The following is a 115,343-nucleotide window of genomic DNA, read 5'->3' as shown; positions in this document are numbered from 1 at the left end:
CTAAAAAAAAATGTGACTGGGAATATTCGTTATTTTAAATATGGTGTTCAATTACTAGGAACCAAAATTCTAAAAAAAGGTATATTACCTTATTTAGATGTCAGCTTTCGGGACCCAACAAACCCAACTGCTTTAGTAAAACTTATTGCAGTAGATGGTGAAACATCCGAGATACTAGAAAAAAAGAAAGTAGGAAATTTACTAATTGGAGATTTTCTAAAGAAAAAAGTGAAAAGTTTAGAAGATATGAGTGTGTTTCCAAAAGAAACTTTAGAAACAGCTTCTACAAAAATGTTAGATCCCGGTAAAGACTTTACCCTCCCTTCTATAAAAATAAAAGGAAAAGAAGTGATTACAAACGGTCTAGCTTTATTTAATAATGATAAATTAACTGGGCATTTACCTTTGAAACAATCTGTTTTATTCGTATTATTAACTGGAAAAATGGGAACAAGTGCCCGTATAACCCAAAAGCTTACTAGCGATGAATCAGAGAAAACATCTGATTATTTAACAATGGAAATTAGCAATCGAAAGTTAAAACGCGACTTAAAAATAACAACAGATAAAAAAGGAAATGTTTATGCTCACATTAAGCTCCAACTAAAAGTTATAGCGCTTGAAGCTCCGAGAGATAATCTTTACAAAATGGATGAAAGAAAAAAACTAAATAAAGAATTGTCTACACAACTTACGAAAGAAGCTAAAAAGATAACGAAAAAGTTACAAAAAGCAAACTGTGATGCTTTCGGTATCGGCAGACACCTTATCGCCTATCACCCTGACTTATGGAAGAAGAAAAATTGGAATAAAGATTATGCAAAAGTAAAATTCAAACCTGAGGTAGAGGTAAACATTTTGTACAGTGGTGTCCTAAAATAAAAGGTTGTATGCCGCATGGGCATACAACCTTTTTATTTCGTATATCGATACACAATTGATTCATATGGTCTTAAGTTAAGTTTTGCAATATCCTTGCTAGCATCTTTATAATTCGACAGTAGTACTTCTTGTTTCATTCCATCTAATTGAACGTGCGCTGGTACAGAGTACGTTATTTCTTCTCCATAGAAGTTATTTATAACAAGTAGTACTTCACTTTCTGTAGTACGAGTATATGCCCAAATTTTAGGGTCATTTTTATCCAAAATAGCATATTCTCCTTCTGTAATTACATCATACGTTTTTCTAAGTTCTATTAACTTTTTATAATGATAAAATACGGACTCTTTATCTTCTAATGCCTTCTCTACGTTTATTTCTTTAAAGTTTTCAGCCACTGAAATCCAAGGTGTACTTGTTGTAAAGCCACTGTTCATCTCTTCATTCCACTGCATTGGAGTACGGGAGTTGTCACGAGATTTTTGCTTTAAAATCCCTATAATCTCTTCTTTTGATAACCCTTCTTTTAGCTTTATATCGTATATATTTAACGATTCCACATCACGATATTGCTCGATGGACTCAAATTTAGGATTCGTCATACCGATTTCTTCCCCTTGATAAATATAAGGCGTTCCTTGCAGCATGTGCATGGCTGTCGCTAACATTTTTGCAGATTCGTTTCGGTACTTTCCATCATCACCAAAGCGTGACACGATGCGAGGCTGATCATGATTACACCAAAATAACGCATTCCATCCTCCGCCCTTTTGCATTTCAATTTGCCAGTTAGACATAATCTCTTTTAATTTAATAAAATCAAACTCTGCTTTCGTCCACTTATCACCATTCGGATAATCTACTTTTAAATGATGGAAACTAAACGTCATGCTTAATTCATTACGCTCAGGATTAGAATATTTAATACAATTATCAATTGTCGTAGATGACATTTCTCCAACTGTAATGACATCTTTTCCTGCAAAAACATTTCGGTTCATCTCTTGTAAATATTCATGAACACGCGGACCATCTGTATAATACTTGCGTCCATCACTTGTCGCAGTACTACCTTCATCGTTTAAGAAACATTGGTCTTTTGAAATTAAGTTAATGACATCTAGTCGGAATCCTGTTACTCCTTTATCCAGCCAAAAACGCATCATATCATATACTTCTTCACGAAGTTTTTCATTTTCCCAATTTAAATCAGCTTGTGTTTCATCAAATAAATGTAAATAATATTGCTCCGTCTTCTCATCATATTTCCAAGCAGATCCACCAAACTTAGACTGCCAATTATTTTTTTCATCACGCCAAATATAGTAATTACGATATGGACTATTTTTATCTTCTTTCGCTTCTTTAAACCACTTATGTTCAGTCGAACTATGATTTACAACAATATCAAGCATAATCTCAATGTTACGTACTTTCGCTTCTGCTAAAAGCTCTTCAAACTCTTCCATCGTTCCGTAAGATGGATCAATGCTGTAGTAATCACTTACATCATATCCATTATCATTTTGTGGTGATTGGTATATCGGTGTTAACCATATATAATCCACTCCGAGTTCTTTTAAATAATCTAGTTTCTCTGTAACACCTTTTATATCCCCGGTTTCTCTATTGTAATAACTATTAAAGCTCTTCGGATAAATTTGATAGACTACACTTTTATGCCAATCCTTCATGTTTAACTTCCTCCTACTTCTGTTTGACTCTTTTTGCAAATAACCATGTTAAAGTAAACGGGATTACAACTGCAATAATCATTCCTACAATAAACATTGGAATCGATTTCGGAATGATAGAAATAAATGCTGGCAATCCGCCAATTCCGATAGCAGGCGCTAATACACCATTTAATGTAATGAATATCGCTGCCACAGCAGATCCTATAATCGCTGCATAGAACGGGAACTTATTTCGTAAATTCACCCCAAACATCGCTGGTTCTGTAATACCGAAGTATGCTGAAATGGCTGATGTTGATGCCATACTTTTATCATTTTGATTTTTAGAAATCCAGAACATCGCAAGTGCCGCACTACCTTGCGCAATGTTAGAAAGAGCGATCATCGGCCAAATAAATGTCCCGCCATGTTGTGCAATCAATTGTAAATCAATTGCAATAAACATATGATGCATACCTGTAATTACAAGCGGTGCATATAACGCTCCAAATAATACTGCTCCAACTACTGGTACTGTTTCATATACACCTACTAATCCTACTGTTAATAAATCTCCAATATGACGTGTAACCGGACCGATAATTCCTAGTGCTAACACACCTGTCACAACGATTGTTGTAATTGGTACAACTAATAATTGAATTGCATTTGGTACATGTTTCTTTAAGAAAATTTCCACTTTACTTAATACAAATGCTGCTACTAAAACAGGTAAAATTTGTCCTTGATATCCTACCTTCTCAATTTGGAATAGTCCTAAAATATTGAAGTACTCAATCTTTTGACCCTCTAAACCAGTCGCTGCTTTTCCATAGTCCCAAGCGTTTAATAAGGCCGGGTGTACAAGCATTAATCCCATAACAATCCCTAGTATTGGACTACCACCAAAACGCTTCGTTGCTGACCAACCGACAAGTGCTGGTAAGAATACGAATGCTGTATTGGCCATCATATTAATTAAATCCCAAAGCCCGCCTAAGTTCGGATAAACATCTAATAAATTTTTCCCATCAAAAAATAAGTCCTTTGCGCCTAATAGATTGTTAATACCCATTAGTAAACCAGCTGTTACGATCGCTGGTAATATCGGCATAAATACATCCGAAAATATTTTCACAAACTTTTGAGCTGGATTTAACTTCTGATTTCCAGAGTCTTTTACGTCCGCTACAGTCGATTCTTTCATACCTGCAAGCGTTATCAATTCAGCGTAAACACGATCTACATCCCCTGGACCAATTACAATTTGAAATATACCAGCGTTATGAAACGCTCCTTTCACTAATGAAACAGACTGTAATTTATCATTATCTATTTTACTTTCATCTTTTAAAGCGATACGGAGCCTCGTCACACAATGTGCAGCTTGTTCAATATTGTCTTTCCCACCAATATACTGCAACACTTCCTCTGCTGTTTTACGATAGTCTTTCCCCATATTCCCGTCCCTCTTTTCTTTTTTTGATACCGTTTACAATTACATATTAACTCGTATATATAAGTTAGTCAACACTCGTATATACGAGTTTGTGTTTTTTTTATAAAAAAAAGAGATGAAACAATATTTTGTTCCACCTCTTTACTTCCTGCGTGCCACATCCGAAAAGTGAAAAATATCTAAACGGTGGCGTGATTCTGTATATTCAAACTGACTTCCATCATACAAATGTGTAAAGTTTTTCACAACGACAACATAGTCTGTTCCATTTAAATCTAAATACTTTCTGTCATCCTCTGTACATGGCTGTACTTCTATTACCCTCTGCGAATAACTAATATGTAGCCCAAGCTCTTTCTCGATGTATTTATAAATCGATGCAGTTGCAATTTCTTTCGTTAATCCTGGAATAAACTCAGATACAAAATGATTTATATCTAAAATTACTTTTTCTCCATCAATATTTCGTACACGTTTAATATGGTCAATCTCTGTTTTTTCTTTTACATTTAATAATTTCGCAATTTCTTTTGTGGCTTTTTCTTTGTCCATTTCCACAACTTCCGTAATACAATGACGTCCCAAACGTTCATTTTCTTCTTGGAAACTTACAATACCGCCAAAATTAAATTCAATATTTTTTCGCTTTAAAACAAAAACACCTTTCCCATGAATTTTTTGCACATATCCACGCTCTTGCAGTAAATCTACAGCTTTTCTTACCGTGCCTCGGCTTGCCTCATACTGCTTCATTAATTCTGTTTCTGATGGGATTTTGCATCCCTCTTTTAATTGTTTATTATCAATAGATTTACTGATTTCTGTATAAATTTGTTCATACTTACTCATCATCTACAATAGCCCCTTGTCACCTTCTAATTCTATATGTATTATAACATGCTTCACTCTTCTGCCAATCTCTCACTTATTTTCCAGTACAAGAAAAATATAGGTAAATATTTAATCTTTAAAACGTATTTTTATAAAAATTTTTATATTTTTCTTTTCATTCAAAAAAACATGTAGTATACTAACTTCAAAATCAGAGGAGAAAGGGAGCAAAGAACTATGCTTACTTATACAACAACTGTAGTTACATTTGCACAAAAACATCATCATCATCATACGTAACCCTTGAAACCTAGCGGAAAAATTACGCGTAGGTACAAGGGTTATTCCCGTTGTACCTACGCTTTGGCGAAAGAGCCATGTAGGTATTTTTTTATCTACATGGCTCTTTTTTTATTGTCAAAAAGCTAGTAAAAAATGATGTTTAAGCAAAACTTACTACAAAGGAGTTAACAAAAATGGAAACGAAAAAATGGGGATTATGGGTTTTAACAGCATTTGTTATCGGGAATATGGTTGGCGGTGGCGTATTTATGCTTCCAGCAAATTTAGCACAAGTATCAGGGCCAATGGGTTCTACACTCGCATGGAGTATTACAGGCCTTGGCGTATTTATGATTGCACTTGTATTTGGAAATTTAGCGATTCGGAAACCAGAATTAAAAGCTGGACCACAAAGCTATGCTCAAGCGATGTTTCCTTCAAAAAAAGCTGGTAAAATTGCAGGATATAGTATGGCATGGGGATATTGGGCTGCTAACTGGGCTGCAACAGCATCTGTTATTATTTCCTTTGCTGGATATTTATCAACATTCTTTCCAGTTTTACAAAGTAAGCAAATTCTTTTTTCAATAAATGGATTTTCACTGGAACTCGGAAAAGGATTAACTTTCCTCGTATGTAGCCTTATGCTGTGGGGAATTCAATATATTCTTTCTCAAAATATTGATCGAGCTGGAAACATGAATCTACTTGCTACCATTGCAAAAATTATTGGATTTACAATGTTTATTGTAATTACATTATTCATTTTCAACGCCTCTAATTTCGGAGACGGTCAAACCTTTATGAATGAAGCAGGACAATCAATCTCATTAGGTGGACAAATCAATTCAGCTGCTATTGCAACACTCTGGGCATTTATCGGTATTGAATCAGCAGTTATGCTTTCTAATCGTGCAAAATCACAGCGCGATGTAAAAAAAGCTACGATTTTCGGATTAATTATCGCTCTTCTTATTTACATGTCAATTACTTTACTTACAATGGGAGCTCTTCCGCAAGATGCTTTAAAAGAGTCTCAAAAACCATTAGTAGACGCATTAAATTTAGCAATTGGAAATAAAGGTGCATATATAATGGCTTTACTCGCTCTTATATCTTTATTTGGATCTACAGTTGGCTGGATTGTTGTTAGTTCAGAGGTACCTTACCAGGCAGCAAAAAATGGACTTTTCCCTAAGTTTTTCGGGAAAACAAATAAAAAAGGTAGTCCTGCAAAATCATTATTGATTACAAATGTAATGACGCAAATTTTCTTATTTTCAACGATTTCTGGTACTGTTTCAGAAGCGTATAGTTTCGCTATCGTCGTAGCAACATTAGCCTATTTAATTCCATACCTTGTTTCTACCTTGTACCAATTAAAATTAGTTATTACAGGAGAAACGTATGATATACTGCCAGGATCTCGAGTAAAAGATGGAATCATTACTACATTGGCGTTGGTATACTCCATTTGGGTTATCAAAACGGGAACTGCTGATTTAAAAACGTTCTTCTTAGGAATTGGATTGTTCGTATTAGGTCTTATTCTTTATCCAGTACTAATGAAAGACTCACAAAAAACGGATTAAATAAAGAGAAGCTGCTGGCTTCTCTTTTTTATTAAAAATCTGTAATTAACTTTTCTTTTAGCTCTCCTACAGATAAAGGTTTCGCATAATAAAATCCCTGTACATAATCACAGCTCATTGATTGTAACAAACTCTCTTGCTCTACTGTTTCTACTCCTTCAGCAACTACTGCTAAATTTAAACTATGAGCAATTTCAATAACAGATTTTACAATCGTTCGTTCTGGTTGTGCGTGATCATAATGAAATTCACGAATAAAATTACGATCAATTTTTACAATATCCAGTGGTAGTTGTTTTAAATAATATAAGGAAGAATAGCCAGTTCCGAAATCATCCAAAGCAATTAAAACACCCATATTTCTTAATTCTTGTAATGTAGCAATAATATAATCAAAATGGCGGACTGCAATACTTTCCGTTATTTCTAATATTAAACGGTTCGGAGGAAAACCAGTTCTCTTTAAAATGCTACGTACTGATAAAATAAAACGTTTCTGCATTAATTGTTGTATAGATAAATTCACAGATAACTTTAGTCCTTCTTGATAATTCGGCAATGTTTTAAACAAGCGACATGATTTTTCTAATACCCAGTCTCCTAGTTTTATAATTAGTCCAGACTCTTCAGCTACAGGGATAAATTCGCTTGGTGAAATAGGTCCGTCTTCTGTCATACAACGTACTAGAGCTTCTATACCAGAATATCTCTTCGTTTTCAAATCAATAATAGGCTGCAATGCTACATCTAACTCTTCATCACGAATTGCCTTTTGCAAAGCAAACTCAACTTTCATTCTACGATTTATTTTCGCGCGTAGCTCATCTGTAAAGAAACACGCAGCGTTTCTCCCCTGTTCTTTTGCACTATACATAGCTAAGTCAGAGTTTTTCAATAACGTTTCCACATCTTGTCCGTCTTGTGGATAAGAACAAAGTCCTAGACTAGCTGAAATGTATACTTCATGGCCTTCCAGCATAAATGGTGCCTGAAAACATGACAACACAGATGTCGCTAACTGACTCATATCATCTTGTCTATGATTTTTTGTTAACAGCACAAATTCGTCGCCACCTAGCCTAGCCAGAACATCTTTCTCTCCTAGTACATAATGCAACCTTGAAGCAACTTCACTTAAAAGTAAATCCCCTATCATATGACCTAATGTATCATTTACTAATTTAAAACGGTCCAAATCAAAGTAAATCATACCAAATTCTTTTTTATCTGCAATCAATTCGTTAACGGTCGTTATTAATTGTAAACGGTTAGGCAAACTCGTTAAAGCATCATGATAGGCAAGTTCCCTATAACGACTTTCACTTAGCCGCAATCTATGTTCCGCTTCTTTTCTACTACTAATATCATTTCGAATTGCGATAAACTGGTATGGCTCTCCTTTTTCATTTAAAAATGGAACAATTGTTGTTTTGACCCAATAATATGTACCATCTTTTGCTCGATTCCGAATCTCACCTGTCCATACTTTCCCATTCAAAATACGCTTCCATAAGTCTTGAAAAAAGGTTTTTGGATGATGTCCTGAATTTAAAATACGGTGATCTTTTCCAATTAATTCTTCTCTTTTGTATTTAGAGATTTCACAAAATTTATCATTTACATATGTAATAAGACCTTTTCGATCTGTAATTGCAACAATTGAAGACTCATCTAATGCTAACTTTAAATCTCGCAATGAAGAGTCATATAATGCATGACCTCTCTGTTCTAGCATGCGCATCTCTCCTTGCTTCTATCTGACTAAAACACAACCTGTTTCTCTTCATAGAAATAGAGATATTTCATTTTCTAATACTAGCCCATTACATAAATTATCTTTTTGAATAGACCGATTAAAATAACATAATATTATTTGTAATAAAAAGCAATATTATACCGTTCTAATTATAAATAGTAGCTTCTCATCTCCCTAATTATTTCGCACCTTATTATACTGCAATCCCTTTAAGTGGCTCTATGCAAGCCTTGTTTCCAACTAATACCACTCACATCTGATCTCTTTGTTTTTAATAACGAAATAGAAATTAGAACATACTACATAACTATTCACGAATAATAATATAAAACTCTACATCAATGTATATGTTTTTGAATTACAATAACAAAATATTAACATATTTTCACCTTAATTTTGGAAGTATTTTATAAATAAATACCGTATTAAACTAAAAAAGAGGATAGCCTCTTTTTTAGTTTAATACGAATATGGTATTTGCTGATAACCTGGGTATGGCATTGGATACGTTACAGGATATGGCGACGGATAAGCTACTGGATATGGAGCCGGATAATACCCTCCACTTGTTGCACCTGTTAATGCACCAGCTGTTAGTCCGCCTAACACTCCTCCTGCAAAGCTTCCAGGGAAAAATCCGCCTCCCCATGAACTACCACCACCCCAGCCCCATCCGCCTCCGTGATGATGATGGTGATCATAGTGATTGTGTCCTCCATGGTGATGATGTCCACCGTTATGATTGTGCCCACCATGATTGTGTCCTCCATGATGATTTCGATAATACAATCCATTATTTTCTATATAATTCATGTTTCTCCGCTCCTTTTCGATTTTTTCATTTTCATATGCGTTAAGAGTGGGATAAAAAATGGGATAGTACACTGTATGTAGGACAAATGCGGAAAGTATAGGTGAAATGTCTATATTTTGTAAAAAAAGCAAAACACCTTATAATAAAGATGTCATATTACATCTTCTATTTAAGAAGTCTATATTGAAAAAAGATTAGGGGAATTATATAGAAATGAAGAAGCCTATCGTTCAATTACTATTAATATTTACAATTGTATCTATCGTTCTGTTCCTATTAAATACATCGTATATCTCGTTATATACATTTGTCGGTGCTCTATGGTCCATCACAATCGTAGGAATTTCATTCGTTATTTTTATAGAAAATAGATCTCCACAAAGTACATTAGCATGGTTTTTAGTATTAGCACTTCTTCCTATTATAGGTGTGCTATTATACGCTATTTTCGGGCGCAGCCGCTGGAGAAGAAAAAAACATCTCCATCGTTCAGAAGAACAAAGAAAATTATTCCGTGAAATATTAGAAGGAAGAAGACTAGAGTTATTACTCACAGTCCCACTAAATGAACGTTCCATACATTTAACAGAAGTCATACAAAAATTTGGAGGCGGTCCTGCTGCAGATAAAACAACTACAAAACTTTTAACAAACGGAGATCAAACATTTTCAGAAATTTTGCGAGCTATAGAGCAAGCAAAACATCATATACATATTCAATACTACATTTATAAATCTGATGAAATTGGTACAAAAGTTCGAGATGCTTTAATACAAAAAGCAAAAGATGGTGTTATTGTACGCTTCCTTTATGATGGCCTTGGAAGTAATACGTTAAGACGACGATTTTTGCAACCTATGAAAGAAGCTGGGATTGAAATTGTAGAATTTGACCCTATTTTTTCAGCTTGGTTACTTGAAACTGTCAATTATCGTAACCATCGAAAAATTGTTATTGTAGATGGCGAAATTGGTTTTACCGGAGGACTCAATGTCGGTGATGAATATCTTGGCCGTTCCAAGAAATTTCCTGTTTGGCGTGATAGTCATTTAAAAATAGAAGGAAAAGCATTATATAAATTACAAGCAATCTTTCTAGAAGACTGGCTCTATGCCTCTAGTGGTTTAAATACTTATTCCTGGGATCAATTCATGAATAGACAATACTTCCCAGGTAAAGAGATTTCAAATGCAGAAGGTGCTGTTCAAATCGTAGCAAGCGGACCAAGCTCCGATGATAAAAGTATTCGTAATACATTATTAGCTGTTATGGGCTCTGCAAAAAAATCCATTTGGATCGCTACACCCTACTTTATTCCAGATCAAGAAACTTTAACATTATTACGCTTAAGTGCAATTGCCGGAATAGATGTACGGATTTTATATCCAGGTAAAAGTGATAGCATCATTAGTGATCAAGCATCTCAATCCTATTTCACTCCGCTTTTAAAAGCTGGTGCTTCTATTTACAGTTATAAAGATGGTTTTATGCATGCAAAAATTGTACTCGTTGATGATACAATTGCAACTATTGGAACAGCGAACATGGATGTACGTAGCTTTGAATTGAATTACGAAATTATTAGCGTGCTTTATGAATCAAAAACAGTTCACGACATTAAACGTGATTTTGAAGAAGATTTTAAACATTCAACTGAAATTAAATGGAACTCTTTCCAAAAAAGAAGTATAAAAAAACGCATATTGGAGTCTTTCATGAGGCTCATTTCTCCTTTACTGTAGGCAATCAACTTCATCTTGATTGCTTTTTCTTTTCCCTTTATCCTCCTTCCTTTTCTTTGCATACCATATTAAAACAAGTTATCATAAGATGTATTACTTTATGAAAATAATGTTAGGTGGGAAATACATGTTAGAACAATTTCATATACATGCTGATTTAAAACAACAGCTTTCTACGATTCATGAAAAGAATAAACAAGAAGCTGGTGAAAATGCACATTTAATCGGAACGAAAATATATAAAGCGTCTGATAATAGCATTATTGAAGATGCGATTACAGCACTTCTTCTTGGCAAGAACATTCTATTAAAAGGACCGACTGGTAGTGGTAAAACAGTACTAGCGGAAACTCTTTCTTCTTTATTCCAAAAACCAATGCATAGCATTAACTGCTCTGTCGACTTAGATGTAGAGGGTATTTTAGGATACAACACACTACAAACGAAAGATGGTGCATCTGAAGTTTCATTCGTTAACGGTCCTCTTATGAAAGCAATGAAGAACGGTCACTTCCTATATATTGACGAAATCAATATGGCAAAACCTGAAACGTTACCACTTCTTCACGGCGCATTAGATTACCGTAAAATGATTACAAACCCATTTACACAAGAGGTTGTATACGGTGATGACGAATACCGTGTAATTGCTGCGATTAACGAAGGTTACGTTGGAACAAGTGAACTAAATGAAGCGTTAAAAAACCGTTTCGTTATTATTGAAGTTCCTTACATTCAAGGTGATACATTAAAAGAACTATTATTAGCAGAATCAAAATTAAATGATGTTGCAACAATTGAAAAGTTTGTTGCATTTGCAAGCGACCTTATGCCTTTAGCTCGCGATGGACGTGTAAGTGAAGAAGCAGCAAGTATTCGTGGTATTATCGACGCATGTGATTTAGGTGTATATATTCCTGTTATGCGAGCGATTGAACGAAGCATAATTGCAAAACTTAATGATGAAACAGAACAAATGACTGTCCGTGAATTAGCAGAAAGTTATTTCTTTGAGGGATAATTTATGAGACAAATTTTTAGTGACAAAAAAATTGATGCGTCGCTGTTTCTACAAATGGAAAACTTAATGTATGCCCTTCTAAAAGAAGACGATGCCTATCTTGAATATGGCTATAAAGCATACTACGACGAAATTGAAAAGAAAGTTGTCATTAGTCACTTTTGGGATGATCGAAAAGAAGAAGATACAGTAATCGGATTAAAAAGCGAAGTGTTTTTAAAAGCACTTGGTAATAAACATTACTCGGACATGACTTTAATTCGTTCTTATGCGATTGAATTGCAAGAATCGCCCCTAAAAAAGTTTTTAACACAATTATTTGTTCTATTAGAAGATTTACGCGTTGAGGAAATCGTAAAGAACTTACGTCCTGGCACGAAGCATGTTTTTAAACGTCGAAAAGAAATGTACCGCAATTATTTCGGCTCTCAAAATGAAATAAACCGTGTTCGTAATTATCACGGTGATCGTCTATTTTGCCTATGCTATCTTTCATTAACTAGCGATAAATACGAAATGTTTAATAATGAATATTTTGAGCAAATTGAAGCGATTTTACATGAAACATTCCAAGCACGTAATACAGAAGATATTATGTATATCGTTGAGAAAATTCGCTATCGCTTAGAGGCGCTTCTTGAAAGCGATATGCTTAACAACTATTTCGGACATGCTCCACTTTACTTATCTGTCCTTGCAGACGAAAAGAACTGTCGCGTCGAAGATTTAGCAAATGATGATACGCAGCTTATAGATGACGATGAAAATAAAAACAAAATGGATGAAAGTTTCTCCACATGGCATCGTGAAAATAAAAATAACGAAAACGAGAACTTTTTACGCTTTGAATTAGAAAGCGGAACAAAAACTAATATGATGGGTGATACTGCCCGTGAATCAGAAGATGGCGACCAAGCACTTGGTTCTGTACAAGGTACTTCACAAAAAAGTACACAATCCAACTTTGATGGCGCTGATACAGAAGAAGCAAGGGCTTCACACGCTTCTAGCCAGCACGACGGTGCATACGGTAAGTATAATGTAGGTGCTTCTCATACATTTAAAGAAGCTCGCAAACCAAACTCAGATGAGAAAAAAGATTACCAAGCTATCAAATCAGTCGTCAATAAAGATGTAAAAGAATTAAAGAAAATTATCGAAAAAACAATTGAAAATAAAACGAATGCGAATAGTGATAAATATTACGGAAGACTTCGTAAGAAATTCCTTCGTATTTATACCGAAAAACAACCGCGTATGTTTTATAAAAAAGGACAAGAGTCACAAGAACTCGATGTTGCATTCCAACTATTAGTTGACTGTTCTGGTTCTATGTATAACAAAATGGAAGAAACGAAGAAGAGTGTTGTACTATTCCATGAAGCTTTAAAGTCTTTAAAAATCCCGCACGCTATTAGCGGATTTTGGGAAGATGCCTCTAGCGCTAAACCTGAAGATAAGCCGAACGTTATCCATGAAGTTGTAAATTATAAAAACTCAACGTTGCCAAACGTTGGTCCAGAAATTATGCAACTTCGTGAAGAAGAAGATAACCGCGACGGATATATTATTCGTATCGTTTCTGAAAAACTTGCCAAAAGACCTGAGAAACATAAATTCTTACTAGTCTTCACAGACGGTGAGCCTTCTGCGCTAGACTATCAACAAGACGGAATTTTAGATACGCATGAAGCTGTTAAACTCGCGCGTAAAAGTGGTATGGAAGTAATCGGTATCTTCATCGAAGAAGGCGAAGCGAAAGAAGCAACTTATCAATTGATGAAAAACATTTATAACCATCACTTCTTAGTTGCAAATCATGCTGAAGATTTACGATTGAAGATTAAACCATTGCTGAAAAAACTATTACTGAAGACGATTGAATAGAAAATAGGAGCCTTGTGGCTCCTGTTTTTTCATTCAATTACTTTGTTTCTGGTTGAAACTTGTATGGAATGGCTACTTCTAATAAAGATTCAAATCCTCCGTCATAGTATGGGAAACGCTCATTCGCAATTGTTCGATCTACCCACTCTATTGCAGAAATTTCACCTTCATCTTCCGCAATAAGTTCCCCTTTTACTACATTCGCTCGGAATGTAAAAAATAGTGCATGATTCCCTGATTCTTCAAATAATTTTTCATTGATCGCAACAAGCCCCCCAGCCAAGGCGGTTAAACCTGTCTCTTCTTTCACTTCTCTTATTAGTGCTTCCTCTAATATTTCACCTTTTTCCACAGCCCCACCTGGCAATGACCAAACGTTTTGTTCTACATTATGTACCATTAATATTTTATCTGTTTCTTCGTCATGTATTAGTGCGTATACGACATCAACTCTTTGCATAAGACTTCTCTCCTCCCAAAAATAATGAAGAGCCGATTCCTAAGAATCGACTCTTCCTATTAATTCATCACTAACTCAGCTGTGAGCTTTTTTTTTAACTTAGCCAGCATGTCAGTTGTCATTTTGTCTAAATCGTATTCTGCTTTAAAGCCCCACTCTTTCATTGCTGCTGTTGCGTCAATAGAGTTCGGCCAGCTATCAGCAATTGTTTGACGAGCTGGATCTACTGCATAATCCATTGTAAACGTCGGAATGTGTTTACGAATTGACGCTGCAATTTGCTCTGGCTCGAAGCTCATTGCTGTAATGTTAAATGCATTTCTATGCACTAGCTTACTTGGATCAGCTTCCATTAATGAAATGATCGCTTGTAAAGCATCAGGCATATACATCATGTCCATATATGTTCCTTCAGCAATGTATGAGGTGTATGCACCTTTTTTAATCGCCTCATAATAAATTTCAACTGCATAATCAGTCGTTCCGCCTCCTGGAGGCGCTACGTAAGAAATTAAACCTGGGAAACGGACACCGCGCGTATCTACGCCAAATTTTTGATGATAATAATCACACAGTAATTCTCCTGCCACTTTGTTTACCCCATACATCGTAGTAGGACGCTGAATTGTATCTTGCGGTGTATTATCTTTTGGCGTTGATGGACCAAATGCACCGATAGAACTTGGCGTGAAGAACTTACAGTTTAATTCACGAGCTGCTTCTAGAGCATTTACAAGTCCACCCATATTTAAATTCCATGCAAATAACGGATTTTTTTCTGCTGTTGCTGAAAGTAAAGCTGCTAAATGAATAATTGTATCTACTTCATTACGCTTTGCGATATCATGTAGTTTTTGTCCATCTGTTACATCTAACGTTTCAAATGGACCAGACGTTACTACTTCACTATCTGTTTCACGAATATCTGTTGCAATAACATTTGATGCGCCGTATACATCACGAAGTTTCATTACTAGTTCAGAACCAATTTGCCCTAAAGAACCGGTTACTAGAATTTTTTTCATTTTCCCCACTCCTCATTTGCAAGCTATTCAAAAGATGTCGTTACTTAAATGATGCCCATTTCTTTTCCTACTTTTTCATACTTAAGAATTGCTTCATCTAACATTTCTTTCGTATGAGCTGCTGTAGGCATATTACGAACGCGCCCTGTTCCTTTTGCTACAGTTGGGAACACGATAGATTTTGCGTATACACCTTCTTCATTTAGACGTTTACTAAATTCTTGTGTTAATACTTCGTCCCCAATGATACAAGGTGTAATTGGCGTTTCACTTTCCCCAATGTTAAAGCCAAGTTCTTTTAATCCTTGTTTTAAGTAGCGACCATTTTCCCATAAGCGATCGTGTAACTCTGTGCTTTCCATTAAGATTTCAATTGATCTCATGCAAGCTGCTGCATCAGCTGGTGTTAATGCTGTAGAGAATAAGAATGGACGTGAACGAACTTTTAACCAGTCAATTAAATTTTGTTTCCCTGCTACATATCCACCAATTACCCCAATTGCTTTTGATAATGTACCAATTTGGAAATCAACTTTATCAGAAAGACCGAAGTGCTTTACAGTTCCTGCACCTTTTCCAAGTACACCTGAACCGTGTGCATCATCTACGTATGTCATTAAATCTAACTCTTCTGCAATCTCAACAATTTCTGGTAGTTTTGCAACATCTCCATCCATTGAAAAGACACCGTCTGTAATTACCATTAATTTATTGTAAAGACCTGATTCTTTCGCCGCAATTGCTTTTTGGCGTAAATCTTCCATATCCGAATGTTTATAAACAATAATTTTTGCTTTTGATAGACGACTACCATCAATAATAGAAGCATGGTTTAATTCGTCTGAAAGAATTGCATCATTTTTATCCATAACAGCTGAAATCGCTGCCATATTACAGTTAAATCCTGATTGATAAGCAATTGCTGCTTCTGTATGTTTAAACTTTGCAATTGTTTCTTCTAACTTAATATGCAAATCTAAAGTACCGTTAATTGTACGAACAGCCCCTGCTCCAACACCGTACTTATGAATAGCACCAATTGCTGCTTCTTGCAAACGGCTATCTGTTGCTAATCCAAGATAGTTGTTTGAAGATAAGTTAATATATTCTTTTCCGCCAATTGTAATGATCGGTCCATTTGAACTCTCAAGCGGATCAATTACGTTATAAAGCCCCTTTGATTTTAAATTCTCTAAATTTTCTTCTAAAAATTTCGCAAGTGTTTTACTAGACATCGTGAAGCCTCCCATCGTTCATGTAAGCGGATTATTGTCTTAATAGTTCTAATAATCCCTCTACTAGCTTAACACGTTTTCAGAATTTATTATAGAAAAATAGTTTAAAGTAACCGCTTACAATTTTAGATTATATATGATTCATTACAATAAATCTATTATTTACTTTTCATATTTGATAGAATTAAAAAAATATTTCCGGAGGTTTCAAACATGGCATTTACAGAATCTGATGTATACAATAACACAGCATTTTTCGAACAATATATGAAACGAAGATACCGAGAAAATAGCCCAAATGAATCCATTGAAAAACCAGTATTCTTTCAGCTCATTGGTCATGTACGAGGAAAACAAATTCTCGATTTAGGCTGTGGTGATGCTAAGTTTGGCGCGGAATTATTAGAAAAGGGATGCTACTCTTACACCGGCATTGAAGGCTCTGAACTTATGTATGAAAAAGCTAAAAAACAACTAGAAAATAAAAATGGATCTGTTCATTTTTTAAACCTCAAAGATTATACCTACCCCTCTTCCACTTTTGATTTAGTAACATCTAGACTCGCCTTACATTATATTGAACATCTTGATACCATTTTTCAAAATGTGTTTCAAACTTTAAAAACAAATGGCACCTTTACCTTTAGCGTTCAACATCCCGTTATTACTTCTTCGTTTGAAAGCTTACAAACAAGTGGTAAAAGAACGAGTTGGCTCGTCGATGATTACTTTAAACTAGGCAAACGGGTTGAACCATGGATTGACCAAGAAGTTATTAAATATCATCGTACAACGGAAGATTATTTCACATTATTACAGCAAGCCGGATTTACCATTACATCATTAAAAGAAGCTACACCAAATCCAACCTATTTTCAAAATGAAGAAGAGTATAAACGTCGCTTACGTATTCCTCTCTTCCTCTTATTTTCTTGTACCAAATAAAAAAACGATGAATCACTCATCGTTTTTTTATCTCATTACCTGAGCAACTTCTTTAACTACACGTCTTCCTCTTCCGTGAGGTATACAAAGTGGTGTTCCAAACAACGGATCCGTACTAATTTGACACTCCATTCGGAATACATCACGTACTAGTTTCTCATCTACCACTTCTTCAGGTTTACCTTGTGCATATATTTGTTTATCTTGAATGGCTACAATGTTATCTGCATAGCGACATGCTAAATTTAAATCGTGTAATACCATAACAATTGTTCTTTGTTCTGTTTCATTTAATTCGAATAATAAATCTAGCACTTCAATTTGGTGAGTCATATCTAAATATGTAGTAGGCTCATCCAGTAAAATAATATCTGTATCTTGTGCAAGCGTCATTGCAATCCAAGCACGTTGTCGTTGTCCACCTGAAAGAGCATGCACATCACGCTCAGCAAATTCTGTCATACCTGTTGCTGCAAGTGCCTTCTGTACCATTTCCTCATCTTTTTCTGACCACTGTTTCAGCCATGTTTGATATGGATAGCGTCCTTGTTTTACAAGTTGCAATACTGTAAGCCCTTCAGGTGCTTGCGGTCCTTGCGGTAAAATTGCCATTTGACGAGCAATTTGCTTCGTTTGCATACTTTGAATAGCTTGATTATCTAACAAAATGTCACCAGTTGTTGGCTTTAATAATCTAGCTAGTGAACGTAATAAAGTTGATTTCCCGCAACCGTTGGAACCGATAAAGATTGTAATTTCACCTTTTGGAATTTCTAAATTCAACTCATCGATAATAATTGTTTCACCATAAGACAACGTCAAACGTTTCGTCTCCAATGCTTTTTGCATATTCATCTCCCTTTATGAATTCCGACTTTTATAAAGTAAATAAATAAAATAAGGTGCACCAATTGCTGATGTAAATACCCCTGCTGGAATTTCAAGTGGTGTGAAAACTGTACGCCCAATTAAATCTGCAGCAAGTACTAGAATTGCACCAACAATAGCTGCAACTGGGAGTAATGCACCGTATAAAGAACCAACTAGCCTTCGTGAAATATGAGGTGCCATTAAACCGACAAATCCAATTCCTCCGGCGAAGGCAACTGCTCCCCCAATTAAAGCCGTACTAAGTAATAACATGAATACGCGTGACTTCGTTAAAGGAACACCAAGTCCTACCGCAATATCATCCCCTAGCTCTTGCGCATTTAAATGTCTAGCAGCTATAAATGATATTACCGTTAAAATGAGAACCCACGGTGCAAGCACCATAACGTTTTGCCATGAAGAACCATAAACAGTACCTGTAATCCATACATTCGCTTGACTCGCTTGATAAATTGGTGCTAACAACATAAACAAAGTCGTTGCCGCTTTCGTTAATGCCCAAAACCCCACACCAATTAAAACAAGACTAATCGGCGATAACCCGTCATTTCTCCATGCAAATAAATATACAAAAAGCGCCACAATCGTTGCCCCAACAAAGGCTGCTAACGGCATATAATGAATGCTTACAGTTAGCGCATTATTTTTATCACTAAATATAGCTAAAAACAATACAACTGCAACACTTGCCCCGCCCGTAATCCCGATGATATCCGGAGAAGCAAGTGGATTTCGAACGAGACCTTGTAAAATACATCCTGCTACAGCAAGCGCAATTCCTACGAGGATGGCAATTAAAATACGCGGCATACGAAACTTATTTACAACCATGTTAGACATCGCATCGCCATTTCCAGTGATCGCTTGCCATACATCATAAGGAGCAATTTTCATGTCTCCCATACCTGCGCTCGCAAAGAATAATCCTATTAAAACAACTAGTAAACTTAACAAGACGAGACAAGCTCGTTTATACATTAAAAACGAGAGCTCACCTTTTCCTATACGAAACGGAATATATTTCTTCATTTGCTAAGCCCTCTCTTACGTGCAATATAAATAAAGAATGGAGCTCCAATAAATGCTGTCATAACTCCTACTGGTACTTCTTGTGGCATAATGACATATCTTGCTGCTATATCAGCCGATATTAGTAGTATTGCACCTAACAATCCGCTATAAGGCACTCTCCATCTGTGGTCAACTCCAACAAGAAATCTCGCAAAATGCGGAGTAATAATTCCAATAAATCCAATTGGGCCAGCAACCGCAACCGAACCACCAGACAACAGTACAATAATAAGTAACACGAATGATTTCATTAAAATTGTTCGTTGTCCAAGTCCTTTCGCGACGTCTTCTCCCATCATCAATGTATTTACTTTCCCTGCCATCATAAGAGATGCAATCCATCCTATTAATAAATATGGGAATACAGATTGTAAAATTTCTAACTTTCTCCCTTGCACAGATCCAGCAAGCCAAAATAATACCTCTTCAAGTGCTTTTTCATTTAACACAAGTAATCCTTGTGTTAATGATGAAAATAACGCACTAATTGCGACCCCTGCTAACGTTAACTTAAGAGGAGTAGTTCCTTCTTTTCCTAAAGAACTAGAAGCAAATACAAGTACAGCTGCAACCGCCGCTCCTAAAAAGGCAATCCATGTGAAAGCTGATAATGATGTTACTGAAAAGATTACAATTGCTACAACTATGAAGAACGCAGCACCTGAATTTAATCCAATAAAATCTGGAGAAGCAAGTGGATTCTTAGTTAAAGTTTGCATAAGACAACCAGCAATGGCTAAACTAGCACCAACACTAGCTGCAATTAACGCCCTAGGCAGACGTACATTTTGAATAATAATATGTTCATTGGAACCGTTAAAATGGAAAAAAGCATCCAATGCTAGTTTCCAACTCGTATTTGTATATCCAAAAATAATACTTCCCCAAATACAAATAACGACTGCAATGATTCCAACAAATAATCCAATCCATTTTGCTCGATTTGTTTTTAATAACATGCAGCGTTTCCCCTTCAATGTATAATGATACGTTGTTAGTGTATTTCAACTTAATTCTCATTGTCAACGGAAATGAGAATTATTTTCACCCATATGTATTGACAATCAAAAGATAAAGGCTTAATATCATGCTTGCTATTGAAAAATATTCTCAACATGTAGGGGGTACATAATGAATTTCATGCGGAAGAAATCGTTTACAGTATTTGTATTTTTACTAGCATTTTCAATGCTTTTAAGCGCTTGTGGAAAATCAAATAACAAAGAAGAATCTACAAAAGAAGATAATAAAAAAGAAGTGGTTACTGTAGAACATGCAATGGGTAAAACAGAAGTTCCTGCTAATCCAAAACGTGTAGTTATCTTAACAAATGAAGGAACTGAAGCTTTACTTGAATTAGGTGTGAAACCAGTTGGTGCTGTAAAGTCTTGGACTGGTGACCCATGGTATCCACATATTAAGGATAAAATGAAAGATGTAAAAGTTGTTGGTGATGAAGGACAAGTTAACGTTGAAACAATTGCTTCTTTAAAACCAGACTTAATTATCGGTAATAAAATGCGCCACGAAAAAGTGTACGAACAACTAAAAGCAATTGCACCTACTGTGTTCTCAGAAACATTACGTGGTGAATGGAAAGATAACTTCAAATTTTATGCAAAAGCATTAAATAAAGAAAAAGAAGGTCAAAAAGTTGTAGCTGATTACGAATCACGTATAAAAGATTTAAAAGGCAAACTTGGCGATAAAGTAAACCAAGAAATCTCTATGGTTCGTTTCATGCCTGGTGATGTTCGTATTTATCATGGCGATACATTCTCTGGTGTTATTTTAAAAGAACTTGGATTTAAACGTCCTGGAGATCAAAATAAAGATGATTTTGCAGAGCGTAACGTATCTAAAGAGCGTATTTCTGCTATGGATGGTGACGTATTATTCTACTTCACATTCGATAAAGGAAATGAGAAAAAAGGATCTGAACTAGAAAAAGAGTATATAAACGATCCTCTATTTAAAAATTTAAATGCAGTAAAAAATGGTAAAGCATACAAAGTTGATGACGTTATTTGGAATACAGCTGGTGGCGTAATGGCCGCTAACCTACTATTAGATGACATCGAAAAACGCTTTGTTAAATAATATTTCCTTAACCAGCTCCCTTCTGTGGAGCTGGTTATTTTTCAATTCACTTAAATGTCACATTATTTCGTTTTGTATTTTTATTCCCAATATGTTATATTGAGAAAGTAAATAGAATATATTTTCTTTATATCAGAATAAATATTTTAATCTAAATTTTCTGATTAATCACTATTTTATTTTCTTTTAGAATTCAATTATTACATTTGAAAACGCTTATCATCTCGTTTTCAGGGCAAAATACAGTAACGGTCGAAGAAAAATAGAACTTTTTTAGAAATTTTCTTTCTATTTCCATATAATTCTATTGACTTCTAAATATTTTGTAAATTAAAATGATTACATAAATATCCGTTATACAGGATTAGGGGGAAACAAAAATGGATGCAGCTTTAAAATTAGACAAAGCTGGAGAGCAACAATCACCAAAAAAACATCCACCAGGGTTGTACTTGTTGTTCTTAACAGAAATGTGGGAAAGATTTAGTTATTATGGAATGCGTGGCCTTTTAGTTCTTTATTTAACAACTGCTGCGGTTAGTGGCGGGTTAGGATTTGATAAGGCATTTGCAGTGCAATTATACGGTTATTTTACAGCAGCAGTATATTTCATGCCAATTCTTGGCGGATGGCTAACTGATCATTACATTACAAGACGTCATGCCATTACTCTCGGCGGAATTATTATGGCAATCGGTAACTTTGTACTATTCTCAATGAACACAAAAACAGGACTTTTCCTTGGATTAATATTATTAGTTATTGGTAATGGATTCTTTAAACCAAATATTTCTACACTGTTAGGTGAATTGTATGATGAAAATGATTCACGTCGTGACAGTGCATTTACTATCTTCTATATGGGTATTAACGTAGGTGCTTTCTTTGCTCCACTTATTTGTGGATTTTTAGCAGAAGACTTCTTTAAAACAAGCGTTGATGGCGTTATGGTTATGGGATATAAATACGGATTCTTAGCAGCTTGTATCGGTATGATTGTTGGGCAAATTGTTTTCAACTTATTAGCTCCTCGCTACCTTGGTAAAGCTGGAACAACAGTTGTCGGTAAAAAATCAAAAAATCAACCTACAATTGAAAAGAAACCTTTAACAAAACAAGAAAAAAATCGCACTTGGGCAATTGTAATTTTAACTTGTTTCGTAGTATTCTTCTGGGCAGGCTTTGAACAAGCTGGTAGTTCTTTAACACTTTATACAGATAAATTTGTTGATCGTACAATTTTCGGATGGGAAGTGCCAACATCTTGGTTCCAATCCGTTAATCCAGCGTTCATCGTACTCCTTGCACCATTCGTATCTATGCTATGGTTAAAACTTTCTAAATCAAAGCGTGGCGATTTAAAAATACCAACAAAAATGGCATTTGGTATGATTTTACTAGGTATAGGTTACCTGGTTTTAACATTAGCGGTTCTAAAAACCGGAAGTAGTGAAGCTGATATAACTGTTAAAGCAAACTTATTATTCATCGTTATCACTTATATGTTCCATACAATTGGAGAACTATTCTTATCACCAATCGGATTATCTATGGTAAGTGCAATTGCACCTGTTAAATTAGCATCATTATTAATGGGTGTATGGTTAGCTGGTTCAGGTATGGCTAACTGGTTAGCTGGTAAACTTGCTTCCTTTACACAATCATTAGGATACCTTGAAGTATTTGCAAGTATCGGGATTATCGTTATCGTCTTAGGATTTGTACTTCTTCTATGCTCTAAAAAAGTTGCAAGTATGATGGAATAACAAAAAGACGCTTCTAAAATTAGAAGCGTCTTTTTTATTATTTCTCCTCTAAAGCTGTCACGTCCACATGAACGCTCTCACCAGGATTAGATACATCATACACTTGAGCACTCCCCTTCTGCTCATCACAGCTCTCAATCCATACTGGTACGCCCTCATATGTAACGTCAATTCTACTTGAAGAAGATAAGATTTGTTTCACACGTTTTACATCCATACTACTATCCCTCCTTTTGCTTACTACACTCCTTTCTATTTTTTCTTTTCCTTTTAGAATATATTCCGTAAGGCAGCATGTTGATTGATAGTCATTTCTTCCTCACATGCTAATATTTACTCTCTCGCTACCTTTCTGACAAATAAAAAAAGACGTATATTCTACACGTCTTTTTCCATAATATTCAAATTTTAAGAAAATAATGTTTTTACTACCGCACTTACTTTATCATTATGGATTTGATAATACACTTCTAATCCTCGTCTTTCAAAGCGTACTACTTTATTTTGCTTTAACTTCGTTAAATATTGTGAAACAGTTGATTGTGGAATTTCTAATACTTCCTGTAGCTGTGTTACATTACATGTTCCTCTTTGCATAAGTTCCATTACTAGACGTAGACGAAGTGGGTGAGCTAACGCTCTTAACATTTGTACATCTTCTTCTGAAATACGACATTCGAATTGATTTTGGCTCATAAAGTTCCCCTCATTTTCGTTTTTATTTGCGTTTTTATGTTCTTTTTATTTATTTATATATCTGTTCTTATATTTCCTGTTACGACATAACTTTATCAACCTATAAAGCCGAAAAAATTTTCCATCTTTATCAGCAAAAATTCAGGAAAAAATCCTTGCTGATTTTGAATATTATACTATATGATATAACGAAAAAGCAAAATAATGGCCTACGAATACTTTGCTTGCAAACGTTGTTTTATCAGGCTTTTTGTTATATTTTCACCTCATTGAAATGCACAGTAACGGTATTGTAAAATACCGTCTATAATTGATAACCTATCGTAATGTAGTTGAACTATAATTAACCTCTTTGTTACGCTAAAAGGAATTTTCAGTAAAAAGAGATGATGTGATATTAAAAATTTGTTTCTTATTTTTTATTCGTATTGCAAGCGGTTGGATTGTTGTGCAAAACTTCCTATTAAATCCACTCACCGTTCCCCCCACTAGATCAAACAGGACAGATAATTGCATATATCAAACTTTATACTTAATATAAAAGACTTCATCTAATATACGCCTATAAGGAACATGCCATCTGAATAAGCAAAATAATATGCACATAGTTTATACAGCACACTTAAATTCATTTGAGTGTGTTTTTTGTCTACTTTATGAACAAAGCTTTTCTTTTAACACTATTATGGAATAATTATACTTTTTTACGTTGACAATAGTGTTGAAGGAGAATATACTAAGCATGTAAGTTGATTGTGAATAGTTTCACAAATAATGTGAATTTCTTCACATATAATAGATAGGAGTTGTCATTATTATGAGTACTTGGACACAAATTTATGACCCATTAAACAATATTTGGTTATCTGCACTAATCGCAGCACTTCCAATCTTTTGTTTCATCATTTGTTTAATGGGATTCAAAATGAAAAGTTACATGGCTGGTCTTTATAGTGTGATTGTCGCTATTATCCTTGCAATATTTGTTTATAAAATGCCAGCAACAGTAGCTGTAGCATCTGCCGGATTCGGTGTTTTATCTGGATTTTATCCAATTTGTACTATCGTTATCGCCGCAATTTTCCTTTACAAATTAACTGTTAAAACAGAGCAATTCAATATTATTCGCGATAGTATTTCAAGCATTACAAATGATCAACGTTTACAAGTATTATTAATCGCTTATTCTTTCGGTGCTTTCTTAGAAGGCGCAGCTGGTCTAGGAGTTCCAGTTGCTATTACAGCTGCACTACTTGTAGGTATGGGCTTTAATCCATTAAAAGCAGCAGGTATTTGTTTAGTAGCTAATATTGCTGGTGGTGCTATGGGTGCTATGGGTATTCCAGTTACAGTACCAGCACAATTAACTCAACTTGACGCATTAACTATTGGTCGTCAAACTGTTCTTATTTTACCTTTCATTAGTGTTATCTTACCTTTCTTACTTGTTTCAATGGTCGATGGAATTAAAGGTATTAAAGAAACTTGGCAAGGTATTCTTGTAAGTGGTGTTTCTTTCGCTATTACTCAATTCGCTGTAACTTACTTCTTAGGCGCAGAACTTACTAATATTTTCGCAGCCGTTGTAAGTATGATCTCTCTTGCATTATTCTTACGTGTTTGGCAACCAAAATCTTCTACTAAAGAAGAAAAACAAGAAACTAAAGTATCACACACATTCAATCAAATTTTATATGCTTGGTCTCCATTCGTATTCTTAACTGCATTTGTAACAATCTTTAACTTAAAACCGATTAAAGCTTTATTTGCTCCAGATGGTGCGTTAGCAAACTTAGTATTTAACATTCAGTTCCCTGGTCTTCATAATGCTGTTATGAAAACTACACCAATTACAAAAGCTGATACACCTTTCGCAGCTGTTTTCAAATTTGATGTATTCTCTTCTACAACTACTGCGATTGTACTAGCAATTATCGTTTCACTTATCGTTTACCGCGTAAAAGGTAAAATGGTTAAAGAATTAATGATTGAAACAATGAAAGAATTAAAAGCTCCAGTATATACAATTTGTAGCGTTATCGCTTTAGCTTACGTAGAAAACTACTCTGGTATGTCATCTACACTTGGACTTGCATTCTCTTCTACTGGTAATGCATTCCCAGTTCTTTCTCCAATCTTAGGATGGATTGGCGTATTCATTACAGGTTCAGTAGTTTCAAGTGGTTCTTTATTCGCACCACTTCAAGCAGTAACAGCAGACCAGTTAAACATCGTTCCTTCTACACTCGTTGCCTTAAACGTAGTAGGTGGTACAATGGCAAAAATGGTTTCACCACAATCTGTAGCAGTTGCTTGTGCCGCAGTTGGACTAGTTGGTAAAGAATCTGCTCTATTTAAAACAGCAATGAAATACAGTTTAATCTTCTTAGCTGTTATTAGCTTACTTCAATTAAACGCTGTATTTAATATCTTTTAAAAATAAAACACCGATCCAAGTGGATCGGTGTTTTTCACATTACATTTTTTTATTTTTTAATAAAGAAGCTCCAGCAATTTCAGGGTGAGTCATTTCGAATGGATCTAAAATAATATCCAATTCCTCTTCTGTCAGTACACCATGTTCTAAACATAACTCCCTAACAGATTTCCCTGTTTCAATTGCTTCACGTGCAATACGAGATGCTACTTCATAACCAATATGAGGATTAACTGCTGTAATAATTCCAACACTTTTCTCAACATATTGCTTCAGCAATTCTTCATTTGCCGTAATTCCTTCAATACAATATTCACGGAATACACGGAATCCATTATTCATAATACTAATAGATTGAATTAAATTAAATACAAGCACAGGCTCCATTACGTTTAACTCTAATTGTCCTGCTTCTGATGCTAAGCAAATTGTATGATCGTTTCCGATTACTTGGAATGCGACTTGGTTAATCACTTCTGCCATAACTGGATTTACTTTTCCTGGCATAATCGATGAACCTGGCTGACGTGCTGGCAATTGAATTTCAGCTAACCCAACACGTGGACCAGACGCCATAATACGAAGATCGTTTGCAATTTTAGACATGTTCATCATACATACTTTAAGTGCTGCAGATACCTCTGTGTATGCATCTGTATTTTGCGTTGCATCAACTAAATGCTCTGCACCAACAAGTGGGAATCCACTAAACGTTCTTAAATGTTTTACCACTTGTTCAATATACGTAGGATTTGCATTTAATCCTGTACCAACAGCTGTCGCGCCCATATTCACTTCATATAAATGTTGACGAGACTGTTTAATTCTTTTTATATCACGCGCAAGCACTCGGCTATACGCTTCAAATTCTTGTCCAAGGCGAATTGGAACTGCATCTTGTAAATGTGTGCGTCCCATTTTAATAACATGATCAAACTCTTTTGCTTTTTTACGAAAAGCAGAATGAAGTTCTTCCATTGTAATAAGAAGCTTTTCTAACATCATAAGAGTTGCAATATGAATCCCTGTTGGAAACGCATCGTTCGTTGATTGGGCCATGTTCACATGAGTGTTTGGGCTAATTTTCCCATACGCCCCTTTTTCATATCCCATACGTTCTAACGCTCTATTCGCAATTACTTCATTTGTATTCATATTAATAGAAGTTCCGGCTCCACCTTGAATAGGATCCACGATAAATTGATCATGAAACTTTCCATCAACAATTTCTTGCGCTGCTTCTGCAATTTCATGTCCAATGTCTTTAGCTAAGTAACCAGTATCTATATTCGCAAGCGCCGCCGCTTTTTTCACAATTGCCATTGCTGTAATGAGTGATGGATGAATGCGATATCCTGTAATTGGGAAGTTTTCTACGGCACGTAATGTTTGTACACCATAATAAGCTGCACTTGGTACTTCTTTTTCACCTAAAAAATCTTTTTCTATACGTATATCCTTCGTTGCTATCATTTTTATCACCTATACTTTTTCATTCTAAATCCTTATCCAAAAAATCCGCCCTCTAAAAACACGAGTATCATTCAGAAGAATTTTTCAGTATCCACCTTCACTATATAGCACCTTTTTTGAAAGCGCAAACATTTATTTTTCTGTATATCCTTTTTATTAAAGTTTATAGAAAATCATTCTTCTACTTTCCTTATTTCCACTCGTTTAATTTGATGCATATCCTTTTCAAGGACTTTAAAATAAAAACCGTGTTTCTCAATAATATCTCCTTCAGCAACGATTTGTTTTTGTACCATAATCCAGCCACCAATTGTATCTACATCATCAGCAATTAAATGTATGCCAAGCAAATCATTTACTTCACTAATAAGCACTTTTCCCTCTACGATTTTATAACCTTCACTTACATGCTCTATAGGAGGATTCTCATCTTCATCGTATTCATCTCGAATTTCTCCAACAATTTCTTCTAAAATATCTTCTAGTGTAACAATCCCAGCTGTACCACCATATTCATCATACAATACAGCTAATGGAATGTGTTTTCTTTGCATTTGTAATAGTAAATCATGAATTGGAATATTTTCTAGCACTTCAATAACTGGCCTTGTATATGGCATAATCGAGCACTCCTCATCCCGATTACCATCCATATAACGAATAAATAAATCTTTTACATTAACCATCCCAATAATTTCATCTTTATCTTCACCAAATACAGGATATCTCGTGTACTTTTCTTGCGCGATTACTTTAATATGTGTTTCAAATGGTTCGTCCTCATATAAGCCTACAACTTCCGTACGAGGTACCATAATTTCTTTTGCTACTCTATTATCAAATTCAAAAATATTATTTACATATTTAAATTCCCTTTGGTTAATCTCTCCGCTCTCATAGCTCTCAGATAAGATTAACCTTAATTCTTCTTCTGAATGAGCTACTTCATGTTCAGAAGCTGGATGTAATCCGAATAAACCAGTTACAACCCTCGCTGAACCATTCAAAGCCCAAATAAACGGATACATAACTCGGTAAAAATAAATAAGTGGTTTCGATAACAATAAGCTAACTTGTTCTGCTTTTTGTATAGCAAATGTCTTTGGAGCAAGTTCCCCAATGACAACATGTAAAAATGTAATTACTGCAAAGGCAATAATAAATGAAACTGTACTGGAAATTGCAGGTGAGAATTTTAATTTTAAAAACAACGGCTCGAGTAAATGTTTAATGGTTGGTTCCCCTAACCACCCAAGCCCTAAAGCAGTAATTGTAATACCTAGCTGACAGGCCGATAAATATTCATCTAAATTTGAAGTTACCTTTTTAGCTGCCAGTGCACCTCGTCTTTTTTCGCTAACGAGTTGATCAATACGACTGCTACGTACCTTAATAATTGCAAATTCAACAGCCACAAAAAATGCTGTTAACCCAATAAGAATGACTACCATCAATAATTTTAAAATATCCACATATGCTCTTTAGCTTTCTTAGCTAAAGTTACACCTCCTTTTAAAAAGAAGTTTCACTTTAGTTTCTTCAATTATTGGACAGCAACTCTATATAAAATCCACCAATTTTCAAACCTCATACAATTCTAAAGGTAAAGCATCAGGGTCTTGGAAAAAGACGAATTTCTTCCCCGTTATTTCATCAATACGGATCGGTTCCGTCTCAACACCACATTGGTTTAAATGCTTCACAGCTTCTTCTATATTTGTAACAGCAAATGCTAAATGTCTAAGACCGGCTGCTTCTGGAAAACTTTTGCGCTCAGGCGGATTTGGAAATGAAAATAATTCGATTTGATATTCTTCTCCTACACATAAATCTAATTTATAAGAATCTCGTTCCTTTCTATATACTTCATTTATCTCTTTAAACCCTAATATCCTAGTATAAAAATCCTTTGACATCTCATAATTCGAACAAATAATTGCAACGTGATGCACTCTACATATATTCATGCTCTCTCTATTCCTTTCTTTACCAAAGATGCATATTCTCCCTTGAAATGAAAAACATATATAGCAGAATATCTCTTTTAGGGGGCTTACCATGAAATTCATTACTTTTTTCGTCGGACTAATTGTTGTTTTCTTGCTCGCTTATATTGCTAGCAATAATAAGAAGCATATTAAATTTAAACCAATTTTTATCATGCTTATTATACAGTTAATTTTAACCTATTTACTATTAAATACAGAAATCGGCCTCATACTTATTAGAATCATTTCCAGTTTGTTTACCAAGCTACTCGAGTATGCTGCTGATGGAATAAATTTCGTATTTGGTGGTCTTGCAAATAAAGGTGAAATGCCATTTTTCCTTACTGTATTATTACCAATCGTCTTTATTTCTGTTTTAATTGGTATATTACAACATTTCAAAATATTACCATTTTTTATTCGTTGGATCGGGTACTTTCTTAGTAAAATAAATGGTCTTGGTAAATTAGAATCTTACAACGCTATCGCCTCTGCCATTGTCGGCCAATCAGAAGTTTTTATTACAGTGAAAAAACAATTAGCTCAAATTCCAAAACACCGTCTTTATACACTTTGTGCCTCTGCTATGTCAACCGTATCTATGTCTATCGTAGGTGCCTATATGACAATGATTGAACCTAAATATGTAGTAACTGCACTCGTTCTCAATTTATTTAGCGGTTTTATTATCATACTCATCATTAACCCTTACGACGTTAAAGATGACGAAGATATTTTAGAAATCAAAGGTGAAAAACAAAGCTTTTTTGAAATGCTTGGAGAATACATTCTTGATGGTTTTCGTGTAGCCATTGTTGTCGGCGCTATGCTCATCGGATTCGTCGCATTAATTAGTTGTATTAATGACCTGTTCCTCATTATATTCGGTATTACGTTCCAACAATTAATCGGCTATGTATTTGCACCTATCGCATTCCTTATCGGTGTACCCAGTTCTGAAATTGTCGCAGCTGGCAGCATTATGGCAACGAAGCTTGTAACGAATGAATTTGTCGCAATGATGGACCTTAGTAAAATTTCTAATAGCCTTTCTCCCCGTACAGTTGGTATTATTTCTGTTTTCCTTGTATCTTTTGCCAATTTTTCTTCCATTGGTATTATTTCAGGTGCGGTAAAAGGACTAAACGAAGAACAAGGAAACGTTGTTGCGAGGTTTGGCCTTAAATTACTATATGGAGCTACTCTCGTTAGTATTTTATCTGCAATTATCGTAAGCATTATGTTGTAATTAGGTAAAATTTTATCATTTTCTTATCCCTATCTTTTGTATACAATAACGAATAGGTGTCTTATAAATAATCAAGACATCTATTTTTTATACATGTACAATCGCTTTTATTTAGCGTAAAATATTTTTTATGTGTTTGAATACACTTCTAAATGTATACACTTTGATAGTTTTAAAGGAGAAAAAATGATGAAATCCGACACGAACAACAATACGCGAGCCAAAAAAGGAAGCTCAAAGAAAAAACGCCTACTTTGGTTCCTTCTTATTCCATTACTAATTGTAGCACTTGGAGCAGGAGGCTACTCCTTCCATATATACAGTAAAGCAAAGTCCGTCTTAAATAACGCTTATGCTGAACTAGGTCGAGGAGATAAGTCCAGTAAACGTGAAAAAGCAGTTAAACCTATGACCGACAATATTTCCGTACTAATTATGGGTGTTGATGAAAGTGATATTAGGGAAAAAGGTTATGGAAAAGCAACTCGAACAGATGCGTTATTACTTGCAACAATTAATAAAAACGATAAATCCGTTAAACTTGTAAGCATTCCACGTGACTCACGCGTCTACATTAAATCACGTGATAAATACGATAAAATCACACATGCGCACGTATTCGGTGGTGTAGACAGCACAATTGATACGGTAGAGAACTTTTTAGATGTTCCAGTTGACTACTATGTAAAATTCAATTTTAAATCCTTTATTAAAATTGTTGATTCTCTTGGTGGTATTACTGTAGACGTTCCAGTTGAGTTCACAGAGCAAAATAGTAAAGATGAAGCAGATGCCATTCATCTAAAAAAAGGACGTCAACATTTAAATGGAGAAGAGGCACTGGCACTAGCTAGAACTCGTCACATCGATAGTGATTATATGCGTGGTCAACGTCAACAGCTTGTATTAGAGGCCATTGCTGAAAAGGCACTATCTCTTAATTCCATTAATAAAATCGGTGGTCTACTAGACGCTGTCGATAAAGATTTAAAAACCAATTTAACTTTTGATGATATGATGACAATTACAAAAAATTCAATGGATTCAAATTTAAAGATGGAAAAAATGCAAGTAGAAGGTACAGATAAATATATAGGTGGTATTTATTATTACGTTCCAAATGAAAAAAGCGTCGATACTATTTCAACTACCCTTCAAAAACATCTCGGTGTTACGAATAAAAATGAACATAAAAAATTATAATAAAAAGGCTGCTAGATCTTTCTAGACAGCCTTTTTATTATATTTTTCAACATATTTTTCATACACATTGTGACAAGAAGTGACAATTATTACAGCGGTGTAACATTTTTTATGAAAACATTACACACACAGTGAAAATAATAGTATACTAGTACGTACATAATGTTATTTTCATCATTTTTATACAAAAAATGTAATACATATATTTATACATAAATTTCTGGGGGGAAATAAATGAAGCTAAGTAAAATACTGATTGGTTCTGCAATTGCTGGGGGCATATTACTTTGTGTAGGCGGTGTTGGGGGATATCAATATGTATCCAAATTAAATAATCAATTAGATACTACTGCATTACCAAATACTACATTTGAAGGTATTTCTCTCGACGGAAAAAATAAGAAGGATATTCAAGCAATTATTAATCAAAAGGTAACTGAGTTAGATCAAAAATCCCTTACCTACATATTCCAAAACGATAAACAAACTTACACATGGAAAGATTTAGGGGTAAATTATAAAGAGAAAGATATTATTGACAAAATCTTCAAAGAACAAGAAGGAAACGTAATGAATCGTTACAAAATGCGCAAGCAAGCTGAAAACGGTGAATTAAAACGTGACTATAAATTAACACCACAATTAAATGCAACAGCTTATGAAACCTTTATAAAAGATAAATATAATGAAACATTAAAAAATCCTGTTAATGCAGAATTAAGCATTGAAGGCTCAACAGTAAATGTTAGTCAAAGCCAAAACGGAGAAAAAATTGATAAAGGAAAACTAAACAGTTTAACAAACGAAGCTATTACTACTGGTAAATCAGATGTTACATTACCAGTTACATTCATAAAACCAGAACGTTCTACAGAAGATATACAGAAAATGGGTATTAAAGAAGTCATTGCTGAATATTCTACTCCAATGGCTGGCCGTAACGGAAATCAATCATTTAACGTAAATAAGTCAGCTAATACTTTAAGTGGGGTTATTGTGGCACCTGATGAAACATTTAGTTTTAACGGCCGCGTTGGCGTAACTGATGCTGCACATGGTTACAAATCTGCAGCAGTATATTCACAAGGTAAAGTAATACAAAGTGCAGGCGGAGGAGTTTGCCAAGTCAGTAGTACTTTATACAGCGCCGCTTTAAGGGCTGATTTAGGAATTGTTTCTCGAAGCAATCATTCTATGCCAGTAAATTATTTACCACTTGGGCAAGATGCAGCAGTAGCAGATTATGGTCCAGATTTAAAATTTAAAAATAATACAGGCAATCATATTTATATTCAAGCATTTTCAAATGGAGGTAGTATTACTACACGCATTTTCGGTACAAATACTGGTAAAAATGTTGAAGTTTCTTCTCAAGTAATTAGTAGAACTAGTGATAAAATCACCGCGGTTACGTATAAAAAAGTAACACAAAACGGGGAAGTAATATCAAATGGACAAATTTCAAAAAGCGTATATAAAAGCGCTCCAAAAGAATAGATAATACCAACCGAATAGCATAAAGAAAAAGGCGTGATTAAATCACGCCTTTTTCTTTTGCAGTAATAGTAAAAAAGTTTCAAGATGGTCTTTCGTTTCTTCTAAAGACCACATACGATTTCCTTGCTTCGCAGCTAATACACACGCCTCTTCCCACGCGTTCTTTTTCTTCATATTTATTAATTCATCACGTAATTTCAAAACAATTTCTTCGTCTTCTTGTTCAATAAACTCTTCCATCACGCTTACTATTTCATCCTCATGAATACTTAACGTACAGTACGATTTAAGAAAGTATTGTAATGTCGTATACATAATGTACTCCCCCTTCTTATTTATCAGATGGATAAGAAGTAATAATCTTAAACCCTAATTCTCCTGACTTATCTCTTGCTAAAACAGTAACAGTTTTTACTAACTTGTCTTTTACACTCATATTTTTCTTTATTACCGTTTTTCCAACAGGAAATGAATGAGTTGTATTTAATACGAGACGAGCCTCTTTAGAATTTTTTAACCAATCTTGAATTTCCTTGTCATGTTGCTTCAAGCTATCTTTTACAGCTTTCGTCGCTGTTTCTTTATCATAGTATGTACTTGCGGCTGACACTTTATCTGTCTTCAAGCGATTCTTCAAATCCTCTTCTGACTTGCCTACATGTCTTTCAATCGTATGACCATTTTTAGGTGGTCCTTCCATTTCATCTAAAATATTATCACTAATTTTTTCTACCGATGTAGCTTGATTCCCTGTCTGTTTCTCTGTTTTTTGTTCTTTTCCTGCACATCCGCTTAAGATCAGCATTAATACCAATAAACTACTGAAGAAAAGACTACTTATTCGTTTCATCATATCACCTCTTCCATGATTATTATCGCAACTTCACTAAAAGTCAATTTCACAACGAAAAAATCTATCAGTTTTCATTTTTTTTATCTATTTTTCCATATTTACCCCAGCAATTTCATCAACCCTCTATTTTTCGCCTTTTATAATATATACCCCCTATATTTTTCGATTATTTCCCAGATGAAATCACCGATAACATAACTATAAAACTCTTTTATACAAAGGTTTTTATAGTATTTTTAAAAACATTTTAAAATACCCCTATTTTCATATACCCAATACCCATATAAGGTATAAAATACCCTTCTTATCAACGTTTTTCTACATTATGTAAATTTCTCCTTGCCTATACAAACGAAATGTGGTGTAATGCAAAAAAAGATAAAGGATTTTAAACAATGGCTGAAACGATTCAAAATTTCTTAACAGAATACTATTCAATCGCAATTCCACTTAGTATCTTAATTAACATCATCATTAGTCTTTTAGGTTTTATCCCTAGTATTTTTTTAACCGCCATTAATATACAGCTCTTTGGCGTAACAAATGGTACTGTTATTTCGATCGTAGGCGAAGCATTAGGGGCTATTATCTCGTTTTATATTTACCGCATGGGCCTTCAAAAGTTCACTCACGATAAAGTAAATAAATACCCAAAGGTAGAGCGTCTTCTTTATGTAGAAGGTAGAGAGGCCTTTCTACTCGTTCTATCATTTCGCTTGATACCTTTCATCCCATCAAGTATCGTGACTTTATTTGCGGCTCTAGGTAAGATGTCATTACTCTCCTTCAGTATTGCCAGCACAATAGGGAAAATACCGGCATTGTTAATCGAAGTATATTCTGCCTATCATGTCATGAACGGAACAAATGAAGCAAAGTGGATTGTAACAATCGCAGGCGCTATTGGATTGTTTTATTTATGGAAAAAATGGAGAAAAAAAATAAAGAAGGAGCATAGGCTCCTTCTTTATTTTTGAGGTATTTTATTAATAGCTATCCTTTTTAATCCTTAGTTAATACCAACAGCACTAAATGATTGCTTAACTGCTGCTACTTCCGCAGAAGTCGCACCATATAAATCAGCTGCAGCTTGTACTGCACCAGCACGAGCTTGGCTAAATGTAGTAGATTGCGTGAAATATTGTGTGTTTGCACGGTAATAAATTGCACCTAACTTATCTTTACCAATGCCCGTTACAGTTACACCCGAATGCGTACCACCATTTGCTAATAAATAAGCTTGTTTGTTAATGATACCACTGTTTGTATGAACCCCACCGTTATCACTAGTACCAGTGTAACGCTTAGAATAATGGTCTGGATCACCGTATTTCGCTGGATCACTCATAGAGCGAAGCGCATCTCCTGCTTTACCAGGCGTATAAATATCTTCACCAATCTCCCAATCCGGGTTACGGTTATCATAGAATTCTACTAAAGTACCAAAAATATCAGAAATTGCTTCATTTAGCGCTCCTGATTCATTTTGATAAATTAAGTCCGAGCTATTTTCAGTAACAGCATGCGTTAATTCGTGACCAATTACATCAATTCCACCAGATAATGAAGTGAATGTTACACCATCACCATCTCCGTATACCATTTGTGAGCCATTCCAGAATGCATTATTATACTTACTTCCGTAATGAACTGTCGATTTTAACGGAGCTCCTGCATCATTAATAGAGTTTCTGTTAAATGTAGCTTTATAATAATCATATGTTCTACCTGCATAGTAATGAGCATCTACTGCTGCTGCATCATACGCTGCATTAAAAACATTATCTGCATCTACCCATAAAGTTCCTGGCAATGTAGTACGATTTTTCGCATCATATGTGAAAATTGTTGCCCCGCGCGTATTATCTTGTAAGTAGTAAGATGAACCAGATAACGTTGTATTAAGTGATTTTGTATCTCCTAATACACCTTTACCAGTTCCTACTTTATTTGTTCCTGTTACAGGTTTTACTACTGCTTTCGCATCCTGTTTAGGAGCCTCTTGCTTAACTGGTGATTTATCTTCATTTGTTACATGATCCAATTTATTATATTTATTTAATACTTTACCGCTGTCTGCTTCAATGAAATAGTAGTAGTTTCCTGGACTTGGATCTAAGAAGTTTAGATTTACAACGTATGCATATGTTGTTTCTTCACCATTTTGATATACATATAAGTCCGCTTTTGGTTCTACCTCATATTTCGGTGTTACCCCTAAATCTTGCTGCGCGATTTCAATTGCTTTTGCGCCTTCAATCTTATTTTTATTTTTCAACTTTTCCTTTTTGTCTAAATCAGGTGCAACTGTTCCAGACAATACTTTTAAAGAACCGTCTTTACTTACGTGAGCCACTTGAGTAGAACCCCATACAGGTACTCCTTCGTAAACTTGTTGCATACGTACTACTGTTGAATCAGTTACAGCATCTTTCTTCACTTGTTTCACTTTGAAAGAATCTTGCGCACTCTTTTCCCCTAGCTTGTAATCACCTTTTGCTGCATTTAAGTAATCAAACACAACAGATTCCGCTTTCTTACCAGTCGCTCCAGTTAGATCACCAGAAATAAACTCAGGTGACTGTACTGTCTCATTGTACTTCTTCGTAGAGAGTACATTTTTAGAATCCGCAAATGCAGAGCCTGTCCCTCCAAATGTTGTAACTGCCATTCCTGTCGCTAACACTAACGCTAAACTTTTCTTTTTCATGAACCTTCCCCCTAATAAAAAATTTTTTTGAAAAAGAGTAGTTTTATATTAGCATTATGTTTCCACTATTAATATACTAAAAATTCAAATAATTATTTTCTCAAGTTTTGTAGAATTTTGAGGAACAAATATTGAAAAACCCCTTTCCGATTGGAAAGGGGTTTCTGTTAAGAATTTATTAATTCTACTACTTTTTCGCCTTGACCATAAATATCCGATGTCCAAGCATATTGCGGTTCCAATACCACTAATACAGCTACCAAAGCCAAAGCACCAATAATTATTTTTTTCATATTATTTTCCTCCCTTTTCTTCTAATAAATTAATTGCTAATTTATAGTAGTTATTACTTTCCTTAAATTCTAGTAATTCCTCGTGATATCCTGCTAGTTCTAAATACACCATTTTTAATTCCTTTTTATTTTCTTCGCCTCTAAAAAATGGGATTGCCTCAACTTCTAAAAATCTTTTATAAACATCTTTCGTTTCAAAGTATTTATTCTTAAGCATTGAAAGTATATATAGCATACTTTTATACTTTTCATCCCTCTTGGCAACATCTATTCCTTTATTAATCCAATCTTTCGCTTCTTCAAATTCTTTTAATTCAATACACTGCAAAGCGATCTCATACACTGCATCAATATAATTTAAATCCTCTTCCTTTTTGTACTTTAGGCATTGTAAATAATAATCTTTTGCTTTTGCATAATCTTTTAAGTTATAGTACAAGAAGCCTAAATTATTTAAAGCAATAGCTGTTATACTTTCTTTATCAGCAAAAGAATTTGCTTCCCTCAAAATATTATTATAAATAGATAGTGCCTCATTATATTGCTTTTTTTGTATATAACTCAACGCAATAAGTAACTGGCAATTTATCACATAACGGAATTTATATTCATTCTTAAATCCTTCCATTGCTACATTAGCAAAATGTAAAGTCATATGTTCAACTTCTAATTCATTATAAACAAGAGCCAAATTGAAATATATTCCATTCTCATGATAACCTTGTTCCTTTGCCATTACTTCTGTTCGAGTCAAATACTCCAATACCTTCTTATATCTATGTTGTAAAAAATAATATAACCCTTTGCTATACGTATATAATAATTTTTGGAATGGTGAATACTTTTTGTACATCTTCTTTAAGCTCTCTAACTCTTTTTCGACAGCAGGAAAATCCCTTTTCATAATTAAATAACGTGTATACAGCAGTTTATAATAATTTATAATAATTTATAATTTCAAAATCCAACACATGCTTCATTTCACCTTGCAACTCTTCATATATACGTTCTACTTGTTGCTTGTCTAAATGAACTAGTGCATTCAACCATTCATCCAGCTTCCCCTTCACATCTTCTTCTACATCCCTCAAATCCGTCACGGCAATTTCTAATCTTGCGCAGAGCAATTGTAGAATTTCTTCTGATGCTTCAATCTTTCCATTTTCAATCTTACTTAAGTATGAGACAGAACAAATGCCCTGACATAATTCTTCTTGTGTCATTTTTTGCTGTAGCCGTTTATAAAAGACTTGTTTGCCTATTTTTTCTAATGTTTGTTGCATTGTCCTCCTCCATTCTCATTACCCCCATTACTCTAATAATACATAAAATCTGTAGAAATATAAATTGATAAATATAAATTTTCTAAAAAATATGCATAATTTCATTTTTTTCTCTCTTGACTTCACATCAATATCTCTTCTTTGCTACGAATGGTGAAAAATTGGTATACTATAACCAAATTATGGAGGTGTTCTCGCGATGACTCATTATAAAGACGATAGTTATGCCTTACATACAGACCTATATCAAATCAACATGGCTTATACATATTGGAAAGATGGTATTCATAATCGCCGTTCTGTTTTTGATTTATATTTTCGAAAGCTTCCATTTGAGAACGGCTACGCTGTTTTTGCTGGCCTTGAGAAAATTGTAGAGTACATAGAAAATTTCAGTTTTACTGAAAGCGATATCGCTTATTTAGCAGAATTACAATTTGAAGAAGAATTCCTTCATTATTTACAAAATATGAAATTCACTGGGACGATTCGCAGTATGCAAGAAGGTGAAGTTGTATTTAATAACGAGCCTTTATTACGTGTTGATGCACCACTTGGTGAAGCACAAATTATTGAGACTGCCCTCTTAAATATTGTGAATTACCAAACATTAATTGCCACAAAAGCAGCACGTATGAAACATGCTGCAAGTAATGATGAGCTTTTAGAGTTCGGCACAAGACGTGCCCATGAGTTCGATGCTGCCCTTTGGGGGACGCGTGCTGCCTTTATTGGTGGTTTCTCCTCTACAAGCAACGTTCGTGCTGGGAAACGCTTTGGGATTCCTGTAGCTGGCACACACGCTCACTCTTTCGTTCAAGCATATCGCGATGAATACGTCGCGTTTAAAAAATACGCTGAAACTCATAAAAAGTGCGTCTTTCTCGTTGATACATATGACACATTGAAATCTGGTGTTCCAAATGCGATTCGTGTTGCAAAAGAATTTGGGGATCGTATTGATTTCTATGGCATACGTCTTGATAGTGGTGATATGGCTTATTTATCGAAAAAGGCACGAAAACTATTAGATGAAGCAGGGTTTACAAATACAAAAATTATCGCTTCTAGCGATTTAGATGAATACACAATTATGCACCTTAAATCTCAAGGAGCAAAAATTGACGTATGGGGCGTTGGGACAAAATTAATTACGTCCTTTGAGCAACCTGCATTGGGGGCTGTTTACAAACTAGTTGCGATTGAAGATACTGACGGAAAATTAAATGATACGATTAAAATTTCATCTAACCCTGAAAAAATTACCACTCCAGGACTGAAACGAATTTATCGTATTATCAATCGGGTAAACGATCATGCAGAAGGCGATTATATTGCGTTAGATTCTGAAGAACCTGGAAAAGAAGAGCGCTTAAAAATGTTCCATCCAGTTCACACATATATAAGTAAATTCGTAACAAACTTTGAAGCCCGTGAACTGCATAAAGATATTTTCGTTAACGGTGAAAGAACATATGAACTACCAAGTATATTAGATATTCAAAAATATAATGAACAGAGTCTCTCTCTATTTTGGGAAGAATATATGCGAACTTTAAATCCTGAAGAATACCCTGTCGATTTAAGCCAAGAGTGCTGGGATCATAAAATGAATTACATTCAAACAGTTCGAGAACAAGTTGAAAAAAACATACAAAAGTAAACAGAGAAGTTTCCCTTCTCTGTTTTTTCAATACTATATGGATATTTGTAAAAAATATATTAAAATAATAAGACGAGTGTATTTTATTTGTAAATTTTAATATAACGATATTTAAAAGTAAAGTAATATTTGGTATTATTTTATTGAGTCAATTTCAACAAAATCACCAATAAAAAAGAGGACGCGGGTCGCGTCCTCTTTTTTATAAATCTTTCACTCGTAATACACGCATTGCATTTAACACTGCAAGTAGTGTTACACCAACATCTGAGAAAACAGCCTCCCACATTGTTGCAATACCAAAGGCACCAAGTAATAAAACGATCCCTTTTACACCTAGAGCAAAGATGATATTTTGCCACACTATACTTCTTGTGCGTTTTGCAATTTTTACAGCTGTCGCAATTTTTGAAGGCTCATCAGTCATAATAACGATGTCTGCCGCTTCAATTGCTGCATCTGACCCTAAACCACCCATCGCAATACCAACGTCTGCACGGGCTAATACTGGTGTATCGTTAATACCGTCACCAACGAAGGCAATTTTTTCTTTTCCGTGCTTCGCTGCATCAATTTTTTCAATCTCTTCTACTTTTTGTTGCGGTAGTAATTCCGCATGAACTTCATCTAAGCCTAATTCTTTACCGACAGCTTCACCAACTGGTTTTGCATCACCAGTTAACATTACTGTCTTTTTAATACCTAGTTCTTTTAATTTTTGAATCGCTTGTTTCGAATCCTCTTTTACCTCATCAGAGATAACAATATAACCTGCATATCTTCCATCTACAGCAACATGAACTAATGTACCTACTGTTTCTGGTTGCTTAAATTCAATATTTTCTTTTCTCATTAATTTTGCATTACCTGCAAAAATTTCTTTTCCTTGTACTTTTACAACTGTACCGTGACCAGAAATTTCGTTATAATCATCGATTATTTTTTCATCAATTGATTTTCCATATGCCTTTCGAATAGATTGGGCAATTGGATGGTTAGAATATACTTCAGCAAATGCCGCATACTCTAATAACTCTTCACTTGTAGTACCTTCGCTCGGTTCCATTTTTGTAACTTTGAAAACACCTTTGGTTAATGTTCCTGTTTTGTCAAAAACAATATATTTTACATCATTTAAAGCTTCTAAATAGTTACTACCTTTTACTAACACACCACTTTTAGATGCACCACCAATACCTCCAAAGAATCCAAGAGGAATGGATACAACTAACGCACATGGACAAGAGATTACTAAGAACACTAAAGCTCTATAAATCCACTCAGAGAATGTAGCTCCTTCTAAAATAAGTGGTGGAATAAACGCCATGATCGCCGCTGTAATAACTACAACTGGAGTGTAGTAACGTGCAAACTTCGTAATAAAGTTTTCCGTTGGTGCTTTTTTACTGCTTGCATTTTGAACTAAATCTAAAATTTTCGATACAGTGGATTCACCGAATTCTTTTGTAACTTCAATTGTCAACACACCGTTTTGGTTCACAAAGCCACTTAATACATCATTTCCAACTTCAACTTCACGTGGTACAGATTCACCTGTTAATGCTGAAGTATCTACCATTGATGTTCCTTCAATTACTTTTCCGTCTAACGGCACTTTCTCACCTGGCTTAACGATAATATAATCGCCAATTTGTACATCTTCTGGTGATACTTGTTTCGTTTCATTTCCAACCTTTACATTCGCATAATCAGGACGAATATCCATTAATGAAGTAATTGATTTTCGAGAGCGGTTTACCGCAATGCTTTGGAATAGTTCTCCTACTTGATAAAATAGCATTACTGCTACAGCTTCTGAGTATTGTTGAATTGCAAAAGCTCCTACAGTTGCAATTGCCATTAAGAAGTTTTCATCAAATACTTGACCACGAGTTATGTTTCTTACCGCTCTCCAAACGATATCTCCACCTATTAATAAATAAGCAAGGACGAATAACGGAATTGTTACCATTTGTGGTAAGCCCGCTAATGCAGCAATTGCTGTCAAAATTCCGCCGACCACTAATCTCCCTACCATCTTTTTCACATTTGCTTCACCATGATCGTGACTATGTCCGTGGTCATGACCGTTCTTCTCTTCACGAACAACTTTCACATCTGGTTCTAACTTTTGAACGACATTTGTTATATTTGCTACAGTCGCTTCTAGTTCTCTTTTATTCGCAATTTCTACTCGTAGTTTCTTCGATACGAAATCAACAGTTGCTTCTGAGACAGCTGGCATTTCCTTCACTTTATTTTCAATTTTCATTGCACAGTTCGCGCAATCTAAACCTTCTAATATAAGTACTTCTTTAGCAATTTTATTTTTTTGTTCTTCTTGCACTTTAATATGCGGTTCTAATTTTGTAACAAGTTGTTTTGCTTCCGTAACAACTTCGTTTTCTTTATTTTGCGCTGTTTCTAAGATCATTGTCTTTGTTGCGAAGTTTACAGAGCAAGAATTTACTCCTTCTATATTCCCAACACCTTTTTCAATTTTCATTGCACAGTTCGCACAATCTAAACCTTCTAACATCAGTTTCTTTTTCACTAATGCTTCAGCCATCGTTCTCCCTCCTCGCGTTCTTTTTATTCTTCTTCGTTTACGTGTTCAAACGCTTGCTCGAAGATATGAATTACGTGCTGGTCAGCTAACGAATAATAAACAACCTTTCCTTCTTTACGATTCTTCACAAGTTTCGCTTGCTTTAACACACGAAGCTGATGCGAAATAGATGATTGTGTCATTCCTAATAAATAAGCTAAATCACAAACGCACATTTCAGCTTCAAATAGCGCATGTAATATTCTCGTACGTGTACGATCACCTAACACTTTAAATAGTTCTGCTACTTTACTTAAACTTTCATCAGTTGGAATTGTTTGTTTTACTTGCTCTACAACTTCTTCATGAATTATCGTTTGAGAACATGTCTCTTGTGGTGTTTCTACTTTATTTCCAGCCATTATAGCTCACCTCTTTAATTGAACATATGAACAATCATTCATATATCTTATACTCTTATTATATGAGCGCCTACTCATATGTGTCAATGAAATCTGATTTTTTTTTATGAACTTTCCGTTCACATTTTAATAAGTCGTATACATATTTTCCGCACCCTCTATATTCTCATACAAAAAAGGATGCACAATTCGCACACCCCTTTTTACTTACTTTTCATTTTCACCGCATCCACAATTAAAGAAACAAATCCTAACTGATTATCCCGATTTCTATGGTCAAAGCGCTTCGATCGATAAATAAATCCATCTTTCTCATTCCAATCATTATAGTGAAACTTACCATTCTCATCACAGTATTCTAAGAGCCTCACTTGAAAACCTGCTGATTCAAACATGGACGTGATTGTTTTATAGTTATGAACAATTTTATGGCTTGCTGCAGGATGATCTAATGGACCAGGTCCACCTACTTGTACCCCTTGCTGATATTCTTCATCTGGAAAAAATGCATCTGGTACTGCACAACGAATATATCCATTCTCCATTAAAAACTCATAACAAATTTTTGCAGCTTCAATTCCTTCTTCATATGATAAATGCTCCCATACATGTTCTGCCAAAATTACTGATAAAGAATTAGGTTGAAATTTATCAAGCCAAGTTTCTCTCCGTAATAAATTTAATTCTTCTTCATTCGTATGTAACCAACCAGAGTTATTATTATAACCCTCTGCTCCAACAACAACTTTTGTTTCTTCCATTTTGCTCCCACCCTTTTTTCATATTCCGACATAAAAATTCAACAAAGTAATATACATTCCCTTTATTTCAACAAAAGAAAAAGCCTTGCGCGCTCCCTAGACGCACAAGGCTTACTATACTTATATCCCTTTTAATTAAGCTTTTAATTAGCTTGTTCTAAATTATCCTGCGAACTTCCATCGTCTTTTAAATGACTATGTTTTTTCGAATAAACAAAGTATACAACTACTCCAATTGCTAACCAAGCACCGAAGTACATCCATGTTTTTAATGGTAGATTTACCATTAAGAATAGACAACATGCAATCGAAATAATCGGCAAGATCGGTACAAGTGGTACCATAAATCCACGTTGTAATTTTGGATGTGTTTTACGAAGAATAATAACTGACACACCAACCATCGCAAATGTTAACAACGCTCCAATATTCGCTAAATTCGACAATTCTTTTAAATCGATAAATCCAGCAATTAAAGCACTACCAATTCCTGTTAACCAAACTGTAAATGTTGGCGCTTCTGTCTTTTTATTAATTTTCGCGAAAGATTCTGGCAATAAACCGTCACGGCTCATCGCAAAGAATACACGTGTCGTTGCATAAATGTAAGCAAAAATTACTGCCATAATACCAATTACAGCTCCAATTGCGATTATACCAGCTACTTTATCTTGTCCTACAACTTCTAACACATACGCCATCGCTTCCGGTACATCTAGCTCTTTATATGAAACCATACCCGTCATAACGAGACAAACTACAACATAAATGATTGTACAAATGACTAACGAAGCGATAATACCAATCGGTAGATCACGTTGCGGATTTTTTACCTCTTCAGCAGAAGTTGCTAATGCATCAAATCCTAAGAAAGCAAAGAATACTGCTGCTCCCCCCGCGAAAACTCCACTTAAACCGTACGGTGCAAATGGTATCCAGTTTTCTGGTTTCACGTAGAATACACCAACTGCAATGAATAAAACAACGATACCAATTTTAATTAATACCATTATGTTATTCACGCGTTTACTTTCTTTCGTACCTCTTGATAATAACCAAGTTATAACTAATGTAACGATAACTGCTGGTAAATTCACCATACCACCTTGAGACGGAATCGTTAGCAGTGCTTTTGGAATTTCAAGCCCTAATCCACTCACTAAGTTATGGAAGTAACCAGTCCATCCGCCAGCTACTGCGGCAGTCGTTACAACATATACGGATAGTAATGTCCATCCCATTAAATGAGCTACAAACTCACCAATTGTTGCATATGAGTATGTGTACACACTACCTGAAACAGGAAGTGTAGAAGCAACCTCTGCGTAACATAATGCTGCAAATCCACAAACGATGGCTGCAATCATGAATGAAAAAATAACTGCTGGACCAGCATCTCTTGCTGCTACTAATCCAGTTAATACTAGAACTCCTGTACCAATTATCGCACCAATCCCTAGCATTGTTAGGTCAAATGCCCCTAGCGTTTTCGTCAAAGTTTTACTTTTACTTTCCCCTAACAATTGCGTAACGGATTTCTTTTTAAATAGGTTGGCCACGATGTATGCCCCCTTTTGCCAAGAAGAGCTAAGAGATCTTCACTCTTAGCTCTTATCATGTTGTTTTATATATTGTTCGATTTTGTTTTGTATAATGCTTCTATTAGCAAGATACTGTTTCTGCTTCTAATAATTCTTTAGCACCTTTGTACTCTACACCGTGAGCTTCTGCAACTGCTTCGAATGTTACATAGCCATCTAATGTGTTAATACCTTTTAGTAATGCAGTGTTACCTAGGCAAGCTTCTTTGTAGCCTTTGTTAGCAATTTGTACTGCATATGGTACTGTTACGTTTGTTAATGCAAGAGTTGATGTACGTGGAACCGCACCTGGCATGTTTGCAACTGCATAATGAACAACGCCGTGTTTTTCATAAGTTGGGTTATCATGAGTTGTAATACGATCAGTTGTTTCGAAAATACCACCTTGGTCAATCGCGATATCTACAACAACAGAACCTGGTTCCATTGATTTAATCATTTCTTCTGTTACAAGTTTTGGAGCTTTTGCACCTGGGATTAATACTGCACCGATTACAAGATCAGACTCTTTAACAGCTTCTGCAATATTGTAAGGATTAGACATTAAAGTTTTTACTTGGTTTCCGAAAATGTCATCTAATTGACGAAGACGTTCTGCACTTAAGTCGATGATTGTTACATCCGCACCTAGTCCAACTGCAATTTTAGCAGCATTTGTACCAGCTTGTCCACCACCGATGATTGTTACTTTACCACGTTTAACCCCCGGAACACCTGCAAGTAAGATACCTTTACCGCCTTTGTTTTTCTCAAGGAATTGTGCACCAATTTGTGCAGCCATACGACCAGCTACTTCACTCATAGGCGCAAGTAATGGTAATGAACGGTTTTCTAATTGTACTGTTTCATATGCGATAGAAACAACTTTTTTCTCGATTAAAGCTTTTGTTAATTCTGGCTCTGGAGCTAAGTGTAAGTATGTGAACAAGATTAAGCCTTCACTGAAGTGTTTGTATTCGCTTTCAATTGGTTCCTTAACTTTCATAACCATTTCCATATTCCAAGCTTCTTCAGCTGTATCAACAATTTTTGCTCCCGCTTCAACATACTGAGCATCTGTGAAACCAGACCCTAAACCTGCACCCTTTTGAATGAATACTTCGTGATTGTTACGAATTAAATGTACAACACCTGCTGGTGTCATTGCCACACGGTTTTCGTTGTTTTTAATTTCTGCTGGTACCCCAATACGCATAATGAAATGCCCCCTTATAATTAACAGAAAAAAGAGATTCTTTTTTCTTTTTGTAATAATTAATAACTTATGTCCTTATTCTAGCATAACTTAAAAGTTATGAAAACGCTAACATATCATTTTCCTAAAGTTTTTATATTTAGAATAGTGTAAATATATAAAACATTGATTCTATTAGGGGTTTCGTGTCATTCCATTATCTTTCACTCTATTTTTATTATACTGCTTCAAAATAAACAGCAATCATTTATTATTTGACAATAATGTAACAATGTAAGAAACCTAAGCGATAACGTATACATATACAGTTATTACTTTACTCAATACTTTAGAGATATATTCTTTTCACAAAAAAACAGCTGCTAGCATTTAGCTAGCAGCTGGGTAACTTATAAATAACTTAGAAAATAAATCATCTGTCGTTTCAGTAATTTTATCAAACAGATCACTTTCTTCCGCTTCTTGCTCTTTTAACATCTTAATTGTTTCACGTGCATCTTCAGGGTAATCGGTTATAATACCATCTACGTTTAACTTATAATATGCCTTTAAATTTTCCATATCATTTACTGTCCATACGTAAATTGGTTTGTTTAACTTCCTTGCTTCTTTTACTAATTTCTTATTTAACATATATTCTTCTGCTACGTAAAAGTCAGCCTTCACATTCTTTAAGTTAGCTCTACTTGCATACAGTATATACCCTACTTTTATATCTGGATTTGCACGCTTAAACTCTTTAATAAGTGGATAGTGTAACGTTTGAATTACACATTGCTTCTCAAATTCATTATCTTTAATCGTTTTTAAGACTTTGTTTACAAAATCTTTTTCGCCCCCATGAAGCTTCACTTCTATATTAAGTTTGATTTTGCCATTTGCTAGCTTAATGATTTCATCAAGTGTACTTATTTGTCCTGAAAGTCCATCTTGACTAAGGGTAAGCTGCCTTAACTCCGCCATCGTTAAATCTGACACATGCACATTGGCATTTGCGAGACGTTTCAGCTTCAAATCATGTATAACCGCTAGTTCACCGTCTTTCGTTTGTAATACATCTATTTCAGCGTAGTCTGCTTTTGCATCAATAGCACCTTGCACAGCTTCTTTCGTATTTTCTACGCCTTTTGATATATACCCGCGGTGCGCCATAATAATCGGTTCTTTATACGAATTTGAAATAAACGTTACAATGAAGGCAACGACCATTCCCGCAGTAATAATTCCTACAATGTATACGCCAATGAATTTCCAACGATGTTTTTGGAAGAAACATTTATCTGCTTTCGTTTTCGAATAATCTAATCCTTCTTCTAATAAAACATCCTCAACTGGAACCTTTTGTAAGTATAATCGCGTAATCGCCATAATATAAAATGGCGTCACGATAAAGCTGAATAAATACAATGTACTCGTTAAAAATACAGAAATCGTTGATTCAGCTAATAATGCAAATGTTCCTTTCGGGTTTGTAAATTCATAAACACCCCATAGGCACAATAAATACATTCCCAAAAACACGACATATACAATTCCAATTGAGATAAAAAATCCTACTAAAAAGAATAGTACTTTAAAAAAGCTTTCCTTTACTAAAGTTGCACTTTTACGTGCTGCCACGCGAAATGGTTTTTGCTCTAAAACAACAATAGGTAGAACGAAAATCCATCGAAGATTCAAATACGCGACTACAGCAAAGAACGTGTAATAACCAACTTGTCCCATCGTTGTCTTAAACAGTTCTCCTGTAATAAAGTTAGGAATTTGAATTTGCGGGATTAATGCCGTTTCATATCCCATATTTAAAAGAGGCAACAATACGACAGCATATAAAATAAATCCTGGTAAGCAATATGTGAAAAGAGTAGGTAAATACGTTACCGTTTTATATAAAATCGGACGTAATTTCACCTTCTGTCTTTTATGAGCGAAATACGAAATAATAATAAGCACCGCAAATTCTGTAAAGATAAGAAACAGTGCTAACAATGATAAAATTACGATTGCTAAGATGCCATAAGGCGTCTTTAAAAACGCTAATAATTCATCATTTGTCGCATTTGCATAACCACCAAAATACAATAACTTATTAAAAATAATTCCAAATAGTGGAACGAACACAATCGCTGCTAATAATTTATAAGCAAGTTGAAAAGTTAATACATTCCAAAAAGCAAATTTAACTGTTTGAAAGGAATGTCTCATTACTCCTGGTATAGATAGTTTTTTACGGTGTTGCATATATTCCTCCAAATTCTAAAACGGTATTTGAGATGGATTCCATATTTCCAGTCCTAATCCATCTTTTTAATAATAATATATTCCGCTTAACATGAACACTCTTATACATATAATGAAAAAAGTGATGGCTACTTCCCATCACTTTTTCATTTATTCTATTTTTTCTCTAGCCCTTGTCCAAATGCTTTCAAGAAGCTAAAACCGAATGTAATAGCTCTATTGATATCTGGATCTTTTAATACTTTAAAGAAGTCCATCACTTTTGTTTTTTTACCACTATTTAATTCATCTGTTGCAAATTGCAATCCTGTAACTAAACTTGACGTAATTTGCTTCGTTATTTCTGGGTCAACTGAAGATAACGCTTCTCCTGCCCCCATCATATTGTTGAGTGCATTTTTAACTGGTTCACGATTTAGTTGCTCCACAGCGATTTTTGAAACATCTTCCTTCGCAGCAAGTAAACTAATTGCCGCATCTAATATACCAGCCTTCTGCAACTGTGCTAAAAGCTGCATTGTTTCTTCTACTGCTTCACGATTATTAGATAGCTCATTTAGAAGTTCATCTGCTACTTGCTGTTTCTGTTCTTCCTCTGTTACAACTTTCTTTTTAATTACAGTAATTTCTTTCGCCACTATCTCCGCCCCCTAGTCCACAAGTGATACGTATTGTTTTCTTTGCCATTTTCGCTCGATTTCAACACCGTTTTGCGGATTACGCTTTTTATCTCTCGGGTTTGAAGATGGTAACGGACGATTCCCTTTTTCACGTAATACACGCATCTTTACCATTGTTTGTTTGTACGCTGGTGTACACGTATAAAGATCTGTCGCCGTTCCAGTTAAAATATTGATTGCCTCTTCATTTACCGTTGCATGCATCGGTAAATATAGCTCTTTCCCCGTTACACGATCTGTAACAAGTGCCTGTACTTTAATTTTCCCAAATGGTGATGCTAATTCTACAAGGCCACCATCTTTCACATTGCGCTCTAGGGCAAGTTCAGGCGAGATTTCAACGAACACTTCAGATACTTTAGATAAAATACCAGCCGATTTATTCGTCATATTCCCTTCGTGGAAATGTTCTAACATACGACCATTATTTAAAAGTAAATCATACTCATCTGGCGCTACAACTGGTGGTACCCATTCATCTAATGATAGACGAGCTAGTTTATCCGGGAAGTTAAATCCGTCCACATATAATAGCGGTGTATCGCTACCATCATGGCTACCCCAACATAAACTATTCCATCCTTCTAAACGATCGTATGTTGCCTGAGAATATAAAGGTGCAAGCGATGCAATTTCATCCATGATTTCACTTGGACTTGCATAATTCCAGTCCCCGCCAAGCGCACGAGCTACTTTTTGTAAAATCCACCAGTCTGGCTTTGAATCACCAAGCGGCTTCAATACTTCATATAATCTTTGAATACGGCGCTCTGTATTCGTAAATGTTCCCTCTTTTTCTAAGCTTGGTGCTGCCGGTAAAATAACATCAGCAAAACGAGCTGTTTTCGATAAGAACATATCTTGAACAACAAGGAAATCTAAATTCGCTAAAATATGTTGTACATGGTTGGCATTCGAATCTACTAAAGCCATTTCTTCACCCATAACATACATACCACGCAGTTTTCCTTCATCTGCTGCCAGTAACATTGCAATATTATTTAAGCCTGGTGCTTTCGGAATTGTAGTACCGTATGCTTTTTCAAATTTCGCACGAAGCACATCATCTGAAACCGCTTGGTAACCTGGAAGCCAGTTTGGTAATGTTGCCATATCACAAGCGCCTTGTACGTTATTATGTCCGCGTAATGGGTATGCTCCTGCACCAGGACGACGATAGTTACCCGTAACAAGCAATAGATTTGAAATTGCTGCTGAAGTTGTACTTCCTCCAGTATTTTGAGTTACACCCATTCCCCAAAGTACACAAGTACCATCTGCTTCATATACCATACGTGCCATTTCTTTCAGATTTTCTTTCGAAATCCCCGTAATTTCTTCTGTATAATCAAGCGTATACTTTTCTACCATTTTGCTATATTCATCAAAATTCTTCACATTTTCAGCTATGAACTTTTTATCGTGCCAATCTTGATCAATAATATATTTCGTAATACCAGCGAGCCATACGTAATCAGTTCCTTGGCGCGGATGAATGAATAAATCCGCACGCTCTGCCATTTCATGTTTACGAAGATCCGCCACAATTAATTTTTGGTCATGTAATTTATGAGCACGTTTTACACGCGTTGCAAGTACAGGATGTCCTTCTGTCGGATTTGCTCCAACGATAATGACAAGGCCTGCTTCCGCAATATCTTTCACTGTTCCAGCGTCCCCGCCCATACCGACAGTTTTAAATAAACCGTCTGTTGCTGGAGATTGACAATAACGGGAACAGTTGTCTACATTATTCGTTCCATATATTTGACGGGCTAGTTTTTGCATAAGATAATTTTCTTCATTCGTTACTTTCGAAGAAGAAATAAACCCAAATGCATCACTTCCATATTCTGATTTAATATGCTGCATATTGGATGCAACAACTTCAAGAGCCTCTTCCCATGAAGCTTCAACAAACATATCTCCTTGGCGAATTAATGGCTTTGTAATACGATCTTCACTGTTTACAAAATCCCATCCAAATTTGCCTTTTACACATGTTGAAATACCGTTAACCGGCGCATCTGAAACAGGCTGCACTTTCAAAATGTGGCGGTCTTTCGTCCATACTTCAAATGAACAACCTACACCACAAAATGTACAAACTGTTTTTGTTTTATTCACTTTCGTCTTACGCATCGCAGCCTCTACTTCTGAAACTGCTAAAATACTACTATATCCCGGCTCTACATCCTTTACAAAATCAATCATCGGATCTAACACATCCGGTTTCAATCCTGTCATGAATCCAGCTTCACCCAGCATTGTTTTTTCCATTAACGCATTACATGGACATACTGTTACACATTGCCCGCAACTTACACAAGATGAGTCATTTATACTTACACCATTGTCCCATATAACACGTGGACGGTCTAAGCTCCAATCAATCGATATAGTTTCATTCACTTGTAAGTTTTGACATACTTCTACACACTGTCCACAAGCAATACATTGATTTGGATCATATCGATAAAACGGATGTGACATATCCACTTCACACGCACTTACTTTTGGCTCATACGGATATTTCTGTTCCTCAATTCCCATCATATGTACTGTATTGTGGACTTTACAGTTACCATTATTGTTATCACAAACGGTACAATACAGTAGATGATTCTCTAATATTCGATCCATTGCCTCAGTCTGTGCCTCTTTTGCACGCTGGGACTGTCTTTCGATATGCATACCGTTCTCTAATTTCGTTGAACAAGCACGCAATAACTTTCCATTTACTTCTACAATACACGTATCACAAGTTTGAATTGGATCTACTTCTGGTACATGACAAATTTGAGGATGTTCCAAATTACTCTCGTTAAATAATTGTAGTATCGTCTTTTCACCTGATGCAGAAAATTCTTTACCATCGACGGTTACACGGACTGTCTGTTCTGCCATAGTTTCCCCTCTCCTTACAACCAACTGTACAACACAATCATGAATCCGTTTTCAAAATCGCATTACTGTACATATTTTTGAAACGCTCTACCCAAATACTTTCTTATGAAGTCGATTCTAGATGTTATAAGTTATAACTACGAAAGCTTGAAAATATCACTATTCTACAGTTCTATTATATCGTACATATACAATAATAACCAAAATAATCTATGATCTTCTTGTTAATAGGTGTTTTTATTTTTCCCATTGTTTTATGATAAATGTGGGAGAGAAATACATATAAAAGGGGAATTAAATATGGGGCCTACGCAAGAGACTTATACAATTGTACGTTATCAATCTGGTACATTTTCAAAACAACTGGATGAGATTGTTACAGAATCTCCTATTACTATTAAATTGAATGGTGAAGAATATGTAACAGTCGTATGCACACCAAATTATATTGAAGATATGGTAATTGGTTTTTTAATTTCTGAGGGGATTATTTCTTCCTATAACGATGTTGAAGAACTATGGGTTCAAAAAGATAACGGAATTGTCCATGTAAAATCATCAAAAGTGAATCCGCTCTATCAAACTTTATATAATAAACGATACGTCACTTCTTGCTGCGGAAAAGGTAGACAAGGTTTTATTTTCGTAAACGACGCAGCAAAAGCAAAAGACTTACATGATATACACGTAAAAATTACTCCTGAAGAATGTTTTTACTTAATGAATACTTTACAACAATCTTCCACTACCTTTCGCCAAACTGGTGGTGTTCACAATACCGCGCTATGTGATCGAAATAATATCCTTCTATCAAGAATGGATATCGGAAGACATAATGCATTAGACAAAATATACGGTCATTGTTTACGCAATGATATATCTGTTAAAGGAAAAATTATCGCATTTAGCGGACGTATTTCATCTGAAATTTTACTCAAAGTTTCAAAAATCGGATGTGAAATTGTTCTATCTAAATCTGCCCCAACAAAACTAGCATTGCAACTTGCCCATGATTTAGGCATTACAGTCGTAGGGTTTATTAGAAATGACTCTTGTAATATTTACACACATCCAAAACGAATTGATGGCTATCAATCCAATGTTTAAAAAATAACTCCTCAATCGAGGAGTTATTTTAGTTATAAAAATGTAACATATTAAACACTTGAATAGTTAATAAAGTTAATATATAATTTCATTACATAATTAAAACAAAACATTGTAGCATATATCTTTTCATTCTTTTACAAATTAAAAGAGACTTCTAACAAAACGCATACACATTCTTATAAAAGCAATGGATTTATTTTATTTAAAATCGACCAAGGGGGTTACAACGATGGAAATTCGCTTATTAACGACAGAGGACGCAGAAATATATTTAAAAGTTTGTATGGAAGGTTTAACGAAGAACCCGGAAGCTTTTAGCTCTTCTTATGAAGATGTTCTTAAACATGAGGATCCTGTAGCTGCTATGGCAAAACGATTAAGCAATCCGGATAAGTATACTCTAGGGGTCTTCAAAGATAACGATTTAATTGGTATCGCTACTTTAGAAACAAAGCCTTTCATTAAACAAGAACATAAAGCAAAAATTGGCTCCGTTTTTGTTTCCCCAAAAGCACGTGGTCTCGGAGCAGGACGAGCTCTAATTAAAGCAATTATTGAAAATGCCGATAAATTACATGTAGAACAACTTATGCTCGATGTTGTAGTTGGTAACGATGCAGCAAAAAAATTATATGAGTCATTAGGTTTCCAAACTTACGGCGTACAAGAGCGTTCATTAAAACATAACGGTCAATATTGGGACGAGGAACATATGGTTCTGTTCTTAAATGATTAATACTTCAATATAAGGTGAAACTTTACTCAGTGGGGGAGTTTTCCAAAAACATCTTTCTTAATAAGAAAGATGTTTTTTTCATTACAACAATGTAATCTTCATGTCACCTTTATCGATCGTACCAAACCTTTCCATTCATTATACTAAAAATATAAAGTGAAACTTTACTCAGTGAGGAACTACATCCCACGCTGATCGCATGTACTTGATATGTAGAGGAGAATGTGACATGAAACAAAACAAACGAGCTATGCTTTTAATATTTACTACAGCAATTGTAACTTCTGGATTAGCAATTTTACCTTGGTTTATTATATGAACACTCCCCCTAACAATGAAAAAAGCTGATTGCTTCTTAAGAAGCAATCAGCTTTTTTTATATTATAAAATCCCCAAAATTTTATTTACGCAACTTATAATAATAACCATAGATACGGCAACGCACATGACAACCGTATTACGATCTTGCTTTTCTTTTTTTGAAATTTCTTCTTTTGAATTCATGTGTATGATCTCCTTTTAAAAAAAGTGTGAGATAGGAAATTTTTCTTATCCGATGCGAGGTGAATACGAAAACCCTCTCTATCTCACATACACAATAGAATGGAATTGTCATTTTATAAATAAAATGACATGACGTTATGTCGCAACATAGGGTATTTTGTGTCGCTACGTTTTCTATTATAAAAAATAGTTGTGCAAAACTAGTGCATTTTTTATGTCAATTACTCTGAGCGAAAAAATCAGCCCTCCATTCAATCACATAAAAAGAGTTTTTTATTATTTTCATGTAAACTATACAAGTAGAATGAACAGTTTGGGGTGCACAAGATTATGGTAAAAATTTTATTAGTAGACGATGAAGAACGTATGTTACGATTATTAGATCTGTTCTTAAGCCCTCGCGGCTATTTTTGTATGAAAGCTACCTCTGGCCTTGAAGCACTAAAATTAATCGAACAAAAAGAATTCGATATTATTTTATTAGATGTTATGATGCCAAGTATGGATGGATGGGATACTTGCTATCAAATTCGTCAAATTTCCAACGTTCCTATCATTATGTTAACAGCTCGCAACCAAAACTACGATATGGTGAAAGGCCTCACGATGGGCGCAGATGATTATATTACAAAACCATTTGATGAGCATGTATTAGTCGCACGAATCGAGGCTATATTACGCCGTACAAAAAAAGATGGCTTTGTTAGTTTCAATGGTATTGAGTGGGATAAAACGAAACATACTGTCACAGTTTATGATGAAAAAATCTCATTAACTCCTATCGAATTTTCGTTACTCGGACTATTTTTACAAAATACAAACCGTGCTTATAGCCGAGATGATTTAATCGAAAAAATTTGGGGCTATGAAACAGATATCGAATATAGAACAATTGATTCACACATTCGTAATATCCGTGATAAACTACGCAAAAAAGGATTTCCTATTGAAGATTACCTAGAAACGGTCTATAAAGTCGGATATAAATGGAAAAGTGAATAATTACTTCGGTCAGTGGGAAATCGTATACCACTGACTCTTTATTATGAATAAGGTATGGTGAAAAAATGAGTAAACTTTCCCTTAAAATTGGGACATACTTTTTAATATTAGCTTTATGTATTGAAACAATTGCCTTCGTATCTTTTTATAAAAGTCTTTCAAAAATGCGGATTGTAGAGGAAACAGATGCTCTTTTAGAGAAAGGTAATCGCTATAGTAAAAAAATTAAAAGCCGCGAGAGACGGGATGAATATTATAAAGAAATGAAACACGCTGAACATAATAAAAATCCTAAACGTCCTGTGTACCCTGAGTTCGATATTACGAATGAGGCTGCACACTTAGTTGAATCGGAATCAATTTCTAACTCCGATATAGCTATCATTATTACTGACCATAACGGCAAAATTATTTCCACCTCAGAACCCGTAACAAAAGATATGCAAAAACAACTTACTTGTAAAACAGAAACTGTCCCAGACGGCGGATTGGTCGTTGAAAGGAACTGGAAAAAATCAAAGTTCATCACAACAGTAAGCCCACTTAACACAACAAAGTTTCAAGGAAAGCTATATATGTTATTAAAAACATCTTTCCTAGAAAATATGTTACTTAAACTCATGAACCAATTTCTTATCATTAGCGTTTTAACAATTATTTTAACAACAATTTCTGTCTTTGTTTTTTCACGCGTTATTACAGAACCACTTGTAAAAATGAAGAGAGCGACAGAAAAAATGTCAAAATTAAACAAGCCAATTCAATTAGGTATTAAACGAAATGATGAACTCGGAAGTTTAGCAAAAACAATTGAAGATTTATCGAGTGAACTTACGTATATGAAAAAAGAGCGCAATGAATTTCTCGCTAGTGTCGCTCATGAACTATTAACTCCATTGACCTATATGAAAGGTTATGCGAAGGTAGCAAAGAGAGACTCTTTAACAAAAGAGGAGCGAGAAGAATACTTACAAATTATTGAGGATGAAACGGATAGTGTAACCGATCTCGTCCAAGATTTATTTATGCTTGTACAATTAGAACAACACCAATTTGTTATAAAAAAACAAAAAGTGCTTCTTCAGCCATTTTTAGAACGAATGGTTGAAAAAACAAAAACAACATTAACGAATAAGCAAATGCAACTTCATGTATATTGCAAAGATGATTTAGAAGTTTGCATAGACGAAAGACGTATGGAACAAGTTATGTTAAATTTATTACACAACGCTTATCAACATTCGCCAGAAAACACATCCATTACGATACGTGTACTCATGGAAACAGATTCTTTTACAATAAGTGTACAAGATAAAGGTGAAGGTATTCCTGAAGAAGATATCCCGCATATTTTTGACCGTTTTTATCGTGTTGATAAATCCAGAACACGAGCTACAGGCGGAAAAGGCATCGGGCTAGCTGTTGCAAAAGAAATTGTAGAATTGCATAACGGTTCTATTCTAGTAACAAGCCAATTAGGAGCGGGAACAAACTTTATAATCGAGCTACCTTTTGAATAATATGCGTGTGAAAACACCAGTAGTAGTAAACACTACTGGTGTTATTTTGTTCATAACAACAGCTCATATAAGCTAAGCTTTTGAAATTATTCTTATTTCAATATAAAATAAAGGTACATTTGCAAAGATTTGGAGGGTGATATAATTGGATATCCATGTATTAACAAAAGACGAAGCAGAAATTTACTTAGAACTTCGCGTAGAAGGATTAAAGCAAAACCCTGAAGCATTCAGCTCTTCTTATGAAGATATTATTAATAAAGAGTGTGCGATTGAATATAAAGCACAAAAATTAGCACAAGACGAAAACTATACGCTAGGTGCATTTAAAGATGGAAAATTAATCGGGGTTGCAACACTGGAAACGAAACCATATGTAAAACAAGAACATAAAGCTAAAATCGGTTCTGTATATGTATCTCCAAAAGCACGCGGACTTGGAGCAGGAAAAGCACTTATTAAAGAATGTCTTGAGCTTGCTAAATCTTTAGAAGTAGAACAAGTTATGCTTGATGTTGTTGTTGGCAACGATGGAGCGAAAAAACTTTATGAATCATTAGGTTTTAAAACATTCGGTGTACAAGAACGTTCATTAAAATATAACGGACAATATTGGGATGAAGAGCATATGGTCTTATTCTTAGATGAAAATAAATAATAAAAAACATCCTCATGTTTGGAGGATGTTTTTTACTTTCTTGTAAACCATGCCGTGTGTAATAATTGAATCGCTTTCGCAATCTCACCCTCTGATAATATCGCAAACCCAAGTAAAACTACATTCTCAGGCGCCGTACCGTCTTTATAGTACGTAGACACAGGATATATTTTGATACTATGTTTCGCAGCTTCTTGAATTAATTCTTCTTCCCGCATTCCATTATGCACTTTTAATAAAATGTGTAATCCCGAATCTTCTCCTATCACTTCAACACGATTAGAGAAATACTTCTCTATTTCAAAAACAAGTCGATCTCTCTTCTTTCGGTAGACGACACGCATTTTATGAATATGTTTTTCCCAATAGCCTTCATTTAAAAATCTTCTAATCACTTCTTGGTCCATTCTTGAAACACTTTGTGTATAAAATAAATATTGCTGTTGATACTTTTTAATTAATTTCTTCGGCAACACCATATAGCTCATCCGTAGCGATGGCAATAATGCTTTAGATAGCGTCCCCATATAAATAACTTTCCCCTCTGTATCTAACCCTTGCAGCGCCGGTATAGGCTTTCCAGAATAGCGAAATTCACTATCGTAATCATCTTCAATAATATACCTGCTCTCTTCTTTCTTTGCCCATTGTAAAAGCTGCATCCTTCTCGTAATAGGCATAATCATTCCATATGGAAACTGATGGGAAGGTGTAACAAATACAACATTCGCATTGCTATTTTCTAAATCTGCAATACAAATTCCATCTCTATCTAAAGATAACATTTGGACTCTTGCTTCTCCCTGTTCAAAAACAACCATCTTTCTATGATACCCTGGGTTTTCAACTGCATAATTGCTTCCCTTTAACAATTGAAACAATAGTTTCACTAATATTTGTGTTCCCGCTCCTAATACAATTTGACTAGCTGAACAACGTACACCTCTAGATTCATACAAATAATTCGTAATCTCTTCTCTTAAGCTCGCTTCTCCTTGAGGGTGTCCTAGAAAGAGAAGTTCGTTATTATGCGGCTGCCATATTTCATTTACAATTTTCCGATACATATTGAATGGAAAAGCATTTGTATCAATTCCTGTTTGTGTAAAATCAAATTTATAACTCTTCTCCTGAAACGGTACTTCTTCTATTCTATCTCCACTATCCTCTACATGAGCCATTTGCTCAATTTTGCATACAAAATAGCCTTTTCTCGATATCGACTCAATATAACCTTCTGCAAGTAATTGTTCGTACGCTGCCTCTACTGTATTTTTACTTACTTGTAAATGTATCGCTAACTTTCGCTTAGCCGGTAATTTCGTAAAAGGGACAATCGATCCATCTTTAATCTCTTTTTTTATATACTCATACAATTGCACATACAATGCCTTTTTACTATTCATATTTAAATTAGGCGTTAATTCTAACATAATATCTGACCCCTTAATAAAACTAAAATCTGATACTTTTTACAGTACCAGATTTTATATATAATTCCTTTTATCATGTCACACATAAAAAATCAAATACCGGAGAGGAGAAACATGATAATGAACAATGGTAGACGTATCGGACTTATTATGATTATTACAGGGGCTACATTATGGGGATTATCTGGTCCAATGATTCAGTGGCTATTTCAGCATACTAATGTATCCTCAATTGATTTTTTAACAATTCGATTGTTGCTTGCAGGAATATTTATTTTGTCTTTCTTACTTATAAAGAAACAAAACATATTTCAAATTTGGAAACACCCTAGATATTCTATACAACTTATTATTTTTTCTATTCTCGGCATGCTCGGTGCGCAATACGCCTTTATCGAAACGGTTCATATTAGTAATGCAGTCACAGCAACGCTATTTCAATTTCTAGGTCCTGTTCTTATTACCATGTATGTTGCATTTGAACAAAGAAAATTCCCTGCTTCCATGCAACTATTCGCAATTATAGCCGCGCTAATAGGAACATACTTTATTATTACAAATGGCTCAATTGAAAATATTGTTTTATCCAAAGAAGCTATTATTTTTGGACTATTAACAGCAATCGGATTTGCATTTTATACCCTTCATCCGGCTTCTCTCATTAAAGAATGCGGGACAACTGTAGTAATTGGTTGGGGGATGTTAATCGGAGGAATTGCACTACTTATTTATAATCGTTCATTCGGGTGGAATCAATTTTCACAAACCCTTACACTAAAAACTTTTTCTATGCTTATTCTTATCATTATTAGTGGTACCCTTTCTTTCCTTCTATATATCGGTAGTCTTAAATATTTAGCAGCAACAGAAACAAGCATTTTATCTAGCATTGAACCCCTTGTAGCTGCCATCGTTTCAATCACTTGGCTAAATGAATCTTTTGGAACATATCAATTATTAGGCGGCGTATGTATCGTTCTGTCCGTTATTTTTTTGACGATGCCTCAAAAAGAAACCGAACCAACCTATACAACGGAACAAATATAAAATTAAACTTTAATTAGTGGGGACTATCTCCCACTAATTATTAACCTACACCAATCGGGCTTTTACGTGATAAAAATGTCAAAAGAGGTCGTACAAAACTTACGACCTCTTTTTATACTTTAAAGGAATTGTCCCGCCTTCTAGCAAATACAATTACACTAACAATAAAAACTAGGAGTGTGGCACCATGAAAAAAATCGGAACTATGCTACTTCTCTCCTTCCTCATCACTGGATGTACACAAACGCAACCGGATTCAAAAGAACAAAAAAAAGACGTAATAGCAACGTCATCCACTCAAGTGAACGCACCTTCCTTCTTTCACCTTAGTGTTTTAAAAGATGTAAATTGGGAAGAAGCACCCTCATTCATAGACGGAAAAATACCTTTAAAAGGCATCGAAGGTAAAGTCGCAATGGCTGATAGTCCTATTATCGCAAATGAACAAAATGAAATAATGTGGTACTTTCTAGATTCTGAAATACCAACTGGAAAATTGTCTATTATTGCGCTAAAACAAGGATCTGTAACTCCAACACCAGTACTCTTTCAAAAAGAAACTTCCAAACAAACTTGGACTACTTCAAATACAATCGATTCTACTACAAGCGAACTCCCTCTCGCTATGTCACTACCTTCATCTGGATTATGGTTATTAAATATATATGTGAATGAAAAATATTATGATCAGTTTGTAATCACCGCTGAGTAAAGTGACAAAAATAAGCCACTTTCTTACAACAATGTAATTTCTACGTCATGTACTTCGATAGTTGAATTATCTCTCTTCTCTTATACTTAAAGTAAGAAATGAAACGAGGAGAGATGAGAGATGAAAAAAATGATAGAAGTGATCGTAGCAGTAACTGAGGTTTTAGTGAATGGTAAACAAGTTGCAATGGAGTTAAATAAATAGTGAAGAAACATAAATAATTCTACACTTCTTCATTATTTTGATTTCTTATCTCAAAAAAGCAATGCCTTTTAGGCACTGCTTTTCGCTATTAATAACGTGGTATTTTCGTAATTTGTGCCACGCCTGAATCAATAGCTGCTTTCGCTACTGCTTCTGCAACACTTGGAACAACTCTTTTATCTAATGGATTCGGAATTACATAATTCGCATTACGTTCTTCATCAGTAATGATGTTAGCGATCCCATATGCTGCCGCTAATTTCATCTCTTCTGTAATATCAGTTGCGCGCACATCTAACGCACCGCGGAATATTCCGGGAAACGCCAATACATTATTTACTTGATTCGCATAATCCGAGCGTCCAGTTCCTACTACAGCTGCCCCAGCCTCTAATGCATCCTCAGGGAAGATTTCTGGAATTGGATTCGCCATTGCAAACACAATTGCTTTCTCATTCATCGTCTGTACAAGTTCTTTCGTTAATACGTTAGGAGCAGATACGCCAATAAAAATATCAGCTTGGTGAATTGCTTCTTTTAACGTTCCACGCACATGTTCACGATTTGTCTTTTTTGAAACTTCAATTTGTGCTTCGTTCATCCATGTTTCACCTTCACAAACAATACCTTCTAGGCTAACTAGCGTAATGTGCTTTGCACCAGCCTTTAATAATAATTTTCCAATTGCAATTCCTGCCGAACCCGCACCGTTAATAACGATTTTCACATTATCCATTTGTTTGCTAACAACTTTTAATGCATTAATAACAGCTGCTAAAACGACAATAGCTGTTCCATGTTGATCATCATGGAATACAGGAATATTCGTTTCTTCTTTTAATCGTTTTTCAATTTCAAAACAACGCGGTGCTGCAATATCTTCTAAATTAATCCCTGCAAATGTAGGCTCTAAATTTTTTACAAGGGTAACGATTTCATCTACATCCGTTGTGCCTAAACATAATGGGAAAGCATCTACATTCGCAAACTTCTTAAACAAAATACTTTTTCCTTCCATAACAGGCATAGCGGCTTTCGGTCCAATGTTTCCTAAACCGAGTACCGCTGTTCCATCTGAAACAACTGCCACCATATTGCCACGTGCTGTATAGTCATACACTGTTTCTTCATCTGCCGCAATCGCTTTACACGACTCCGCTACACCTGGTGTATACGTCAGGCTTAAATCATCCGCTGAATTTACCTCCACTTTACTTGTAATTTCAATTTTCCCTACTAATTCTTTATGCAATAACAATGATCTTTCATTAATTTGATTTGCTAACATACTTATAATCTCCCCTTAATTTGACAAGCTAGCTATACGAATATAGCTAGCTTGTTTGATCATGAAAACATTTTTAATAATATTGTCGCCGTTACAACCATTGCCGCCCCGCCTAAACGAGTTGAAATTTGCGCGAACGGCATTAATTCCATACGATTTGAAGCCGATAAAATAGCAACATCTCCAGTTCCGCCTAAACCGCTATGACATCCAGTTACAATCGCCGATTCAACTGGATACATCTTCATCACTTTCCCTACAAGAAAACCTGATGCTACCATTGTAAGAACAACCGATGCGCACACAACAACATATCCTACTGAAAGAACTGCTGCTACGTCTTTTAACGGAATATATAGCAATCCTAATCCAACCATTAAAGGCCAAGTTAAATTCTTCGAAATAAATTTATATAAATGGAATGCTCCTTGCTCCATTTTTGCTGGCATTAATTTAAAGTATTTCACAAGTGCTGCTGAAAAAATCATAATGATTGCCCCAGGAATACCGATGAACTTAGAAGCAAATCCTCCGAAGATGAAGAACGTACACGCAATTAATAAACCTGCTCCCATTAATGAGAAGTCAATTGGCTTCTCTGTATTTTGTTCTTTTAATAATTCTGCTTGATTGTCTGTTTTCACTAATACACCGTTACCACTAAGCTCCGGTTTCTTCTCACCTAAACGCTTCATATACCCTGCACTTACAATTGCGAACATATTTCCAATAATAGCTGCTGGAATAAGCTGTGATACAAACGTCGCTGATGATTCATTTAAAATATCACTATAAGCTAGCGACAATGGTAAAATCCCTTCCCCGATACCACCACTCACAATTGGTACGATGATAAAGAAGAATGTGTGCTTCATTTCAAATCCAAATAATGAACCGACCAATAACCCTACTGCTACAGAAGCTAATGTCCCTACTACTAAAGGAATAAACATGCGAACGAAACCTTGTACTAACACTTTACGGTTCATTCCTAAAATACTTCCGACTACTAAACAAGAAATATATAAATATAAAAAGTTCGATTTTTTCATTAACATAGTCGCAGCTTCCATTGAAGCTGGATTCATCCAGTTAAAAAATACAAGTAATGATGGAATAAATAACGAAAGTATTGCTGGACCGCCGATATTTTTTAAAATTGGAATTCTCATCCCAATATCGCCTAAGAAAATCCCCATGATCATAATAACTGCAAATCCACCAATCATATCTGCTGGCAATTTATTATATACAGATGCCCCATAAATAATAGCAGCCAATACTACATATAACGGTAAAGGTATAACACCGATTTTTACATTCATAATTTTAGAAGCGAAAGATTCTCTTTGTACTTCATTTCCTTCAGAAAATGATACCGCTTCCACATTCTTTTGAATTCCCATATGGCACCCCCTCGTTTTCTTAATAACAATATTAAAACGCTTTCAATAGTAAAAATAGTTTTTGTAAGTTTTGTAATTGATTTTGTAATTAAAAAAAGTATAAGCGACTTATATTAAGTCGCTTATACGTAAAACTCTATTTTCTTTTGATCAACACATCTTAATTTACTTACAGGTCTGCCCACATGTTGGTACATCATTTCGTTTTCTAACACCCCAATGTCAGTCAAAAACATTACATATTTTCGAATAGAAACTCTTGAAATTCCAACTAATTGTGCCATTTCATCTGTTGTAAACACTCTTCCATTCAACGACTCGATTTTCTGCCAAATTAATTGCAACGTTTGCTTCGTTAACCCTTTCGGAAGCTCTTTCGTGACAGTAGGCTCCCTTTTTTCTTTTTGTAAAATTAACGAATCTAATTCCGCTTGACTAATTTTTTGTTGTTCTTTCATGAAAGTAAGTTTTTCTCGATATATAGTTAATGCCTCTTTAAATCGTTCAAATGTAAATGGTTTAATTAAATAATCTACTACACCATATTGTAATGCTTTTTTAATACTTCCCATATCATGTACAGCTGAAATCATTATAATATCGATTTCTTTTTCTTGGTTCCGGATATACATTAAAAGCTCAAAACCAGTCTCTTCAGGCATAAAAATATCAAGTAATACTAAATCTACTCGTGATTTCTCTAATATTTCGATCGCCGACTTTACTGAGTTAACTGCTTGAACAAGTTCAAATCCTCCTACTTGCTCTAAATAATGCGTATTTAGCATTGCTACCATCGGGTCATCTTCTACAATTAAAACTTTAATCATATTTGCCTCTCATCCCTACCTTTAGGTATTTCAATTGTTATCGTTGTTCCCTTACCTACTAATGAATGCATATGAATTTCCCCATTTATTCGCTGTATACTTTCTTTTACAAGATACAAACCATAACCGCGGTTATCTCCCTTTGTGGAATAACCTTTCGTAAATAATTCCTCTATTTCTTTTTCTTGTATACCTTTTCCCGTATCTTGTACTGTAATAGTTAGTATATCCCCATGTTGTATCTTAACTTCAACTCGCTTCTTTTCACAATTCGTAACTGCCTCTAATGCATTATCAATTAAATTTCCGACAATCGTAATAAGTTCATGAGTAATACTTTCATCATCTATTTCCGGCATATAAGAATCTTCACTTATAATTAATTTTATATTTTTCTCTCTAGCATAGCTGAGCTTACCTAGTAAAAAACCAGCAAATACTGGACTTTTTATTCTTTTCATAACTCCACCAATTTCATATTGATGCTCTGATACCATGCCGCTTATATACTTCTGTAATTCTTCATACTGCTTCATATGTGTAAGCCCTAATACGACATGCATCTTATTCATAAACTCATGAGATTGTGCCCGTAATGCTTCTGCATATAGTCTAATACCAGTTAGTTCCTCTGCTAGTTTTCTAATCTCTGTTTTATCACGAAATGTTGCAATTGCACCAACTATTTCTCCTTTTACATATAAAGGAACTCGATTCGTCACAATCGTAATTCCATAAATATTTTGTTCTTCGTTTAATTGTACTTCTCCCGTTTGCAATACTTCTTTTATACGTGAATTTGGCATATACAACTCAACATCTTTACCGATAAAATCTTCTTCAAGTCCGCTTTTTTTAAATAGACGTTTCGCTTCATTATTAATTAATGTTACTCTAGCCTCTTTATCTACAGCAATAATACCTTCCTTTACAGATTGTAGCATCGTATTTCTTTCTTCAAGAATTTTTGCTATCCTGTGCGGCTCAAGACCGAATAAACTTTTCTTTATATGTCTAGCTAGCAATATTGCTCCTATAATTCCGACTAATACACCAACTCCGACACCAATATAAATGATATGTCTACTTTCCTTAACTCTCTCTTTTACATTATCTGCTGAAATACCAACAGCCACAGCTCCAAGTTGTTCACCTGTTTCAGAAAATATTGGTACAAACACTCGCATGGAAATACCTAAAGTTCCTTCTGCTAACGATACATGTTCTTTTCCTTTCAATGCAGGCCCTTCATCTCCCCCAATAAAATGATGCCCTATTTTTTGAGGATTTGGATGTGACTTTCTTATTCCATTCATGTCCATAACTACAATAAACTGAACACCTGTGTTTTGTAATATTCTATTTGTATACGTTTGGATTGCAGAGGTATCTGCTTTCCCAACCAAACCATCAATTACAATCGAATCATTCGCCACAATGTGTGCAATTGTTTTTGCCTTCTCTGCTTGGCTATCCTCCGTCGTCCGTTCTACATTATGACTAATTAATATATCTGTCACAAGTAAAGAAAAAATTACAACTGTACAAACTAACAATGTAATCGTTTTCCATAAATTCCATAGTCTTCTTCTTTTTTTCATCCCGTTAATGACTCCCCTAATTGCTGAATAGAAAAATAAGTAAGGTGATATTATTTTCACCTTACTTATCTGCTGTTATTATACTTTAAATTTACTAGTCATCGCTTGTAGTTCTTCTGCCATCTCAGCTAAGTTTTGCGAAGCTGAACTAATTTCCTCCATGGAATTAACCTGTTCTTCTGTTGAAGCTGCAACACTTTGCATACTAGCTGTATTTTCTTCTGCAGCAGCTGCAATTTCATCAATAGCATTTGTCACTTCATTTGCATCTCCAGCAATTCTCTTCGTTGTTTCTACCATTTGATTAACTTGAGAAACAATATGTGTAGTAGAACTTAAAATTTCCGTAAAACTTACTTTCGTTTTTGTTACAACATCAAGGCCCTGTTGAACTTCTCCATTCACATTATCCATCGCCTTAACAGTATGTTCAATATCCGCCTTAATTTCTGCAATTAAATTTGCAATCTCTCCAGATGACTCTCCTGATTGCTCTGCTAATTTTCTAACCTCATCTGCTACAATAGCAAATCCTCGTCCCTGTTCACCTGCTCTTGCTGCTTCAATAGCCGCATTTAAAGCTAATAAGTTTGTTTGAGTTGCGATGTTTTGAATTGCTTCAGAAATAGCTCCTACTTGCTTTGATTTCTCATCAAGCAGTTTAATAATAGCATCTGACTCGGATACCGACCTAGAAATAGACTGCATTTGTTTTGCAGTTTGTTCAACTAAATCTTCTCCCTCTTCAGCTCTTTCTCGCGCATGTAATGAGGAAATAGAAATTGACTCTGCGCTTCCAGTTACATCTTGAATTGCTGTATTTACTTGTTGCAATGTAGCCGCACCTTCTTCAACACCTTGACTTTGTGATTCAGCCCCACCTGATACTTGTTCCATTGCAATTGTAATTTGATCTGTCGCATCATTTGCTTGCTGTACGCTCGCTGTTAACTCTTCTGCCGATGCTGCAACATGTTCTGCTGAAAAGCTAATTTGGGTAATAACATCTTGTAAAGACGTAGACATTTCATTAAATGAATTCCCTAATTTCCCTATGTCATCCTTGGAATGGATTGTAATTTTCTCTGTTAAATCTCCCTTACTAATTTTATATGCCGATTCAGCTATTTTTCGTAATGGCCTTGTAATAGACTTTGTAATGAAATAAATTAATATACTACCAAATGCAATAGCGATAGCAATGACAATCAAAGTCTTATAAAACACTGGACTGGCAGCTTGGGTAATTTCTTCATCGAACATAACGCCAACTACTTTCCAGCCCGTTTTCTCATTTGTTGCAAAGATTAAATTCTTTTTATCATCTTGTTCTGTATAAGACACATTTCCTTGTTTATCTTCATAAATTGGTTTAATCCAAGGATCAGTAACTTTTGCACCTGGTTTTCTAGATGGATGACTAACAATTTGCTTATTTTGATCTAAAATAACTGCATAACCTTTTTCACCAATGTTAATCATTTTGGAAATTTTTAAGATGTTATCTAAGTTTAAATTAATTCCTATAACACCTTTACCATCTTTTACTTCTTTTGCAATTGTCACTACCATATTTTTTGTAGATGCTGATTGATATGGTGCAGTAACAATTACTTTCCCTTTATTTTCATGTGCTTCTTTATACCAAGATCTATCTGTTGGATTATACCCATCAGCCATTTGGATAAATGGTTCTCTTATAAACTTTCCCGTCTCTGTTCCAATATAAATACCTTCTACTTCTGGATGAAGTTTTATATATTGCGCTAACTTCGTTCTTACTATTTCTTCTTGTCCGTTTGGATATGTATCCTCTGTTAAGATGTCTGCAAAGTATGCTGCATCAACAAATTTCTCTTCTATATTTTGAGAAATAACAGTATTTAAAATCGAAATGTTTTCCTTTGCTTTACCTGTGATTTGTTGTTCAAAATTTGTTTTGGCAGTTTGATATGAAACACCACCGATAATAAGTCCTGGTATAGTTAAAATTAGAAAAAATGAAATGATTAATTTTTTCTTGATACTCATACATTTAACCCAGTTAAATATTTTTTGCATAATAAGCCTCCTTTATGTAATGTGGATACTTGTGTCATTTTATACAATTAACATATATAAAACAATATATAATGATAACATGTAATTTTTTCGTCAATTATGCATTTTTGCATATTCACTCCTTATACGTATTTTAATCATAAAAATAAGAGAACTTTAGCATTATATATACTAAAGTTCTCTTATTTCTTAACAGCTTATACTCTATAAAACTTCTCTTATAATCCTCAAATCTTTATCCTTCGCCTTATAGTCATATTACTAAAACTCTTCGTCCTAATTTATTTGACTCTCTTTACATAACTAATTGCCTGACTTCCCATTTGCGCCCATGCCTGTTCAAAGGTTTCTCTCGGTACTTTTACATCTAAGCTACCCTCAAGTGGATCTCGAATATATACAGATTCCTGATCATACCCGATAAGTACAATACAATGTTCATTATACGTAATAGAAACATCTCCACTATTTGTTTCCCATGTAGTAAATTCATCTGCATCTAATGGTGCAAATGTTGCATTTGTGATCATGACTACAGGTTGCCCTGCTTTTATACTCTTATAAATTTCTTCTATATTCTTCCCTGTTAAGTCTACAGCTTTATTAGGTAAATATTTTTCCGCTAACTGAAAAAGTGGCCCATGATATACACCATATCCCGATTCAGAAAATGTATAAATATTACCTACAAATCCTTCATTTGGATTCCCGCGCACACCATCGTCTATAAAATCAACTTTTTTTATTTCATTTGCTAATGTCATCTTATCCACTGAAACACCAGCGTATTGTAACATCATCGCTAAACTCGTCACTTCACAGCCTCTATCCAATTCTGGTAACTGCTGAATTAAGGGAACATTTGATAAGATGACTTTTTCATCGTTATTACTAAACTCCGTTTCTTTTCCTCTTTGTATATTTGAGAATGTTAACTTCTCTACATACTTTGGAATTCCATTTGTATATACACTCCATATTGCTGCACCTAGTAAAGCTGTACATATATACCACTTCAATTTTCTTATCGCTTTCACACCCTTATTAATTCGTTAAATAAGAATAAAATGCGTCAGCATCCGTTCGTACCATCGGTACAAAATTTAGTTCTTTTCCTTTTTCAGGCTGATCTTTTTTTATCTTTTCCGCTAACTCTTGAATATTCATATTCATTTTATCCATATTAAGCTCATCTGCCATTTGTAGCACCTTTTGTTCATTAATTTCTCTTAATATTTGATATATATCTTTACCATACAAATCAATATGATGTTTTTTTGCTTCTTCTTGTACTTTTTGTTCGTACACTTCTTGTGCTAACTCTTCAATTTCTTTTCCTTTTTGAGAAATGTCTAGCTTTTCTGCTTCTTCTCTTACTTTCTTTCCGTAGATTTCTTCCGCGATGTCTTCGATTTCTTTTCCATCTGTCGAAATACCTAATTTATCTGCTTCATCTTTAATTTTAATCGCATTAATTTGAGTAATTAAATCTACAATTGATGTATTCTCTATAGATATACCTAGCTTTAACGCTTCTTGCTTTACTTTTGTTTCATAGATTTCTTCTGACAGCGTCCCAACATCTTTTCCTTCAATCGATATGCCTAACTGCTCTGCTTCCCTTCCTACTTCTGTTTCATGAATTTCTTTTTCTAGTGTAATTTGTTCTTTTCCTTCCGTTTCAATACCTAGTTTCTCTGCTTTTTCTTCTGTATGCACTGCATGTATCTTACCATTGTTCAATTGTTCTTTACTGCGCTGCGTGTAATCTGTCTTTCCTTTTTGTGTTTCAGAAGGAGAGGCACCCCCTAATATACTTAAACTCATTACTCCAATAGTGAATACCGTCATCATTTTCTTTTTCAAAATTAATTCCTCCCTCTTATACTTTCTTTCCCATCATTCCCCTAGTTTTTTTAATACTATACATACATCTCATCGCTGCTTGAGATAACATTATGATTGATAACCCCCACTCACATACACCTAGTCTCTTCTTCATGTAACGAACTTTCTTTATGCCATACATAATATAAATAGTTTCTTAACTTTACCTTAAAAAAAGACGACCCTGTAAAAACAAGGTCGTCTTCTTACTTATATTTTTTGGTTTTTAGGGAAAATCACTTCAAAACAAGTGCCATCTCCCCATTTGCTCTCTACTGATATTTTTCCGTAATGCTTTTCTACAATCCAATTTGCGATTGAAAGACCTAATCCAGCTCCTTCTGACGTACTTCTTGCTTTATCCCCTTGATAAAAACGATCAAATAATTTCGGAATATCTTCTTCTTTCACTCCTATCCCGTCATCTTTCACCTGTATGCGAATTGAACTACTCGTTTGCGTGCAATCAATTTGAATATGCCCACCTTCGTTTGTATACTTCATCGCATTATCTAACAGTATGACCATCATTTGATGAATCCGCTCTCTATCAGCCATAAAAGATACACCACGTTCTACTTTTAGCATCATTTCTTTTTCTTGATAAGAAGCAATCTCTTTATATGGAGCTACTATTTCTTCTAACAATTTATCAAGTTCAAATGTTTTCTTATCCATCTCAATTTGATTAGAATCAGAACGTGCTAGCAATAATAAATTACTAACGAGTTTCGATAACCGCCTACATTCTTTTGAAATTGTAGAAATATCCATCGCTTTTTCTTCTATCGTAGCGGATGGTGACTGGAATAAAACATCCGTTTTTGATTGAATAACTGCAAGTGGTGTCCTGAGTTCATGTGATGCATCAGAAACGAATTGTTGCTGTTTCTCCCATGAACTTTGAATAGGTACAAGTGCTCTACCAGCTAGGAAAAAGCCAATACCTATCGCACAGAGGCTTCCTATGCTACAACCTATAACGAGAATTAAAAATAAAGTATTTAACATTCCTTCTTCCGCTGTTATATCTCGCACGATTTGAACTATTTCTCCATCTTTTTGAAGCGAAAATGCTCTAAAATATCGTCCTTGTATTTCAATATCTTGTAACTCCTCTAATTTTTCGGGAGAAAAACTTTCCAAATTCTCTTCAAAAATAGAACGGAATTTACGGTTATCGCCCTCTATTTTCACTATTTTTCCATTCCAAGTTATTCTAGTTACTCGCGGATCTCCAATTTGGATATTCTCCATGCGTTTTCTTGGTGGTATTTTAACATCTAATTTTTCTCTATACTGAGCCATCATTTTTATAGATTGATCCACTTCATTATAAATACGCTTATATGTGTATGAATAAATAATACTACCTAATATACCTATTAATAGAATAAATACTAATGAGTTCACTATAGTCAAACGAATGCGTGTTTTTTGAAACATACTTCCTTTTTTCATTGTTCTTTTAATATATATCCAATACCTCGAACGGTTTGAATATCTTTCTGATAACCGAATGGTTCTAATTTTTTACGCAAATGATGCACATATACTTCTACAATCGCTACTGTAGTATCTGAATCAAATCCCCAAACACGATCAAAAATTTGTTCACGCATTAAAATCTTCCCGCTATTTTGAATGAGATACTCTAGTAGCTCATATTGTTTCAATGTCAACTTAATACTTTGTCCATCTACTTGAACGTCTTTATCTTTTCCGAACAATTCAATCCCTTTATAACGAATTGTTTGCTGCGTTGTTAAACTACCACTTCTGCGTAGTAAAGCACGAATTCTCGCTTTTAATTCAGGGGCCTGAAATGGCTTAACAATATAGTCATCTCCACCAAAGTCCAATCCCTTCACCCGATCTTCTAAAGAATCTCTCGCTGTCAAAAACAGGACTGGTGTTTCAATCTTTTCATCTCGTATTTTTTGAATCACTTCAAATCCGTCCATCCCTGGCATCATCACATCCAGCAAAATTGCATCATATATATTTTGAAGAGCTAAAAACAATCCATCTTCTCCATTTATTGCCGTATCTACTTCAAATTCATCACGTAAAATTTGTACGATAGACTCTAATAACGAAGCATTATCTTCTACTACAAGTAAACGCATGCTCTCACCTTCCATCAAATAGTTCAATTCTATTTATTATTACATTTCTTCTCTTTATAACAAAAGAATGTAGTTACATTACGTAATTTCATTTTTAACTATTTCCTTCTAAAATTTTGAAGTTTTATTATAAAAACTTTGTCTTAAATTTAGCTTAATAAAAAATTGAAAGAAATAAGATTCCTCTTATCTCTTTCAATTTTTTATTACATATACCTTTTTACTCGGCAACTCTAAACAATTTAGCTGACCGCCATACACAGCCCCGCCATCAATCCCAATAATACGATTACTACCAAAATACACTCCGCAATCCTCACTACCATGAAGCGTTTTTGTTTCCGTATGCCCAAATACAACAACCTTTTCACCGCTATATCCATTATGAAATTCATTACGGATCCACATTAATGTATATGGTTCAGATTCAGAAACTCGTTTCATCGGTTCAACCCCAGCATGTACAAATATATACTCTTCTGTTTCAATGTAATGATCTAATTCTTGAATAAACTTTATATGTTCCTCTAATACACGAGAGTGTAAAATCGGTTTTTGGAAGTCTTTCTCATTAACCGCAATATCTTCTTCTACAAATCCATAGCTATATAATGTCTTATCTCCACCATTTCTTTTTACCCAATGGTTCCATGAACGTTCCTCATTTGTCGTTAACGCCTTAATCATCATATCTTCATGATTTCCTTTTAAAATGAGTGCTCCCTCTTTTTTCAATTCTCTTACCTTTTCAATTACAGCACGCGCATTTGGACCACGATCTACATAATCTCCCAGTAAGATTAATTGATCCTGTTTCGCATCATATTGAGCTTCTTCCAATAACTGTTCGAACTTTTCTATCTCTCCATGAATATCACTAATAACAAGAATTCTTTTCATATTATCCCCCCTCTTTCTAATTATAGTTCAAAACGACAGAAAGTTCAGAATTGAAATCCCGCATTAACGGGCAGTAAGCCCCCCACTGATTACAGTTTCACTTTATTACAAACTAAACTATTATCCTTACAACAATGTAAGTCTCTTGTCATCCAATTCGATAGTTGTAATTACTGTATTTCCTTATACTGAGAGTAAGAAATGAAACAAAAATAAGGAGAGATGAGAGATGAAAAAAGTAATGGAAGTTGTAGTAGCGGTAGTAGAGGTTTTCGTAAATGGTAAACAAGTCGCAATGGAGTTAAATAAATAATGAAAAGGACAACATTCACTCTAGACCCTTTACTCATATAAAAGAGATAAGACTTCATCATTTCTTTGATCCCTTATCTCCCTATAAAGAAAGCCGTATCCCTTTTAAGGATACGGCTTTCTCTTATTTTTGACTCGTACGAGCTGAAATGCTAATTGCTCTATCTGTTGCTTTGGCAGCTTCATCTAACGCTTCTTTACTATTCTTCCCGTCATACATCGCTTCTAATGCTTTTACAACTGCATCTCGTGATTCTGGGAATACACTAATTAAAGCACCTTGTGTTGCTGGAGATTGCTTCGTCGCTTGCAATTGATCTACTGTTACTTTCAACTGTGGATATTTTTCATATTGCTCTTTTACTAATGGCTCATTATATGCATCTGGATTAATTGAGAAATAACCTGTTGCAGTATGCCATTTTGCTTGTACGTCTGGCTTCGTTAAATATTTCATAAAGTCCCAAGCACCTTGTTGCGTTTCTTCTGAAACCATATTCGTCATCCATAATGATGCTCCACCAATAACAACACCATTTTGTTTCGAATCCTCTGGATACGGAATATATGAAACACCTACATTAAACTTAGATGCATCGATTAAATCACGAACACCTGCTGAAGAATCTAAATACATAGCAACTTGTCCAGATTGGAACGCGGCACGAATATCATCCCAACTTGCTCCATACTTTCCAAGGGCGCCAGCCTTATTTAAATCATCTAACATTCCAAATACTTTCTGTCCTTCTTTACCGTTGAATACCGCCTTCTTTGCAGCATCCTTACGACCGTTTTCGTTATCTACATATAAAGCACCTTGTGTCGCTAACAATTCTTCAAAGAACCAACCGTAGTTAAGCATGGAGAATCCATATTGTTTTACATTTCCGCCTTCTTTAATCGTTAACTTTTTCGCTGCTTCTTGTAATTCCGCATATGTTTTTGGAGCTTTCTCTGGATCTAAGCCCGCCTTTGCGAAAGCATCTTTATTATAAATTAATACTGGTGTAGATGAATTAAATGGCATAGAATACATTTTTCCATCAACTGAATAATAATTTGTAATTGCTTTTTCTAATTTTGACGTATCGTACTTATCTTTTTTTATCCAGCTATCAATTGGTGTGATTTTTTTACTATCAATCATATATTTCGTTGTAATTTCACTCGATTGAACAAGAGCTGGCGCTTCTTTCGTTGCAGACATCGTTCTAAATTTCGTTAAAGACTCTTCATATGTCCCTTGGAACTCTGCCTTTATCTCATATTTATTTTGCGACTTATTATAGTCTGCAACAAGACCATCTAATACTCCTTGTGTTTTTCCACTCATCGCATGCCAGAAGCGAATTACAGTTTTATCACCATTTTTTTCAAATGGTGCTACTTTTGCCTGTGCTTCAGGTTTTCCCTCTGTTTTACTATTTGAACAAGCTGCACTAGATAATGCCATTGTTGCTACCATTAATAGAGCAGCACCTTTTTTAACTAGACTCATTTAAATCCCACCTTCTCTTAGTTATTTAATTGCACCTTTTGTTAATCCTTGTTGTAATTGCTTTTGCCCTAAAAATAGTAAAATCAATGTTGGAATAACGATAACCGTAACACCGGCCATTACGCTTCCCCAATCAGTTGCAACTTCTTGAGACTGAAGCTGCTTTACACCGATTTGCACTGTTCTTACTTTTTCATCAGTGGTCACTAAAAGTGGCCATAAATACATATTCCATGTTGTTAAAAAGCTATATACTCCAAGCGTAATAAAACTCGTTTTACAATACGGTATTACAACGCTGAATAAAAATCTTATATTTCCAATCCCTTCAATAAAAGCAGCTTCTTTCAGTTCATTCGGAAGTGTCATAAAATGTTGACGTAACAAGAAAATACCGAAAGCTGTTGCAAAAAACGGCACTGTCATCCCGGCGAAACTATTGATCCAGCCAAAGTTTTGAATCGTTAAAAAGTTAGGCACCATCGTTGCTTCCCACGGAATAAGCATCGTTGAAATAAACAGGAAGAAAATTAAGTTTCTCCCTTTAAACTGAAGAAAAACAAAAGCATAAGCTGCTAAACTTGATACGATAAGTTGTCCAATCATAACGACTGTCGATACAATTAAACTGTTATATAAGTATGTAAAAAGCGGTACTTTTTGAAAAATATTAATGAAATTATCAAAAGTAAACTGGGTCGGAAATAACCTTCTCATTTGAATATCGTCTGGTGTCATAAAGCTTATTAAAAAAGCATACAGTACAGGAAAAAATACCATCACTGCACTAATAATGAGTAGCATGTATAATAGGAAATTTTGTTTCCACTGTTTAACAATCATTTATAATGCACCTTTCTCTCAGCAAACTTAAATTGAAGTAATGTAGCAACGAAAATGAAAACAAATAATACCATCGCTTGTGCACTTGCTGTTCCAAATTGATGATTCACAAACGCCTCTTTGTAAATCGAGTACACAATTAAATTCGTTGCATCATTTGGTCCACCGTGCGTTAAAATATCAATTTGTCCAAAGCTTTGGAACGCACTAATTAATGTTACTGTTACAATAAAGAATAAAGTTGGTGATAGCATCGGTAATGTAACACGGCGAAGCTTATATAAATAACTAGCGCCATCTATAGATGCACTCTCATATAAAGACGTATCAATATTTTGTAAACCACCTAATATAACTAAAAATGCAAAACCTGTATTCACCCAAACTGTTGTAACTGATACAGAGAATAGTGCCCAGTCCGGACTCGTTAACCATGCGATTGCAGGAAGGTTCATAGAGGCTAATATATTATTAAATAATCCTACACTTGGATGAAATAAAAATAGCCAAATCACTGCACTAGCAGCTACTGATATTCCCATCGTCGAAGAAAACAGAACTCGGAATAACCCAATACCTCTTACCTTTCCATTTGCAATCAATGCAAGAAACAAAGCAAATATAATACTCGTAGGAACTGTATATAAAACAAATAATAAAGTTGATTTTATACTTTTGTAGAAGGCTGGATCAGAGAATAAATATTGATAATTTTCTAAGCCAACGAAAAGATTAGCTTCTCCATGTATATCGGTTAAATAAAAACTATAATAAATCGTCCTAAACAATGGATAGAACAGAAAAATCGAAAATAGCAAAATAGATGGCGCCAAAAACAATAATCCTATTCTTAAATCTTTCGTTCTCTCCCATAATTTTTTCTTTTTTGACACCTTTGTTTGAACTGGTAACTTACTTACTTCGATCATTATTTCGCCACCACTTTCAACTCTTCTTCAGCTACCACTTTTAAGCGTTCATTCGTGTTTTCGTTAAAGAAGCATAACTTTTCTTGCGAGAATAATAATTTTACTTTGTCACCTTTGTTCAGGAGTAACTGTCCGATAACTTTCGCACTCCAAGTTGTTCCATTTACCGCAAAGTTCAATATAGATTCATTCCCTAATACTTCTACAGATTGCAACGTCACTTCTTGTCCCTCCTCAGACAGTGCAATATGCTCAGGGCGCATGCCTATGCGAATTGTTCCTTCTGGTAATTGCTTTAACTGTCTAATAGATAATGGAATTTGCAATTGTCCTATATGTAATACACCTTTTTCTTTATTTACTTCCCCATCATTTATATTCATAGAAGGAGAACCTATAAAGCTTGCAACAAATTCGTTTGCTGGTTCGTTATATATGTTAAGTGGTGTTCCAACTTGCTGTATACTTCCTTTATTTAAAACCATGATACGATCACCCATAGTCATCGCTTCTATTTGATCGTGGGTAACGTAAATCATCGTAATTCCTAATCGCTGCTGAATTTCTCTAATTTCAATTCTCATTTGCGCACGTAATTTCGCATCCAAATTCGAAAGTGGTTCATCCATTAAACAGATTGGCGCTTGACTCACAATTGCCCTGGCAAGTGCAACACGCTGTCTTTGTCCGCCTGATAATTGGCCTGGTTTCATTTTCACATACTCTTTCAGTCCTACCATTTCAATAGCTTCCATTAATCGCTTTTGTCGCTCTTCTTTTTGTACTTTTCTTACCTTAAGTCCAAATAAAATATTTTCTTCTACAGATAAGTGTGGATATAATGCATAATTTTGAAATACCATTGATAGATTACGGTCTTTCGGCTCTAGATCATTTGCAACACGTTCATTAATAATTAAACCTCCTGAAGAAATCTCTTCTAAGCCAGCGATCATTCGTAATAATGTGCTTTTCCCGCATCCCGAAGGTCCAACTAAAACAAAAAATTCACCCTTCTTAATATGAACCGATACGCCTTTAACCGCTGTCTCTTCTGCATTTTTATATACCTTTGAAACATTTTTCAATTCAATCACAAGGTTGCACTCCTTTTTTCTTCTTGTATCCATACTTCATAATGACTTGTTGAAATCGCACTTGCTCCTGCACGAATTGCAATTTCCGCATCTTCTCGCGTTTGAATCAGCCCTCCTGCAATAATAGGAAACTCTATTTCCTCTACTAGCTGCTTAATAATAGAAGGCATAATCCCCGGCATAATCTCTACTGCATTTGGTTTAGTCGTTTTACAATTTTCAATTGATTTAGTAAGAGATAAAGTATCTACAATAAAAATACGTTGAATTGTTTTCAATCCAATTTTATTAGCATTTCGAATTGTTGAACCCTTTGTTGAAATAATACCTTGTGCTCCGATAACATCTTGAATATACAAAAGCGCTTCCTCTGTATTCGTATTTAAGCCTTGTATAAAATCACAATGAAGAAATACATCATGTCCATGTTTCTGCAATTCATATACACGCTCTGGTAATTCCAGCATTGAACCAGTCATAAGAAAAACTGTTTTCGGCAATTTTTTGTATGCTTTGTATCCTTTCCAATCCTTTATCATCGCAATATAAGGTTCTTTAAACATTTATTCCACCTAACTGTTCTATTTTTATCCAAACTAAAAACACCTACTTACATAGAACGCCTTTCTCCTTATTTGAACTCTAGGGAATAGAGCACACCTAAGAAAGTGGCACATTATATGTAAGTGGGTGTTCTCAAATGTTCTCTACCCTAGTTATTTTGTTACCTTTACTATATTACGCATTTATTAAGTCAGTTTTGATAGATTGTTAATTAGGTGTTAATCGAATGTTAATATTCACCATATCATTATTTACATTAATCTAGATATTAAAATATAAATAAATAGAACGAAACAATACTTAAAATTCAATCAATATGTAAATTCATTCCATAGTTAATGATTTTTAGTTTGCTTGCCACTGCTTGCAAACTAAAGTTATCCCAAGCAGTACTATAAAGTGGAATGCGCCTTTTCTCTTGTATTGATATGGCCTAGGCTGTAACAACATCAGTACCATATCCGTTCCCTTGAAACTCAGCTAAAGTTTCCACACTTGCCTCAGCAGCTACGGGCGTACTTCTGGCACTGCAACAAACAGAAACTACTTTTTCATTTTTTACAATTGCCAAATAAGGTTGCCTCCTTATTTACTCCATTTACCATCCATTCATAATCTATTTTTCATGTTCAAAATAAAAATCCCATTCAAATACACATTACTGAATCCATCATACTAACTGATTTCTTCATTCTGTCTATCTAAATGGGATTATTTTTCGTTTTTTACTCTACTGGTTGTTGTGGCTGTACTACTTCATTCGCTCCAGCTACCCTCAACATATTTACAATATCTTTAAAACCTCTTTTTTCAGCGTATTGCAGTGGTGTCAGATGTTCCTTGTTAGCCATGTTTACATCTGCACCGTGATCAATAAGTAATTGAATTACTTTCTTATGGTTTTCACTACCATTTCCTAATACAATTGCTTCTAATAACGCTGTTCCACCACGTTCATTTTTATAATTCACATCAATATCTGTATGCTCTAATAATTCTTTAACAACCTCTACATGGCCACGCTCAGATGCAGAAATAAGTGCTGTCCCACCTGACCTAGTCGTTTCTTTCGTATTAACTCCTGCATTAATTAATACTTTTACAATATCCGTATATCCTTCTCTACTTGCATAAAGAAGTGGATTACTTTTTTTCTCATCTTTAATTTCAATATTAGCACCTGCACCAATTAATGCTTTAACTGTCTCTACATGATTTTGGTACGTCGCTGCAAGGACAGGCGTTTCTCCGTTGTCACCTTCTACGTTTATATTCGCTCCATCCTGAATCAACTTCATAGCTGTCTCTGTGTCTCCAAGAGTAGCTGAAAGTAACAACTGTTTGTCCATTAAATTTATACTTTTCTCTTCTTTAGATTCTTCCTGTTCTTTATGCTTCTCTTTTTTCTTCTCATTTTTCACATGAACCGGTTTCGATTCTGGTTCTTCTTGCTTATCGCAAGCCACTACCGTCATTAAAAGTCCTAATAAAATACATAATAAAATTTTTTGTTTTCTCACAACTACAGCTCCTATGAAAGATAATGTTTTCTTAACCATTCCTCCATCACATACAATAACTCTTCTTGAGTACATTTATCCATAAGCCCTTTAGATTCCTTCTTTAATCGGATTATCTTAAGCTTATACTATGTTTCTCAACCTATTGAAATGATACGCCTGATGGCCCCATCATTAACATTATGAAGCAATTAGTTTAGCACGTTTTTACCGCATTTGTATACATTTCTAAAAAGTACATAAAGTGAAACTTTAATTAGTGGGGGTTTTGTTCATCCACCACTAATTATTAGCCCACACCAGTTGGGCTTTTACGGGCAGCCCGACTCCACCTAACTTCTTTGCTTTCACTAAATTTTGAGGTGGGGATCTTACCGCCCGTTAATGCGGGATAAATGATTGCTTTAGGTTACTATATTCCATTGTAACCGTTCTTCTAAAAATTTTACACCTTTTCTATATTTGCACCTGAGTAATAATAGAAAAAGACAACTATATAGTTGTCTTTTTCTATTATTAATGATGTCCACCATGATTTCCTGCCTTCGGTTTCCCCATCATCTCTTTATTCATTTCCCATTTATGCTCTGCTAGCTCTTTATACGAAAGAACTTTCCCCTTATAGTTAGATACAAAGCTCTCTGCATCTTTTTTATTTTTAAATGAGATGACATTATAAGCCATCGGTGTCGTTATTGTTTTATCATATACGTAAGTAGCGTCTTCTAACGAAATCCAATCTTTCGAATCATAATCTCGGACAAATTTCTCTTTCGTCTTTTCATCTGAGTTGATCTCCATCCATTTATACATACAACCGATATCATCAAACTTTAACGCTTTTCCATTTTCTAAAATAATTTCTGTTGCAAATTGATTATCTGTTACCCCAATTTGGCAAATATCACATTTATCATGTTTCTCATCAATGGCAACAGCTGCTGTTTCCTTTTTCCCACACCCGACTACCGTAAATACGAAACATAAACATATAGCAAGTACGACATATTTTACTTTCATCAATATTCCTCCCTAGAAACCGTATACTCCACGAAAAGAATACCAAAAGGTTGTGTGAGATTTGTGAAAAAACAATGTGCTTTTTGTAATATAGAAAACAAAAAAAGATGTGTAGTTATTTCTACACATCTCTCATCACTCGCAACCTGTAATTAACAAATCATCTTCTAATTTAACTAATAATGTATCCGCACTAATTTCCTGTCCAACTTCTACATTTACCAATCTTATATTTCCACTAATCCCGACTGCAATTTTTTTAAGCTCACCGTCATTTTTTCGGATCATCAGTAATTTTTCCCATTCATATACGTAAGAAGATTCATTAATAAAAATCTCCTCTACTTTTCCTTCATAAGAGCTATAAATCTCTTCAATTCTCGTTTTCATATAACATCTACTCCCTATTTCACACTTCACTATTTTCATCTTATTCTACCATTCTTACGAAAAGCAGCTTACTTTTTAAAAATTCAAATTAACTACCGTGAACAAAATGAACAAAATAAAAATTATGCTTCTAATGATGTTATTTTTCAAATTATTTACCATTTGAATAGATGCTTTTATTATAAATAAAAAACCTTTTTCTGAATTTTTATTCTATTTTGAAAGCGCAATCATTCTTTTAAGGGGGAAATTACATGTTAGCACTACTTGGATTTGCGATGGTATTTGTCTTTATGTTTTTAATTATGACGAAACGTATGTCAGCGCTAGTAGCATTAATATTAATTCCGAGTGTTTTTGCATTAATTGGCGGATTCTATGCCAATATGGGGCCTATGATGTTAGAGGGGATTCAAAAATTAGCACCTACTGGTATTATGCTTATGTTCGCTATTTTATATTTTGGGATTATGATTGATAGCGGTTTATTCGATCCTGTCATTAGTAAGATTTTAAAATTTGTAAAAGGAGATCCTTTAAAAATCGTTGTCGGAACGGCTATATTGACTATTATCGTTTCTCTAGATGGTGATGGTACAACAACATACATGATTACAGTTTCCGCAATGTATCCACTATATAAGCGCCTTGGAATGAACCCCCTCATATTAGCTGGAGTTGTTATGTTAGGGGCAGGGGTAACAAATCTTACACCTTGGGGTGGACCGACAGCTCGTGTTATGAGCGCACTTGGACTTGAAGCTTCCGAATTATTTACACCTCTTATTCCAGGAATGATTGCTGGTGCAATTTGGGTTGTTTTCGTTGCCTACTATCTTGGAAAAAAAGAAAGAAAACGTTTAGGAATTATGGATGTACAATATTTAAAACAAATGCAAACAATGGATGAGCAAGCTGCAACTGTCGAAGCAGCAGTGCATAAACGCCCTAAACTTCTATGGATTAACTTTTTATTAACCGCCACATTACTTGTCTGTCTCATACTAGAAGTTATGCCGTTACCTGTTTTATTTACAGTCGCTTTTGCTATCGCTGTTATGATTAACTATCCAAACTTAGAGCAACAGAAAGAACGTATTGCTTCTCATGCTGGGAATGTATTAGCAGTTGTTTCTCTCGTATTTGCTGCCGGTATTTTCACTGGTATTTTATCTGGAACAAAAATGGTAGATGCAATGGCTAACAGTGTAGTAACTCTTATACCAGATGCACTTGGACCACAATTGCCAATTATTACAGCACTTCTCAGTATGCCATTCACATTTTTCATGTCTAATGATGCATTTTACTTCGGGGTATTACCTATTTTGACGAAAGCTGCTGCGACTTACGGAATTAGTGCAGCTGAAATGGGGCGTGCTTCCTTACTTGGGCAACCCGTTCACTTATTAAGTCCTCTTGTCGCTTCCACTTATTTATTGGTCGGAATGGCAAAAGTTGATTTCGGTGAACATCAACGCTTCACTTTATTATGGGCCGTTGGAACGACAATGGTTATGTTAATTACCGGAATTGTAATTGGGATTATTCCAATATAAGATGCAAAAAAAACAGTAGAAGGAATAAAATCCTCTACTGTTTTTTATTATGAAGAAACAAGAAAATAACGTCTCTCCGGTCTCCCAACACTTCCATATATTAGCTCTGCGTGGACTTTCTTCCCAGATATCAAATACTCTAAATAACGCCTTGCAGTTGATCGGCTTACGCCTACCATTGAACTTAGCACCTCTGCTGTAATCCCTTCTTCATTAACTGTTAACATATGCTTTTTTATTTTCGCTAAAGTTAAAGGATCTATCCCTTTCGGGGCATATTCTATTTGATCTCCCTTCACCCCTCTTTGAGACCATAAATATTCAATTTGCTCCGTAGATAATTGATTATTTTTCTTTAACTGTATAATCTTTTTTTGATAGCCTTCCAGACTTGCTTTAAATCGGTCAAACATTAGTGGCTTTACGATATAATCTGTTACTCCGCCCCGCAGGGCGTGCCTCACTACATCTGTTTCCGATGCCGCTGTAATCATAATAATATCTGTATCGTGCAAATGATGCCTAATATATGTGACAAGTTCCGTTCCTTGCATATCAGGTAAGTACACATCTAATAAAACAAGCTGTGGCTTCACAAGCTCTAGCCATTCTTTCGCTTGTTCTCCAGTCGTTGCCGTTCCAATTACTTTAAATCCCTCAATTTTCTCAGTAAAACGACGATGAATGTCAGCAATCCGAATATCATCTTCTACAATTAATACTTCAATCTCCTCACCCATTACTATTCGCCTCTCTCTTTCGGTAGTGCAATAATAAATAACGCACCACCTAAATCCCCTTTTTCAATTGCAATACTTCCATTTAAATCTTCTACTAACTCTTTCACTTTTGCTAATCCATATCCTCGCTCTCCTCCTTCTTTCGTCGAAAAGCCTTTATAGAATATGCTAGTAATTATTTCATCATGAATCCCTTGTCCTGAATCTTCCACTTCAATTAATATTTCTTCTCCAATATCAGTTACAAACATCCTTACTCTCTTATCATTCTCTTCATTTTTTTCAATTGCTTCAAATGCATTCGTAATTAAATTTCCTAAAATAGAAACGACATAATTACTCTCAATATGTGGACTTAATTTGTCTAAACCACTTTCTCTATCTAGCATAAAATCAATCTTCAACTCTCGTGCTCTATTATAAAATCCAATTAAAATTCCACCTAGCCATGGATTTTGAATCCGCTTCATAATAAATTGAACAAAATCTTGATATACCGCTGTTTCCTTATGAATAAGCTCTAAAGCATCTTCATATGATTCTAATTGGATAAGACCTGAAAGCGTATACAATAAATTGTTATATTCGTGCGCTTGCGCTCGTAATGCCTCTGTATATTGCTTCGTCTGAGATAATTCTGCTGTTAACTGATCCATTTCAGATTTCAAACGTAAGCTCGATACAACGCCAGTTACTTTATTCTTTACTTTAATAGGTAGACGGTTCGCAATAACAGCCTGTCCTTTTATATTTAATTGGCGATCAAACTGTTCTTCACCAGTTTGAAGTACATCTAGTATCGTTGAATTAGGAATTACATTTAAAATAAATTCCCCAATAATATTTTGTTGTTTATCTAGCGAAAGAATATCATAAGCTGCTTGATTGACTAAACTAATCATGCCATTTTTATCGATTACAATAATCCCTTCACGTACAGATTGAATCACTGTACTATGCTCTTCATATAAAGATGAAATTTCTTCTGGTTCCATACCGAACATCATTCTTTTTATACTTGCCGCTAAATATATAGAGCCGATTACTCCAATTAATAGCCCTATTATTGTAATCCAAAATACACGCTTTCCATACACCTCTACCGCTCCATGAATATCATCCATTGAAAATCCAACAGACACCACACCAATGATTTCATTTTCCTGATTACGGATTGGAACTTTTCCGCGTAATGAAGGGCCTAATGATCCAGTTGCTTTCGAAACATATGATTTTCCTTCTAATAAAACGCCTTTGTTATCTCCACCAATCATCGCTTCTCCTATTTTATCTCGCTCAGGATGTGCATATCGAATCCCCTCTTTATTTCCAACTACAATGAAGTCAGCCTCTGTATCCATTCGAATTCTTTCTGCAATCGGCTGAATAATAGAAGCTGGGTTTTCTTTTTGAAAAGCTTCCTTTATTTCAGGTATAGCAGCAACTGTTTTCGCAACATGCAAAGCCCTTTTGCCAATTTGCTCTTCTACCGTTTCAGATAATATGTAATAAAATAAATAACTCGTTAGCATAAGTACAACTAAAATAAGTGTACTAATAGTTAATGTAATTCTCGGTTGGAGTTTTAATTTTTTTAATTTCAAAACCATTCCCCTAACATGATTAAAGATAGAATTTAAAGAATATACAGTCTCTTTAATTATACTTAATCATAACACGGTTACTCTATATTTCTTTCTTTTTCTTCTCATAAAAAAAGAAACGAAGTAAAATTACTACCTCGTTTCTTAACATTCGTTATTACACTTTAAACTTACTAATCATCTCTTGTAATTCTTCTGCCATTTGTGATAAATGGACTGCTGCTGCATTTATTTCATCTACTGAAGCTAATTGTTCCTCAGAGGAACCAGCAATATTTTGAACGCTTGCTGCATTTTCTTCAATTGTAGCTGCAATTTCATTAATAGATGCACTTACTTGTTTTGCATCTACCGTCATTTGTTTTGCTACATCTACCATGTTATCAATTTGTACAACTGTATCATCCGTAGATTTCAATATTTCAGCAAAGCTTTGCTTCGTTTCATTTGCAACTACAAGTCCTGATTGTACTTCTGCTCCAACTTGATTCATAGAGCTTACTGTTTCTTTTATATCAAATTGAATCTCTTTCACTAGTTTCCCAATTTCCGTAGAAGACTGTCCTGATTGTTCTGCTAGCTTTCGCACTTCATCTGCTACAATTGCAAATCCTCTTCCTTGCTCTCCAGCTCTCGCAGCCTCAATTGCCGCATTTAACGCTAATAAATTTGTCTGTTCTGCAATATGTTGAATCACTTCAAGGATTGCTCCAATTTGTTTCGACTTATCGTCTAACAAACCAATGATTTTGTCTGACTGTGAAACAGACTCATGAATTAATTGCATTTGATTCACAGTTTGTTCAACTAACTTCCCACCATTTTCAGCTTTTTTCTTCGTATACATAGAGGCTGTAGATACTAATGAAGAACTATCTGCAACACGCTGAATTCCTTCTGTAACTTCTTCTAACAATGTTGCTCCTTCTTCAACTTCTTTCGTTTGTATTTCTGCACCACTTGATACTTGCTCTATTGCCTGTGTAATTTGTTCCGTCGCTTCGCTTGTCTGCTTCATACTAGCTGTTAATTCTTCTGAAGATGCCGCTACATGACTTGCTGAAGTGTTTATATTGGAAATGACACTTTGTAACGATGCAGCCATCTCGTTAAAACTTTCTCCTAGCTGTCCAATTTCATCTTTAGAATGAACTGTAATTGATTCTGTTAAATCACCTTCACTAATCTTCTTCGATGATATGACAAGTTGTTTTAACGGTTTAATAATAGACGCAATTATGAAGTAAATTACAATCCCACCGATTATTAGTGAAATTCCAAGAACAGTTACTGTTTTATAGAAAATAGGTTCAGCCGCTTCGATAATTTCTTTGGAAGGCATAATTCCTGCTATTTTCCACCCAGTTTTCTTATTCGTTTTAAAAGTGATATTGCGATCTTCACCATCTAATGAATAATGAAAATCCCCAGCTTCCTGTTTATACAATTCTTTACTAAGTTTCTCTTCTAATTTCTCTCCTGGCTTCATTTTCGGGTGCGCTACTACATTTTTATCTTGATCAAATATCGCTACATATCCTTCCTTACCGATATTAACCATCTTGGAAGTAGTAACAATATCATTAATGATTAAGTCAATCCCAAGAACTCCACTTTTATCCTCGTTTTGCTTTGCTAGTGTAATAACAATATTCCCTGTCGTTTTTGACTTATATGGAGCAGTTACAATTACTTCTCCGCTTTTCTTCACGGCCTCTTTATACCAATCTCTTTCTGTAGGATTATATCCATCTGGCATCTGAATAGCTGGTGATTGAATGAACTGTCCATTACTAGATCCTGTATAGATTGCTTCCATTTCTGGATGCAGTTTATTGTATTCTTCTAGTTTATTTTGTATGTTTTGAATTTGATCTGCTTGGTAACTTGATTGTGTGAATAATTTCGTAAAATAAGTTGCATCTACTTTTTTACTATCCAATTCTTTATTAATTACATTATCCAAAATTTTTATATTATCTTTCGCCGAGTTTAAAATCGTTTCATTAAAATTCGTCTTCGCCTGTTGATAAGACGTCCAACCAATTACAATACTTGGAAGAACTAAAATAATAATAAATGATACAAGTAACTTTGTTTTTAAACTACTACTCCTTAGTTTCCCTTGAAACATACTTCTACCCCTCCATACCGTTTTAAATGTAATTAATTAACATTTAATCTTTCTATAAAAATAATACGATTTAAATGTATCGATGAGACTCTCTATCTTTTTCTACATCATAAAGAATTGATACATATCTTTTTCGTTCTATATAAATTAAATAATTAAAACAATGTATAAAAATGTATATTATTCGAAATATTATAATTCACAGAAGAACCTCTAGTATTTCACTTACTAGAGGTTCTTTCCACCTTATTATTCTTTATCTTTTTCTACTTCTTTTTTCTCATCTTCTACTACAGATACAACAGGTTTATCACTTGATAATTGTTGCACTGCTCCTTTTCCTGCAAATCCTTCTAATAGCTCTTTTAAGTCAATTCCAGAAGAAGCCTTTAACGTTTCTTGCATCGTTGCCATTAAATCAGTGGCATAGCCCGCAACTTTTCCGGCCCCGCTATTTTTACCACCGCCGCCTGTATCGACAACTGTGATTTTATCAATATTACTAAGCGGACTTGCAACTTCCTTCGCATAACTTGGAAGCATTTTAAGAACCATATCCATAATTGCCGCTTGACCATATAATTCAAATGCTTCAGCAATTTTTTGTTTCGCTTCTGCTTCTGCTAAACCTTTTAATCTAATAACATCTGCTTCTGCTGTACCTTGCGCTTTTTGTACTTCCGCTTTCGCTTGACCTTGCGCTTTTTCGATTTCCGCCTTCGCTAAACCTTCCACACGTACTTCTTCCGCACGAGCTCTCGCTTCAGCTTCAATCTTATATTGATCCGCATCTGCCTTTTTAATTTGTTTTACTTTTTCTGCTTCTGCTGATTGCTCAACAGCATAGCGATCTGCATCTGCTTTTTTCTTAACTTCTGCATCGTATTGCTTTTCACGACGCGCAATCTCTTTTTCTTCTAATTCAATTTGTTTCTCACGCTCAATGATTTTAACGCGCATTTGCTCTTCTGTAACACCTTGTTGCGCTTTCGCTTGTTGTAATTCGTAAGAAAGATCCGCATCTGCACGAGCTTGTTCTTGCTCTCTCTTATAAGATTGTACTTTTAATTCTTTATGTTTTTCAGCTTCAGCGATTTGTGCATCACGTTGATATTCTGCTTCTTTTGCCTCTTTTTCAGCACGTGCTTTTTCAATACGTGCTTCTTTTTCACGCTCTGCATTTGCAATTGTTGCATCACGCTTAACTGTCGCAATTTGCGGCTGACCAAGCGCATCTAAGTATCCGTTTTTATCCATTATTTCTTTAATTGTGAAAGAAACAATGCGAAGTCCCATCTTCTTTAAATCTGTAGAAGCTACTTCATGTACCTTTTGAGCAAATTGCTCTCTATTACTATACGCATCCTCTACTGTCATAGAAGATAAGATTGCACGTAAGTGACCTTCTAAAACCTCTTTTGCTTCTACTTTTAACTCTTCTGTTTCTTTTCCTAAATATTGCTCAGCTGCAGTAGATACTTCTTCAATTGTAGAACCTACTTTAATAATAGAAACACCATTTACTGTAACTGGAACACCTTGCTTCGTATACGTATCACGTGTACCAACTTCTAATTTGTAGTTTAATAGGCTTAAAGGCTCTGCTCTTTGCATAATTGGAACTACGAAAGTACCGCCCCCACGGATAATCTTAATCTTCTTTCCATCATCAGTGGTAACAACATTCTTTCCTCCACCAAGCCAGTTCCCTGTAACAATTAACGCTTCATCTGGACCAACCGTACGATACTTCGTAATGAATACTAAAATGAGTAGAATTAAAATTGCCAGTAAAACTCCACCGATAATTAATGGAATCGTCATGTAAATTCCCCCTTATAATTTTGGTTTTTTTAAAGAATAAGCGATGTTTTGTACAAGTAAAACACCATCTTGGACTCCCTCGATAATAACCTCTGTTCCTTGCGAAATATCTTTTTTTCCAACAGTTTTAGCTGGGATTGCATTACTTCCAAATTGGGATAAAATTAATACTTCACCAAATCCTTCTGTAGGAATTGTCGTAATGACTTCTCCTTTGCAACCGATAAATTCATCCATACGTTGCATCGTATTTTGTTCTGCTTCTGCAATCGGTTTTAAAATTAGTATTTTCATGATGAAAACACCGATAAAAGATATAGCAAATGCAGCCCCGAAAATAGTAATACTATTAAAGGAAAATAAGTACTCTCCTATATAACTAAGCCCACATAACATGGCGAAGAAACTAAGTAATAAAGTAACAACGGATACAGATCCGCCCCCAAAACTAAATATCGATTCAAATATATCTCCAAAGAAGATATAAATAACAGTGAGTATAGTAGCAATAATAAATCCATATAAATAAATTGTTTCAAGTGGATAACCAAACAAGACCATTTCTTATCCCCCTTTCTTAAACAATCCCTTTTTTGTTATGTGTATGCCCCACCTCTTTCAAAGATTATAGTTCTTAATTTTCAGTTATTTACTCTTTAAAGAAAAGCCTGTAAAACAGGCCCCTAAAAAAGAACAGGAGAAACCTATTGTGACAGGCTCCTCCTAGAAAATAACCGATATATTATATATCTATATAATATACTATTTTCCACAAAAAGTAAAGTTAAACATACATTGGAAAAGCACTTATTTTCCCCCGATTGGTGTGGGCTAATAATCATTGGAGGATGAATGATTAAAGTTTCACTTTACTGATAATGAGTACGTTCCATCGCCATTATCATATTTATATACATACAAGTAATACTTGCCTGGTTTTGCATTAAATTTCGCTTCTATATGATTCCCATTGGCTTGACCGTAAGCTGCATAATTTTGCATATCTGATTCATGGTGAAGTACCCATGTCATCCCAATTCCATACTCATTTAAAACAGAAATGTCGATATCTTTCGCTGATGCTACATTAAATGTATAAACATCAGTGTGGTCCCCGCCAATAAGATTACCTTTTATCGTACTATTTAGCCCGATACGATTTGCTTCCTCTGGACGATTATTTGGTTCTGATTCTGTTAAACTTCCATCTTTAATCGTAACAGTTGTTTCGCTTCTACTCTCTTTGCCTTTATCATCTTTTACTCTTAACGATACTTTATAAGAACCTTCTCTTTCATATACATGTACTGGATTCACTTCTACACTTGTGCTTCCATCTCCAAATTCCCATAAATAAGAAACAATTTTTCCATCTTCATCGTTTGAGCCATCACTTTTAAATTGAATTCCCTCTTTTACAAGACCGCTATAAGGGCCATTTATATTAACCGTTGGAGCTTTATTTTCTCCATCATCTTTTGCGATTCCATGGAAGACTACATCATATTCAAATTCATTTGAGCTATTCACACGATAATTGACGAAGTATGCTGTAACAGTTTTATAGCCACTCCATTCTTTTTGCGCCAATTGTTCTAAAGATTCATTTACTCTTTTACTCATTGCTTTCCAATCTTCTGATTCACCTTTTGTGACACTACCTGTATACGTACCTTCTAATGTAAATGTATTAAAGAATTGAGAATTATGTTTTGTCATTTTTGTATCTTTCATAGGCAACGTATCACTAATTTCTTTTTTCACTTCAGTTAACGATTTCGGTGCATGTTCAGCTAAATAATCATCTGCTACTTCCGGTACATTATATTTATCTTGATTATCAATTAACTGCTGCATATACTCTTGATACTCTTTATTTAACTTAGGATCTTTACTTAGATTTTCACGATATGCATCATAATTTTTCACGTCATTCGCACGAATCAAATCTTGAATTTTATCAAATGTTTCAAACTGATGCGTATATAAGTAAGACTGCAATGCGAACGAGTAATTATAGAAATCCCAAGAACCGTATTTAGCAAATAGTGTACGCTCTGCTGTATAACGGCTTGCAGGATCAGATGATAATCCGCTAATTATACTCTTTCTTGGTACAACGTTATTCGTACGAGTAGATCCTGCGAAAAACTCTGCATTTCCTTCTTGGAACCAAGTTAGCCTTTCATTTTGATACATATCTCCTCTTCCAAATAAACCAGGAACTTCATATCTCCCTTGCAGATAATGAGTAAATTCATGACGGAATAACTCTTCTAAACTATAAATACTTTGCTCTGGTGTACGCTCATATGTAAAGAATGTACCTGTCTCTTCAATATAAATTCCACCGTTGTTTGTTTCATATCCATACAATTGTCTATTTAACTGATATTCATCTGGACTATTATAAATTACGATCGTTAATACATCATCCGCATTTCCTGGCTCTAACGCTTTGTCATTTCCAATTACACGGTGATACTGTGCCTTTACTTCCTTCGCAGCCCAATATAGTCTCTTAATTTTTTCTTCTGATACTTTATCTCCTGTTTTGAACACAATTGATCCATCGTCGAATGTATACGTTTTTGGTAGGTATTGCTCTTTTCCTTCTTTACGTATTTTCTCTAAATCTACTGTATTCCCGCTATAATCTTTACCATTATAATTTGTTGTAATTTGTTCTACCGCAACAAAATACGGTTCACTTAAGCGCGGGTACACATGCATTGCTTGTGTAACAACCTCTAATCCTTTATTTGGATTGCTATGAAACTTCCCTAAACGGCTAGCAAAATAAATGCCATTATTAACGAGCCATTTATTTTCTGGCGTTACTTCATTTAGAAGAGCAATACGATTTATTTCATTAATAAACCCATCTACTTTTCCATACCACATCGTTTCATTCGCTTCTTTACGAGCCTCAGTTAAGTACGACTGCATATCATAGTCAATACCTTGCATAATATCGTATATTGCTTGTCCCTTCATTCGATCATTTACATAAGTAGTATAATTATCATTGTATTGCTTTAAAATATTCGATGCATATTGAACCGTTTCAACATCGCTTGAAGCATTACTAATTAATTTACCGTACGCAGATACGACTGTATCTTGTTCAACTGTACCAAGCTTAAAGTTTGGATTTTTTGCGATTGCTTTTAAAGCAGGTAAACATTTATCCTGGAAGCTTCTTTCATTTAAGTCGCTTAATTCACTATTATAAAATGCAAGATAAAAAGCTGAACGCAGTACTTCAATAAACGTTTGAATTCCTCTTGAATCATCTTTCGTAAATGTACTACCTCTATGAGCTAATTCATCTATAATGACTTGCATTTTTCCTTTATCTTTATAAAAAGCCTTTGCATCTTCATTAAACTGGAATAAGTCTGTAATTTGGTGCCATTTAATACTGCCTAACGTTTCAACTAATTCTTGGTCATTCATTTTGTTTAAATCAGCCATTGAATAGCTTTCTTTAACCTGCTTTACTGCAGTTTTCTTCGTAATAGATGCTGGTCGCTGTGAAAAATCTCCTACTTTTAAACGTTCTTGAAATGATAAAGTTTCATCAACTTTTGAAATATGTCCAACTTCATCTACCGACTTTTCAATTCCAACCGGTTTCGTTTTTAACACGTTATACGGTACTTTTTCTTCCGCTGCTGCATGAGTTTGAAGTGCGCCTAACGATAAAGCCATTGTACTAATGCTAAGCATCACTTTATTGATCTTTGATTTCTTGTTCATATCCTTGCCCCCTATTTTAATATTCCATTCAAGAATTTAACATAAAATCTGGATGTAACAATATAAAATGCAATATTTCATATTATTTCTTCCTATAATTTGTACATATCGTGAACGCATTGCTCTTTACCTCTCTAAAACAAATTGCATCCTTTCACATTATAAAAAGGGAATTTTTTGACAATTAAAAACTTAATTGTTATGATTATTATAATTGTTAACTTTATTAAATAAGGGTGGGATTCTATGATAAAAAAAGAAAATAGTGTATTTTATATCTCCTTCTTGCTAACAACATTATTCATTATATGGGGAATTACCCCAGCAAGTTGGATACAAGGCTACGATTTACAAAGTGTTACATCTTCTTTAAACTCATTTATCCTCAATAAATTTGGATGGTTTTACTCTCTACTTATGACTACAATGATTATTTTGGCTGCTTATTTAGCATTTTCCAAGTACGGTTCTATTCGTCTTGGTAAAGATGGAGAAAAGCCAAAATATAATTATCCATCTTGGCTATCCATGTTGTTTGGGGCAGGAATGGGAATTGGACTCCTCTTTTATGGAATCGCTGAACCGATTTCACATTTTACAGATCCGTTAACAGGAAAAGCAGGTACAGAAGAAAGCGCCAAACTCGCTATGCAATATTCATTTTTCCACTGGGGACTCTTTCCGTGGTCACTATACGCAATGGTCGCTTTAACAATTGCATATTTCACATTCCGCAAACAAAAAGGTAGCACTATCGGGGCTACAGTTACTCCATTATTTAATCGATCGAAAAATTCTCGTATTGGAAAAACAGTTGATATTCTAGCTGTTTTAGCCACAGTATTTGGCATTGTACCATCTGTTGGGATTGGTGCTCAACAAATTGCTGGAGGGTTAAGCTATTTATTCCCTTCCATTCATAACACTTTACTTACTCAGCTCGTACTTATAGCTATCTTCGCTGTTTTATATTTAACAAGTGCACAAACTGGCTTAGATCGTGGGATTAAATATTTGAGTAACTTGAATTTCTCTCTTGCAGGTATTTTACTCATCTCTTTCTTACTTTTAGGACCAACTGTATTTATTATGAAATATTTCACATCTACACTCGGTTCTTATATCGGCGCTTTACCTAGTATGGGATTAAATTTAGGAGCATTTAGTGAAAAATCTTCTTCTTGGATTGAAAACTGGACTATTTTCTATTGGGGATGGTGGATCTCTTGGTCTCCATTCGTCGGCACATTTATCGCACGTATTTCTAAAGGACGCACAATAAAAGAATTTATTTTTGGAGTTGTATTAGTCCCAACTCTTATCTGTACATTTTGGTTTGCAGTATTTGGCGGTACTGCTATCCATATGGAAATGTTCCAATCCCTTAGAATAGCTGATGAAATCGCAAAAAATGGTACAGAGATTGGATTATTTGCTGTTATTTCACACCTACCATTCTCTACATTTTTAACAATTATCGGGTTAATTTTAGTAGCCACATTTTTCGTTACTTCTGCCGACTCAGCAACATTTGTTGTTTCCATGCAAACGAGTAATGGAAGCTTATCACCGAAAAATAGCTTAAAACTTATATGGGGATTAACAATCGCGATAATTGCCGCTATTTTATTACAAGCTGGAGGATTAAATGCACTACAAATCGCAGCTATAATTGCTGCGCTACCATTTTCTATTGTAGTCGTTCTTATGGTCACTTCTCTTTTTAAAGAGCTAAAAAAAGAAGATGTTAATTCGCAAACGAAAGAAATTCCGAAAAAAATAAAAAAGGTTATGTAACGATTGGCGCCTCAAATTACTTTTAAATCCGTGATAAATGAGGAAAGAATAAATTAATAAAACCCATTCATATGAATGGGTTTTTTACTCTATTATATAGTGTTGTAAACATGCCTTCTCCTCAAAACCTACCCTCTTGTACAACTTCATCGCACAATCATTATTGGTATTCAAGCATAGTACTATCTCTCTCATCCCTTGGAAGGAGAAAATATACTGAATTGCCCCTTGTAATAACCGCTCTCCGACACCTTTTCTTCTACTATTTTCAGCGGTTGCAATAAATTCAATATTCGCTTCGTGAAACTCCGGATTTACTTCAACATATACATGACCTTCTAACTTACCATTCTTCCTACTTACAAATAATTTATTCGTATCACTTAAACGTTCAATAATTTCATTTCCTTGATAATATGCATTAGGAAAAGTATGATTGTGTAAAGAGATAAACTGCTCGAATACTTTTGGTAAAGCCTCTTCTACATTGCATATACTACGTTCTTCCACAATATTATGACTTAAACTGAAAATACTATGTTGATCTTGTTCTTTTGCATATAAATTCTTCATTAAACGGGCACAATTATTATTTTCTACATGATAAAAACCATAAAATTTTTCAATATGAAAAGGCCCCTTTTCTATAAGTTCCTTCCACATATGTAAAGCAACTTCTTCCCAATTCTCTGCTTTAATAAACGGCCCCCAAATTTCTGCACATCTCTTTACTTCATCCACATCAAACCCTAATACGCCAGTTATTTTATTGTCCTCATAAGTAACAACGAAAGATTTCTCCCAGCCTATATCAGAAAAATCATGAAGAATCGTATGTAACACCTCCTTTTTCTCATCTCCGCAATAACCAACATGATGAATAGCATCTTTATTCATATTCGCAATAAATGATGCTGCGTCTTCAACTTTTGAAATTGAACTAACATACATAATCTCTCCTCCTTCTCTAATATATTCACACCTTTTCCATTTATCTCCTTCTAAAAAAGACATCACCATAAGCATATTTCAAAATGAAATCGCCATGATAATGTCTTCTCAAAAACTCATATAATCATCTTACGTTATAATAAGATAAAACGTTTTTTATTTCTTAAATAATCTCTTTCTAAATACAAGCATACTCATCGCTGAAAGAACTAACGCTATGCCTGAAAGTAATATTGATGTATTCTCTTGTCCACCTGTTGCTCCTAATGCTTTCTTATTTTCTTCTTGCTTATTAACAGCTGGTTTATTTTCTTTCACAACTTGATTATTCACGTTTTGTTCTTGGACTACTGCTGATTGATTTACCGCGTCTTTTGAACCTTCAATTTCTTTTCCTGTTTCTTTTACCTTCGCTTTCGATCCTTCAACTCCTGTTGTTGGCTCTTTTACTTCTTCTTTCTCTTCTTCAACTTCTTTTGTTGGCTCTTTTACTTCTTCTTTCTCTTCTTCAACTTCTTTTGTTGGCTCTTTTACTTCTTCTTTCTCTTCTTCAACTTCTTTTGTTGGCTCTTTTACTTCTTCTTTCTCTTCTTCAACTTCTTTTGTTGGCTCTTTTACTTCTTCTTTCTCTTCTTCAACTTCTTTTGTTGGCTCTTTTACTTCTTCTTTCTCTTCTTCAACTTTTTTTGTTGGCTCTTTTACTTCTTCTTTCGGTATTAATTTTTCTACTATATTCTGCATGACAATGCCACTATATAATATGCCAGTCTCATAATGATCTGCATCTAAATCAAATTCATATATTTTTTCCCCTAGAGTACTCCAAATAATTCCCTCATCAGTAAGTGTTCCACCTTCACTCTTTAGTGTAATCTTTTCAATTGGCTCTCCTTCTAAATCATATACAGGAATTATCACTTCTTTATTTATTTCTGCATCATCCAAAATGACTTTTTGCCTTCTAACATCAATTGTTCCCCACTGACCTAATTGTATTAACGGCCTTACATCACGAATCTCATTCCCAGCTAGATTTAAGCTAAATAAGTTTAGCATGGAACCAATAACCGTTACATCTTTAATATGATTGTCCGCAAGATTTAACCACTGTAAATTTTCCAATGAAGATAGTGGTGTTATATCTTCAATTTGATTATGAGATACATTCACATTATTCAATTGTTTCAAGTTTGAGATGAACTCAATATTTTTCAGACCTACTCCTTCTAAAGTGAGGTTTTCTAAGTTCGTCATGTACTCTAAACCTGTTATATTTTTTATCTCATTTCCTTTTTCTTTAAGTATCTCTAGTTTTTTAATCTGTAATAAATCTTCTTTTGTGATAGGAGCGTTTACATTCTCTCTACCTAAATTCTCTTTATTAATATGTTGTTGTAAAGTTTTATCGAGAATTACATTTTCCTTTTGTTCATTATCCTCTTTTATTGTTTCCTTGATTTCGTCTAATCTTTCAACAACATTTTGAATTACTGTTCCATTAAACTTAATACGATTCTCTTCTGGCTTTATATCCAACGTAAATTCGTATGTTTTTTCACCAGTAGTCCCCCATTTAACAGAACCATTATTAACTATCCCATCTTCACTCTTCAATTGAATAGTATCAAGTGACTCTCCTTGTAAATTATAGATAGGTATTTTAACTTCCTTATCTTTTTCTACATTATCTAAAAAGATTTTTTGTCTTTGAATATCGATATATATTCTTTTTCCTAGCTCTTGAACAGGTCTAACATCACGAATTTCATTTGAACCTAGCTTTAAATCATATAAGTCTGTTAAGTGACTAAGTGGCGTTATATCTGAAATATAGTTTTCTTCTAAATTAAGTGATTGTACAGTAGATAATCTTGATAAAGGTTCGATGTTTTCTAATTCATTTTTAGCAAGATCTAACTCTACTAATTTTTTCATTGATGTAATATGTTCAATATTCGTAAGTCCATTGTTACTTAAAGATAAGTTTTTTACATTTTTCAATTGCTCAATTCCAGCAAGGTTATCATTACTAATTTGATTATTTGCTACAGTCAAAGTCCTTAAAGATTTCACTGTAAATAATGGTTTAATATCTTTTATATAATTACTATTTAAATCTAGCATTTTAATCTTCTTCATTTGGCTTAATGGGCTTAAATCTGAGATTTTATTGTTTCTCAAAGTTAAAAACTCAATATGCTCTAACTTAGCCAAAGGCCCAATATCTTCAAGTTCACCATAGGTTATACTTAATGATTTCAATTGTCTCAAGTCCGAGATAAATTTTATATTTTTTAACTTAACTTCTTCCAACGTTAAGTTTTCTAAGTTCGTCATATATTCTAGACCACTTACGTCTTTTATTCCTTTACTTTTAGCTTCAACGACTATTAAGGATTTAACTTTTAATAAATCTTCCTTAGTTATTGGAGTATCTAGATTCTCTCTATTCAAGTTATATTTATTAATATGCCTTTGTAATTGCTTATCTACTATTACATTCGCATCTTGTTGATCCACTTTATCCTCTTTATTTTCCTTTTGTGCTTCTGGAACATCTTTATCTAAATTCAATGTATTTACTTCAAACTGTACTTGGTACTTATTGTCATAGGCCATTGTTGGAATATAAATATGCATTCGCATATTATACCTTTTTCCTAATTCCCCTACTTCAAACTGAATCACTTTCGTTCCATTTTTCTTTTTGTCTTCTGATATTACTTTCACATCATGAAACACACCTGGAGTATGAATATCCTCTGTTTTCAAGTATTGAAAGAAATCACTATCACTTAATGTTGCTGTTACAATTTTCTTTCCATTCTCAATTGTTAATTTCGGATCCTTTATATAAACAGCTGCCATAGACTCTTCATTCGTTTTATCTTTATACGCTTTAATAACAGCGTCATATGTACCATCTTCTAAACCTTGTCCAGTTTTATTCGCCTCAATTGCTACTGCCGCTAAAGCAGGTGTTGAATACACAGCAAACGGAAGTGATAACGCCGCCGCTATAATCATTGCATTTATACGTTTTCTTTTATTTTGTTTCAACTTTACATCTCCTCCGAAATATATAATTCGAAATGTAATCATTTCTCGAATAAATGATAATGATTTTCATTATCATTGTCAACTGAAAAAATAAAAAGTTTACAAAAAAAGAACCTCTTTAAAAGAGGTTATGCCATTTTCTCACCTGATTCTTCTCTAAAAAAGCTTTTCATCGCATGAAATACGTCTGCTTTTTGCTTTAAAATATAATATCTGAAATTATCATCTTTAATATTTTTATAGGCTGACATGAGTGTACTATGGCGGTTATACTGGTTCACTTCCCCATACCCAAACATATTACACTTCTTCATTAGCTCTTCAACAAGCTTTACACATCTAGCATTATCTGATGTTAAATTATCACCATCTGAAAAATGGAATGGATAAATATTATAGCGGTCTGGTGAATATTTATTATCGATAAGTTCTAATGCTTTTTTATATACGGAGGAACATATTGTTCCGCCACTTTCTCCTTTTGAGAAAAATTCTTCTTCTGTAACGACTTTCGCTTCTGTATGATGAGCAATAAATTCAATATCAACTGTTTCATACTTTGTGCGTAAAAATCTTGTCATCCAGAAAAAGAAGCTACGTGCCATATATTTCTCCCATATTCCCATCGATCCACTCGTATCCATCATCGCTAATACAACAGCTTTTGAATCTGGCTTTAATACTTCATTCCAAGTGCGGAACTTTAAGTCTTCTTGATGAATTGGATGAAAAGATGCCTTACCACTCATTGCATTTCGTTTATATGCGGATATCATTGTTCGTTTCTTATCGATATTTCCCCATAATCCTGTTTTTCTAATGTCATTAAATTCAACATGTTCAATCCGGTTTTCATCCATTTCTTTTCTCTTTAAATTAGGCAGTTCTAACTCTCTGAAAAACGCTTGTTCTAATTCTAAAATAGAGACTTCAGCTTCATAGTAATCTTCCCCAGCTGCATCTCCTGCTCCTTGCCCTTTTCCTGGCCCTTTTTGTTTTTGACCACCTGATCCATCTCTCGCAACGACATCACCAACTTTGCTGTCACCGTTTCCTTGCCCAACATGTTTATTTTTATCATAATTGTATCTAATCTTATATTCATCTAGAGAACGAATTGGTATTTTTACAACATCCTTGCCATTAGACATAACTATACTTTCTTCTGTTACAAGATCGGGTAAATTATTCTTAATTGCCTCTTGTACTTTTTCTTGATGGCGCTGTTGGTCGTCATATCCTTTGCGATGGAGGGACCAGTTTTCCTGTGAAATCGTATAATTTGGTTGATTTTCTTCGCCCATTCCTTTCCCTCCTTACTGTAATTGTCTTCCTGTATGAACAGCAATCTATAAATTTTGTTCTGTAATATGCAAGCTAGAATATTTGAAAGGTAACTGCCCACAGAAAATTATCCCATAAACATTTATAACGTTTTTCATACAATACCCCGAGCATCCTAAACAAAATTTTGCCACTCACATAAATAGAAAGAAATATTCAGCCACTGATAAGAAAGAAACACAATGCATTGTTGCACACATTTTTACTTTGCAACATATTGTATTGTGTTGGCTTTTTTCGTATGAATGGTTGGTTACTCTATCATATGCATATTGTAAAAATAATTGACAATAAATTCATAAAATTGCATCTTAATTTATTACATTTGGACAAGGTATGACACTTTATACACATATGAACGGATAATAAAACGCTGTCCCGCAAAATACAAGAGACAGCGTTTTGTTATCAAACTATCTGTTTAACAAGCTACCTACATAGCGTAGTAATTCATTTGCTGAAGAAGAATTATAGCCATGCTCATCAATTAAACGCGCAACAACATCATTGATTTTCTTAAGCTGATTTTCGTCCGGCGTTTTCGTTGATGTTGTAATTTTCACTATATCTTTTAAATCAGCAAATAGTTTTTTCTGAATCGCTTCACGAAGACGCTCATGTGAATTATAATCAAAGCGTTTTCCTTTACGGGCATAAGCAGAAATGCGAATTAAAATCTCTTCACGGAACGCTTTCTTAGCATTTTCTGAAATTCCAATTTGCTCTTCAATTGAGCGCATTAATTTTTCATCTGGACTCATTTCTTCTCCTGTTAACGGATCACGTAATTTCGATTTATTGCAGTACGCCTCAACGTTATCTAAGTAATTATCCATAAGCGTCTTAGCTGATTCTTCATATGAATAAACAAACGCTTTTTGTACTTCTTTCTTCGCGATTTCATCGTATTCTTTTCTCGCTAATGAGATGAAGTTCATGTAACGTTCACGGTCTTCATTACTAATGGATGGATGCTGATCTAGCCCATCTTTTAAAGATCTAAGTACATCTAACGCGTTAATAGATGGTACCTCTTTTCGAATGATTGTAGACGAAATTCGGTTAATGACATAACGAGGATCAATACCCTTCATACCTTCATCTTGATATTCGCGTTGTAATTCTTCTACATCAATCGCATTATAACCTTCTACCGTTTCTCCATCATACAAACGCATCTTTTTAATTAAATCAATATCCGGACGCTTCGGATCTTTTAAACGAGTTAAAATAGTGAACATTGCTGCAACGCGAAGTGTGTGTGGTGCAATGTGAACATTCGATACATCACTTTCACGAATCATTTTTTCATAAATATGTTCTTCTTCACTTACTCGTAAATTATAAGGAACTGGCATTACAATAATTCTTGAGTGCAATGCTTCATTTTTCTTATTTGCTATAAATGAGCGATACTCTGTTTCATTCGTATGCGCTACAATTAATTCATCTGCTGAAATAAGCGCAAATCTTCCCGCTTTGAAATTCCCTTCTTGCGTAAGCGATAATAAGTGCCATAAAAACTTCTCATCGCATTTTAACATCTCTTGGAACTCCATCATTCCTCGGTTTGCCTTATTTAATTCTCCATCAAATCGATACGCACGCGGATCTGATTCTGAACCATATTCTGCAATCGTAGAAAAGTCCAGACTACCTGTTAAATCTGCAATATCCTGTGATTTTGGATCAGACGGGCTAAATGTACCAATCCCTGTACGGCGATCTTCAGAGAAGAAAATACGCTCTACAACTACATCCTCAATTCTTGATCCGTATTCTTGCTCTAAACGCATGACATTTAGTGGTGATAAATTCCCTTCAATTCTAACCCCATACTCATCAAAGAAATCATCTCGTAAATGATGTGGAATTAAATGCAGTGGATCCTCGTGCATTGGGCATCCTTTAATTGCAAAAATTGCTCCGCGATCTGTTCTTGAATATGTTTCTAATCCTCGTTTCAACATTGTAACTAACGTTGATTTCCCTCCACTAACAGGACCCATTAATAATAAAATTCTTTTTCTAACATCTAATCGTTTTGCAGATGGATGAAAATATTCCTCTACAAGACGTTCTAGAGCATCCTCTAATCCAAAGAGCTGATTACTAAAGAAGTTATACTTTCTTCTACCATCAACTTCTTCAATTCCAGCGTCTTTTATCATATTGTAAATGCGAGAGTGTGCTGTTTGAGCCACCCATGGTCTTTCTTTCACAAGCTCCAAATACTCCGCAAACGTACCTTCCCATTGTAAACGTTCTTCTGCTGCTCGATGCTGTTCAATCTTTTTTAGAATATCCATTATAGCTCCTCCCCCATCTCCTTGTTCAATCGGATTATTATAAAAGGTATGCTAGGATGTCCTTAAACATTCTTTAAATCAAAACGAAATATATAATAGCACGCTAAAATTCTCTCCAAAATTCAAAGAAAATTCTGTATAATATAGGTATTAACATTTTTACACTGCTATTCATTATAAATAAATTCTTTTCTTCTAAGAACCTTACATACATTTTGGATAATAAATAAAACTCATAAACCGAAAACAGTAAGGAGGATATTAGTATGAAATTATTATTAATTTTAGGTGTATCACTCACATTTCTTACAGCTATTTTTACATCCGGTTACAATGACAAACCAGGTACACATAAAAAATGATGTGCTTTTAGCACATCATTTTTTTATTTATAATACATATTTTCCATATCATATTTGGATAGTGGTCGGCTATAATAATAACCTTGTACAAGCTTCACATTCTTTTCTTTCAAAAACTGTATTTGCTCCTTTTTTTCTACTCCTTCTGCAATTATATTCAATTCTAAAGTATGAGCTAAATGAATAATTGCAGCTGTAATATTCGTATCACGTTCATCTATATGTATACCTTCCATAAAAGAACGATCAATTTTTAAAGTATCAATTGGATATGTTTTTAAATAACTTAAAGATGAATAGCCTGTTCCAAAATCATCTAAATGAATCTTTAAATTTTGTTCTTTTAATTGTAGTAACACTCTCTTTGATATATCTTTATGTATAAGAGCTCCTTCTGTAACCTCTATCGCTAATAAATGAGCTGATACATTGTACTTATTTAAAGCCCGTGTAATCATCTCTATTAATGTAATAGAACGAAAGTGTCTAGCTGAAATATTAACCGCAATTGGGACCACTTCATATCCTTTATTTAACCATTCGCGCAGTTGCTGACACACTTGATTTACTACCCATTCATCGAGCTTAATAATAAATCCTGTTCTTTCTGCCAACGGAATAAATTGGTTTGGAGAAACAAATCCTAATTCCTTATTCTCCCACCTTATTAAAGCTTCCATACTAGCTATTTTTTTCGTTTCAATATTAATTTGTGGCTGATAATATAAGAAAAATTCATTTTTTTCTATAGCACGATGTAACTGGTTTTCTATTATAAACCTTTGTTCACGCTCACAGTCTAATCCACTACAATAAAAATGATAATGTCCTTTTCCTTTTTCTTTTGCTTTTTCTAAAGCAGCATCGACCCTCTGAAATAGTATTTTTTCATCTTCTCCATCTGCTGGAGCCATTACAATTCCAATTGATGCACTTAAATATACATCTTCTTCTTCGATTACAAAATATTCACTAATATTTTTCAGTATGCTTTTTGCAACTTCCTCTACATATTCTTTCTTTATATTTTCTATCAACATAACAAATTGATCATCGTGTTCTCTAAATAAGTGCATACCTTCTATTTTTAGATTGCTTAAACATTCTGTAACTTTTTGTAATACTTTATCTCCCTCTTTATGACCAAATGTATCATTAATACGATGAAACTCATCTAAATCTATAAATACAAGCGCAAAATTTACACTCTCATTTAAAAAAGTATTTAACTTATTTGTACATGAAATTCTATTCATTAATCCCGTTAACTGGTCATAGTAAGCTAAATATTCTGTTCGCATTTCGTTTAATACTTGCCTTGTAACATCTCTCGTAACAATATAAATCCCAACAATTTCACCGTTCACAATAATCGGGATAGTTCTCAAAGAAATATATAGCTCGTACCCTTCTTTATGAACATATTTCTTTGAAACAATTTGTTTTGCTTTTCCTTGCATCGATCCCTTAAATATAATTTGAAAATCTTTTTCATATTCTTTATTAATGAATTCAAAAATAAATTTATTATTTAATTCCTCATACCGGTATCCAAATATTTCATACGTTGCCGGATTTGCATATGTAACTCTCCCTATAGAATCTATAGATATAATTGAGTCATTATTATATTCCAGTAACGACTTAAATAACATTTGTTTTTCCTCTATCTTTGTCTTCTCCTCAATTTGAGCTGTAATATCTCTTGTAATACAAATAACAAATTGACATATTCCTTCTTCGTCGCAGACAGGATTAAGTGAAGATTCATAATGTATCTCACCTTTTGGTAAATTGACTACATCACAAAAAGTGTGTGCTTTCGCTTCTCTCACTACTTTTGCATATTGCCTTTGCAATATCCCCGCTATATCTTTTGGTAATACTTCTGCAAAAGTTTTTCCATAGCACTCTTCGCTTAACCTAGCATAATCCATTCCTATTTTATTCACATACATATATTGAAACGTTTCATTATCAATAACTTTCAATATGAATACTAAATCTTGAATAGCATGTAATAATCCTTGTCTAATTAAATCCATATCTATCATACTTAAAAAGGTATTTTGATTACTATATTCTTCCTTCATATTTATCTCAACCCGTCTTATCTATTTTTAATCATATATCCCATTCTATATGATTATGTCCTCTCTTTTAAATGTATGATTATATATTATTTTTATTTTATAAAAAAAAGTCGCCATATGGCGACTTTTAATAAACGATTTCTAAATCTAATCCAGGGTAATTTTGTTGACGGAACGCTTCATAAATTAAAATTGCTGCTGTATTAGATAAATTTAATGAACGTACTTTATCTGTCATTGGAATACGTAAACAATGATCAAAGTTTTCTTCGATTACATTAGCTGGTAAGCCGTTTGTTTCTCTTCCAAATACAAAATAGTAATCCTTCTCACGCTTGCTATAGTCAAACGCTGTATGAGCTTTCTCGCCATACTTTGTTAAATAGAAGAATTCACCGTCTTTATTTTTTTCATAAAATTCTTCAATTGAATCATAATACGTAATTTTTACGTGCTGCCAATAATCTAATCCTGCACGCTTTAACATTTTATCATCCGTTGAAAATCCAAGCGGTCTAATCAAATGTAATTCTGTTCCAGTTGCTGCACAAGTACGAGCAATATTCCCTGTATTTGCTGGAATTTCTGGCTGATATAAAACAACATGTACTCCCACGCGATATTCACCTCTGTTTTTTGTCTACTACGTATTATACCACTTGAGCGAAAAATCTCTACCCATTAATAATATGAAAGAATTTATATTTCATTTGTGGTGTATATTTACTAGAGTCTTCATAGTTCCAATAACGTCGACGGCTATTCGCTGAATGTGCATTTACAAGCGGCATACCATCTGCATCTTTTGCTACTACAATCGTCGTATGATTCCATCTTCCGTCATCCTCGAAATCATAAGCAATGACATCTCCAAGAATAAGTTCTTCTGGCCTCTCTACCGCCTCTGCTCGAAGTCCTGTTGTAGCACCTGACAAATACCAATAAAAAGAATGTGCAACAGCCCAGCTCCAACTCCACTGATTCTCCCTTTGCCACCATCCTTTACGAATATTAGGATACCCGTTCATAGGTACTTCTCCAGTATGAAGACATTGAGAAATGAAATTCGTACAATTATCAGGGAAATTACGATACATAGGATTCCGGTCATCCCACCAACGCTCTGCATATTTCACTGCTTCTAAACGATTATACTGATAAGAACCGTACTTCTCTTTCGTAATATCCCTTTCTAATGTCTCACCCATTCTAATTTCTTCTGACACTTCAATAGCAGAATCGCCTATAATTCGACTATTATTTAAACAAACTCTTCGTTTTAATTGTTCCTCTTCAATATAAAATAATTCTTTATGCTTAATTAAATATTTAAAATGTATTTGATAATCAATTTCTTGATGGTCATTACTATTTAATTGTCTAATGAAAGAAACATCCGCAGTTGCTTTCACTATATGTGCACTACGCCTTTGAAACAATTGTTTCTTTCTCAGTGCCATTTGTAGTAAATCCTCAGCAATACCATCCACATTCGTTCTTTTCTCCGTTATATATGCTAAAAATTGTTGTACTTGGTTTTCAATCTTCGTTTTTACAACCATTCTGTCTCCCTCCCATATTACAATATGAAAAAGGGAAATATTATCTACTCTTTTTTCTGTGCTAACAATTCAAGCCCGCGATTCATTTCATGAAGCACTTCTTCATCTTTCTCACGTTCCATCGCTTTCTCAATCGCTTCGCCTACTCCATCTCCGCCAATTTTCCCAAGTGCCCATGCTGCCGTTCCGCGTAGTACCGGTCTTGGGTCATCTTTCATAACACCAATTAAATCTGGAATTGCCGATGCTTCTTTAAAATGTGCTAATGCTAAAATCGCATTTCTTTGCAGTGGTTTTTTCCCTCTCCATGACCCTGACATAATCCCATATTTCTCTTTAAAATCACGATTACTAATTGTTAAAAGTGGCGTTAATAATGGTTTAACTAGCTCAGGATCCGGCTCCATCTCAGGATGATTATGAAAATCCATTCCTTTGTTTTTCGGACAAACAGTCTGACACGTATCACATCCATATATGCGATTTCCTATTTTATCGCGATATTCTTCAGGTAGGAATCCTTTCGTTTGTGTTAAAAACGCAATGCACTTCTTCGAATCTAACTGTCCCCCCTGTATTAAAGCACCGGTAGGGCAAATATCGATACATTTCGTACAGCCTCCGCATTGATCTTCTATCGGCTTATCTGGCGGGAATGGAACATTTGTAATCATTTCCCCTAAGTATACGTACGAACCAAATTCAGGTGTAATAATAGAGCAGTTTTTACCGCTCCATCCAATACCAGCACGCTCTGATACAGCTCGATCACTTAATTCACCTGTATCAACCATGGACTTCACTTCTATATCGGGAAGTTTTTCAATTAAATATGCCTCTAATTTTTGCAAACGATCTCGTAAAACAAGATGATAATCTTGTCCCCAAGAAGCACGACAAAAAATCCCACGGCGTTCTCCACGCTTACTTAATGGTGCATTTTTTAATTTTGAAGGATATGCTAAAGCAATCGCAATAATTGATTTAGCACCCGGTAATAACAGTTGCGGATTCGTTCTCTTCTCTATATCAGGCTCTTCAAATCCAGATTGATAATTTAATTGTTGTTGCTGGATTAAGCGCTGCTTTAATTCCTCAAAAGGAGAAGCGCTCGCAAAGCCTATTTTATCTATGCCAATTGTTTTACTATACGCAATTACATCTTGCTTTAATTGTTCAAAATCCACTCTTAATCGCCTCCTCAGATGAATCCACCCCTTATGTAACCACTCTATTGGTTAGTAATTCACGTTTGGAATACTATTATTTACTTCTATTTTCGCATGTAATTATATTTTTCAAACATTAAAAAACGCAATGCCTCGTTTATCTCGGAAACGAAACACTGCGTTGATCACAATTTATAGAAAAACATTTAATAAAATTTGGAGCGGGTGAAGAGAATCGAACTCTCGACCAGAGCTTGGAAGGCTCTTGTTTTACCACTAAACTACACCCGCAAATATGAATTACATATAAGATATTAGAATAACTTATGTAAAGTAGTATAGCATGTAAAAAAAGTAGAGGCAAGAATTTTATCGAAAAAAGTCGAAAAAGTGATGAGAGACCTCATCACTTTTTCAATTCTTTATCAATTGCCTTCTTCATACTATCAAAATCAGGATTTGCAAGATTTCCGTTTACATATACAGAAGGAGCACCTTGAACTTTTAATTTTTGAGCACGATCTGAATCTTTACTTACTTTTTCTTTAATGTCTTTACTGTGTAAATCTTTCTTAAATTGCTCTACATTAACTTTCGGCAGTTTCTCTTTCACAATGCTAAGAAGCAAATCTTCTGTAATCCATTCTTCTGTATCTTTCTTTTGATTTTGATAGATCTCATCATAGAAGATCCAGAATGAATCTTTATCTTGTTTATAAATTGCTTCACCAGCTGCTGCACCTAAATCTGAGTCTTTTCCAATAAATGGGAAGTTAATAAAGTATAACTGCACTTTGCCTTTATCAATATACTCTTCTTTTAATCGAGGTAATACTGTTACATCCCAAGTACGACAAGCAGGACATTTAAAGTCTCCAAATTCAACTACCTTAACTGGAGCATCATCTTTCCCTAAAGATTGTTGCGTAGAATAAGCAAACATCTCATTCCCTTTATCTTTTTTGTCATTTATGATGCTATACGCAATTGTTCCAATTACAATTAATACTGCGATAGAAAAAACTATACCAAGAGCCATGAGTTTATTTGATTTCATATACATTCCTCTTTAAATTCATATTCTGTATACAGCATTGTACACAATACACATAATATCAACACTTATATACGTCACGCAATGAACACGCTCACATAAATTACAAAAACACAATAATTGTGACGATATTGTGTCACAATTTGTCACAATTTATTCAAAAAAAGAAGCTCCTCTGTAGGAACTTCTCTTAACTTACTGCTTTTTTACGCGCGCTATTTAACATCGACTGCTCTATTTTTATATCATGACGAATTACCAATTTCTCACTAACTGCTTGAACATACTCATCATGGCTTATATAGCCTTCTTTCTCCATTAGTCTCAAAACGACATTACGTCTCTCTACTGCTTTATCATAATTTTGGGCAGGTGAGTAATAAGCAGGTGCTTTTACTACAGCAGCCATCATTGCACTTTCAGCCAACGTTAATTGGTTCACCTTTTTACCGAAGTAAAGGTTTGCTGCTTTTTCAATTCCCCATGCTCCTTCTCCATAATAAATATTACTTACATATAATTTTAATATTTCATCCTTCGTAAATGTGCGTTCAATTTTTTTCGTATAAAAAATCTCTTTCCACTTCCGAGAAAATGTACGTTCATTCGTTAAAAAGGCATTTTTAGATAGCTGCTGTGTAATTGTGCTTCCTCCTTGCACGACACCACCAGCCTTTATATTCTCAACAGAGGCCCTAATAATTGCTATATAATCTAAACCGTTATGATGATAAAATCTTTTATCTTCTGTCGCAATAAATGCATGTGTTAATGATTCTGGCACCTCTAACTTAGCCGGTACATGTAATTTACTAATATCACTTTTCTCAATCATTACATTTCCAATGAATAATAACGTACAACTTAACAATAATAATAATATAATGGCTTTATAAAAAAGTTTAGTCATTGGATTTAATGCAACTTTTTGATGATAGTTCACCCTAGATAATACTCGTTCTTTCATCTTGAACACCTCTTTTCCACACAGCATATAACTCTTACTTTAAGAATACATTGTTGTAAAAAAATATCCCATCGATTTCTCTTACACGTACCTTACATCATTGTAAGGTATAAAGTGAAACTTTAATGAGCCCTCATCAATCAGGCTTACTGCCCAGCAAATAGTGGGATAAAAAAGTATTGTATCACAGTATTTTTTTATCTACTATTCATCTGAAATATTGAATATAGGTTATGTTAAAGTACGAATAACCAATAATAGAGAAACCCTTAAGACTATTATATTTTCACTTTACACTTTAATTATATCATCTACAAATATATATACTTTTGACTATCTAGTAATCTAAATGTATATAACATATAGATTTATTATACAGAACAAATGTTCCTAAAATCAATACTAGTGCTATTATTATTTTGACCTTTTTCTTAAACAGTATACAAAAAAAGAGTAGTGATTCGAATGTATCTCAAATCGGCTACTCTTTTCTTTACAATCTTCCTATTAAATTATACGGCTGTACTTCCCACGTTTCATACGGAATAAAATGTGTTGCTCTCATTGCATCAAGCGTTCTGGATTTCATATGAGGACGCGTTATATACTCATCTATGTTCTCTTCATTTAAATCAACAAATTTAGCCTCTTGTATTTCTTCAGGTTGAATTTTTATTTCACCACTTATATATGCTACTTTAAAAACAACAGCTAGAATATGCATAGAAGTATTATAATAAACGCCTGTAATTCCGATAGGCTTCACCGTTAACCCTGTTTCCTCTTTTATTTCCCTACAGACAGCTTGATCGAGCGCTTCGCCTTCTTCTACCTGTCCTCCTGGCAACTCCCACGTATCAGCTCGCCAGTGCACTTTTGTTAATAACACTTCATTTTTTTCATTTGTTAAATAACCTGCTACAGCAACGATATGCTTTGGTGTCTTATGTTCCATATTAAGCCTCCTAGAGATAATGAATATTTTATATATCCCTATAATCATATTCCCTACCTACAACAAAATACCTTTAATACTTCATCACCTTAATTAACTTCATAAAAAAGACCCTATCCGCTAAGCGAAAAGGGTCATCTATCGTATTACTCTCCTAAGTCTACGTTGTGATAAACTTGTTGAACATCTTCTAAATCTTCTAATGCATCAACCATTTTCTCAAATTGTGCTTGAGCATCTTCAGGAAGTGTTACATCACTTTGTGCAAGCATTGTTAATTCTGCAACTGTAAACTCCTCAACGCCAGCACCTTTAAGTGCAGATTGTACTGCATGAAATTGATCTGGTTCAGCATACACGATAACAGAATCTTCTTCTTCTAGAATGTCACGTGCATCTACATCTGCTTCCATTAAAATTTCAAGAACTTCATCTGATGTTTTACCTTCAAGGCCGATAACAGCTGTCGCATCAAACATGTAAGCTACAGAACCGTTCACACCCATATTACCACTGTTTTTGCTAAATGCAGCTCGTACATCTGCTGCAGTACGGTTTACGTTATTTGTAAGTGTATCTACAATAACCATAGCTCCATTTGGTCCGAATCCTTCATAACGAAGCTCGTCATAATTTTCTTCTGAACCGCCTTTTGCTTTTTCAACTGCACGATCAATAATTGTTCTTGGAACATTGTATGTTTTCGCACGCTCTAATACAACTCTTAGTGCTTGGTTTGATTCTGGATCTGGCTCGCCTTGTTTTGCTGCCACATAAATTTCACGCCCAAATTTCGCGTATATACGGCTTGTATTTGCATCTTTTGATGCTTTTTTGTCTTTAATATTGTTCCATTTACGGCCCATACTTTCCACTCTCTTTCCCGTTTTAAATCTACATAAAAATATTAATATGAAATATAATGTGTGTTCAACACATTTTTAAAAGAAATATAAAAAGTTCATTTTTGATTCATATTACAGACATAATATAAATCACTATCATTTTGTTCTTTCGACAAGTTATATTATACATGAATTCCTACGTTTATTACGAATTTTAGAAGCACATAGTATAATTTAACAAAAAGACTCTAACATTTCTGTTAGTGTCTTTTTATATTGCTAATACCGATTTCCATATTATTCCCATAATTGTTTTCTATTGTTGTATAATAAAAATAGGAAAAAATTTGAAGAAAAGATGGAGGGTGAATTATGACACATTCAAAAGACAAAAAATCACATGCTTTTAAAGGAATAGGAGAAAAATTAAACCCAACTATCTATCAAGTGAGATTCATGAAATTAGATGAACCAATTCGATTTGAGTCGTTTCCTGAATTAAAGGAATTAGGAGACTGGTTGAGTACTTCAACGCACATGTGGTCATGCCACTCAACTATGTACAAATACAACAGAGAAGAGTTTGAAAAGAAGTTCTTAGAAATTACGAAATTAACAGCTGATCATGTACTAATATCTACTGGTGGCGTCGGATTTAACTTCATGTCACCAGGTTGGAGAAATTCTCTATAAAATAATGAAATTATATAAAGGGATAAAAATTTATCCCTTTATTGTTTTGTAGTTTTCCCCAACTGTATCGCATGTACTAAATGAATAAGTTTACCTTAATCATTTATAACCATTTCACCAACACACCATTTTTGCTTATTTTATAGTGTGATGAAAACATAAAAAGACTCTACACATTTGGTGTAGAGTCTTTTATTACGCCGTTCATGATACCGATGGTCGGGGTCGAACCGACACTCCCGAAGGAACACGATTTTGAGTCGTGCGCGTCTGCCAATTCCGCCACATCGGCACAAAAGAAAAGGCGGCAACCGGATTTGAACCGGTGATAAAGGTTTTGCAGACCTCTGCCTTACCACTTGGCTATGCCGCCATATTAAATTTTATTGGAGCGGAAGACGGGATTCGAACCCGCGACCCCAACCTTGGCAAGGTTGTATTCTACCACTGAACTACTTCCGCAAAAATGGCTGGGCTAGCTGGATTCGAACCAGCGCATGACGGAGTCAAAGTCCGTTGCCTTACCGCTTGGCTATAGCCCATCGAATTCTTACTTAATTATATGTAAGTATCCATTAGATTATTTGTAATTTTTAAAATAAAAATGGGGCGACTGATGGGAATCGAACCCACGAATGCCGGAGCCACAATCCGGTGCGTTAACCACTTCGCCACAACCGCCATGTTGTGTAAATATATTTGGCAGGGGCAGTAGGAATCGAACCCACACTGGAGGTTTTGGAGACCTCAGTTCTACCTTTAAACTATGCCCCTATGTAAATGGTGGAGGGGGGCAGATTCGAACTGCCGAACCCGAAGGAGCGGATTTACAGTCCGCCGCGTTTAGCCACTTCGCTACCCCTCCGAAACTTACATGGTGCCGGCTAGAGGACTTGAACCCCCAACCTACTGATTACAAGTCAGTTGCTCTACCAATTGAGCTAAGCCGGCGTATTTTATTAAAATAAATGGTGGCTCGGGACGGAATCGAACCGCCGACACGAGGATTTTCAGTCCTCTGCTCTACCGACTGAGCTACCGAGCCTTATTAAAATGGCGGTCCCGACCGGGGTCGAACCGGCGATCTCCTGCGTGACAGGCAGGCATGTTAACCACTACACCACGGGACCATTTGGTTGCGGGGACAGGATTTGAACCTGCGACCTTCGGGTTATGAGCCCGACGAGCTACCGTGCTGCTCCACCCCGCGATAATACTATTCATATAAAATTTATATGGTGGAGGATGACGGGATCGAACCGCCGACCCCCTGCTTGTAAGGCAGGTGCTCTCCCAGCTGAGCTAATCCTCCAAAGTGGTGACCCGTACGGGATTCGAACCCGTGTTACCGCCGTGAAAGGGCGGTGTCTTAACCACTTGACCAACGGGCCAAATATTATAAATCCTATGGCGGAGAGCAAGGGATTCGAACCCTTGATACGCTTGTGACGTATACACGATTTCCAATCGTGCTCCTTCGGCCAACTCGGACAGCTCTCCAATGGCTCCGCAGGTAGGAATCGAACCTACGACCGATCGGTTAACAGCCGATAGCTCTACCGCTGAGCTACTGCGGAATAATATTGCCTGGCAACGTCCTACTCTCACAGGGACAAGGTCCCAACTACCATCGGCGCTAGAGAGCTTAACTTCCGTGTTCGGTATGGGAACGGGTGTGACCTCTCTGCCATCATTACCAGACATTATTCTTTTGAGACAATCATTATTATAACTCATTTACTTTAAAAGTCAATAAGTTTTTTATGTTCTCTCAAAACTAGATAACATTGCTACATATTATATGGTTAAGTCCTCGATCTATTAGTATTCGTCAGCTCCACATGTCACCATGCTTCCACCTCGAACCTATCAACCTGATCATCTTTCAGGGATCTTACTAGCTTACGCTATGGGAAATCTCATCTTGAGGGGGGCTTCATGCTTAGATGCTTTCAGCACTTATCCCTTCCGCACATAGCTACCCAGCTATGCCCTTGGCAGAACAACTGGTACACCAGCGGTGCGTCCATCCCGGTCCTCTCGTACTAAGGACAGCTCCTCTCAAATTTCCTACGCCCACGACGGATAGGGACCGAACTGTCTCACGACGTTCTGAACCCAGCTCGCGTACCGCTTTAATGGGCGAACAGCCCAACCCTTGGGACCGACTACAGCCCCAGGATGCGATGAGCCGACATCGAGGTGCCAAACCTCCCCGT

The 115,343-nt window shown here is 34.8% G+C and carries 90 protein-coding genes, 16 tRNA genes, 2 rRNA genes and 2 pseudogenes (2 of these 110 only partly in view); 24 read left to right on the top strand and 86 right to left on the bottom strand.

Features of this window, described 5'->3' with window-relative positions:
- On the top strand, positions 1–882 hold the 3' portion of the coding sequence (gene gerKC, locus NST90_RS03185; RefSeq protein WP_016121831.1) for a spore germination protein GerKC. The gene continues 243 nt to the left of window position 1, outside the view; only the last 882 of its 1,125 coding nucleotides appear in the window; its start codon lies off the left edge, out of view; the stop codon is at positions 880–882.
- Between the two features lie 32 nt (positions 883–914).
- On the opposite strand, the gene treC is transcribed toward gerKC, so the two are convergent.
- The 3 genes from treC to treR all read right to left on the bottom strand — a co-directional run bounded on the left by treC (position 915) and on the right by treR (position 4,869).
- Complete coding sequence (gene treC / locus NST90_RS03180) at positions 915–2,576, bottom strand: alpha,alpha-phosphotrehalase (RefSeq protein WP_046392346.1); 1,662 nt, start codon at positions 2,574–2,576, stop codon at positions 915–917.
- 13 nt (positions 2,577–2,589) lie between these two features.
- Positions 2,590–4,017 carry a PTS system trehalose-specific EIIBC component gene (gene treP / locus NST90_RS03175; protein WP_000513935.1) on the bottom strand — a complete coding sequence of 476 codons (1,428 nt, stop codon included), beginning with the start codon at positions 4,015–4,017 and terminating at the stop codon, positions 2,590–2,592.
- A gap of 141 nt (positions 4,018–4,158) precedes the next feature.
- Positions 4,159–4,869, bottom strand: coding sequence for a trehalose operon repressor (gene treR / locus NST90_RS03170; protein WP_000987242.1), 711 nt, complete (start codon positions 4,867–4,869; stop codon positions 4,159–4,161).
- Between the two features lie 455 nt (positions 4,870–5,324).
- Between treR and NST90_RS03165 the strand changes: the two genes are divergently transcribed.
- The gene (locus tag NST90_RS03165) at positions 5,325–6,722 is read left to right on the top strand and encodes an amino acid permease (protein ID WP_283748118.1); all 1,398 of its coding nucleotides are present in this window, start codon (positions 5,325–5,327) and stop codon (positions 6,720–6,722) included.
- A 31-nt stretch (positions 6,723–6,753) separates the two neighbouring features.
- Here the strand turns inward: NST90_RS03165 and NST90_RS03160 are convergent, their stop codons facing one another.
- Together NST90_RS03160 and NST90_RS03155 are read right to left on the bottom strand one after the other, a co-directional pair.
- The gene (locus tag NST90_RS03160; protein ID WP_000893345.1) at positions 6,754–8,457 is read right to left on the bottom strand and encodes an EAL domain-containing protein; all 1,704 of its coding nucleotides are present in this window, start codon (positions 8,455–8,457) and stop codon (positions 6,754–6,756) included.
- Positions 8,458–8,937: 480 nt separating this feature from the next.
- On the bottom strand, positions 8,938–9,291 hold the full coding sequence (locus NST90_RS03155; protein ID WP_001106379.1) for a hypothetical protein: 354 nt from the start codon (positions 9,289–9,291) through the stop codon (positions 8,938–8,940).
- A gap of 214 nt (positions 9,292–9,505) precedes the next feature.
- Here NST90_RS03155 and NST90_RS03150 point away from each other — a divergent pair, with 214 nt between their 5' ends.
- From NST90_RS03150 to NST90_RS03140, 3 genes are all read left to right on the top strand, one after another.
- Positions 9,506–11,035, top strand: coding sequence for a cardiolipin synthase (locus tag NST90_RS03150; protein ID WP_000743030.1), 1,530 nt, complete (start codon positions 9,506–9,508; stop codon positions 11,033–11,035).
- A gap of 127 nt (positions 11,036–11,162) precedes the next feature.
- On the top strand, positions 11,163–12,056 hold the full coding sequence (locus NST90_RS03145; protein WP_000892973.1) for a MoxR family ATPase: 894 nt from the start codon (positions 11,163–11,165) through the stop codon (positions 12,054–12,056).
- Between the two features lie 3 nt (positions 12,057–12,059).
- Positions 12,060–13,943, top strand: a complete 1,884-nt coding sequence (locus NST90_RS03140; protein ID WP_001248851.1) for a VWA domain-containing protein — start codon at positions 12,060–12,062, stop codon at positions 13,941–13,943.
- 37 nt (positions 13,944–13,980) lie between these two features.
- Here the strand turns inward: NST90_RS03140 and NST90_RS03135 are convergent, their stop codons facing one another.
- From NST90_RS03135 to NST90_RS03125, 3 genes are read right to left on the bottom strand one after another with little or no spacing between them, the layout of a single operon-like run.
- A complete protein-coding gene (locus NST90_RS03135; RefSeq protein ID WP_044306390.1) occupies positions 13,981–14,403 on the bottom strand; it encodes an NUDIX hydrolase in 423 nt (140 codons plus the stop codon).
- A gap of 59 nt (positions 14,404–14,462) precedes the next feature.
- Positions 14,463–15,428 (bottom strand): L-threonine 3-dehydrogenase, encoded by a 966-nt coding sequence (locus tag NST90_RS03130; protein ID WP_000723125.1) that lies wholly within the window; start codon positions 15,426–15,428, stop codon positions 14,463–14,465.
- A 44-nt stretch (positions 15,429–15,472) separates the two neighbouring features.
- Positions 15,473–16,663 carry a glycine C-acetyltransferase gene (locus NST90_RS03125; protein ID WP_046392345.1) on the bottom strand — a complete coding sequence of 397 codons (1,191 nt, stop codon included), beginning with the start codon at positions 16,661–16,663 and terminating at the stop codon, positions 15,473–15,475.
- Between the two features lie 213 nt (positions 16,664–16,876).
- On the opposite strand from NST90_RS03125, the gene NST90_RS03120 reads away from it, so the two are divergent.
- Positions 16,877–17,608 (top strand): class I SAM-dependent methyltransferase, encoded by a 732-nt coding sequence (locus NST90_RS03120; protein WP_000885978.1) that lies wholly within the window; start codon positions 16,877–16,879, stop codon positions 17,606–17,608.
- A 27-nt stretch (positions 17,609–17,635) separates the two neighbouring features.
- Here NST90_RS03120 and NST90_RS03115 read toward each other — a convergent pair whose 3' ends face one another.
- From NST90_RS03115 to NST90_RS03105, 3 genes are read right to left on the bottom strand one after another with little or no spacing between them, the layout of a single operon-like run.
- Positions 17,636–18,457: an ABC transporter ATP-binding protein gene (locus tag NST90_RS03115; RefSeq protein ID WP_001167963.1), complete on the bottom strand. Its 822-nt coding sequence runs from the start codon at positions 18,455–18,457 to the stop codon at positions 17,636–17,638.
- Positions 18,458–18,469: 12 nt separating this feature from the next.
- Positions 18,470–19,528, bottom strand: coding sequence for an iron ABC transporter permease (locus NST90_RS03110; RefSeq protein ID WP_000760054.1), 1,059 nt, complete (start codon positions 19,526–19,528; stop codon positions 18,470–18,472).
- Complete coding sequence (locus NST90_RS03105; RefSeq protein ID WP_046392344.1) at positions 19,525–20,529, bottom strand: iron ABC transporter permease; 1,005 nt, start codon at positions 20,527–20,529, stop codon at positions 19,525–19,527. The genes NST90_RS03110 and NST90_RS03105 overlap by 4 nt, the downstream gene beginning before the upstream one ends.
- A gap of 172 nt (positions 20,530–20,701) precedes the next feature.
- Here NST90_RS03105 and NST90_RS03100 point away from each other — a divergent pair, with 172 nt between their 5' ends.
- Entirely contained in the window at positions 20,702–21,670 is a 969-nt protein-coding gene (locus tag NST90_RS03100) for an iron-siderophore ABC transporter substrate-binding protein (protein WP_001010274.1), read from the top strand.
- A gap of 380 nt (positions 21,671–22,050) precedes the next feature.
- Positions 22,051–23,436 (top strand): peptide MFS transporter, encoded by a 1,386-nt coding sequence (locus tag NST90_RS03095; RefSeq protein ID WP_000338327.1) that lies wholly within the window; start codon positions 22,051–22,053, stop codon positions 23,434–23,436.
- A 37-nt stretch (positions 23,437–23,473) separates the two neighbouring features.
- Here the strand turns inward: NST90_RS03095 and NST90_RS03090 are convergent, their stop codons facing one another.
- Both NST90_RS03090 and NST90_RS03085 read right to left on the bottom strand, forming a co-directional pair.
- Complete coding sequence (locus NST90_RS03090; protein WP_000382679.1) at positions 23,474–23,653, bottom strand: acid-soluble spore protein H; 180 nt, start codon at positions 23,651–23,653, stop codon at positions 23,474–23,476.
- A gap of 191 nt (positions 23,654–23,844) precedes the next feature.
- Positions 23,845–24,132 (bottom strand): metalloregulator ArsR/SmtB family transcription factor, encoded by a 288-nt coding sequence (locus NST90_RS03085; protein WP_283748117.1) that lies wholly within the window; start codon positions 24,130–24,132, stop codon positions 23,845–23,847.
- An 817-nt stretch (positions 24,133–24,949) separates the two neighbouring features.
- On the opposite strand from NST90_RS03085, the gene NST90_RS03080 reads away from it, so the two are divergent.
- Positions 24,950–26,569 (top strand): lactate permease LctP family transporter, encoded by a 1,620-nt coding sequence (locus tag NST90_RS03080; protein WP_044306389.1) that lies wholly within the window; start codon positions 24,950–24,952, stop codon positions 26,567–26,569.
- A gap of 39 nt (positions 26,570–26,608) precedes the next feature.
- Here the strand turns inward: NST90_RS03080 and aspA are convergent, their stop codons facing one another.
- The 3 genes from aspA to NST90_RS03065 all read right to left on the bottom strand — a co-directional run bounded on the left by aspA (position 26,609) and on the right by NST90_RS03065 (position 30,009).
- On the bottom strand, positions 26,609–28,042 hold the full coding sequence (aspA, locus tag NST90_RS03075) for an aspartate ammonia-lyase (RefSeq protein ID WP_025710096.1): 1,434 nt from the start codon (positions 28,040–28,042) through the stop codon (positions 26,609–26,611).
- A gap of 173 nt (positions 28,043–28,215) precedes the next feature.
- Positions 28,216–29,514 carry a hemolysin family protein gene (locus tag NST90_RS03070; protein ID WP_000353314.1) on the bottom strand — a complete coding sequence of 433 codons (1,299 nt, stop codon included), beginning with the start codon at positions 29,512–29,514 and terminating at the stop codon, positions 28,216–28,218.
- Between the two features lie 108 nt (positions 29,515–29,622).
- Entirely contained in the window at positions 29,623–30,009 is a 387-nt protein-coding gene (locus tag NST90_RS03065; protein WP_001017671.1) for a VOC family protein, read from the bottom strand.
- A 91-nt stretch (positions 30,010–30,100) separates the two neighbouring features.
- Between NST90_RS03065 and NST90_RS03060 the strand changes: the two genes are divergently transcribed.
- From NST90_RS03060 to NST90_RS03050, 3 genes are all read left to right on the top strand, one after another.
- Positions 30,101–31,279, top strand: a complete 1,179-nt coding sequence (locus NST90_RS03060; protein WP_000668866.1) for a nucleoside transporter C-terminal domain-containing protein — start codon at positions 30,101–30,103, stop codon at positions 31,277–31,279.
- Between the two features lie 186 nt (positions 31,280–31,465).
- Entirely contained in the window at positions 31,466–32,482 is a 1,017-nt protein-coding gene (locus NST90_RS03055) for an LCP family protein (protein ID WP_025710097.1), read from the top strand.
- Positions 32,483–32,716: 234 nt separating this feature from the next.
- On the top strand, positions 32,717–33,979 hold the full coding sequence (locus NST90_RS03050; protein ID WP_025710098.1) for a VanW family protein: 1,263 nt from the start codon (positions 32,717–32,719) through the stop codon (positions 33,977–33,979).
- A gap of 42 nt (positions 33,980–34,021) precedes the next feature.
- Here the strand turns inward: NST90_RS03050 and NST90_RS03045 are convergent, their stop codons facing one another.
- Together NST90_RS03045 and NST90_RS03040 are read right to left on the bottom strand one after the other, a co-directional pair.
- Complete coding sequence (locus NST90_RS03045) at positions 34,022–34,294, bottom strand: hypothetical protein (protein WP_000288803.1); 273 nt, start codon at positions 34,292–34,294, stop codon at positions 34,022–34,024.
- A 16-nt stretch (positions 34,295–34,310) separates the two neighbouring features.
- Positions 34,311–34,829 carry an RNase A-like domain-containing lipoprotein gene (locus NST90_RS03040; RefSeq protein WP_000822700.1) on the bottom strand — a complete coding sequence of 173 codons (519 nt, stop codon included), beginning with the start codon at positions 34,827–34,829 and terminating at the stop codon, positions 34,311–34,313.
- A gap of 398 nt (positions 34,830–35,227) precedes the next feature.
- Here NST90_RS03040 and NST90_RS03035 point away from each other — a divergent pair, with 398 nt between their 5' ends.
- Positions 35,228–35,809, top strand: a complete 582-nt coding sequence (locus NST90_RS03035; protein ID WP_283748116.1) for a VTT domain-containing protein — start codon at positions 35,228–35,230, stop codon at positions 35,807–35,809.
- Positions 35,810–35,841: 32 nt separating this feature from the next.
- Here the strand turns inward: NST90_RS03035 and NST90_RS03030 are convergent, their stop codons facing one another.
- From NST90_RS03030 to NST90_RS03020, 3 genes and pseudogenes are all read right to left on the bottom strand, one after another.
- Complete coding sequence (locus NST90_RS03030) at positions 35,842–37,542, bottom strand: M4 family metallopeptidase (RefSeq protein ID WP_000730383.1); 1,701 nt, start codon at positions 37,540–37,542, stop codon at positions 35,842–35,844.
- Between the two features lie 167 nt (positions 37,543–37,709).
- Entirely contained in the window at positions 37,710–37,835 is a 126-nt protein-coding gene (locus NST90_RS03025; protein WP_000720172.1) for an NprX family peptide pheromone, read from the bottom strand.
- A gap of 1 nt (position 37,836) precedes the next feature.
- A pseudogene (locus NST90_RS03020) lies at positions 37,837–39,118 on the bottom strand (tetratricopeptide repeat protein).
- A 199-nt stretch (positions 39,119–39,317) separates the two neighbouring features.
- Here NST90_RS03020 and NST90_RS03015 point away from each other — a divergent pair.
- Positions 39,318–40,781, top strand: a complete 1,464-nt coding sequence (locus NST90_RS03015) for a nicotinate phosphoribosyltransferase (protein ID WP_000150184.1) — start codon at positions 39,318–39,320, stop codon at positions 40,779–40,781.
- Positions 40,782–40,983: 202 nt separating this feature from the next.
- Here NST90_RS03015 and NST90_RS03010 read toward each other — a convergent pair whose 3' ends face one another.
- The 8 genes from NST90_RS03010 to fdhF all read right to left on the bottom strand — a co-directional run bounded on the left by NST90_RS03010 (position 40,984) and on the right by fdhF (position 53,136).
- On the bottom strand, positions 40,984–43,350 hold the full coding sequence (locus NST90_RS03010) for a heavy metal translocating P-type ATPase (RefSeq protein ID WP_069604560.1): 2,367 nt from the start codon (positions 43,348–43,350) through the stop codon (positions 40,984–40,986).
- 23 nt (positions 43,351–43,373) lie between these two features.
- Complete coding sequence (locus NST90_RS03005) at positions 43,374–43,751, bottom strand: metalloregulator ArsR/SmtB family transcription factor (protein ID WP_000918378.1); 378 nt, start codon at positions 43,749–43,751, stop codon at positions 43,374–43,376.
- Between the two features lie 203 nt (positions 43,752–43,954).
- Positions 43,955–44,512 (bottom strand): SAM-dependent methyltransferase, encoded by a 558-nt coding sequence (locus NST90_RS03000; protein ID WP_016121823.1) that lies wholly within the window; start codon positions 44,510–44,512, stop codon positions 43,955–43,957.
- 143 nt (positions 44,513–44,655) lie between these two features.
- Entirely contained in the window at positions 44,656–46,071 is a 1,416-nt protein-coding gene (locus tag NST90_RS02995) for an amino acid permease (RefSeq protein WP_001284890.1), read from the bottom strand.
- A 103-nt stretch (positions 46,072–46,174) separates the two neighbouring features.
- On the bottom strand, positions 46,175–47,308 hold the full coding sequence (gene ald / locus NST90_RS02990) for an alanine dehydrogenase (protein ID WP_001219744.1): 1,134 nt from the start codon (positions 47,306–47,308) through the stop codon (positions 46,175–46,177).
- Between the two features lie 369 nt (positions 47,309–47,677).
- Positions 47,678–49,549 (bottom strand): glycerophosphodiester phosphodiesterase, encoded by a 1,872-nt coding sequence (locus NST90_RS02985; RefSeq protein WP_001164717.1) that lies wholly within the window; start codon positions 49,547–49,549, stop codon positions 47,678–47,680.
- Between the two features lie 155 nt (positions 49,550–49,704).
- On the bottom strand, positions 49,705–50,187 hold the full coding sequence (locus NST90_RS02980) for a DUF1641 domain-containing protein (protein ID WP_001040540.1): 483 nt from the start codon (positions 50,185–50,187) through the stop codon (positions 49,705–49,707).
- Between the two features lie 12 nt (positions 50,188–50,199).
- Positions 50,200–53,136, bottom strand: a complete 2,937-nt coding sequence (fdhF, locus tag NST90_RS02975) for a formate dehydrogenase subunit alpha (RefSeq protein WP_000840673.1) — start codon at positions 53,134–53,136, stop codon at positions 50,200–50,202.
- A 300-nt stretch (positions 53,137–53,436) separates the two neighbouring features.
- Between fdhF and fdhD the strand changes: the two genes are divergently transcribed.
- Positions 53,437–54,243 (top strand): formate dehydrogenase accessory sulfurtransferase FdhD, encoded by an 807-nt coding sequence (fdhD, locus tag NST90_RS02970; protein WP_000529241.1) that lies wholly within the window; start codon positions 53,437–53,439, stop codon positions 54,241–54,243.
- A 232-nt stretch (positions 54,244–54,475) separates the two neighbouring features.
- Positions 54,476–54,982, top strand: coding sequence for a GNAT family N-acetyltransferase (locus tag NST90_RS02965; protein ID WP_000405875.1), 507 nt, complete (start codon positions 54,476–54,478; stop codon positions 54,980–54,982).
- Between the two features lie 381 nt (positions 54,983–55,363).
- Here the strand turns inward: NST90_RS02965 and NST90_RS02960 are convergent, their stop codons facing one another.
- Positions 55,364–55,486 (bottom strand): hypothetical protein, encoded by a 123-nt coding sequence (locus NST90_RS02960; RefSeq protein WP_001085006.1) that lies wholly within the window; start codon positions 55,484–55,486, stop codon positions 55,364–55,366.
- A gap of 330 nt (positions 55,487–55,816) precedes the next feature.
- Between NST90_RS02960 and NST90_RS02955 the strand changes: the two genes are divergently transcribed.
- The 3 genes from NST90_RS02955 (at position 55,817) to NST90_RS02945 (ending at position 58,666) form a co-directional block, all read left to right on the top strand.
- Positions 55,817–56,488: a response regulator transcription factor gene (locus tag NST90_RS02955; protein ID WP_000238957.1), complete on the top strand. Its 672-nt coding sequence runs from the start codon at positions 55,817–55,819 to the stop codon at positions 56,486–56,488.
- A gap of 65 nt (positions 56,489–56,553) precedes the next feature.
- Positions 56,554–58,008: a HAMP domain-containing sensor histidine kinase gene (locus NST90_RS02950; RefSeq protein WP_283748115.1), complete on the top strand. Its 1,455-nt coding sequence runs from the start codon at positions 56,554–56,556 to the stop codon at positions 58,006–58,008.
- A 145-nt stretch (positions 58,009–58,153) separates the two neighbouring features.
- Positions 58,154–58,666 (top strand): GNAT family N-acetyltransferase, encoded by a 513-nt coding sequence (locus NST90_RS02945; RefSeq protein ID WP_000351212.1) that lies wholly within the window; start codon positions 58,154–58,156, stop codon positions 58,664–58,666.
- Positions 58,667–58,698: 32 nt separating this feature from the next.
- On the opposite strand, the gene NST90_RS02940 is transcribed toward NST90_RS02945, so the two are convergent.
- Positions 58,699–60,099, bottom strand: a complete 1,401-nt coding sequence (locus NST90_RS02940; protein WP_025710215.1) for a PLP-dependent aminotransferase family protein — start codon at positions 60,097–60,099, stop codon at positions 58,699–58,701.
- A gap of 120 nt (positions 60,100–60,219) precedes the next feature.
- Between NST90_RS02940 and NST90_RS02935 the strand changes: the two genes are divergently transcribed.
- Both NST90_RS02935 and NST90_RS02930 read left to right on the top strand, forming a co-directional pair.
- Positions 60,220–61,146, top strand: coding sequence for a DMT family transporter (locus NST90_RS02935; protein WP_001059054.1), 927 nt, complete (start codon positions 60,220–60,222; stop codon positions 61,144–61,146).
- 187 nt (positions 61,147–61,333) lie between these two features.
- Positions 61,334–61,858 (top strand): DUF4871 domain-containing protein, encoded by a 525-nt coding sequence (locus tag NST90_RS02930; RefSeq protein ID WP_283748114.1) that lies wholly within the window; start codon positions 61,334–61,336, stop codon positions 61,856–61,858.
- A 292-nt stretch (positions 61,859–62,150) separates the two neighbouring features.
- Here NST90_RS02930 and NST90_RS02925 read toward each other — a convergent pair whose 3' ends face one another.
- The 19 genes and pseudogenes from NST90_RS02925 to NST90_RS02835 all read right to left on the bottom strand — a co-directional run bounded on the left by NST90_RS02925 (position 62,151) and on the right by NST90_RS02835 (position 82,340).
- Entirely contained in the window at positions 62,151–63,350 is a 1,200-nt protein-coding gene (locus tag NST90_RS02925; RefSeq protein WP_000880780.1) for a malic enzyme-like NAD(P)-binding protein, read from the bottom strand.
- A 59-nt stretch (positions 63,351–63,409) separates the two neighbouring features.
- Positions 63,410–64,756: a 2-hydroxycarboxylate transporter family protein gene (locus NST90_RS02920; protein ID WP_000512722.1), complete on the bottom strand. Its 1,347-nt coding sequence runs from the start codon at positions 64,754–64,756 to the stop codon at positions 63,410–63,412.
- A 122-nt stretch (positions 64,757–64,878) separates the two neighbouring features.
- Complete coding sequence (locus NST90_RS02915) at positions 64,879–65,586, bottom strand: response regulator (protein ID WP_283748113.1); 708 nt, start codon at positions 65,584–65,586, stop codon at positions 64,879–64,881.
- Positions 65,583–67,187 (bottom strand): sensor histidine kinase, encoded by a 1,605-nt coding sequence (locus NST90_RS02910; protein WP_000747345.1) that lies wholly within the window; start codon positions 67,185–67,187, stop codon positions 65,583–65,585. The genes NST90_RS02915 and NST90_RS02910 overlap by 4 nt, the downstream gene beginning before the upstream one ends.
- A 78-nt stretch (positions 67,188–67,265) precedes the next feature.
- Entirely contained in the window at positions 67,266–69,248 is a 1,983-nt protein-coding gene (locus NST90_RS02905; RefSeq protein ID WP_001169184.1) for a methyl-accepting chemotaxis protein, read from the bottom strand.
- Positions 69,249–69,529: 281 nt separating this feature from the next.
- Positions 69,530–70,285 (bottom strand): C39 family peptidase, encoded by a 756-nt coding sequence (locus tag NST90_RS02900; RefSeq protein ID WP_033695246.1) that lies wholly within the window; start codon positions 70,283–70,285, stop codon positions 69,530–69,532.
- Positions 70,286–70,292: 7 nt separating this feature from the next.
- Positions 70,293–71,114 carry a hypothetical protein gene (locus NST90_RS02895; RefSeq protein WP_000728587.1) on the bottom strand — a complete coding sequence of 274 codons (822 nt, stop codon included), beginning with the start codon at positions 71,112–71,114 and terminating at the stop codon, positions 70,293–70,295.
- 231 nt (positions 71,115–71,345) lie between these two features.
- Positions 71,346–72,596, bottom strand: a complete 1,251-nt coding sequence (locus tag NST90_RS02890) for a HAMP domain-containing sensor histidine kinase (protein WP_000715832.1) — start codon at positions 72,594–72,596, stop codon at positions 71,346–71,348.
- Positions 72,593–73,264 (bottom strand): response regulator transcription factor, encoded by a 672-nt coding sequence (locus NST90_RS02885; protein ID WP_001238623.1) that lies wholly within the window; start codon positions 73,262–73,264, stop codon positions 72,593–72,595. The genes NST90_RS02890 and NST90_RS02885 overlap by 4 nt, the downstream gene beginning before the upstream one ends.
- A gap of 195 nt (positions 73,265–73,459) precedes the next feature.
- Positions 73,460–74,164, bottom strand: coding sequence for a metallophosphoesterase family protein (locus NST90_RS02880; protein ID WP_000821975.1), 705 nt, complete (start codon positions 74,162–74,164; stop codon positions 73,460–73,462).
- Positions 74,165–74,600: 436 nt separating this feature from the next.
- The gene (locus NST90_RS02875; protein WP_061113508.1) at positions 74,601–75,977 is read right to left on the bottom strand and encodes an ABC transporter substrate-binding protein; all 1,377 of its coding nucleotides are present in this window, start codon (positions 75,975–75,977) and stop codon (positions 74,601–74,603) included.
- A gap of 21 nt (positions 75,978–75,998) precedes the next feature.
- Entirely contained in the window at positions 75,999–76,820 is an 822-nt protein-coding gene (locus NST90_RS02870; protein ID WP_000635946.1) for a carbohydrate ABC transporter permease, read from the bottom strand.
- A complete protein-coding gene (locus NST90_RS02865) occupies positions 76,817–77,749 on the bottom strand; it encodes a sugar ABC transporter permease (RefSeq protein WP_000573797.1) in 933 nt (310 codons plus the stop codon). Before NST90_RS02865 ends, NST90_RS02870 begins: the two co-directional genes overlap by 4 nt.
- Positions 77,749–78,846 carry a sn-glycerol-3-phosphate ABC transporter ATP-binding protein UgpC gene (gene ugpC, locus NST90_RS02860; protein WP_283748112.1) on the bottom strand — a complete coding sequence of 366 codons (1,098 nt, stop codon included), beginning with the start codon at positions 78,844–78,846 and terminating at the stop codon, positions 77,749–77,751. Before ugpC ends, NST90_RS02865 begins: the two co-directional genes overlap by 1 nt.
- Positions 78,843–79,409, bottom strand: coding sequence for a glycerol-3-phosphate responsive antiterminator (locus tag NST90_RS02855; RefSeq protein WP_000472003.1), 567 nt, complete (start codon positions 79,407–79,409; stop codon positions 78,843–78,845). The genes ugpC and NST90_RS02855 overlap by 4 nt, the downstream gene beginning before the upstream one ends.
- A gap of 308 nt (positions 79,410–79,717) precedes the next feature.
- Positions 79,718–79,993 (bottom strand): annotated as a pseudogene (locus tag NST90_RS02850) (GNAT family N-acetyltransferase); the annotation flags it as partial.
- Positions 79,994–80,135: 142 nt separating this feature from the next.
- The gene (locus NST90_RS02845) at positions 80,136–81,005 is read right to left on the bottom strand and encodes an ankyrin repeat domain-containing protein (protein WP_000287336.1); all 870 of its coding nucleotides are present in this window, start codon (positions 81,003–81,005) and stop codon (positions 80,136–80,138) included.
- A 441-nt stretch (positions 81,006–81,446) separates the two neighbouring features.
- Entirely contained in the window at positions 81,447–81,950 is a 504-nt protein-coding gene (locus tag NST90_RS02840) for a nitrous oxide reductase accessory protein NosL (protein WP_000865665.1), read from the bottom strand.
- A gap of 135 nt (positions 81,951–82,085) precedes the next feature.
- Entirely contained in the window at positions 82,086–82,340 is a 255-nt protein-coding gene (locus NST90_RS02835) for a hypothetical protein (protein WP_000857376.1), read from the bottom strand.
- A 254-nt stretch (positions 82,341–82,594) separates the two neighbouring features.
- On the opposite strand from NST90_RS02835, the gene NST90_RS02830 reads away from it, so the two are divergent.
- On the top strand, positions 82,595–83,899 hold the full coding sequence (locus tag NST90_RS02830; RefSeq protein WP_000880474.1) for a CitMHS family transporter: 1,305 nt from the start codon (positions 82,595–82,597) through the stop codon (positions 83,897–83,899).
- A gap of 47 nt (positions 83,900–83,946) precedes the next feature.
- On the opposite strand, the gene NST90_RS02825 is transcribed toward NST90_RS02830, so the two are convergent.
- The 6 genes from NST90_RS02825 to colA form a co-directional block, all read right to left on the bottom strand.
- A complete protein-coding gene (locus tag NST90_RS02825; RefSeq protein WP_000503461.1) occupies positions 83,947–84,639 on the bottom strand; it encodes a response regulator in 693 nt (230 codons plus the stop codon).
- Positions 84,640–84,641: 2 nt separating this feature from the next.
- Positions 84,642–86,249, bottom strand: coding sequence for a sensor histidine kinase (locus NST90_RS02820; RefSeq protein ID WP_002060713.1), 1,608 nt, complete (start codon positions 86,247–86,249; stop codon positions 84,642–84,644).
- Between the two features lie 151 nt (positions 86,250–86,400).
- Positions 86,401–88,377, bottom strand: coding sequence for a methyl-accepting chemotaxis protein (locus NST90_RS02815; RefSeq protein WP_016121810.1), 1,977 nt, complete (start codon positions 88,375–88,377; stop codon positions 86,401–86,403).
- A 249-nt stretch (positions 88,378–88,626) separates the two neighbouring features.
- Positions 88,627–90,201, bottom strand: a complete 1,575-nt coding sequence (locus tag NST90_RS02810; protein ID WP_000155019.1) for a flotillin family protein — start codon at positions 90,199–90,201, stop codon at positions 88,627–88,629.
- A 12-nt stretch (positions 90,202–90,213) separates the two neighbouring features.
- Positions 90,214–90,762: an NfeD family protein gene (locus NST90_RS02805; RefSeq protein WP_000242444.1), complete on the bottom strand. Its 549-nt coding sequence runs from the start codon at positions 90,760–90,762 to the stop codon at positions 90,214–90,216.
- 303 nt (positions 90,763–91,065) lie between these two features.
- Entirely contained in the window at positions 91,066–93,963 is a 2,898-nt protein-coding gene (colA, locus tag NST90_RS02800; RefSeq protein WP_283748111.1) for a collagenase ColA, read from the bottom strand.
- Positions 93,964–94,209: 246 nt separating this feature from the next.
- Here colA and opuD point away from each other — a divergent pair, with 246 nt between their 5' ends.
- Positions 94,210–95,760, top strand: a complete 1,551-nt coding sequence (gene opuD, locus NST90_RS02795) for a glycine betaine transporter OpuD (protein WP_044306467.1) — start codon at positions 94,210–94,212, stop codon at positions 95,758–95,760.
- Between the two features lie 84 nt (positions 95,761–95,844).
- Here the strand turns inward: opuD and NST90_RS02790 are convergent, their stop codons facing one another.
- From NST90_RS02790 to NST90_RS02730, 13 genes are all read right to left on the bottom strand, one after another.
- Positions 95,845–96,711 (bottom strand): GNAT family N-acetyltransferase, encoded by an 867-nt coding sequence (locus NST90_RS02790; RefSeq protein WP_046392334.1) that lies wholly within the window; start codon positions 96,709–96,711, stop codon positions 95,845–95,847.
- A gap of 156 nt (positions 96,712–96,867) precedes the next feature.
- A complete protein-coding gene (locus NST90_RS02785) occupies positions 96,868–99,771 on the bottom strand; it encodes a leucine-rich repeat domain-containing protein (RefSeq protein WP_339201067.1) in 2,904 nt (967 codons plus the stop codon).
- A gap of 128 nt (positions 99,772–99,899) precedes the next feature.
- A complete protein-coding gene (yhbH, locus tag NST90_RS02780) occupies positions 99,900–101,075 on the bottom strand; it encodes a sporulation protein YhbH (protein ID WP_000503519.1) in 1,176 nt (391 codons plus the stop codon).
- A gap of 453 nt (positions 101,076–101,528) precedes the next feature.
- Complete coding sequence (locus tag NST90_RS02775) at positions 101,529–103,424, bottom strand: PrkA family serine protein kinase (RefSeq protein WP_000353273.1); 1,896 nt, start codon at positions 103,422–103,424, stop codon at positions 101,529–101,531.
- 385 nt (positions 103,425–103,809) lie between these two features.
- On the bottom strand, positions 103,810–105,879 hold the full coding sequence (locus NST90_RS02770; RefSeq protein WP_000657172.1) for an EAL domain-containing protein: 2,070 nt from the start codon (positions 105,877–105,879) through the stop codon (positions 103,810–103,812).
- Between the two features lie 127 nt (positions 105,880–106,006).
- Complete coding sequence (gene trmL, locus NST90_RS02765) at positions 106,007–106,495, bottom strand: tRNA (uridine(34)/cytosine(34)/5-carboxymethylaminomethyluridine(34)-2'-O)-methyltransferase TrmL (RefSeq protein WP_000538147.1); 489 nt, start codon at positions 106,493–106,495, stop codon at positions 106,007–106,009.
- A gap of 58 nt (positions 106,496–106,553) precedes the next feature.
- On the bottom strand, positions 106,554–107,441 hold the full coding sequence (locus tag NST90_RS02760; protein ID WP_000260591.1) for an amidase domain-containing protein: 888 nt from the start codon (positions 107,439–107,441) through the stop codon (positions 106,554–106,556).
- 44 nt (positions 107,442–107,485) lie between these two features.
- On the bottom strand, positions 107,486–108,628 hold the full coding sequence (gene queG, locus NST90_RS02755; RefSeq protein WP_000345215.1) for a tRNA epoxyqueuosine(34) reductase QueG: 1,143 nt from the start codon (positions 108,626–108,628) through the stop codon (positions 107,486–107,488).
- 199 nt (positions 108,629–108,827) lie between these two features.
- Positions 108,828–108,901 (bottom strand) — tRNA-Gly (locus NST90_RS02750).
- Between the two features lie 115 nt (positions 108,902–109,016).
- Positions 109,017–109,667 (bottom strand): thioredoxin domain-containing protein, encoded by a 651-nt coding sequence (locus NST90_RS02745; protein ID WP_000841309.1) that lies wholly within the window; start codon positions 109,665–109,667, stop codon positions 109,017–109,019.
- A 187-nt stretch (positions 109,668–109,854) separates the two neighbouring features.
- On the bottom strand, positions 109,855–110,631 hold the full coding sequence (locus NST90_RS02740; protein ID WP_000664715.1) for a transglycosylase domain-containing protein: 777 nt from the start codon (positions 110,629–110,631) through the stop codon (positions 109,855–109,857).
- 493 nt (positions 110,632–111,124) lie between these two features.
- Positions 111,125–111,586 carry an NUDIX hydrolase gene (locus NST90_RS02735; RefSeq protein ID WP_000400455.1) on the bottom strand — a complete coding sequence of 154 codons (462 nt, stop codon included), beginning with the start codon at positions 111,584–111,586 and terminating at the stop codon, positions 111,125–111,127.
- A 146-nt stretch (positions 111,587–111,732) separates the two neighbouring features.
- Positions 111,733–112,452, bottom strand: a complete 720-nt coding sequence (locus NST90_RS02730; protein WP_000532952.1) for a YebC/PmpR family DNA-binding transcriptional regulator — start codon at positions 112,450–112,452, stop codon at positions 111,733–111,735.
- A gap of 351 nt (positions 112,453–112,803) precedes the next feature.
- Between NST90_RS02730 and NST90_RS02725 the strand changes: the two genes are divergently transcribed.
- The gene (locus tag NST90_RS02725; protein ID WP_000149743.1) at positions 112,804–113,124 is read left to right on the top strand and encodes a DUF3884 family protein; all 321 of its coding nucleotides are present in this window, start codon (positions 112,804–112,806) and stop codon (positions 113,122–113,124) included.
- A 210-nt stretch (positions 113,125–113,334) separates the two neighbouring features.
- Here NST90_RS02725 and NST90_RS02720 read toward each other — a convergent pair.
- From NST90_RS02720 to NST90_RS02640, 17 genes are all read right to left on the bottom strand, one after another.
- Positions 113,335–113,416, bottom strand: a tRNA-Leu gene (locus NST90_RS02720).
- A gap of 10 nt (positions 113,417–113,426) precedes the next feature.
- Positions 113,427–113,497, bottom strand: a tRNA-Cys gene (locus NST90_RS02715).
- Positions 113,498–113,511: 14 nt separating this feature from the next.
- Positions 113,512–113,586 (bottom strand) — tRNA-Gly (locus NST90_RS02710).
- A 5-nt stretch (positions 113,587–113,591) separates the two neighbouring features.
- Positions 113,592–113,666 (bottom strand) — tRNA-Gln (locus tag NST90_RS02705).
- 63 nt (positions 113,667–113,729) lie between these two features.
- Positions 113,730–113,805: transfer RNA gene (locus NST90_RS02700), tRNA-His, on the bottom strand.
- Positions 113,806–113,824: 19 nt separating this feature from the next.
- Positions 113,825–113,898, bottom strand: a tRNA-Trp gene (locus NST90_RS02695).
- A gap of 7 nt (positions 113,899–113,905) precedes the next feature.
- Positions 113,906–113,989, bottom strand: a tRNA-Tyr gene (locus NST90_RS02690).
- Positions 113,990–113,999: 10 nt separating this feature from the next.
- Positions 114,000–114,075, bottom strand: a tRNA-Thr gene (locus NST90_RS02685).
- Between the two features lie 18 nt (positions 114,076–114,093).
- Positions 114,094–114,169, bottom strand: a tRNA-Phe gene (locus tag NST90_RS02680).
- A gap of 9 nt (positions 114,170–114,178) precedes the next feature.
- Positions 114,179–114,254 (bottom strand) — tRNA-Asp (locus tag NST90_RS02675).
- A gap of 3 nt (positions 114,255–114,257) precedes the next feature.
- Positions 114,258–114,334, bottom strand: a tRNA-Met gene (locus NST90_RS02670).
- A gap of 26 nt (positions 114,335–114,360) precedes the next feature.
- Positions 114,361–114,436, bottom strand: a tRNA-Val gene (locus NST90_RS02665).
- Between the two features lie 4 nt (positions 114,437–114,440).
- Positions 114,441–114,515 (bottom strand) — tRNA-Glu (locus NST90_RS02660).
- 17 nt (positions 114,516–114,532) lie between these two features.
- Positions 114,533–114,624: transfer RNA gene (locus NST90_RS02655), tRNA-Ser, on the bottom strand.
- Positions 114,625–114,626: 2 nt separating this feature from the next.
- A tRNA-Asn gene (locus tag NST90_RS02650) sits at positions 114,627–114,701 on the bottom strand.
- Between the two features lie 8 nt (positions 114,702–114,709).
- A 5S ribosomal RNA gene (gene rrf / locus NST90_RS02645) occupies positions 114,710–114,825 on the bottom strand.
- A 100-nt stretch (positions 114,826–114,925) separates the two neighbouring features.
- Positions 114,926–115,343 (bottom strand): 23S ribosomal RNA (locus NST90_RS02640); it runs 2,504 nt beyond the window's last position.

The sequence above is a fragment of the Bacillus sp. FSL E2-8900 genome, from assembly GCF_037966225.1.
GTDB classification, from domain to species: domain Bacteria; phylum Bacillota; class Bacilli; order Bacillales; family Bacillaceae_G; genus Bacillus_A; species Bacillus_A cereus.
The sequence above is the reverse complement of the archived record's forward strand: the minus strand, read 5'-3'. Positions and strand labels throughout refer to the sequence as shown.

Excerpts from the sequence above, each read along its gene's own strand:
- NST90_RS02790 (WP_046392334.1), bottom strand. The coding sequence starts at position 96,711 with ATGTATGTTAGTTCAATTTCAAAAGTTGAAGACGCAGCATCATTTATT.
- NST90_RS02935 (WP_001059054.1), top strand. The coding sequence starts at position 60,220 with ATGAACAATGGTAGACGTATCGGACTTATTATGATTATTACAGGGGCT.
- NST90_RS03155 (WP_001106379.1), bottom strand. The coding sequence starts at position 9,291 with ATGAATTATATAGAAAATAATGGATTGTATTATCGAAATCATCATGGA.
- NST90_RS02955 (WP_000238957.1), top strand. The coding sequence starts at position 55,817 with ATGGTAAAAATTTTATTAGTAGACGATGAAGAACGTATGTTACGATTA.
- NST90_RS02985 (WP_001164717.1), bottom strand. The coding sequence starts at position 49,549 with ATGCAACACCGTAAAAAACTATCTATACCAGGAGTAATGAGACATTCC.
- NST90_RS02745 (WP_000841309.1), bottom strand. The coding sequence starts at position 109,667 with ATGAAATCAAATAAACTCATGGCTCTTGGTATAGTTTTTTCTATCGCA.
- NST90_RS03065 (WP_001017671.1), bottom strand. The coding sequence starts at position 30,009 with ATGAATATATGTAGAGTGCATCACGTTGCAATTATTTGTTCGAATTAT.
- NST90_RS03160 (WP_000893345.1), bottom strand. The coding sequence starts at position 8,457 with ATGCTAGAACAGAGAGGTCATGCATTATATGACTCTTCATTGCGAGAT.
- NST90_RS02730 (WP_000532952.1), bottom strand. The coding sequence starts at position 112,452 with ATGGGCCGTAAATGGAACAATATTAAAGACAAAAAAGCATCAAAAGAT.
- NST90_RS03110 (WP_000760054.1), bottom strand. The coding sequence starts at position 19,528 with ATGAAGAAATATATTCCGTTTCGTATAGGAAAAGGTGAGCTCTCGTTT.
- NST90_RS02880 (WP_000821975.1), bottom strand. The coding sequence starts at position 74,164 with ATGAAAAGAATTCTTGTTATTAGTGATATTCATGGAGAGATAGAAAAG.
- NST90_RS02760 (WP_000260591.1), bottom strand. The coding sequence starts at position 107,441 with ATGGTTGTAAAAACGAAGATTGAAAACCAAGTACAACAATTTTTAGCA.
- treR (WP_000987242.1), bottom strand. The coding sequence starts at position 4,869 with ATGATGAGTAAGTATGAACAAATTTATACAGAAATCAGTAAATCTATT.
- NST90_RS02805 (WP_000242444.1), bottom strand. The coding sequence starts at position 90,762 with ATGGTCTTGTTTGGTTATCCACTTGAAACAATTTATTTATATGGATTT.
- NST90_RS02930 (WP_283748114.1), top strand. The coding sequence starts at position 61,334 with ATGAAAAAAATCGGAACTATGCTACTTCTCTCCTTCCTCATCACTGGA.
- NST90_RS02920 (WP_000512722.1), bottom strand. The coding sequence starts at position 64,756 with ATGGGAATTCAAAAGAATGTGGAAGCGGTATCATTTTCTGAAGGAAAT.
- NST90_RS02875 (WP_061113508.1), bottom strand. The coding sequence starts at position 75,977 with ATGAGTCTAGTTAAAAAAGGTGCTGCTCTATTAATGGTAGCAACAATG.
- NST90_RS03010 (WP_069604560.1), bottom strand. The coding sequence starts at position 43,350 with ATGGCTGAAGCATTAGTGAAAAAGAAACTGATGTTAGAAGGTTTAGAT.
- NST90_RS02815 (WP_016121810.1), bottom strand. The coding sequence starts at position 88,377 with ATGTTTCAAGGGAAACTAAGGAGTAGTAGTTTAAAAACAAAGTTACTT.
- NST90_RS03085 (WP_283748117.1), bottom strand. The coding sequence starts at position 24,132 with ATGAGCCAAAATCAATTCGAATGTCGTATTTCAGAAGAAGATGTACAA.
- NST90_RS03145 (WP_000892973.1), top strand. The coding sequence starts at position 11,163 with ATGTTAGAACAATTTCATATACATGCTGATTTAAAACAACAGCTTTCT.
- treC (WP_046392346.1), bottom strand. The coding sequence starts at position 2,576 with ATGAAGGATTGGCATAAAAGTGTAGTCTATCAAATTTATCCGAAGAGC.
- NST90_RS03135 (WP_044306390.1), bottom strand. The coding sequence starts at position 14,403 with ATGCAAAGAGTTGATGTCGTATACGCACTAATACATGACGAAGAAACA.
- NST90_RS03055 (WP_025710097.1), top strand. The coding sequence starts at position 31,466 with ATGATGAAATCCGACACGAACAACAATACGCGAGCCAAAAAAGGAAGC.
- NST90_RS02830 (WP_000880474.1), top strand. The coding sequence starts at position 82,595 with ATGTTAGCACTACTTGGATTTGCGATGGTATTTGTCTTTATGTTTTTA.
- NST90_RS02825 (WP_000503461.1), bottom strand. The coding sequence starts at position 84,639 with ATGGGTGAGGAGATTGAAGTATTAATTGTAGAAGATGATATTCGGATT.
- treP (WP_000513935.1), bottom strand. The coding sequence starts at position 4,017 with ATGGGGAAAGACTATCGTAAAACAGCAGAGGAAGTGTTGCAGTATATT.
- NST90_RS02870 (WP_000635946.1), bottom strand. The coding sequence starts at position 76,820 with ATGATTGTTAAACAGTGGAAACAAAATTTCCTATTATACATGCTACTC.
- NST90_RS02925 (WP_000880780.1), bottom strand. The coding sequence starts at position 63,350 with ATGTTAGCAAATCAAATTAATGAAAGATCATTGTTATTGCATAAAGAA.
- NST90_RS03025 (WP_000720172.1), bottom strand. The coding sequence starts at position 37,835 with ATGAAAAAAATAATTATTGGTGCTTTGGCTTTGGTAGCTGTATTAGTG.
- NST90_RS03130 (WP_000723125.1), bottom strand. The coding sequence starts at position 15,428 with ATGAAAAAAATTCTAGTAACCGGTTCTTTAGGGCAAATTGGTTCTGAA.
- NST90_RS02960 (WP_001085006.1), bottom strand. The coding sequence starts at position 55,486 with ATGAATTCAAAAGAAGAAATTTCAAAAAAAGAAAAGCAAGATCGTAAT.
- NST90_RS03035 (WP_283748116.1), top strand. The coding sequence starts at position 35,228 with ATGGCTGAAACGATTCAAAATTTCTTAACAGAATACTATTCAATCGCA.
- NST90_RS03095 (WP_000338327.1), top strand. The coding sequence starts at position 22,051 with ATGGATGCAGCTTTAAAATTAGACAAAGCTGGAGAGCAACAATCACCA.
- NST90_RS03165 (WP_283748118.1), top strand. The coding sequence starts at position 5,325 with ATGGAAACGAAAAAATGGGGATTATGGGTTTTAACAGCATTTGTTATC.
- NST90_RS02775 (WP_000353273.1), bottom strand. The coding sequence starts at position 103,424 with ATGGATATTCTAAAAAAGATTGAACAGCATCGAGCAGCAGAAGAACGT.
- NST90_RS03125 (WP_046392345.1), bottom strand. The coding sequence starts at position 16,663 with ATGTCTAGTAAAACACTTGCGAAATTTTTAGAAGAAAATTTAGAGAAT.
- aspA (WP_025710096.1), bottom strand. The coding sequence starts at position 28,042 with ATGATAGCAACGAAGGATATACGTATAGAAAAAGATTTTTTAGGTGAA.
- opuD (WP_044306467.1), top strand. The coding sequence starts at position 94,210 with ATGATAAAAAAAGAAAATAGTGTATTTTATATCTCCTTCTTGCTAACA.
- NST90_RS03150 (WP_000743030.1), top strand. The coding sequence starts at position 9,506 with ATGAAGAAGCCTATCGTTCAATTACTATTAATATTTACAATTGTATCT.
- NST90_RS03100 (WP_001010274.1), top strand. The coding sequence starts at position 20,702 with ATGAATTTCATGCGGAAGAAATCGTTTACAGTATTTGTATTTTTACTA.
- NST90_RS02840 (WP_000865665.1), bottom strand. The coding sequence starts at position 81,950 with ATGAAAGTAAAATATGTCGTACTTGCTATATGTTTATGTTTCGTATTT.
- NST90_RS02835 (WP_000857376.1), bottom strand. The coding sequence starts at position 82,340 with ATGAAAACGAGAATTGAAGAGATTTATAGCTCTTATGAAGGAAAAGTA.
- NST90_RS03015 (WP_000150184.1), top strand. The coding sequence starts at position 39,318 with ATGACTCATTATAAAGACGATAGTTATGCCTTACATACAGACCTATAT.
- NST90_RS03115 (WP_001167963.1), bottom strand. The coding sequence starts at position 18,457 with ATGCAAAAAGCATTGGAGACGAAACGTTTGACGTTGTCTTATGGTGAA.
- NST90_RS02890 (WP_000715832.1), bottom strand. The coding sequence starts at position 72,596 with ATGAAAAAAGGAAGTATGTTTCAAAAAACACGCATTCGTTTGACTATA.
- NST90_RS03040 (WP_000822700.1), bottom strand. The coding sequence starts at position 34,829 with ATGAAACGAATAAGTAGTCTTTTCTTCAGTAGTTTATTGGTATTAATG.
- NST90_RS03120 (WP_000885978.1), top strand. The coding sequence starts at position 16,877 with ATGGCATTTACAGAATCTGATGTATACAATAACACAGCATTTTTCGAA.
- NST90_RS03005 (WP_000918378.1), bottom strand. The coding sequence starts at position 43,751 with ATGGCTGGAAATAAAGTAGAAACACCACAAGAGACATGTTCTCAAACG.
- NST90_RS02770 (WP_000657172.1), bottom strand. The coding sequence starts at position 105,879 with ATGAAGGAAGAATATAGTAATCAAAATACCTTTTTAAGTATGATAGAT.
- NST90_RS02735 (WP_000400455.1), bottom strand. The coding sequence starts at position 111,586 with ATGGAACATAAGACACCAAAGCATATCGTTGCTGTAGCAGGTTATTTA.
- NST90_RS03030 (WP_000730383.1), bottom strand. The coding sequence starts at position 37,542 with ATGAAAAAGAAAAGTTTAGCGTTAGTGTTAGCGACAGGAATGGCAGTT.
- NST90_RS03060 (WP_000668866.1), top strand. The coding sequence starts at position 30,101 with ATGAAATTCATTACTTTTTTCGTCGGACTAATTGTTGTTTTCTTGCTC.
- NST90_RS02865 (WP_000573797.1), bottom strand. The coding sequence starts at position 77,749 with ATGATCGAAGTAAGTAAGTTACCAGTTCAAACAAAGGTGTCAAAAAAG.
- NST90_RS03090 (WP_000382679.1), bottom strand. The coding sequence starts at position 23,653 with ATGGATGTAAAACGTGTGAAACAAATCTTATCTTCTTCAAGTAGAATT.
- NST90_RS02910 (WP_000747345.1), bottom strand. The coding sequence starts at position 67,187 with ATGAAAAAAAGAAGAAGACTATGGAATTTATGGAAAACGATTACATTG.
- NST90_RS02855 (WP_000472003.1), bottom strand. The coding sequence starts at position 79,409 with ATGTTTAAAGAACCTTATATTGCGATGATAAAGGATTGGAAAGGATAC.
- NST90_RS03105 (WP_046392344.1), bottom strand. The coding sequence starts at position 20,529 with ATGTTATTAAAAACAAATCGAGCAAAATGGATTGGATTATTTGTTGGA.
- ald (WP_001219744.1), bottom strand. The coding sequence starts at position 47,308 with ATGCGTATTGGGGTACCAGCAGAAATTAAAAACAACGAAAACCGTGTG.
- NST90_RS02885 (WP_001238623.1), bottom strand. The coding sequence starts at position 73,264 with ATGCGTTTACTTGTAGTAGAAGATAATGCTTCGTTATTAGAGTCTATC.
- fdhD (WP_000529241.1), top strand. The coding sequence starts at position 53,437 with ATGGGGCCTACGCAAGAGACTTATACAATTGTACGTTATCAATCTGGT.
- NST90_RS02740 (WP_000664715.1), bottom strand. The coding sequence starts at position 110,631 with ATGAAAGAACGAGTATTATCTAGGGTGAACTATCATCAAAAAGTTGCA.
- NST90_RS03000 (WP_016121823.1), bottom strand. The coding sequence starts at position 44,512 with ATGGAAGAAACAAAAGTTGTTGTTGGAGCAGAGGGTTATAATAATAAC.
- NST90_RS02950 (WP_283748115.1), top strand. The coding sequence starts at position 56,554 with ATGAGTAAACTTTCCCTTAAAATTGGGACATACTTTTTAATATTAGCT.
- NST90_RS03050 (WP_025710098.1), top strand. The coding sequence starts at position 32,717 with ATGAAGCTAAGTAAAATACTGATTGGTTCTGCAATTGCTGGGGGCATA.
- colA (WP_283748111.1), bottom strand. The coding sequence starts at position 93,963 with ATGAACAAGAAATCAAAGATCAATAAAGTGATGCTTAGCATTAGTACA.
- yhbH (WP_000503519.1), bottom strand. The coding sequence starts at position 101,075 with ATGGGCGAAGAAAATCAACCAAATTATACGATTTCACAGGAAAACTGG.
- NST90_RS03045 (WP_000288803.1), bottom strand. The coding sequence starts at position 34,294 with ATGTATACGACATTACAATACTTTCTTAAATCGTACTGTACGTTAAGT.
- NST90_RS02845 (WP_000287336.1), bottom strand. The coding sequence starts at position 81,005 with ATGTACTCAAGAAGAGTTATTGTATGTGATGGAGGAATGGTTAAGAAA.
- NST90_RS03080 (WP_044306389.1), top strand. The coding sequence starts at position 24,950 with ATGAGTACTTGGACACAAATTTATGACCCATTAAACAATATTTGGTTA.
- NST90_RS03140 (WP_001248851.1), top strand. The coding sequence starts at position 12,060 with ATGAGACAAATTTTTAGTGACAAAAAAATTGATGCGTCGCTGTTTCTA.
- NST90_RS02725 (WP_000149743.1), top strand. The coding sequence starts at position 112,804 with ATGACACATTCAAAAGACAAAAAATCACATGCTTTTAAAGGAATAGGA.
- NST90_RS02820 (WP_002060713.1), bottom strand. The coding sequence starts at position 86,249 with ATGGTTTTGAAATTAAAAAAATTAAAACTCCAACCGAGAATTACATTA.
- NST90_RS02940 (WP_025710215.1), bottom strand. The coding sequence starts at position 60,099 with ATGTTAGAATTAACGCCTAATTTAAATATGAATAGTAAAAAGGCATTG.
- fdhF (WP_000840673.1), bottom strand. The coding sequence starts at position 53,136 with ATGGCAGAACAGACAGTCCGTGTAACCGTCGATGGTAAAGAATTTTCT.
- NST90_RS02965 (WP_000405875.1), top strand. The coding sequence starts at position 54,476 with ATGGAAATTCGCTTATTAACGACAGAGGACGCAGAAATATATTTAAAA.
- NST90_RS02810 (WP_000155019.1), bottom strand. The coding sequence starts at position 90,201 with ATGACGATTCCATTAATTATCGGTGGAGTTTTACTGGCAATTTTAATT.
- NST90_RS02915 (WP_283748113.1), bottom strand. The coding sequence starts at position 65,586 with ATGATTAAAGTTTTAATTGTAGAAGATGACCCGATGGTAGCAATGCTA.
- NST90_RS02905 (WP_001169184.1), bottom strand. The coding sequence starts at position 69,248 with ATGCAAAAAATATTTAACTGGGTTAAATGTATGAGTATCAAGAAAAAA.